This window comes from Enterobacter sp. N18-03635 (assembly GCF_004006055.1).
GTDB classification, from domain to species: Bacteria; Pseudomonadota; Gammaproteobacteria; order Enterobacterales; family Enterobacteriaceae; genus Enterobacter; species Enterobacter vonholyi.
On record NZ_CP034769.1, the window covers coordinates 1,664,707 to 1,777,745 of the forward strand.

The 113,039-nt window shown below is 54.7% G+C and carries 116 protein-coding genes, 2 tRNA genes and 1 other RNA gene (2 of these 119 only partly in view); 71 read left to right on the forward strand and 48 right to left on the reverse strand.

Features of this window, described 5'->3' with window-relative positions:
* Positions 1-829 carry the 5' portion of a nucleoside transporter C-terminal domain-containing protein gene (locus tag ELK40_RS08585; protein WP_127730349.1) on the reverse strand. It extends 356 nt beyond the left edge of the window, so only the first 829 of its 1,185 coding nucleotides appear in the window; it begins with the start codon at positions 827-829; its stop codon lies beyond the left edge, outside the window.
* Positions 830-1,080: 251 nt separating this feature from the next.
* On the opposite strand from ELK40_RS08585, the gene efeU reads away from it, so the two are divergent.
* The 4 genes from efeU to phoH all read left to right on the forward strand — a co-directional run bounded on the left by efeU (position 1,081) and on the right by phoH (position 5,661).
* Positions 1,081-1,914, forward strand: coding sequence for an iron uptake transporter permease EfeU (gene efeU / locus ELK40_RS08595; protein ID WP_127730351.1), 834 nt, complete (start codon positions 1,081-1,083; stop codon positions 1,912-1,914).
* Positions 1,915-1,955: 41 nt separating this feature from the next.
* Entirely contained in the window at positions 1,956-3,083 is a 1,128-nt protein-coding gene (gene efeO / locus ELK40_RS08600) for an iron uptake system protein EfeO (RefSeq protein ID WP_127730353.1), read from the forward strand.
* Positions 3,084-3,088: 5 nt separating this feature from the next.
* Entirely contained in the window at positions 3,089-4,372 is a 1,284-nt protein-coding gene (gene efeB / locus ELK40_RS08605; RefSeq protein ID WP_127730355.1) for an iron uptake transporter deferrochelatase/peroxidase subunit, read from the forward strand.
* Between the two features lie 500 nt (positions 4,373-4,872).
* Positions 4,873-5,661 carry a phosphate starvation-inducible protein PhoH gene (gene phoH, locus ELK40_RS08610; protein ID WP_024908976.1) on the forward strand — a complete coding sequence of 263 codons (789 nt, stop codon included), beginning with the start codon at positions 4,873-4,875 and terminating at the stop codon, positions 5,659-5,661.
* 190 nt (positions 5,662-5,851) lie between these two features.
* Here phoH and ELK40_RS08615 read toward each other — a convergent pair.
* From ELK40_RS08615 to ELK40_RS08625, 3 genes are all read right to left on the reverse strand, one after another.
* A non-coding RNA gene (locus ELK40_RS08615) (RtT sRNA) lies at positions 5,852-5,988 on the reverse strand.
* Between the two features lie 44 nt (positions 5,989-6,032).
* Positions 6,033-6,120, reverse strand: a tRNA-Ser gene (locus ELK40_RS08620).
* A gap of 228 nt (positions 6,121-6,348) precedes the next feature.
* The gene (locus ELK40_RS08625; RefSeq protein WP_115874707.1) at positions 6,349-7,209 is read right to left on the reverse strand and encodes a pirin family protein; all 861 of its coding nucleotides are present in this window, start codon (positions 7,207-7,209) and stop codon (positions 6,349-6,351) included.
* Positions 7,210-7,318: 109 nt separating this feature from the next.
* Between ELK40_RS08625 and ELK40_RS08630 the strand changes: the two genes are divergently transcribed.
* Positions 7,319-8,224: a LysR family transcriptional regulator gene (locus tag ELK40_RS08630; protein WP_127730357.1), complete on the forward strand. Its 906-nt coding sequence runs from the start codon at positions 7,319-7,321 to the stop codon at positions 8,222-8,224.
* 133 nt (positions 8,225-8,357) lie between these two features.
* On the opposite strand, the gene ELK40_RS08635 is transcribed toward ELK40_RS08630, so the two are convergent.
* Positions 8,358-8,445, reverse strand: a tRNA-Ser gene (locus ELK40_RS08635).
* A gap of 232 nt (positions 8,446-8,677) precedes the next feature.
* On the opposite strand from ELK40_RS08635, the gene ghrA reads away from it, so the two are divergent.
* From ghrA to ELK40_RS08655, 4 genes are all read left to right on the forward strand, one after another.
* Positions 8,678-9,616 carry a glyoxylate/hydroxypyruvate reductase GhrA gene (ghrA, locus tag ELK40_RS08640; protein ID WP_115874709.1) on the forward strand — a complete coding sequence of 313 codons (939 nt, stop codon included), beginning with the start codon at positions 8,678-8,680 and terminating at the stop codon, positions 9,614-9,616.
* An 84-nt stretch (positions 9,617-9,700) separates the two neighbouring features.
* On the forward strand, positions 9,701-10,438 hold the full coding sequence (locus ELK40_RS08645; RefSeq protein ID WP_008500850.1) for a phosphatase: 738 nt from the start codon (positions 9,701-9,703) through the stop codon (positions 10,436-10,438).
* Between the two features lie 22 nt (positions 10,439-10,460).
* Positions 10,461-11,015, forward strand: coding sequence for a molecular chaperone (locus ELK40_RS08650; protein WP_127730359.1), 555 nt, complete (start codon positions 10,461-10,463; stop codon positions 11,013-11,015).
* Positions 11,016-11,111: 96 nt separating this feature from the next.
* Complete coding sequence (locus ELK40_RS08655; protein WP_127730361.1) at positions 11,112-11,594, forward strand: DUF1097 domain-containing protein; 483 nt, start codon at positions 11,112-11,114, stop codon at positions 11,592-11,594.
* 43 nt (positions 11,595-11,637) lie between these two features.
* Here ELK40_RS08655 and csgG read toward each other — a convergent pair whose 3' ends face one another.
* Genes csgG through csgD form a run of 4 tightly spaced genes read right to left on the reverse strand, consistent with a single transcriptional unit; the run spans position 11,638 to position 13,979 of the window.
* Entirely contained in the window at positions 11,638-12,471 is an 834-nt protein-coding gene (csgG, locus tag ELK40_RS08660; RefSeq protein WP_021240792.1) for a curli production assembly/transport protein CsgG, read from the reverse strand.
* Between the two features lie 26 nt (positions 12,472-12,497).
* On the reverse strand, positions 12,498-12,911 hold the full coding sequence (csgF, locus tag ELK40_RS08665) for a curli production assembly/transport protein CsgF (protein WP_023311106.1): 414 nt from the start codon (positions 12,909-12,911) through the stop codon (positions 12,498-12,500).
* Between the two features lie 23 nt (positions 12,912-12,934).
* A complete protein-coding gene (csgE, locus tag ELK40_RS08670) occupies positions 12,935-13,324 on the reverse strand; it encodes a curli production assembly/transport protein CsgE (protein ID WP_008500845.1) in 390 nt (129 codons plus the stop codon).
* 4 nt (positions 13,325-13,328) lie between these two features.
* On the reverse strand, positions 13,329-13,979 hold the full coding sequence (csgD, locus tag ELK40_RS08675) for a biofilm master transcriptional regulator CsgD (protein ID WP_127730363.1): 651 nt from the start codon (positions 13,977-13,979) through the stop codon (positions 13,329-13,331).
* 764 nt (positions 13,980-14,743) lie between these two features.
* Here csgD and csgB point away from each other — a divergent pair.
* The 5 genes from csgB to ymdB all read left to right on the forward strand — a co-directional run bounded on the left by csgB (position 14,744) and on the right by ymdB (position 17,222).
* On the forward strand, positions 14,744-15,199 hold the full coding sequence (gene csgB, locus ELK40_RS08680; RefSeq protein ID WP_111966173.1) for a curli minor subunit CsgB: 456 nt from the start codon (positions 14,744-14,746) through the stop codon (positions 15,197-15,199).
* Positions 15,200-15,240: 41 nt separating this feature from the next.
* Positions 15,241-15,693, forward strand: a complete 453-nt coding sequence (gene csgA, locus ELK40_RS08685; RefSeq protein ID WP_008500842.1) for a curli major subunit CsgA — start codon at positions 15,241-15,243, stop codon at positions 15,691-15,693.
* A 61-nt stretch (positions 15,694-15,754) separates the two neighbouring features.
* Complete coding sequence (gene csgC / locus ELK40_RS08690; protein ID WP_127730365.1) at positions 15,755-16,087, forward strand: curli assembly chaperone CsgC; 333 nt, start codon at positions 15,755-15,757, stop codon at positions 16,085-16,087.
* 164 nt (positions 16,088-16,251) lie between these two features.
* Entirely contained in the window at positions 16,252-16,572 is a 321-nt protein-coding gene (locus tag ELK40_RS08695) for a type 1 fimbrial protein (protein ID WP_127730367.1), read from the forward strand.
* 107 nt (positions 16,573-16,679) lie between these two features.
* Positions 16,680-17,222, forward strand: coding sequence for an O-acetyl-ADP-ribose deacetylase (gene ymdB / locus ELK40_RS08700; protein WP_111966170.1), 543 nt, complete (start codon positions 16,680-16,682; stop codon positions 17,220-17,222).
* A gap of 33 nt (positions 17,223-17,255) precedes the next feature.
* On the opposite strand, the gene mdoC is transcribed toward ymdB, so the two are convergent.
* Positions 17,256-18,395: a glucans biosynthesis protein MdoC gene (mdoC, locus tag ELK40_RS08705; protein ID WP_115874712.1), complete on the reverse strand. Its 1,140-nt coding sequence runs from the start codon at positions 18,393-18,395 to the stop codon at positions 17,256-17,258.
* 254 nt (positions 18,396-18,649) lie between these two features.
* Here mdoC and mdoG point away from each other — a divergent pair, with 254 nt between their 5' ends.
* The 3 genes from mdoG (at position 18,650) to ELK40_RS08725 (ending at position 23,036) form a co-directional block, all read left to right on the forward strand.
* Positions 18,650-20,203, forward strand: a complete 1,554-nt coding sequence (gene mdoG, locus ELK40_RS08715) for a glucans biosynthesis protein MdoG (protein WP_111966168.1) — start codon at positions 18,650-18,652, stop codon at positions 20,201-20,203.
* Positions 20,196-22,724 carry a glucans biosynthesis glucosyltransferase MdoH gene (mdoH, locus tag ELK40_RS08720; RefSeq protein WP_115874713.1) on the forward strand — a complete coding sequence of 843 codons (2,529 nt, stop codon included), beginning with the start codon at positions 20,196-20,198 and terminating at the stop codon, positions 22,722-22,724. Before mdoG ends, mdoH begins: the two co-directional genes overlap by 8 nt.
* A gap of 84 nt (positions 22,725-22,808) precedes the next feature.
* Positions 22,809-23,036 (forward strand): YceK/YidQ family lipoprotein, encoded by a 228-nt coding sequence (locus ELK40_RS08725; protein ID WP_032650824.1) that lies wholly within the window; start codon positions 22,809-22,811, stop codon positions 23,034-23,036.
* Positions 23,037-23,042: 6 nt separating this feature from the next.
* Here ELK40_RS08725 and ELK40_RS08730 read toward each other — a convergent pair whose 3' ends face one another.
* The 3 genes from ELK40_RS08730 to ELK40_RS08740 form a co-directional block, all read right to left on the reverse strand.
* The gene (locus ELK40_RS08730; protein WP_023311118.1) at positions 23,043-23,417 is read right to left on the reverse strand and encodes a MysB family protein; all 375 of its coding nucleotides are present in this window, start codon (positions 23,415-23,417) and stop codon (positions 23,043-23,045) included.
* Between the two features lie 97 nt (positions 23,418-23,514).
* Positions 23,515-24,732 carry a multidrug efflux MFS transporter MdtG gene (mdtG, locus tag ELK40_RS08735; RefSeq protein WP_115874715.1) on the reverse strand — a complete coding sequence of 406 codons (1,218 nt, stop codon included), beginning with the start codon at positions 24,730-24,732 and terminating at the stop codon, positions 23,515-23,517.
* Positions 24,733-24,872: 140 nt separating this feature from the next.
* On the reverse strand, positions 24,873-25,799 hold the full coding sequence (locus tag ELK40_RS08740) for a Kdo(2)-lipid IV(A) acyltransferase (RefSeq protein ID WP_115874716.1): 927 nt from the start codon (positions 25,797-25,799) through the stop codon (positions 24,873-24,875).
* Positions 25,800-26,020: 221 nt separating this feature from the next.
* Between ELK40_RS08740 and ELK40_RS08745 the strand changes: the two genes are divergently transcribed.
* Positions 26,021-27,070: a rhodanese-related sulfurtransferase gene (locus ELK40_RS08745; RefSeq protein WP_115874717.1), complete on the forward strand. Its 1,050-nt coding sequence runs from the start codon at positions 26,021-26,023 to the stop codon at positions 27,068-27,070.
* A 41-nt stretch (positions 27,071-27,111) separates the two neighbouring features.
* Here the strand turns inward: ELK40_RS08745 and ELK40_RS08750 are convergent, their stop codons facing one another.
* From ELK40_RS08750 to mdtH, 9 genes are all read right to left on the reverse strand, one after another.
* On the reverse strand, positions 27,112-27,690 hold the full coding sequence (locus ELK40_RS08750) for a YceI family protein (protein WP_045401851.1): 579 nt from the start codon (positions 27,688-27,690) through the stop codon (positions 27,112-27,114).
* A 1-nt stretch (position 27,691) separates the two neighbouring features.
* Positions 27,692-28,258, reverse strand: a complete 567-nt coding sequence (locus ELK40_RS08755) for a cytochrome b (RefSeq protein WP_111965848.1) — start codon at positions 28,256-28,258, stop codon at positions 27,692-27,694.
* A gap of 208 nt (positions 28,259-28,466) precedes the next feature.
* A complete protein-coding gene (locus ELK40_RS08760) occupies positions 28,467-28,580 on the reverse strand; it encodes a YceO family protein (protein WP_032639612.1) in 114 nt (37 codons plus the stop codon).
* Between the two features lie 60 nt (positions 28,581-28,640).
* Positions 28,641-29,759: an N-methyl-L-tryptophan oxidase gene (gene solA, locus ELK40_RS08765; RefSeq protein ID WP_127730369.1), complete on the reverse strand. Its 1,119-nt coding sequence runs from the start codon at positions 29,757-29,759 to the stop codon at positions 28,641-28,643.
* A gap of 116 nt (positions 29,760-29,875) precedes the next feature.
* Positions 29,876-30,130 (reverse strand): biofilm formation regulator BssS, encoded by a 255-nt coding sequence (gene bssS / locus ELK40_RS08770; protein WP_008500827.1) that lies wholly within the window; start codon positions 30,128-30,130, stop codon positions 29,876-29,878.
* Between the two features lie 273 nt (positions 30,131-30,403).
* A complete protein-coding gene (dinI, locus tag ELK40_RS08775) occupies positions 30,404-30,649 on the reverse strand; it encodes a DNA damage-inducible protein I (RefSeq protein ID WP_008500826.1) in 246 nt (81 codons plus the stop codon).
* A gap of 74 nt (positions 30,650-30,723) precedes the next feature.
* Positions 30,724-31,770 carry a dihydroorotase gene (pyrC, locus tag ELK40_RS08780; RefSeq protein ID WP_127730374.1) on the reverse strand — a complete coding sequence of 349 codons (1,047 nt, stop codon included), beginning with the start codon at positions 31,768-31,770 and terminating at the stop codon, positions 30,724-30,726.
* Positions 31,771-31,897: 127 nt separating this feature from the next.
* Positions 31,898-32,458 carry a lipoprotein gene (locus ELK40_RS08785; RefSeq protein ID WP_127730376.1) on the reverse strand — a complete coding sequence of 187 codons (561 nt, stop codon included), beginning with the start codon at positions 32,456-32,458 and terminating at the stop codon, positions 31,898-31,900.
* Positions 32,459-32,581: 123 nt separating this feature from the next.
* On the reverse strand, positions 32,582-33,790 hold the full coding sequence (gene mdtH, locus ELK40_RS08790) for a multidrug efflux MFS transporter MdtH (RefSeq protein ID WP_127730378.1): 1,209 nt from the start codon (positions 33,788-33,790) through the stop codon (positions 32,582-32,584).
* Positions 33,791-34,026: 236 nt separating this feature from the next.
* Here mdtH and rimJ point away from each other — a divergent pair, with 236 nt between their 5' ends.
* From rimJ to murJ, 4 genes are all read left to right on the forward strand, one after another.
* Positions 34,027-34,611, forward strand: coding sequence for a ribosomal protein S5-alanine N-acetyltransferase (gene rimJ / locus ELK40_RS08795; protein ID WP_008500822.1), 585 nt, complete (start codon positions 34,027-34,029; stop codon positions 34,609-34,611).
* A gap of 9 nt (positions 34,612-34,620) precedes the next feature.
* The gene (locus tag ELK40_RS08800; protein WP_115874722.1) at positions 34,621-35,271 is read left to right on the forward strand and encodes a YceH family protein; all 651 of its coding nucleotides are present in this window, start codon (positions 34,621-34,623) and stop codon (positions 35,269-35,271) included.
* Positions 35,272-35,273: 2 nt separating this feature from the next.
* Entirely contained in the window at positions 35,274-36,197 is a 924-nt protein-coding gene (locus ELK40_RS08805; protein WP_127730380.1) for a Gfo/Idh/MocA family oxidoreductase, read from the forward strand.
* 129 nt (positions 36,198-36,326) lie between these two features.
* The gene (murJ, locus tag ELK40_RS08810; protein WP_127730382.1) at positions 36,327-37,862 is read left to right on the forward strand and encodes a murein biosynthesis integral membrane protein MurJ; all 1,536 of its coding nucleotides are present in this window, start codon (positions 36,327-36,329) and stop codon (positions 37,860-37,862) included.
* Positions 37,863-37,921: 59 nt separating this feature from the next.
* On the opposite strand, the gene flgN is transcribed toward murJ, so the two are convergent.
* The 3 genes from flgN to flgA all read right to left on the reverse strand — a co-directional run bounded on the left by flgN (position 37,922) and on the right by flgA (position 39,398).
* A complete protein-coding gene (flgN, locus tag ELK40_RS08815) occupies positions 37,922-38,347 on the reverse strand; it encodes a flagella biosynthesis chaperone FlgN (RefSeq protein ID WP_008500818.1) in 426 nt (141 codons plus the stop codon).
* A 4-nt stretch (positions 38,348-38,351) separates the two neighbouring features.
* Positions 38,352-38,645 (reverse strand): flagellar biosynthesis anti-sigma factor FlgM, encoded by a 294-nt coding sequence (gene flgM / locus ELK40_RS08820; RefSeq protein WP_023311133.1) that lies wholly within the window; start codon positions 38,643-38,645, stop codon positions 38,352-38,354.
* A gap of 93 nt (positions 38,646-38,738) precedes the next feature.
* The gene (flgA, locus tag ELK40_RS08825; RefSeq protein ID WP_115874724.1) at positions 38,739-39,398 is read right to left on the reverse strand and encodes a flagellar basal body P-ring formation chaperone FlgA; all 660 of its coding nucleotides are present in this window, start codon (positions 39,396-39,398) and stop codon (positions 38,739-38,741) included.
* Positions 39,399-39,555: 157 nt separating this feature from the next.
* Between flgA and flgB the strand changes: the two genes are divergently transcribed.
* From flgB to flgL, 11 genes are all read left to right on the forward strand, one after another.
* Positions 39,556-39,972, forward strand: a complete 417-nt coding sequence (gene flgB, locus ELK40_RS08835) for a flagellar basal body rod protein FlgB (RefSeq protein WP_023311135.1) — start codon at positions 39,556-39,558, stop codon at positions 39,970-39,972.
* A 3-nt stretch (positions 39,973-39,975) separates the two neighbouring features.
* Positions 39,976-40,380 carry a flagellar basal body rod protein FlgC gene (gene flgC / locus ELK40_RS08840; RefSeq protein ID WP_008500814.1) on the forward strand — a complete coding sequence of 135 codons (405 nt, stop codon included), beginning with the start codon at positions 39,976-39,978 and terminating at the stop codon, positions 40,378-40,380.
* 11 nt (positions 40,381-40,391) lie between these two features.
* Entirely contained in the window at positions 40,392-41,102 is a 711-nt protein-coding gene (flgD, locus tag ELK40_RS08845) for a flagellar hook assembly protein FlgD (RefSeq protein WP_111965533.1), read from the forward strand.
* Positions 41,103-41,128: 26 nt separating this feature from the next.
* On the forward strand, positions 41,129-42,379 hold the full coding sequence (gene flgE, locus ELK40_RS08850; RefSeq protein WP_111965534.1) for a flagellar hook protein FlgE: 1,251 nt from the start codon (positions 41,129-41,131) through the stop codon (positions 42,377-42,379).
* Positions 42,380-42,399: 20 nt separating this feature from the next.
* The gene (locus ELK40_RS08855; RefSeq protein ID WP_033145205.1) at positions 42,400-43,155 is read left to right on the forward strand and encodes a flagellar basal body rod protein FlgF; all 756 of its coding nucleotides are present in this window, start codon (positions 42,400-42,402) and stop codon (positions 43,153-43,155) included.
* Positions 43,156-43,166: 11 nt separating this feature from the next.
* Positions 43,167-43,949 carry a flagellar basal-body rod protein FlgG gene (gene flgG / locus ELK40_RS08860; RefSeq protein ID WP_008500810.1) on the forward strand — a complete coding sequence of 261 codons (783 nt, stop codon included), beginning with the start codon at positions 43,167-43,169 and terminating at the stop codon, positions 43,947-43,949.
* Between the two features lie 57 nt (positions 43,950-44,006).
* Positions 44,007-44,705, forward strand: a complete 699-nt coding sequence (flgH, locus tag ELK40_RS08865; RefSeq protein ID WP_023311139.1) for a flagellar basal body L-ring protein FlgH — start codon at positions 44,007-44,009, stop codon at positions 44,703-44,705.
* A 12-nt stretch (positions 44,706-44,717) separates the two neighbouring features.
* Entirely contained in the window at positions 44,718-45,815 is a 1,098-nt protein-coding gene (locus ELK40_RS08870) for a flagellar basal body P-ring protein FlgI (RefSeq protein WP_029740346.1), read from the forward strand.
* Complete coding sequence (gene flgJ, locus ELK40_RS08875) at positions 45,815-46,768, forward strand: flagellar assembly peptidoglycan hydrolase FlgJ (protein ID WP_047061570.1); 954 nt, start codon at positions 45,815-45,817, stop codon at positions 46,766-46,768. Before ELK40_RS08870 ends, flgJ begins: the two co-directional genes overlap by 1 nt.
* 75 nt (positions 46,769-46,843) lie before the next feature.
* Positions 46,844-48,484 (forward strand): flagellar hook-associated protein FlgK, encoded by a 1,641-nt coding sequence (flgK, locus tag ELK40_RS08880; RefSeq protein WP_111965536.1) that lies wholly within the window; start codon positions 46,844-46,846, stop codon positions 48,482-48,484.
* 14 nt (positions 48,485-48,498) lie between these two features.
* Positions 48,499-49,452, forward strand: a complete 954-nt coding sequence (gene flgL, locus ELK40_RS08885) for a flagellar hook-associated protein FlgL (RefSeq protein WP_033145208.1) — start codon at positions 48,499-48,501, stop codon at positions 49,450-49,452.
* A 75-nt stretch (positions 49,453-49,527) separates the two neighbouring features.
* Here the strand turns inward: flgL and ELK40_RS08890 are convergent, their stop codons facing one another.
* On the reverse strand, positions 49,528-50,742 hold the full coding sequence (locus ELK40_RS08890) for an MFS transporter (RefSeq protein ID WP_127730384.1): 1,215 nt from the start codon (positions 50,740-50,742) through the stop codon (positions 49,528-49,530).
* A 109-nt stretch (positions 50,743-50,851) separates the two neighbouring features.
* Here ELK40_RS08890 and ELK40_RS08895 point away from each other — a divergent pair, with 109 nt between their 5' ends.
* Positions 50,852-51,790 carry a LysR family transcriptional regulator gene (locus ELK40_RS08895; protein ID WP_127730386.1) on the forward strand — a complete coding sequence of 313 codons (939 nt, stop codon included), beginning with the start codon at positions 50,852-50,854 and terminating at the stop codon, positions 51,788-51,790.
* Between the two features lie 48 nt (positions 51,791-51,838).
* Here the strand turns inward: ELK40_RS08895 and rne are convergent, their stop codons facing one another.
* Positions 51,839-54,958 carry a ribonuclease E gene (gene rne / locus ELK40_RS08900; protein WP_127730388.1) on the reverse strand — a complete coding sequence of 1,040 codons (3,120 nt, stop codon included), beginning with the start codon at positions 54,956-54,958 and terminating at the stop codon, positions 51,839-51,841.
* A 572-nt stretch (positions 54,959-55,530) separates the two neighbouring features.
* On the opposite strand from rne, the gene rluC reads away from it, so the two are divergent.
* Positions 55,531-56,478, forward strand: coding sequence for a 23S rRNA pseudouridine(955/2504/2580) synthase RluC (rluC, locus tag ELK40_RS08910; RefSeq protein ID WP_021240761.1), 948 nt, complete (start codon positions 55,531-55,533; stop codon positions 56,476-56,478).
* A gap of 65 nt (positions 56,479-56,543) precedes the next feature.
* On the opposite strand, the gene ELK40_RS08915 is transcribed toward rluC, so the two are convergent.
* Complete coding sequence (locus ELK40_RS08915; RefSeq protein WP_115874728.1) at positions 56,544-57,128, reverse strand: nucleoside triphosphate pyrophosphatase; 585 nt, start codon at positions 57,126-57,128, stop codon at positions 56,544-56,546.
* A 140-nt stretch (positions 57,129-57,268) separates the two neighbouring features.
* Between ELK40_RS08915 and yceD the strand changes: the two genes are divergently transcribed.
* From yceD to ELK40_RS09025, 22 genes are all read left to right on the forward strand, one after another.
* On the forward strand, positions 57,269-57,790 hold the full coding sequence (yceD, locus tag ELK40_RS08920) for a 23S rRNA accumulation protein YceD (protein WP_014883375.1): 522 nt from the start codon (positions 57,269-57,271) through the stop codon (positions 57,788-57,790).
* Positions 57,791-57,806: 16 nt separating this feature from the next.
* Positions 57,807-57,980 carry a 50S ribosomal protein L32 gene (gene rpmF, locus ELK40_RS08925; protein ID WP_003857964.1) on the forward strand — a complete coding sequence of 58 codons (174 nt, stop codon included), beginning with the start codon at positions 57,807-57,809 and terminating at the stop codon, positions 57,978-57,980.
* Positions 57,981-58,060: 80 nt separating this feature from the next.
* Complete coding sequence (gene plsX / locus ELK40_RS08930; protein WP_060568787.1) at positions 58,061-59,095, forward strand: phosphate acyltransferase PlsX; 1,035 nt, start codon at positions 58,061-58,063, stop codon at positions 59,093-59,095.
* A gap of 6 nt (positions 59,096-59,101) precedes the next feature.
* Positions 59,102-60,055: a beta-ketoacyl-ACP synthase III gene (locus ELK40_RS08935; protein ID WP_115874729.1), complete on the forward strand. Its 954-nt coding sequence runs from the start codon at positions 59,102-59,104 to the stop codon at positions 60,053-60,055.
* A 15-nt stretch (positions 60,056-60,070) separates the two neighbouring features.
* On the forward strand, positions 60,071-61,000 hold the full coding sequence (gene fabD, locus ELK40_RS08940; protein ID WP_111965541.1) for an ACP S-malonyltransferase: 930 nt from the start codon (positions 60,071-60,073) through the stop codon (positions 60,998-61,000).
* A 12-nt stretch (positions 61,001-61,012) separates the two neighbouring features.
* A complete protein-coding gene (gene fabG, locus ELK40_RS08945; protein ID WP_008500795.1) occupies positions 61,013-61,747 on the forward strand; it encodes a 3-oxoacyl-ACP reductase FabG in 735 nt (244 codons plus the stop codon).
* A 153-nt stretch (positions 61,748-61,900) separates the two neighbouring features.
* Positions 61,901-62,137, forward strand: a complete 237-nt coding sequence (gene acpP / locus ELK40_RS08950) for an acyl carrier protein (RefSeq protein ID WP_003857954.1) — start codon at positions 61,901-61,903, stop codon at positions 62,135-62,137.
* Between the two features lie 91 nt (positions 62,138-62,228).
* Entirely contained in the window at positions 62,229-63,470 is a 1,242-nt protein-coding gene (gene fabF / locus ELK40_RS08955; RefSeq protein ID WP_032639670.1) for a beta-ketoacyl-ACP synthase II, read from the forward strand.
* Positions 63,471-63,590: 120 nt separating this feature from the next.
* Positions 63,591-64,400 carry an aminodeoxychorismate lyase gene (gene pabC, locus ELK40_RS08960; RefSeq protein WP_127730390.1) on the forward strand — a complete coding sequence of 270 codons (810 nt, stop codon included), beginning with the start codon at positions 63,591-63,593 and terminating at the stop codon, positions 64,398-64,400.
* A 2-nt stretch (positions 64,401-64,402) separates the two neighbouring features.
* Entirely contained in the window at positions 64,403-65,425 is a 1,023-nt protein-coding gene (yceG, locus tag ELK40_RS08965; protein WP_127730392.1) for a cell division protein YceG, read from the forward strand.
* Positions 65,415-66,056: a dTMP kinase gene (gene tmk / locus ELK40_RS08970; RefSeq protein WP_127730394.1), complete on the forward strand. Its 642-nt coding sequence runs from the start codon at positions 65,415-65,417 to the stop codon at positions 66,054-66,056. The genes yceG and tmk overlap by 11 nt, the downstream gene beginning before the upstream one ends.
* Positions 66,053-67,057: a DNA polymerase III subunit delta' gene (gene holB, locus ELK40_RS08975; protein ID WP_127730396.1), complete on the forward strand. Its 1,005-nt coding sequence runs from the start codon at positions 66,053-66,055 to the stop codon at positions 67,055-67,057. Before tmk ends, holB begins: the two co-directional genes overlap by 4 nt.
* 10 nt (positions 67,058-67,067) lie before the next feature.
* Entirely contained in the window at positions 67,068-67,862 is a 795-nt protein-coding gene (locus ELK40_RS08980) for a metal-dependent hydrolase (RefSeq protein ID WP_127730398.1), read from the forward strand.
* Between the two features lie 297 nt (positions 67,863-68,159).
* Positions 68,160-69,593 (forward strand): PTS glucose transporter subunit IIBC, encoded by a 1,434-nt coding sequence (gene ptsG, locus ELK40_RS08985; protein ID WP_023311158.1) that lies wholly within the window; start codon positions 68,160-68,162, stop codon positions 69,591-69,593.
* Between the two features lie 247 nt (positions 69,594-69,840).
* Positions 69,841-70,200: a purine nucleoside phosphoramidase gene (gene hinT, locus ELK40_RS08990; RefSeq protein ID WP_014069796.1), complete on the forward strand. Its 360-nt coding sequence runs from the start codon at positions 69,841-69,843 to the stop codon at positions 70,198-70,200.
* Position 70,201: 1 nt separating this feature from the next.
* The gene (locus ELK40_RS08995; protein WP_111965547.1) at positions 70,202-70,576 is read left to right on the forward strand and encodes a YcfL family protein; all 375 of its coding nucleotides are present in this window, start codon (positions 70,202-70,204) and stop codon (positions 70,574-70,576) included.
* A 10-nt stretch (positions 70,577-70,586) separates the two neighbouring features.
* Positions 70,587-71,234: a penicillin-binding protein activator LpoB gene (gene lpoB, locus ELK40_RS09000; protein ID WP_047650878.1), complete on the forward strand. Its 648-nt coding sequence runs from the start codon at positions 70,587-70,589 to the stop codon at positions 71,232-71,234.
* Positions 71,215-72,039, forward strand: a complete 825-nt coding sequence (gene thiK, locus ELK40_RS09005; RefSeq protein WP_127730400.1) for a thiamine kinase — start codon at positions 71,215-71,217, stop codon at positions 72,037-72,039. Before lpoB ends, thiK begins: the two co-directional genes overlap by 20 nt.
* 11 nt (positions 72,040-72,050) lie before the next feature.
* On the forward strand, positions 72,051-73,076 hold the full coding sequence (gene nagZ / locus ELK40_RS09010; protein WP_127732759.1) for a beta-N-acetylhexosaminidase: 1,026 nt from the start codon (positions 72,051-72,053) through the stop codon (positions 73,074-73,076).
* Between the two features lie 34 nt (positions 73,077-73,110).
* Positions 73,111-73,653: an alpha/beta hydrolase YcfP gene (gene ycfP / locus ELK40_RS09015; RefSeq protein ID WP_008500781.1), complete on the forward strand. Its 543-nt coding sequence runs from the start codon at positions 73,111-73,113 to the stop codon at positions 73,651-73,653.
* Positions 73,654-73,891: 238 nt separating this feature from the next.
* On the forward strand, positions 73,892-75,196 hold the full coding sequence (locus ELK40_RS09020) for an NAD(P)/FAD-dependent oxidoreductase (protein ID WP_127730402.1): 1,305 nt from the start codon (positions 73,892-73,894) through the stop codon (positions 75,194-75,196).
* Positions 75,197-75,389: 193 nt separating this feature from the next.
* Positions 75,390-75,929 carry a glycine zipper 2TM domain-containing protein gene (locus ELK40_RS09025; RefSeq protein ID WP_008500779.1) on the forward strand — a complete coding sequence of 180 codons (540 nt, stop codon included), beginning with the start codon at positions 75,390-75,392 and terminating at the stop codon, positions 75,927-75,929.
* Between the two features lie 59 nt (positions 75,930-75,988).
* On the opposite strand, the gene ELK40_RS09030 is transcribed toward ELK40_RS09025, so the two are convergent.
* Complete coding sequence (locus ELK40_RS09030) at positions 75,989-76,624, reverse strand: TetR/AcrR family transcriptional regulator (protein WP_024909039.1); 636 nt, start codon at positions 76,622-76,624, stop codon at positions 75,989-75,991.
* A 244-nt stretch (positions 76,625-76,868) separates the two neighbouring features.
* Between ELK40_RS09030 and bhsA the strand changes: the two genes are divergently transcribed.
* Positions 76,869-77,126: a multiple stress resistance protein BhsA gene (bhsA, locus tag ELK40_RS09035; RefSeq protein WP_023616599.1), complete on the forward strand. Its 258-nt coding sequence runs from the start codon at positions 76,869-76,871 to the stop codon at positions 77,124-77,126.
* A gap of 74 nt (positions 77,127-77,200) precedes the next feature.
* Here the strand turns inward: bhsA and ELK40_RS09040 are convergent, their stop codons facing one another.
* From ELK40_RS09040 to ELK40_RS09050, 3 genes are all read right to left on the reverse strand, one after another.
* Positions 77,201-78,166 (reverse strand): L,D-transpeptidase family protein, encoded by a 966-nt coding sequence (locus tag ELK40_RS09040; RefSeq protein WP_127730404.1) that lies wholly within the window; start codon positions 78,164-78,166, stop codon positions 77,201-77,203.
* 147 nt (positions 78,167-78,313) lie between these two features.
* Positions 78,314-81,760: a transcription-repair coupling factor gene (gene mfd / locus ELK40_RS09045; protein ID WP_127730406.1), complete on the reverse strand. Its 3,447-nt coding sequence runs from the start codon at positions 81,758-81,760 to the stop codon at positions 78,314-78,316.
* Between the two features lie 149 nt (positions 81,761-81,909).
* Positions 81,910-82,983: an acyltransferase family protein gene (locus tag ELK40_RS09050; RefSeq protein WP_127730408.1), complete on the reverse strand. Its 1,074-nt coding sequence runs from the start codon at positions 82,981-82,983 to the stop codon at positions 81,910-81,912.
* Positions 82,984-83,239: 256 nt separating this feature from the next.
* On the opposite strand from ELK40_RS09050, the gene lolC reads away from it, so the two are divergent.
* Genes lolC through cobB form a run of 5 tightly spaced genes read left to right on the forward strand, consistent with a single transcriptional unit; the run spans position 83,240 to position 88,178 of the window.
* Positions 83,240-84,439: a lipoprotein-releasing ABC transporter permease subunit LolC gene (gene lolC, locus ELK40_RS09055; RefSeq protein ID WP_127730410.1), complete on the forward strand. Its 1,200-nt coding sequence runs from the start codon at positions 83,240-83,242 to the stop codon at positions 84,437-84,439.
* Positions 84,432-85,133: a lipoprotein-releasing ABC transporter ATP-binding protein LolD gene (lolD, locus tag ELK40_RS09060; protein ID WP_008500772.1), complete on the forward strand. Its 702-nt coding sequence runs from the start codon at positions 84,432-84,434 to the stop codon at positions 85,131-85,133. The genes lolC and lolD overlap by 8 nt, the downstream gene beginning before the upstream one ends.
* Positions 85,133-86,377, forward strand: coding sequence for a lipoprotein-releasing ABC transporter permease subunit LolE (lolE, locus tag ELK40_RS09065; protein WP_127730412.1), 1,245 nt, complete (start codon positions 85,133-85,135; stop codon positions 86,375-86,377). The genes lolD and lolE overlap by 1 nt, the downstream gene beginning before the upstream one ends.
* 53 nt (positions 86,378-86,430) lie before the next feature.
* The gene (nagK, locus tag ELK40_RS09070; protein ID WP_111965555.1) at positions 86,431-87,342 is read left to right on the forward strand and encodes an N-acetylglucosamine kinase; all 912 of its coding nucleotides are present in this window, start codon (positions 86,431-86,433) and stop codon (positions 87,340-87,342) included.
* A 14-nt stretch (positions 87,343-87,356) separates the two neighbouring features.
* Complete coding sequence (cobB, locus tag ELK40_RS09075) at positions 87,357-88,178, forward strand: Sir2 family NAD+-dependent deacetylase (protein ID WP_127730414.1); 822 nt, start codon at positions 87,357-87,359, stop codon at positions 88,176-88,178.
* Between the two features lie 45 nt (positions 88,179-88,223).
* Here cobB and ELK40_RS09080 read toward each other — a convergent pair whose 3' ends face one another.
* Complete coding sequence (locus ELK40_RS09080) at positions 88,224-90,155, reverse strand: methyl-accepting chemotaxis protein (protein WP_127730416.1); 1,932 nt, start codon at positions 90,153-90,155, stop codon at positions 88,224-88,226.
* Between the two features lie 237 nt (positions 90,156-90,392).
* Between ELK40_RS09080 and ELK40_RS09085 the strand changes: the two genes are divergently transcribed.
* The gene (locus tag ELK40_RS09085; protein ID WP_127730418.1) at positions 90,393-91,622 is read left to right on the forward strand and encodes an HDOD domain-containing protein; all 1,230 of its coding nucleotides are present in this window, start codon (positions 90,393-90,395) and stop codon (positions 91,620-91,622) included.
* Between the two features lie 46 nt (positions 91,623-91,668).
* On the opposite strand, the gene potD is transcribed toward ELK40_RS09085, so the two are convergent.
* From potD to potA, 4 genes are read right to left on the reverse strand one after another with little or no spacing between them, the layout of a single operon-like run.
* Positions 91,669-92,703 carry a spermidine/putrescine ABC transporter substrate-binding protein PotD gene (potD, locus tag ELK40_RS09090; RefSeq protein WP_127730420.1) on the reverse strand — a complete coding sequence of 345 codons (1,035 nt, stop codon included), beginning with the start codon at positions 92,701-92,703 and terminating at the stop codon, positions 91,669-91,671.
* Positions 92,700-93,491 carry a spermidine/putrescine ABC transporter permease PotC gene (potC, locus tag ELK40_RS09095; RefSeq protein ID WP_033145228.1) on the reverse strand — a complete coding sequence of 264 codons (792 nt, stop codon included), beginning with the start codon at positions 93,489-93,491 and terminating at the stop codon, positions 92,700-92,702. Before potC ends, potD begins: the two co-directional genes overlap by 4 nt.
* Positions 93,488-94,345: a spermidine/putrescine ABC transporter permease PotB gene (potB, locus tag ELK40_RS09100; protein ID WP_127730422.1), complete on the reverse strand. Its 858-nt coding sequence runs from the start codon at positions 94,343-94,345 to the stop codon at positions 93,488-93,490. The genes potC and potB overlap by 4 nt, the downstream gene beginning before the upstream one ends.
* Positions 94,329-95,471, reverse strand: coding sequence for a spermidine/putrescine ABC transporter ATP-binding protein PotA (gene potA, locus ELK40_RS09105; RefSeq protein ID WP_181574049.1), 1,143 nt, complete (start codon positions 95,469-95,471; stop codon positions 94,329-94,331). Before potA ends, potB begins: the two co-directional genes overlap by 17 nt.
* Positions 95,472-95,708: 237 nt before the next feature.
* On the opposite strand from potA, the gene pepT reads away from it, so the two are divergent.
* Positions 95,709-96,932, forward strand: coding sequence for a peptidase T (gene pepT, locus ELK40_RS09110; RefSeq protein WP_127730424.1), 1,224 nt, complete (start codon positions 95,709-95,711; stop codon positions 96,930-96,932).
* Between the two features lie 41 nt (positions 96,933-96,973).
* On the opposite strand, the gene ELK40_RS09115 is transcribed toward pepT, so the two are convergent.
* The 8 genes from ELK40_RS09115 to rluE form a co-directional block, all read right to left on the reverse strand.
* Positions 96,974-98,095: a cupin domain-containing protein gene (locus ELK40_RS09115; protein ID WP_127730426.1), complete on the reverse strand. Its 1,122-nt coding sequence runs from the start codon at positions 98,093-98,095 to the stop codon at positions 96,974-96,976.
* Positions 98,096-98,187: 92 nt separating this feature from the next.
* A complete protein-coding gene (phoQ, locus tag ELK40_RS09120) occupies positions 98,188-99,651 on the reverse strand; it encodes a two-component system sensor histidine kinase PhoQ (protein WP_111965562.1) in 1,464 nt (487 codons plus the stop codon).
* The gene (gene phoP / locus ELK40_RS09125; protein ID WP_127732761.1) at positions 99,652-100,323 is read right to left on the reverse strand and encodes a two-component system response regulator PhoP; all 672 of its coding nucleotides are present in this window, start codon (positions 100,321-100,323) and stop codon (positions 99,652-99,654) included.
* A 123-nt stretch (positions 100,324-100,446) separates the two neighbouring features.
* On the reverse strand, positions 100,447-101,817 hold the full coding sequence (purB, locus tag ELK40_RS09130; RefSeq protein WP_008500757.1) for an adenylosuccinate lyase: 1,371 nt from the start codon (positions 101,815-101,817) through the stop codon (positions 100,447-100,449).
* Positions 101,818-101,836: 19 nt separating this feature from the next.
* Positions 101,837-102,466, reverse strand: a complete 630-nt coding sequence (gene hflD, locus ELK40_RS09135) for a high frequency lysogenization protein HflD (RefSeq protein WP_013097081.1) — start codon at positions 102,464-102,466, stop codon at positions 101,837-101,839.
* Between the two features lie 27 nt (positions 102,467-102,493).
* Positions 102,494-103,606, reverse strand: a complete 1,113-nt coding sequence (gene mnmA, locus ELK40_RS09140; protein WP_021241033.1) for a tRNA 2-thiouridine(34) synthase MnmA — start codon at positions 103,604-103,606, stop codon at positions 102,494-102,496.
* A 40-nt stretch (positions 103,607-103,646) separates the two neighbouring features.
* Positions 103,647-104,120 (reverse strand): NUDIX hydrolase, encoded by a 474-nt coding sequence (locus tag ELK40_RS09145; protein ID WP_008500754.1) that lies wholly within the window; start codon positions 104,118-104,120, stop codon positions 103,647-103,649.
* A 9-nt stretch (positions 104,121-104,129) separates the two neighbouring features.
* Positions 104,130-104,783 carry a 23S rRNA pseudouridine(2457) synthase RluE gene (gene rluE, locus ELK40_RS09150; RefSeq protein WP_127730428.1) on the reverse strand — a complete coding sequence of 218 codons (654 nt, stop codon included), beginning with the start codon at positions 104,781-104,783 and terminating at the stop codon, positions 104,130-104,132.
* Between the two features lie 117 nt (positions 104,784-104,900).
* Between rluE and icd the strand changes: the two genes are divergently transcribed.
* The 3 genes from icd to ELK40_RS09165 all read left to right on the forward strand — a co-directional run bounded on the left by icd (position 104,901) and on the right by ELK40_RS09165 (position 106,896).
* Entirely contained in the window at positions 104,901-106,151 is a 1,251-nt protein-coding gene (gene icd / locus ELK40_RS09155; RefSeq protein ID WP_023292761.1) for an NADP-dependent isocitrate dehydrogenase, read from the forward strand.
* Positions 106,152-106,228: 77 nt separating this feature from the next.
* On the forward strand, positions 106,229-106,576 hold the full coding sequence (locus ELK40_RS09160; protein ID WP_115874783.1) for a DUF1304 domain-containing protein: 348 nt from the start codon (positions 106,229-106,231) through the stop codon (positions 106,574-106,576).
* Between the two features lie 74 nt (positions 106,577-106,650).
* Complete coding sequence (locus tag ELK40_RS09165) at positions 106,651-106,896, forward strand: DUF2543 family protein (RefSeq protein WP_111965567.1); 246 nt, start codon at positions 106,651-106,653, stop codon at positions 106,894-106,896.
* A 288-nt stretch (positions 106,897-107,184) separates the two neighbouring features.
* Here ELK40_RS09165 and ELK40_RS09170 read toward each other — a convergent pair whose 3' ends face one another.
* Positions 107,185-108,684: a cyclic diguanylate phosphodiesterase gene (locus tag ELK40_RS09170; RefSeq protein WP_115874784.1), complete on the reverse strand. Its 1,500-nt coding sequence runs from the start codon at positions 108,682-108,684 to the stop codon at positions 107,185-107,187.
* 235 nt (positions 108,685-108,919) lie between these two features.
* Between ELK40_RS09170 and ELK40_RS09175 the strand changes: the two genes are divergently transcribed.
* The 3 genes from ELK40_RS09175 to ELK40_RS09185 all read left to right on the forward strand — a co-directional run bounded on the left by ELK40_RS09175 (position 108,920) and on the right by ELK40_RS09185 (position 112,572).
* A complete protein-coding gene (locus ELK40_RS09175) occupies positions 108,920-110,440 on the forward strand; it encodes a cyclic diguanylate phosphodiesterase (protein WP_127730430.1) in 1,521 nt (506 codons plus the stop codon).
* A gap of 125 nt (positions 110,441-110,565) precedes the next feature.
* A complete protein-coding gene (locus ELK40_RS09180) occupies positions 110,566-112,038 on the forward strand; it encodes a sensor domain-containing diguanylate cyclase (protein WP_127732763.1) in 1,473 nt (490 codons plus the stop codon).
* 285 nt (positions 112,039-112,323) lie between these two features.
* Positions 112,324-112,572 (forward strand): GlsB/YeaQ/YmgE family stress response membrane protein, encoded by a 249-nt coding sequence (locus ELK40_RS09185; RefSeq protein WP_008500746.1) that lies wholly within the window; start codon positions 112,324-112,326, stop codon positions 112,570-112,572.
* Positions 112,573-112,703: 131 nt separating this feature from the next.
* Here ELK40_RS09185 and ELK40_RS09190 read toward each other — a convergent pair whose 3' ends face one another.
* Together ELK40_RS09190 and ELK40_RS09195 are read right to left on the reverse strand one after the other, a co-directional pair.
* Positions 112,704-112,802 (reverse strand): YoaK family small membrane protein, encoded by a 99-nt coding sequence (locus ELK40_RS09190; protein WP_029739841.1) that lies wholly within the window; start codon positions 112,800-112,802, stop codon positions 112,704-112,706.
* A 45-nt stretch (positions 112,803-112,847) separates the two neighbouring features.
* Positions 112,848-113,039: the 3' portion of a sensor domain-containing diguanylate cyclase gene (locus tag ELK40_RS09195; protein ID WP_127732765.1), read on the reverse strand. Its footprint extends 837 nt past the window's final position; the window shows 192 of its 1,029 coding nt (coding positions 838-1,029); its start codon lies beyond the right edge, outside the window — the gene reads right to left on this strand; its stop codon occupies positions 112,848-112,850.

Sequence of the window (113,039 nt, forward strand, 5' to 3'; positions counted from 1 at the left end):
TCATGCCAAATACGCTGGAGAAGAGGGCATTAACGGCGCTAATAAGCGCGATAAAGCCAATCAGCATGGCCAGAATAATCATCGCCACTTTAAAACCGGCCAGAATATACTCGCCGAGCATTTCGAAGAAGCTCTGCGATTCATGCAGTTTTTCCAGCTTGATATCCGGCTCCGCTTCCGGGCGTGCCGGGTTGATGACCGAAAGAATAATAAAGGTGCTAAACATGTTCAGAATCAGCGCGGCGACGACAAATTTGGCGTCGAGCATGGTCATATACGCGCCGACAATCGACAGGGAGACCGTCGACATCGCCGTGGCTGCCATGGTGAAGAGACGACGGGAAGAGAGATCCCCCAGCACGCCTTTGTAGGCAATGAAGTTTTCCGACTGGCCGAGAATCAGCGAGCTAACCGCGTTAAAGGATTCCAGCTTACCCATGCCGTTCAGTTTCGACAGCAGCGTACCGATCACCCGAATAAAAATCGGCAGGATCCGCCAGTGCTGAAGAATACCAATCAGCGCGGAAATAAAAATAATTGGGCAAAGCACGCCGAGGAAAATGAACGCCAGCCCTTTTTCACCCATACCGCCAAAGACGAAATTGGTGCCTTCGCCGGCAAATTTGAGCAGTGACTCAAAAAATCCCGAGACGTATTTAATCAGGAATAACCCGCTTTCGGCGTGCAGGAAAAAGAACGCCAGGGCAATTTCAATGACAATCAGCTGTAAAACAAAACGAATGCGAATTTTTCGGCGGTCGAAACTTACCAGCCAGGCAAGCGCGAGAATAATAACCAGCGCCAGCAGGAAATGGACAATTTTAAACATAATTTATTTTCACCAGGTGTTTGAGGCGGATATTTAGCCACAGCCCTGAATCAGCGTAAATGGGCATTTTCGTTATAACTTATAAACTTGACCGTTACGTATGTAACTATTATCAGGCTCTGCGTTTACAACTCGTCATCAAAACACCACATATTTCGCTTGTGTTTCTTTCTGCCGTAATGATAATCACTATCACAAGAATTTACCTTTCTTTGCATCAGTTGACCGCGATAAACATTTAAGGTGTCGGCATGTTTGTTCCATTTCTCATTATGTTACGTGAAGGGCTCGAAGCCGCCCTTATCGTGAGCCTCATCGCCAGTTATCTGAAGCGAACCCAGCGCGGACGCTGGATTGGCGTCATGTGGGTCGGGGTATTCCTTGCCGCGGCGCTCTGCCTGGGCTTAGGTGTCCTCATCAACGAAACCACCGGCGAGTTCCCGCAGAAAGAGCAGGAGCTGTTCGAAGGGATCGTCGCCGTGATTGCGGTGGTGATTCTCACCTGGATGGTGTTCTGGATGCGTAAAGTCTCACGTAACGTGAAGGTGCAGCTGGAGCAGGCGGTGGACAATGCCCTGCAGAAGGGGAACAACCACGGCTGGGCGCTCATTATGATGGTCTTTTTCGCCGTCGCGCGTGAAGGCCTGGAGTCTGTTTTCTTCCTGCTGGCGGCGTTTCAGCAGGATGTGGGGATCTGGCCGCCGCTTGGGGCCATGCTGGGTCTCGCCACGGCCGTGGTGCTTGGTTTCCTGCTGTACTGGGGCGGTATCCGCCTGAACCTGGGCGCTTTCTTCAAGTGGACCAGCCTGTTTATTCTGCTGGTGGCGGCAGGGCTGGCGGCAGGGGCGATTCGCGCCTTCCATGAAGCGGGCCTGTGGAACCACTTCCAGGACGTCGCGTTCGACCTTAGCAACATGCTCTCCACGCACTCTCTGACCGGCACTCTGCTCGAAGGTATCTTCGGCTATCAGGAAACGCCGAGCGTCAGCGAAGTGGCGATTTACTTTATCTATCTGGTTCCGGCGCTGGTGCTGTTCGCAATGCCGCCGCGTACCGGCACGCAGGCGTCTCGCGTTACGCCATAATAGTTGATTTAGTTACAACATACTTTTTAAAGGGAAGAGTCATGGCAATTCAGTTCCGTCGTAGTGCGTTATGCGCAGGCATTGCCGCGCTGTTCGCTTCTGCATTCTCCGCCTGGGGCGCGGATGTTCCTCAGGTTAAAGTCACCGTTAATGATAAGCAGTGTGAGCCGATGACCCTCACGGTGAACAGCGGCAAAACCCAGTTTATTATTCAGAACCACAGCCAGAAGGCGCTGGAATGGGAGATCCTTAAAGGGGTTCTGGTGGTGGAGGAGCGCGAAAACATCGCCCCTGGCTTCAGCCAGAAGATGACCGCCAACCTGCAGCCGGGCGAGTATGAGATGACCTGCGGCCTGCTGACCAACCCGAAAGGCAAGCTCATCGTCAAAGGTGAAGCAACGGCCGATGCGGCAAAAGGCGCTGCGGTGCTGAGCCTGGGCGACGCGATTACCGCGTATAAAGCCTATGTCACGAAAGAGACGGCGGACCTGGCGGCGGCAACCAAAGCCTTTACCGATGCGGTGAAGGCCGGTGACATCGAAAAAGCGAAATCCTTCTATGCGCCAACCCGTCAGCACTACGAGCGTATCGAGCCGATCGCCGAGCTGTTCTCTGACCTTGATGGCAGCATCGACGCCCGCGAAGATGATTTCGAGCAAAAGGCCGCCGATCCGAAATTCACCGGTTTCCACCGTCTGGAGAAAGCCCTGTTTGGCGACAATTCCACCAAAGGGATGGAGAAATACGCTGAGCAGCTGAACGGCGACGTGCTGGAGCTGCAAAAGCGCATCAGCGAGCTGGCCTTCCCGCCGTCAAAAGTGGTGGGCGGCGCGGCTGGCCTGATTGAAGAAGTAGCCGCGAGCAAAATCAGCGGCGAAGAAGATCGCTACAGCCATACCGACCTGTGGGACTTCCAGGCCAACGTCGACGGCGCGCAGAAAATCGTTAACCTGCTGCGTCCTCAGCTGCAGAAAGAGAACGGCGAGCTGCTGGGCAAGGTGGATGCCAACTTCAAAAAAGTCGACACTATTCTGGCGAAGTACCGCACCAAAGACGGGTTTGAGACCTACGACAAGCTGACCGACGCCGACCGTAACGCGCTGAAAGGCCCGATTACCGCCCTGGCGGAAGATCTCTCCCTGCTGCGTGGCGTACTGGGTCTGGACTAAGCACGATGAATAAGCATAGCGAGAACGACGTGGTTGAGCCTTCACGTCGTCGGTTGTTAAAAGGGGTAGGGGCGCTGGGGGGCGCGCTTGCTCTGGCTGGCGGGTGTCCGGTAGCGCATGCGGCAAAACCGCAAAGCGCGCCCGGCACGCTGTCACCCAATGCCCGCATGGAGACGCAGCCGTTTTATGGCGAGCATCAGGCGGGCATCCTGACGCCGCAGCAGGCGTCGATGATGCTGGTGGCCTTTGATTCGCTGGCCAGCGATAAAGCCGATCTGGAACGTCTGTTCCGCCTGCTGACGAAGCGCATTGCGTTTCTCACCGCCGGTGGACCGGCGCCCGATACGCCGAACCCGCGTCTGCCGCCAATGGACTCCGGCATTCTGGGGCCGTTTATCGCCCCTGACAACCTGACCATTACCGTTTCGCTGGGGGAATCGCTGTTTGATACACGCTATGGGCTGGCAAAACAGAAGCCGAAAGCGCTGCAGAAAATGACGCGTTTCCCGAATGACTCGTTGGACGCTGCGCTGTGTCATGGCGACCTGCTTCTGCAAATTTGTGCCAACACCCAGGATACGGTGATCCACGCCCTGCGCGACATCATCAAGCACACGCCGGATCTGCTGAGCGTGCGCTGGAAGCGGGAAGGGTTTATCTCGGACCACGCCGCCCGCAGCAAGGGGAAAGAGACCCCGGTGAACCTGCTGGGCTTCAAGGACGGCACGGCCAACCCGGACAGCCACGATGGTGCGCTCATGAAGGAGGTGGTGTGGGTCACTGCCGATCAGGGCGAACCGGCATGGGCGGTGGGCGGCAGCTACCAGGCGGTGAGGATTATCCAGTTCCACGTGGAGTTCTGGGACCGCACGCCGCTCAAAGAGCAGCAGACGATCTTCGGCCGCGATAAGCAAAGCGGCGCGCCGCTCGGCATGAAGAACGAGCATGACGTGCCCGACTACGCCAGCGATCCGAATGGCGATGTGATTGCGCTGGACAGCCACATTCGTCTGGCCAATCCGCGCACCAAAGAGACGCAGTCCAGCCTGATGATGCGTCGGGGATACAGCTACTCGCTCGGCGTGACTAACTCCGGTCAGCTCGATATGGGGCTGCTGTTCGTCTGCTACCAGCACGATCTGGAAAAAGGCTTCCTCACCGTGCAGAAGCGCTTAAACGGAGAGGCGCTGGAAGAGTACATTAAACCTATCGGCGGAGGCTATTTCTTTGCCCTGCCGGGCGTGCGCGACAGCAGCGCGTATCTCGCTCAGAGTCTTATTGAAGCCTGATAATTGTCCCTGCGACGATTCGCAGGGACATTATTTTTTCATATGACTATCCTCCTGTTATATTTCTGTAATATTTCTATATGAGACTGATTTCAACTGTAGGGACAGTCCTAAAAGTTGCATTCAGGTAAAATAAATGTTGCATTTATGATAACTCCTGATGTACTTAAGATAAGACAGCGGTAGTTCCCGGCAGTGATGCTGAATCACTATGGAGATCGCGAATGGTTGCGTCCTGTACTGGACAAGGTAAACATAACAACCGCAGCACCCGGCGCGGAGGCTCAGACTCCGGCAGCGATTTCCTCACCACTAAATTTTCCCCCCTCCCTCAAGAATCTGATTCGACCGACGTGCAGAACGGTGCGCGTAGCTGTTCCGTATCGTCATCCGATAGTGCAAGCAATGGCTTACAAGGAAGCCAACCCTCTGATGTTCGTGCGCATAATCGTGCCGACGCTGGCGCGTGTGATGAATACCAACAACTCAAGGTGCTATCCATGGGAAGACAAAAAGCAGTGATCAAAGCTCGTCGCGAAGCAAAACGTGTGCTGAGACGGGATTCACGTAGCCATAAACAGCGTGAAGAAGAATCGGTCACCTCGCTTGTGCAGATGAGTGGCGTAGAAGCAATTGGCATGGCCCGAGACAGCCGTGATAATTCTCCAATTGTGGCGCGAAATGAGGCTCAGGCGCACTACCTGAATGCTATCGAGAGTAAACAGCTCATCTTTGCAACCGGTGAAGCCGGATGCGGGAAAACCTGGATCAGTGCAGCCAAAGCGGCGGAAGCGCTGATCCATAAGGACGTGGAAAGAATCATTGTTACCCGTCCGGTACTGCAGGCTGATGAAGATCTCGGCTTCTTGCCCGGTGATATTTCGGAGAAGTTTGCCCCGTACTTCAGGCCCGTCTATGACGTGCTGGTGAAGCGGCTGGGTGCATCCTTCATGCAGTACTGCCTGCGGCCAGAGATTGGCAAGGTGGAAATCGCGCCGTTCGCCTATATGCGCGGACGTACATTTGAAAATGCGGTCGTCATTCTTGACGAGGCTCAGAACGTGACCGCTGCGCAAATGAAGATGTTTTTAACGCGCCTCGGGGAGAACGTGACGGTTATCGTTAACGGCGATATTACCCAGTGTGACCTGCCGTCCGGCGTAAAGTCCGGGCTGAGCGACGCCATGTCACGTTTTGAGGAAGATGAGATGATTGGGGTGGTACGTTTCACCAAAGAGGACTGCGTGCGATCGGCGCTCTGCCAGCGCACGCTGCAAGCGTATTACTGAGTTTGCTGTTGCGTTCAAGGCCCGGGAAACCGGGCTTTGTTTTTTGTGCGGGCAGCCTGTTCGCTGCGCTCACGGTCTGTCCAACTGGCTGCGCCAGTTGTCGAACCCCGGTCGGGGATTCTCATCCCCCCTTTTCGGAGAATATAAAAGAAAAAAGCCCGTACTTTCGTACGAGCTCTCATCTTAAATATGGCGGTGAGGGGGGGATTGACTCGCTTTGCTCGCCCTGCGGGCAGCCTGTTCGCTGCGCTCACGGTCTGTCCAACTGGCTGCGCCAGTTGTCGAACCCCGGTCGGGGATTCTCATCCCCCCTTTTCGGAGAATATAAAAGAAAAAAGCCCGTACTTTCGTACGAGCTCTCATCTCAAATATGGCGGTGAGGGGGGGATTCGAACCCCCGATACGTTGCCGTATACACACTTTCCAGGCGTGCTCCTTCAGCCACTCGGACACCTCACCATATTGTTTTGCTGCCTGACCGCTTGGGGGGCAACGGGGCGCTACTATAGGGAGTTGCGCTGACACGGTCAAGCAGATTTTCAGCTTTAGTACCTGTTCGGTTAAGCAATAATCAGCTCCACGGTTTTTACGCCGTGGAGCAGGGGATAACGCTGTGAATCGAGAACTTGACGGTTCAAGGGGGCGCTGGATCTTGGAGATCACAGAGGCGGTCCTCCTTTATTACGTTCAGATCTGGCCGAAGCGGCCGGAATTGAAATCACGAATGGCTTCGTTGATTTCACTCTTAGTGTTCATCACAAACGGGCCATAGCCCACGATCGGTTCATTCAGCGGCTCGCCGGCCATCAGCAGCACTTTTGCATCGCTGTTCGCCTCCAGGTGCAGTTTGTCACCTTCCTGACTCAATACGACCAGCTGGGCTTCACCCGCCTGAGTTGCACCGTTCACCGTGATGCTGCCTTCAAGCACGACCAGCGCCGTGCTCCAGCCTTCAGGCTGATTGAGCGTCAGATGGCTTCCCTGGTTCAGAGCGATGTCCCAGACGTTAAGCGGCGAGAAGGTGTGCGCCGGGCCGGTCACCGTGTCGTAGCGACCGGCAATAACTCGCAGCGAACCGCTGTTATCCGGCAGCGTCACCACCGGGATGTCGGCTTTCGTGATGCTCTGGTAGCCCGGTGCCGCCATCTTGTCTTTCGCCGGCAGATTGACCCAAAGCTGCATCATTTTCAGTTCCCCGCCTTTCTGCGAGAACGCGCTGGAGTGGAACTCCTCGTGCAAAATGCCTGCCCCTGCGGTCATCCACTGCACGTCGCCAGGGCCAATGACGCCGCCTTTACCCGTGGAGTCGCGATGCTCCACTTCACCGGCATAGACGATAGTGACCGTTTCAAAACCCCGGTGAGGGTGTTGGCCTACGCCGCGTTTCGCACCATCAGCAGGAAAGGTATACGGGCCCGCGTAGTCCAGCAGCAGGAACGGGCTGAGCGGCTCGCCGTGCGTCTGATAAGAAAACATTGAACGGACCGGGAAACCATCTCCAACCCAGTGCTGGCGGGGAGCGGTATAAACGCCTGTTACGTTTTTCATGATTAACTCCTGATGTTCTGTTGATGTAATTAGCTTATATTCAGGGTCAATATCCCGGTAGATAGTGAAAATGGCATTCACTGTTCTGAAAATAGAACGATGAGGTTTTATGCAGGATCTCAATGACTTTGTCTGGTTTGTGAAGGTGGTGGACTACGGTGGCTTTGCTGCGGCGGGAAGGGCGCTTGACCTGCCAAAGTCCAGGCTAAGCCGCCGGATTGCGCAGCTGGAAGAGCGGCTTGGCGTACGGCTCATCCATAGAACAACCCGGCATTTTACGGTGACCGAGGTCGGCCAGACGTTCTATCAGCACTGCAAAGCGATGATGGTGGAGGCCGAGGCTGCCGAGGAAGCCGTGGCGGCACTGCAGGCCGAACCGCGCGGTATCGTCAGGATCACGTGCCCGATAACCTTACTGCATGTCCACGTTGGTCCGATGCTGGCAAGATTTATGGCGCGCTACCCCGGGATCAATCTTCAGCTTGAGGCGACTAACCGGCGGGTAGATCTGGTGGGAGAGGGCGTGGATATCGCGATCCGCGTACGCCCGCGTCCGTTTGATGACAGTGACCTGGTGCTAAGGGTGCTGGCTGACAGGGGGCATTGCCTGGTGGCAAGCCCGGCGTTGATTGCCCGTCTGGGGGAACCGTCAATGCCGTCTGAACTCAGCGCCTGGCCTGGATTAAGTATGGGAGAGGGAAAGCACAACCATAAGTGGGCACTTTCCGGACCCGACGGGGCGAAAGCGGAGATCCATTACCATCCCCGTTTGATCAGTACGGATATGCTCGCGCTGCGTGAAGCCGCCATGGCAGGCATTGGCGTGGTGCAGTTGCCGATTTTGATGGTGAAGGAGCAGCTTGCGTCCGGTGAGCTGGTCCGGGTGCTTGAGGCATGGGAACCCAGACGGGAAGTGATTCACGCCGTTTATCCTTCAAGACGCGGTTTGCTGCCCTCCGTTAGGGCGCTGGTGGATTTTCTGACCGAAGAGTATGCGAAGATGGTGGAAGACTAGTTTTCTGTAGGTCGGGTAAGCGCAGCGCTACCCGACATGAGTTTCGCACAGAGCCACAAGGTTCGAATCCCCCCTGCATGCGTACAATATGCGAAAAAAAGCCCGCATTTTCATGCGAGCTCTTCTTTAAATATGGCGGTGAGGGGGGGATTCGAACCCCCGATACGTTGCCGTATACACACTTTCCAGGCGTGCTCCTTCAGCCACTCGGACACCTCACCATATTGTCATCCCGTTGTTGACGGGACGGGCGCTAATGTAAGGAAAAGCCGAACTGCCGTCAACTCACTTTTTCAGTAATTTAGCGCGTTTAGACAAACTTCAGGCAACATGATTCTTAAATGTGCATAAAATGCCTCTTTTATCAGCAACGCGGTTTCCTGATAAATTTGTTATGCTGACAATCCACTTGAAAATGAAAGCAAAACAGCGCAATAAAAGGCAGGAATGACCATGGATATTCTCTTCTATCACCCTACATTTGATAACGCTTACTGGATTGACGCACTTTCGGCGGCGCTGCCCGGCGCACGCGTACGCGAGTGGAAGCGCGGCGATAATGAACATGCTGACTATGCGCTGGTCTGGCATCCTCCGGTAGAAATGCTCCAGGGCCGCAAGCTGAAGGCCGTTTTTGCCCTGGGAGCCGGCGTGGATTCCATTCTGAGCAAACTTAAGGCACACCCTGAAATGCTGCCGGAAGACGTTCCACTGTTCCGCCTGGAAGATACCGGAATGGGCCAGCAGATGCAGGAATATGCCGTGAGCCAGGTTCTGCACTGGTTCCGCCGCTTTGATGACTATCAGGCATTTAAACAGCAGGCCCGCTGGGAGCCGCTGCCGGATTATCGTCGTGAAGACTTTACCATCGGCATCCTCGGCGCGGGCGTGCTTGGCTCAAAAGTGGCTGAAGCCCTTGCTCCGTGGGGCTTTCCGCTGCGCTGCTGGAGTCGCAGCCGCAAAGATTATCCGGGCGTAGAGAGCTTTGCCGGGACGGATGAACTCCCGGCCTTTCTGAACGGGACGCGCGTGCTCATCAACCTGCTGCCCAATACGGCGGAAACGGTCGGTATCATTAATGAAGCGTTGCTCAATCAGCTCGTCGATCGGAGCTACCTGATGAACCTGGCGCGCGGGGTGCATCTGGTCGAGCCCGATCTGCTGAAGGCGCTGGACAGCGGAAAGCTAAAAGGCGCCATGCTGGATGTCTATAGCCGTGAGCCGCTACCCGCGGAAAGCCCGCTTTGGGCGCACCCGCGAGTCGCGATGACCCCTCACGTGGCCGCCGTGACGCGTCCGGCAGAAGCGGTGGCGTATATATCACATACCATCAGCGAAATGGAAAAGGGTAACCCGGTCACCGGCCAGGTCGACAGACAGCGCGGCTACTGAGATAAACCCGGCGTTCGCCGGGTTTTTGCTAATATTCGCCGCTGATAACTGCTATCCTTTGGAAAAACCGCAGAGGAGAGAGAGATGTATCCCGTTGACCTGCATATGCACACCGTCGCCAGTACCCACGCTTATAGCAACCTCCATGATTATATCGCCCAGGCGAAGCTTAAAGGCATCAAGCTGTTCGCGATCACCGATCATGGCCCGGATATGGCGGATGCGCCGCACTACTGGCATTTTGTGAATATGCGGATCTGGCCACGTCTGGTGGACGGCATTGGGATACTGCGCGGCATTGAGGCAAACATCAAAAATACCGACGGTGAGATCGACTGCACCGGACCGATGCTGACGTCTCTTGACCTTATCCTCGCCGGCTTCCATGAGCCGGTTTTTGCTCCTCAGGATAAAGAGACCAATACCGCGGCGATGATTGCCACCATTGCCAGCGGCAATGTGCACATTATCAGTCATCCCGGTAACCCAAAATATCCGATTGATATTCAGGCTGTCGCGCAGGCGGCAGCGAAGCACCGCGTGGCGCTGGAGATTAATAACTCCTCTTTTGTTCACTCGCGTAAGGGCAGTGAAGCCAACTGTCGCGAAGTGGCGGCCGCCGTCCGCGATGCGGGCGGCATGGTGGCGTTGGGCTCAGATTCTCATACCGCGTTTACGCTGGGTGATTTCAGCGAGTGCCTGAAAGTGCTGAATGATGTTAACTTCCCGGAAGCGCAAATCCTGAACGTGACCCCACGCCGCATGCTCGATTTCCTTGAGTCCCGCGGAATGGAGCCGATTGCCGAATTTGCCGATCTTTAATTGTGTTATGGAATCATAAAAAATGAACGAGTTTTCCATCCTCTGCCGCGTGCTGGGTACGCTCTATTATCGCCAGCCGCAAGACCCGCTGTTGGTTCCGCTTTTTACGTTGATTCGTGAAGGTAAACTGGCGCAGAACTGGCCGCTGGAACAGGATGATTTACTGGAACGTCTGCAAAAAAGCTGCGATATGCAGCAGATTGCGACGGACTACAATGCGCTGTTCGTCGGCGATGAGTGCCGCGTTTCGCCATACCGTTCTGCCTGGCAGGACGGGGCGACGGAAGCGGAAGTCCGCGCTTTCCTCTCCACCCGCGGTATGCCGCTGAGCGATACGCCGGCGGATCATATCGGTACGCTGCTGCTTGCTGCCTCCTGGATCGAAGACAACGCCGGGAATGATGAGAACGAAGCTATCGAAACCCTGTTCGAAACGTACCTGCTGCCGTGGGTCGGAACATTCCTTGGTAAAGTTGAAGCGCATGCCACCTCGCCATTCTGGAGAACGCTGGCACCGCTCACGCGCGACGCGATCGCGGCGATGTGGGATGAGCTCGAAGAAGAGAATGAAGGGTGACCTAGGTCACATAAACTCTGCAACTCTTCATTTCAAATTGCACATAATGTGCTTCTGATCGCATTTCTATGGTGCGCTTCTGCTAAGATGCGCGCCATGAACATATTACTTTGTATCGCAATAACGACGGGCATTCTCTCCGGACTTTGGGGATGGGTGGCCGTGTCTCTCGGATTACTCAGCTGGGCCGGATTCCTTGGCTGTACGGCCTATTTCGCCTGCCCGCAGGGGGGCGTCAAAGGGCTCTTTATCTCTGGCTGCACCCTGATGAGCGGTGTTATCTGGGCGCTGGTGATCATGAAAGGCAGCGCGCTGGCGCCGCATCTGGAGATGCTGGGATACGTGATGACGGGCGTTGTTGCCTTTTTAATGTGCATCCAGGCTAAGCATCTGCTGCTTTCATTTGTTCCTGGAACCTTTATGGGGGCGTGTGCGACCTTTGCAGGGCAGGGTGACTGGAAGCTGGTGGTCCCCTCCCTGGCGCTGGGGTTGCTGTTTGGCTATGCCATGAAAAACAGCGGTCTTTGGCTGGCGTCGCGGCGGGAAAAAGCGCAAAACGTCACGGCAGTGAGCGAATAAAAAAAGGCGAGATAATCATCTCGCCTTTTTTGTGCGCTTCCTGTCAGGATTCCGGAGGGACTGACATATCGCGGTATTTCACCAGTATGGGGTTCTGCACGTCTGCTTTGTTTTGCAGATCCCACAGCCCGCGGTCAATACCGTCGTTGATTAAGAAGATCACGCCGGTTTCAATGGCTGACATCAGACACATCATGACCGGCTCGTTGGAGGTGTAGCCAATTTCACCCTCCAGCAAACGCTGGTAATCGATGAAGCGGAATACCCCTGCCTGAACTTCATAGGACAGTATGGTTTTGCTGGTGTTCACCGAAGAGAGCACTTCGCCTGTACTGACGTTGACCACACGCAGGTTAACGGCAATTTGGTCGAGCTGGTATTGGGTATCCGCGCCGATACCGAAATACCGCGCGCCCGCTCCACCCGATTTAACGTTACTTTCGTAGCCAATAATCGATCCTTCAATCATCACGTTCGCTGCCGCCAGAGATTCCAGAGGCGTACGGTTATTGGCCGCGACGGTACCATTTTCCTGTGCTGCACGAATGATTTTACGTTCATTCAACAGGTTCTGGAGACCCTGACGTTCCAGGGGAATAAACCAGTGCGAATCCTTGAGCGCGGTAACCAGCATCGCGGTTGCGCTTTGCGGCACGGCCGTGGAGAAGTTACTTGCCGGGTAAGGTTTGAATTGCCCGGTTTCATCCTGAATGTTGTATACGGAGACAAATATTTTCCCCGTTGGAGCAGGTAAATGCGTTAAATCACGATAACTCTGGGCCCGAGGCATTAATGTAGGTTTTGCAGCTTCTTTAGGTGGAGCAGTTAAACAACCGCTCAATAAGCACACTGCAACAAAAATCAGGAAGCGCTGCATGATCGTTGTCCTTATTTAGCTATTGTTTAAAAGTCAGTTGAATTACTTTGTAGACCGGAAACCTGAATGGTGGAGATTCTTCCGGTTTTACGATCGGTCACGTTCAACTGAAGCTGTCCGTCAGTGTTGGCGATATCAACGATAAAGTCGTTGGTCACCATCCGGCCGGGTTTACCGGTATTAATGTTGGTCAGTAACCCACCTAAAATCTGCGACTGAATAGCTTGAGTGAAGTTGTCCAGTGCGGACGGGGTATCAATGCTAAAATCCTTTAAGCTGGGATCCTTATAGGAGTTTTGCGCCTGAGCTTCATTCAGCAGGAACGCGCCGTTGTTAGGGTTACCGCCAAAGTTAGGGTTACGGAACTGAAACGTCATGTTTCCGGCCCAGCTTATGGGTGTTATCAGCATTATCGAAACAACTGCATATGCAATACGCATGACAGCCTCCGCATATCGGTTCGCTAGAACTCGTCTTTTGCTAAATCGCTGGTGCTTAATAGGGCTTTATCTATTTGCAGGCGATTAATAGCGTCTTCTGATTGTGCCAGTGCCAGGGCTACGTTTTTATCGAAGTCCATTTTTGTGGGGAATAAAAACGTTTGATAAATAACGTACTGATTAGCCGTTATTGTTATCCAACTTCCCCATCGTGCACTGGGCCGCTCGTTGATCGTTATATTTCCGGTATAGGTACTGTCCCATTTATCACTAAAAGCACGGTAAAAACTGTGCCCGACCGATGAAACAGTGTGGTCTGTTAACAATCCGGGAACTTCGACCTCGACGGCCTTCAGATTCCCGGCAGCGAGCAGGAAACTCGCTGCGGCGATCCAACTCAACGTGCGCTTCATGTGATTAACGCCTGAGGTTATCGTTTGCCCACGAAACAGCCTGAGTTCTGTTTTTCACAGCTATCTTCTTGAAAAGATTATAAAGGTGCGTCTTTACCGTATTTTCGCTGATAAATAACGAACGGGCGATTTCAATATTTGAAGCACCAATGCGTAACTTATTCAGGATCTCTTTCTCACGGTGCGTGAGCAGTGCTGACTCTGAGCTGTTATAACGATAATTTCCCGAGTGCGTGATGAGATAACTGGCAAGCTTTTGCGAAAAATAACACTCTCCGCGCAATATACCTTGCAGACCCTCAACTACCCGGTCTTCTTCTTCTGTGACGTAGAACACGCCATTGATATGCGGCCAGCTTTCAATATCTCTGAAAGGATATTCATCAGGCGTATTCAACAATAGCACGCGGATATTGTTGTTTTTCCTGCTTAAAATATCTTGCCAGTAATGGATAAGTTTTTTATCCGCTTCCATCATATCGAAAAGAATGATGCTGCCAGGTGCAATATCATCAGAAGAACGTTGAATATTATGCAATTTCCCGTTCAGTGATAAAGATTGCTTTAAATGTTGTAATAATGCTGTCGCTTGCAGAGAAGGTTTTGTGATCAACATTAATGTATGACCATGTAAACTATGGACTTCATTATACATGATGAAACCCCACTTTATTTGGCACCTGGCAGCTGTCCTCCTGTTTAAAAGAGGACACCAGAAGTACTGACAGATGTTGCACTGCTGTGTGTAGAATCAGACCATAACCTCCACAGGGAGGTAAATATAAAACCAATTTCGTACATCTAATTTCAATCTAGCTTTTACGAAGTTTAAAGCAAGTGTTAAACATGTAACATAATGTAAAAATCAATATTAATTTGTGAAATTGAGTTGTTTTGAATGGCGAGAATTGATGAGAAAGTTGTACACATAAATAGAGCTGCACAGATTTTAAAAATCATACAAATATTTTTAATCTCATGATTTAAATGAATATTTATTATTTTTATAAAGCAATAATTTAGTATGAGTTACAGGTTTTTACTAAGCCCTCGAATGAGCAGCAGTCTGGCTTAAGAAAAGAGGCCTCGTGTCACATGCTGAGAAAAAATGTTCTCATGCCGTTACGTTTAAACACCCCGGGAGGAGGCGTGGACAGCTTTTGTCTTGCTGTACAACCCTTTCGAAAAATGTATTTAATAAAAAATATAAGCTGGCCTGAATAAAGTGGTTTTTGATGTAAATTACGACTTTGTGGTGATCTGAAAAATAAAAATAAGCCGCGCGGGTGAGATATTTAAAATGTTTCAGCGGACATACTCTTCACCGTAACGACGCGTTAACACAATACGAATCGTTTTTACATGTGACACTGTTATAGGGTTATGGAGTTATTCAATAACCAGGTCCAGGGTGACAACATGAAATACACATCGTTATTTATGATGTTTACATTACTGGGTGCGCCTGGATTTGTAACCGCAGCGAATTCAGATTTAGCAAATGCTGAATATAACTTTGCGGTTAACGAATTAAGTCTTTCATCACTCAATCAGGCAGCCATTATTGGTCAACAGGGTGTTTTCAATGACGCTCAGGTTCGCCAGGAAGGTTCGAAACTATTGTCCATTGTTTCCCAGGATGGGGCAGGCAACAGAGCGAGAGTTGATCAATCAGGGAGTTACAATATAGCCTGGATCGATCAGAGCGGAAACGCGAATGATGCAGGTATTACGCAAGATGGATACGGTAATAGCGCGAAAATTATCCAGAAAGGGTCGGGTAATAGAGCAAATATTACGCAGTACGGTACGCAGAAAACCGCAGTTGTAGTGCAGAAACAGTCGCAAATGGCGATTAACGTTATTCAACATTAGCGCTTTCGCGACGACTTTAATCAATCCGATGGGGGTTTACCATGAAATTTCTCAAAGTGGCAGCGCTTGCAGCAATCGTAGTTTCTGGTAGTGCTATGGCGGGTTCTATTAATCAGGGCGGCTGGGGTCATGGGCATGGTCATGGCGGATACAGTGGTCCAAATTCAACCCTGAATATTTATCAGGACGGTGGCGGTAACTCCGCGGTTGCTCTTCAGACAGACGCCAGAAATTCCGTGCTGAATATTACCCAGAAAGGTGGCGGTAACGGCGCTGACGTTGGTCAGGGTTCTGATGACAGTAAAATCAACCTGACCCAGAAAGGATTCGGCAACAGTGCAACACTTGATCAGTGGAACAGTAAAAAATCTGTTATGAACGTCAGCCAGTCCGGCGGCTTTAACGGCGCACTCGTTGACCAGACTGCCTCTAACTCTACTGTCAACGTTACCCAGATCGGTTTTGGTAACCACGCGACAGCTCATCAGTACTGATACTGAAATCTGTGCTACAAAAAAACAGGGCATCAGCCCTGTTTTTTTTCGGGAGTTCATCATGAATACCTTAATTCTCCTGGCCGCGCTTTCCAGTCAGATCACCTTCAAAACGTCGCAGCAGGAAAATATGACCACTATTATTCCTCAGGTCACTCTTACGCAGTCGTGTGATTGTCAGGTTCAGATTGTTTCTTTACGAGAAGGGCAGGGGGGGCAAAGTTCTTCCCGGCAGCAAAACACACTTTTTATACCCGCTAATCAGACGATTGATTTAATGCGCCTGAGTTTAAATATTAATGCAGGAGACACGGTAAAAATCGTTGTCACCGTTACAGATGGAAAATCGCTTCATTTATCACAACAGTGGTCGCCAGCGGAACGTTCGTTATAAAAATGTATTAAATCAATGCGTTGTGAATGTGGCGGGTCTGTGCCGTTGAGCTATGCTGATATCAGGGACCAGGTCGTTATGTTCCGTAACGTGAAACTTCGTTTGCCGTAATAAATGAAGCGCGTTTACCCCTCATGGACGATTTTCATTGAGGAGTACCTATAATGAACAACTATTTTGCTCGACTCGTAGCAGGTCTGGGTCTGGTCGTTTCTGCTTTGAGTATCCCGGCTTATTCGGCCACAGTTGTTGACGGCGGTGTCATACATTTTCGCGGTGCTATCGTCGCCGACCCTTGTGAAGTCACTCCGCAGAAGCAACAATTTGCAATGTCATGTCCAAATAATAACCGTATGCAAACGCGTATGGTCAGCTATGAAGAGGCGCTTAACGGGAAAGTGAGCGACTCAAACCTGGCAACGGTCAATATGAAATACCTTAATCCTGAAAAAACGCTTGCAGTTATTGAAATCCAGTATCGCTAATGCGCGTTCTCCCCGCCCTGCGGTGGAAGAGGATTTTTTCTGATAGTTTTTTCTCCCGGTCACCTCTGCGATACACTTAAGAAAAAGGCGGATTGCAGAGGGGCTTTATGAAACCGCAAATTGAAATTATTCAAGGCGATATTACGACAATGCACGTCGACGTCATCGTCAATGCGGCCAATCCTTCCCTGATGGGGGGAGGCGGTGTGGACGGGGCTATTCACCGTGCTGCCGGACCGCAGCTGCTCGAAGCCTGTAAAACCGTGCGGCAACAGCAGGGCGAATGTCCTCCCGGTCATGCGGTAATTACGCTGGCGGGCAATCTGCCCGCCAGAGCGGTTATTCATGCCGTAGGGCCCGTCTGGCACGGTGGCGATCGGCACGAGGCGAGTATTCTGGAAGAGGCTTACCGGAACTGTCTGCGACTGGCCGCCGACAACGGTTATAAAACGATGGCGTTCCCGGCTATCAGCACCGGCGTGTATGGTTATCCTAAGGCAGCAGCCGCAACGATCGCTGTAGAAACCGTTTACCGCTATCTGTCGTTAAAACCGTTGCCAGAGAAGGTGATTTTTGTCTGTTTTGACGACGACACCACGCATCTTTATCAGCGGCTTCTGACTCAGCGCAGACAAGAGCTGGAAAGCTGAAGCAAACGCGGCGCATCTGGTGCGCCGCGTGGTTTATGAGGCTTTTGCCTGCGGTTTTCCTGAAAAGAGGAAACGCAGGAGCGGGATCCGCAGATGGATTTCGTAAAGTACGATCGCCACCCCTACCACAAAAACCAGCCCGGTAAAGAAGCCCAGCGTGTTGGAGGCGATGTGCGGTGTGATGTAAGCCCCGAAGAAAAGCGTCAACGGATGATGCACCAGATAGATAAACAGTGATGCATTAACGAAGTAAGTCACGCGGCTGGACTTAAAGTTCAGCAAGCGATGGCCCAGCGCGAATACCACGTTCACCATCCACAGGCCCAGCAGCATCGTGATCACGCTTTCCGTTTCATACATCCAGGCGTCGCCGCTGCCGTAGCGCTGATTCAGCAGATATGCAGCGAACGCGAAGGTTGCCCCCAGCGCGCACCACGGTGACGGGGTGACAAACAGCGATTTAAGCTTTGGATGAATAAAAGCCAGCGCGCCGATTAAAAAGAACGGAATGTAGAACAGTGACTGCATCACCACGAAATTGAATAACCCGTCGCTCAAAATAGGCGGGTAAACGATAAGCAGCGTCCGTCGCACGGCGGCATAAGCGATCCCCAACAGCAAGAAGAGCACTGACAGTTTGCCCATCGTAACGTTGGCGAAGAAGGTGTCGGCTTTTGTACTCAGATGGTGGCGCAGGCGGCTAAAAATCAACAAACTTACCGTTGTCAGCACTACAAGGACCAGCAGGAACCACAGGTGAGACACCAGCTCCCAGACCAGCGTATTGTACTTTTCATAGAGCGTCAGATTCGGCCAGTTCTCCGCTTTGCCTTTGACGTATTGCAGCATAATGAACTGAGGCAGCGTCAGCAGCGGAATTGCGGTCAGCATCGGGATGCCCACGCGCTCCACGCGTACTTTCCACCATCGCTTAAGCGGGTATCGCAGAAACAGCATGTAAGAAAAATAGCCGGATATGACGAAGAAAACCTGCATTCGAAAGGCGTGAATAAAGTCGTTAAACAGCGTCAGCCACCAGGAGGGCATCTGGCTATTCACGTGCCAGGTGTGGCTGGAGTAAATCAGTGAAATGTGAAAGGGGATCCCCAATAGCATCAGCCAGGCCCTGATCGAGTCGAGGAAATATTCACGTTCTGTTGGTGTTGTGCTCATATAACGTTGTGCATTCTCAGACTTTTCGTCTTATCCCTAAGACTCATAATGGTTACATTCGAAGCCAACCCTACACCAAGACCGACACCCTGTCTCCAGGATAAGCACGCAAAGTGAATAGCGGGTTCTTTCATTTGCTTAATCCATGAGCCAGCAGCTGAACAAAGCAGTGATAATGTTGTCGGATTGCCTGAGTTTCCATTAAAATGGATCGGATCGATATAAGCACACAAAGGGGGAAGTGCTTACTTATTATGAAACATAAACCACAGATGATGAAAATGCGTTGGTTGGGTGCTGCAGTGGTGTTATCACTGTATACCTCATCGGCACTGGCCTTTAACATCGACGATGTCGCAAAACAGGCAAAATCGATGGCAGGCAAGAGCTACGAAGCGCCGAAAAGTAACTTGCCCTCCGTTTTCCGCGACATGAAGTATGCGGACTATCAGCAGATCCAGTTCAATCACGACAAAGCGTACTGGAGCAATATTAAAACCCCGTTCAAGCTTGAGTTTTATCATCAGGGTATGTACTTCGACACGCCTGTTGCCATCAATGAAGTGACGGCAACAGCGGTACGTAAGATCAAATACAGCCCGGATTACTTCAATTTTGGCAATGTGCAACACGACAAAGATACGGTGAAAGACCTGGGCTTCGCAGGCTTTAAGGTGCTTTACCCGATCAACAGCAAAGATAAAAACGACGAAATCGTCAGCATGCTTGGTGCCAGCTACTTCCGCGTGATTGGCGCGGGGCAGGTATACGGGCTTTCTGCGCGCGGACTGGCTATTGATACCGCGCTGCCATCAGGTGAAGAGTTCCCACGTTTCCGTGAGTTCTGGATTGAACGTCCAAAACCAACGGATAAACGTCTGACTATCTACGCGCTGCTGGATTCGCCGCGTGCGACCGGGGCCTATCGCTTTGTGATTATGCCGGGCCGCGACACGGTGGTTGACGTACAGTCTAAGGTTTACCTGCGTGATAAAGTGGGCAAACTGGGCGTTGCGCCGCTGACCAGCATGTTCCTGTTTGGGCCGAACCAGCCGTCACCGGCAACCAACTTCCGCCCGGAACTGCACGACTCCAACGGTCTGTCGATTCATGCCGGTAACGGTGAGTGGATCTGGCGTCCGCTGAATAACCCGAAACATCTGGCGGTGAGCAGCTTCGCGATGGAAAACCCACAAGGTTTTGGCCTGCTGCAGCGTGGTCGTCAGTTCTCCCGTTTTGAAGATTTGGACGATCGCTATGACCAGCGTCCAAGCGCCTGGGTCACGCCAAACGGTGACTGGGGTAAAGGTAAGGTCGAGCTGGTAGAAATTCCAACCAACGACGAAACCAACGATAACATCGTTGCTTACTGGACGCCGGATCAGCTGCCGGAAGCCGGTAAAGAGATGAACTTCAAGTACACCATTACCTTCAGCCGCGACGAAGATAAGCTGCATGCGCCGGATAACGCGTATGTGATGCAGACTCGCCGCTCAACGGGTGATGTGAAGCAGTCTAATCTGATTCGTCAGCCTGACGGTACCGTGGCGTTTGTCGTGGACTTCACAGGCCAGGATATGAAGAAACTGGCACCGGACACCGCCGTTGCCGCTCAGGCCAGCATCGGTGATAACGGTGAAATCGTTGAGAATACCGTGCGTTACAACCCGGTAACCAAAGGCTGGCGTCTGACCCTGCGCGTGAAAGTGAAAGATCCGAAACAGACCACTGAAATGCGTGCTGCGCTGGTCAGTAACGATCAGCCGCTGAGTGAAACCTGGAGCTATCAGCTACCTGCCAATGAATAATACATCTGAATATATTGATGCCATGCCGCTGACGGATATCGAAAAAGCGGCACTGCCTAAGAGCGACATCCGCGCGGTTCACACCGCGCTGGATGGTGAACATCGTCAGTTTTCCCGTGATGATGATACGCCGCTTGGGTCAGTCAAGGCGCGTCTGGAGCAGGCCTGGCCGGACTCGCTGGCGGAAGGGCAGTTGATTAAAGACGATGAAGGACGCGATCAGCTTCAGGCGATGCCGAAGGCCACGCGTTCCTCTATGTTCCCCGATCCGTGGCGCACCAACCCGGTGGGTCGCTTCTGGGATCGCCTGCGTGGACGTGATGTGACGCCGCGCTATCTGTCACGCCTGACGAAAGAAGAGCAGGCGTCTGAACAGAAATGGCGTACCGTGGGGACAATCCGTCGCTATATCCTGCTGCTTCTGACGCTTGCGCAGACGGTCGTCGCGACCTGGTATATGAAAACCATCCTGCCGTATCAGGGCTGGGCATTCATAAACCCTACGGACATGATGGGCCAGGATCTCTGGGTCTCCTTCATGCAGCTGCTGCCGTACATCCTGCAGAGCGGCATCCTTCTGCTGTTCGCGGTTCTCTTCTGCTGGGTCTCAGCCGGCTTCTGGACCGCGCTGATGGGCTTCCTGCAGCTGCTGATGGGGCGTGACAAATACAGCATTTCAGCATCAACGGTCGGGAATGAACCCCTCAATCCTGAGCACCGTACCGCGCTGATTATGCCTATCTGTAACGAAGACGTTGACCGCGTATTCGCGGGGCTGCGTGCAACCTGGGAGTCCGTAAAGGCCACCGGCAACGCGGAGCATTTCGACGTTTACATCCTGAGCGACAGCTACAACCCGGATATCTGCGTTGCAGAGCAAAAAGCCTGGATGGAGCTGATTGCGGAAGTGCAGGGCGAAGGCCAGATCTTCTACCGCCGCCGTCGTCGTCGTGTGAAGCGTAAAAGCGGTAACATTGATGACTTCTGCCGTCGCTGGGGTAACCAGTACAGCTACATGGTGGTGCTGGATGCTGACTCCGTCATGAGCGGAGATTGCCTGAGCGGTCTGGTGCGTCTGATGGAAGCCAACCCGAACGCGGGTATTATCCAGTCCTCACCAAAAGCGTCCGGAATGGACACCCTTTATGCACGCTGCCAGCAGTTCGCCACCCGTGTTTACGGGCCGCTGTTTACGGCAGGTCTGCACTTCTGGCAACTGGGTGAATCGCACTACTGGGGTCACAACGCCATTATCCGCGTGAAGCCTTTCATTGAGCACTGTGCGCTGGCGCCGCTGCCGGGCGAGGGTTCGTTTGCCGGCTCTATTCTGTCGCACGACTTCGTAGAAGCGGCGCTGATGCGCCGTGCTGGCTGGGGCGTCTGGATTGCCTACGACCTGCCGGGATCGTACGAAGAGCTGCCGCCGAACCTGCTGGACGAGCTCAAGCGTGACCGCCGCTGGTGTCATGGTAACCTGATGAACTTCCGCCTGTTCCTTGTTAAAGGAATGCACCCGGTTCACCGTGCGGTGTTCCTGACTGGCGTGATGTCTTATCTCTCCGCACCGCTGTGGTTTATGTTCCTTGCGCTCTCCACTGCGCTGCAGGTCGTCCATGCCCTGACGGAGCCGCAATACTTCCTCCAACCGCGGCAGCTGTTCCCGGTTTGGCCGCAGTGGCGTCCGGAGCTGGCAATCGCGCTGTTTGCCTCGACCATGGTGCTGCTGTTCTTGCCTAAGCTGCTCAGCATCATCCTGATCTGGTGCAAAGGCTCGAAAGAGTACGGCGGTTTCTTCCGCGTGACCCTTTCACTGCTGCTGGAAGTCCTGTTCTCCGTGCTGCTGGCGCCGGTGCGTATGCTGTTCCACACCGTGTTTGTGGTCAGTGCGTTCCTGGGCTGGGAGGTGGTCTGGAACTCACCGCAGCGTGATGACGACTCCACGCCGTGGAGCGAAGCCTTTATGCGCCATGGTTCTCAGCTGCTGCTGGGTCTGGTGTGGGCGGCCGGGATGGCGTGGCTGGATCTGCGTTTCCTGTTCTGGCTGGCGCCGATTGTCTTCTCGCTGATCCTGTCGCCGTTTGTCTCCGTGATCTCCAGCCGTTCGACGGTGGGGCTGCGGACCAAACGCTGGAAGCTGTTCCTGATCCCGGAAGAGTATTCCCCGCCGCAGGTGCTGGTGGATACCGATCGTTACCTGGAGCAGAACCGCAATCGCACGCTGGATGACGGCTTCATGCACGCCGTGTTTAACCCGTCATTCAACGCCCTGGCAACGGCTATGGCGACGGCGCGTCACCGCGCAAGCCAGGTGCTGGAGATTGCCCGCGATCGTCACGTTGAGCAGGCGCTTAACGAGACTCCGGAAAAACTCAACCGCGACCGTCGTCTGGTCCTGCTGAGCGACCCGGTCACGATGGCGCGTCTTCACTACCGCGTGTGGTCCGCTCCGGAGAGATACTCTTCGTGGGTAAACTACTATAAGGAACTGAAACTTAACCCGCTGGCGTTGAAGGCGAAGTAAGTTGTTAAGTAGGGCGGGTAAGCGAAGCGCCTCCCGCCAAATAAAATACCGGCTTAATCGCCGGTATTTTTTTAGAGGTTACTCATGAAAATAATCATCGTCGTACTGATGGCATGCCTGCTCAGCGGCTGCGGCAGTATCATCAGTCGCACCATTCCAGGGCAAGGCCACGGGAATCAGTATTACCCTGGCGTGAAATGGGATCTCCGTGATTCCGCATGGCGCTACCTGACCGTGCTCGATCTGCCGTTCTCGCTGATTTTCGACACGCTGCTGCTGCCGATTGATGCCAGCCACGGCCCTTACGAATAACCTACATTAACGTTCGTCCCACTCATCGGCTGCGGTTTGACCTTCTTCCGTATCAAGCGGCGGCTCGAGCTGAAACTCACCCTCATCCCACTCGTGGAGGGTGTTCTCTTCCAGCCATTCCTGCCGAAGTTCGATTTCGTCATAGTCGCCGTCAAAGACGGCCTGCGCACCTTCACCACTTAATATCGGCAAACATTCCCCTTCTTCACCTTCATCGGCAAAGAATTCGGCCTGCCACATAATATCCCCATCCTGCAGAACGTATTTCTGGATATTAAGCTGTTGCACGTCAGCATCTTCTTCTTCAACGCCGGGGTTGTCGGCGAGGAACTCTTCACGAGCGGCATCAATAGCTTCTTCCAGCGTGGCGTACATGGTCATTGGTGTCTCCCTGTTTTCCAGAAGGTTTCAGGGAAAGAATAGCTGAATATCTGATTCTGCAAGTATGAATACGAAAATAAGCTGTCAGGCGTTCGTCTTATTCCGTCACCGGCCGTAACGCGCGGGATAAACTAAACCATGAATAAATGGCATTGAACAACACGACGCCCGCCGTCACGATAAAGACGGCGCGAAAACCGAAGCTGGCGGAGACCCCAGCCCCGAGCAGCGGTCCGGTGACGTTACCGATGTCTCGGAACGACTGGTTATAGCTGAAAATACGCCCGGCAATCTGGTTTGTAGAGTTGTAGACCAGCAGGGTCTGAACGGCGGGCAGCAGCGCGCCGTCGGCTGCACCCAGTAAAAAGCGCAGAACGCCCAGCTGCCATGGCGTTTGCACCATCGACATCGGGATAAGCAGCAGGACGGAAATCACCAGCGCGCAGATCAGTATTTTTTCCGGACCCACCCGGTCCCCCAGTTTTCCGAGCCTCGGGGCGCTCAGCAGCGCCGCTACGCCGGGCACGGATGCAATGAGTCCGCTGATGAATGCAATGTTGCTGACGTTACCCGCCAGATCGCGAACGTAAAGCGTCAGAATAGGGGCAATCGACCCGGTAGCCACCTGGATAATCATTGTCGTCACGAACAGGCTCAGCACCAGTCTGGGATTTTTGAGCGAGGTCAGCACTTCCCTGGCGTGGAGCATCTCTTTTTTGGCGACAGGCGTGAAGTTTTCACGAATACAGAGCAGGGTGACGATGAAGCACAGGAACAACACGCTGGCGGTGATAAAGAAAACCGGCCGCAGTCCATAGCTATCGGCCAGGAGTCCGCCGGCCAGTGGCCCCAGCAGGGCACCGCTCACGCCGCCGGTTGAGAGCGTGCCCAGCGCCCAGCCGCTTTTATGGCGGGGAATTTGTGTGGCAATCAGGGCGTTCGCGTTGGGAATAAATCCTCCCAGCAGGCCCAGCAGCGCGCGCAAAATCAGGAACTGCCAGACGTTTTGCGCCACGCCCATCAGCGCCATGATGATGGCCATCCCCAGCGCCGAACGCAGCAGCATGATTTTTCGCCCCTTGCGGTCGGCAAGGCCGCCCCAGAAGGGTGAGGCTATCGCGGAAAACAGGAACGTGATGCTGAATACCAGGCCGGACCACATATTGAGCGCACTGTGGCCCGTCACGCCCAGCTGTTCGACGTAGAGCGGCAGGAAAGGCATAACCAGGCTAAACGCCGCGCCGGTGAGGAAACAACCAAGCCACGCAACCGTGAGGTTACGCTTCCAGTTTATGGGGGCATCTGAGGGTGACATAACAATCCGCATAATGAGGTGCTGAGCACCTGAAGCATGAAGTAATAAGCCTGCTAATTATGCGCCTGGGTTATGAATGCCGCAATGAGGGGGAGCTTTTAAAGCTAAAACAGCATGCGGCCCTGAGGGCCGCATGAGAATTAATAGCGAGACGGCGTGCCTTGTGGCCGCGTTTTAAAGCGGCGGTGCAACCACATGTACTGCTCGGGCGCCAGCATAATGCACTTCTCCACAACGCTGTTCATCCAGCGCGCGGTAGTTTCCGCATCGTCGAGCGGCGGCGCGAGTTCCGGCTCCAGCATCATCAGCTCGTAGCCTGAACCATCCGGCTTACGGCGGGGAACAAAAGGCACGATGGCGGCTTTGGACATCCGCGCCAGCATCCAGGTTCCGGTCGTTGTGGCGGCCTCTTCAACGGCGAAGAAGGGGACAAATACGCTGGCCTGCGGGCCATAGTCGTGGTCGGGGGCGTACCAGACCACTTCACCGGATTTCAGCGCGCGGATCATTCCCTTCAGATCTTTACGGTCGATCATGCTTTTGTTGGAGCGCATGCGGCCGTTGGTCTGGATTAAATCGATGACCGGGTTATCGTTAGGGCGATAAACGCCAATGCCCGGCGCCTGCATGCCGAACATGCGCGCCCCGATTTCAAGCGTCAGGAAATGGACGCCAATCAGCAGAACGCCCGTCTGGTTGGCCTGAAGCGTATGCACCGGATCCATGCCGGTGCCCGTCACCTCGCTCCAGCGAGCCATGCGTTTGTCCGGCCAGAACCACGCCATGCCGGTTTCCATAAGGCCCATCCCGACGGATTCGAAATTCTTCGCAACCATATCGTGACGCTCTGACTCGCTCATCTGCGGAAAACACAGCTCAAGATTGCGGTACGCGATTCTGGCTCGACGTTTCATAAACAGTTGCGCGAAGCGGCCCAGAAATTTACCCAACCGAAAAATAACAGGGTAGGGAAGCTGTACCAGAAGCCATAAAAAGCCGATGCCAAGCCAGGTCAACCAATAGCGGGGATGCAAAAGGGCGGCAGTAAATTTTGGTAACTGGGTCATGTCTTTCCTGTGTTCAAACGTCCTGTTTTGCTAGTGTCTCATTTTTTGAGACGTAGCCAAAATATCTGCTTTCGAAGCGTGCACGATTACAGCAATTGTTAAGCCTGATTAATCAGGGTGTGTGAAATGTAGCGTAAATTGTGTGGATGTAAATTGGTTTTGTTTGCTATATGATGCCGACCGATTTTTCATTCTCTCTAACGAATCCAGGACTGTACACCATGCCAGTGTTACATAACCGCGTTTCGAATGAGATGTTAAAAGCGCGTATGTTGGCTGAAACCGAACCGCGCACAACCATCTCATTCTATAAATACTTCACGATCGACGATCCGCAGGCGACCCGCGATGCGCTTTATCAGGCGTTCACGGCGCTTAACGTCTTCGGCCGCGTCTACCTTGCCCGTGAAGGCATCAACGCGCAGATTAGCGTACCGGAAAGCAAAGTCAGCGCCTTCCGTGACGTACTTTATCAGTTTGACCCTGCACTCGACGGCTTACGCCTGAACATTGCCCTGGATGATGACGGGAAATCCTTCTGGGTGCTGCGCATGAAGGTGCGTGAACGCATCGTGGCGGACGGTATCGACGATCCTGAGTTTAACCCGTCGGACGTCGGTGAATACCTGAAGGCGGCGGAAGTGAATGCGATGCTGGACGATCCGGATGCCGTATTCATTGATATGCGTAACCACTATGAGTACGAAGTGGGGCATTTCGAGAACGCGATGGAAATCCCGGCTGATACCTTCCGCGAGCAATTGCCCAAAGCGGTTGAGATGATGCAGGTGCATAAAGATAAAAAGATCGTTATGTACTGCACCGGCGGTATCCGCTGTGAGAAAGCCAGCGCGTGGATGAAGCACAACGGCTTCAATAAGGTCTGGCACATTGAAGGCGGCATTATTGAGTACGCTCGTCGCGCCCGTGAGCAGGGGTTGCCGGTACGCTTTATCGGGAAAAACTTTGTCTTTGACGAGCGGATGGGTGAGCGTATCTCTGAAGACGTTATTGCCCAGTGCCACCAGTGCGGCGCGCCGTGCGATACCCACACCAACTGCAAAAACGACGGCTGCCATCTGCTGTTCATTCAGTGCCCGGCCTGTGCCGAGAAGTTTAACGGCTGCTGTAGCGAGCTGTGCAGTGAAGAGAGCATCCTGCCGGAAGAAGAGCAGCGTCGCCGTCGCGCAGGACGTGAAAACGGCAACAAGATTTTTAATAAATCACGCGGTCGTCTGAATACCAAACTGGGTATCCCTGACCCGGAATGATAAAAAAGCCCGGCACGGTGAAAGCCAGCCGGGCGAAGTTATTATGATTTCTGCTGTACCCCTTCAACGGAAATAATCAGCTCCACGTCCTGAGACGCCGGGCCTAAATCCGTTGTGATATTAAAATCTTTCAGGTGAATTTTCCCTGCCGCTTCAAAACCTGCGCGTTTACCGCCCCACGGATCGTCACCCTGACCCAGTAATTTAGCATCAAGCGTGACCGGTTTTGTTACGCCGTTAAGCGTCAGGTTGCCGGTAATATTCAGCTTATCACCGTCTTTCTTCACCTCAGTAGAAGTGAAGGTCGCCTGCGGGAATTTCGCGACGTTGAGGAACTCCCCACTGCGCAGGTGTTTATCGCGCTCTGCGTGGTTCGTGTCGACGCTGTTCGTATTAATCGTCACATTGACTTTATCGGCCGCGGGATTTTTCTCGTCAAAGGTGAACGTGCCGTCAAAATCCTTAAAGGTGCCGTACAGCCAGCTGTAGCCCAGGTGCTGAATACGGAAATTGACGAAAGCGTGCTGGCCCTCTTTATCAATTTTATAATCCGCCGCCACGGCGGAACCGGCGGTGAATAACAGAGATCCCAGGGCGATACCCAGCAGGTGTTTTTTCATTTTATGCTCCAGAGTCAACTGACGAGCGGCCAAGCATGCGCTTTAGCGTATCGTCTTTATCAATAAAATGGTGCTTGAGGGCGGCAAGCCCGTGAAGTACGGACAGGATCACCACGCTCCAGGCAAGCCAGAGGTGAACTACCCCCGCCGTATCGGCCTGCGCCCCGGCATCGCTAAGCGTTGCCGGAACCTCGAACAGGCCAAAAACGTTAATCGGCTTACCGTCAGCCGTCGAAATGAGATAGCCGCTAATCAGGATGGCAAACAGCAGCGCATAGAGGGCAATATGCGCGGCGACTGCACTAACGCGGGTAAATTTGCTGTGAGACGTTGGCGCGGCGGGCGGCGGGGAGATATGTCGCCAGATCACGCGGAAGACCAGCCCCAGCATCAGCAGGACACCAATACTTTTATGCAACTCTGGCGCCTGGTGATACCAGCCATCGTAATAGCTGAGCGTGACCATCCAGAGCCCAAGTCCAAACATACCGTAGACGGCTAGAGCAAATATCCAGTGCAAACTTATGGATATTATTCCGTAGCGCCGGGAGGAGTTACGCAATTGCATCAGAATGTCCATTTTCATATTAACCGAAAGGTAAAAATGGACGGGAAGAGGTGATATTGCAACTGAAATAATTGTCTATTGATTTTTATTTTATTTATTTCAGCGTTTTTGAACAGGATCAATAAATGTAATTCAATGTCTTCGTGCAAGATGAAATTGAGAGTTTCAGCAAACCTAAATAAACGTCAATTATTGTCAATCATGGTTTTCAATAAAATACGATGTAAACAAAATCAATAATGGCCAGCAGCGCCCACAGTAAGATATAGAGCATAAAATGCTCGCGAATATTATTCATAAGAAAGTTAACTATCCTGCGCATAACGCCCCAACATGCAGTGTAAATGAAACGGGCTCCGGGACGTCCGGAGCCCGTAGCGGATTATCCCTTAAAACGCGAGAGGGAGAAGGGCGTCAGATCAAACTGCGGCGTGATGCCCTGGGCAAACTGCGCGGCGATTTCACCCAGCACGGAAGCAAACTTAAAGCCGTGGCCGCTCAGCCCGGTGATAAGCAGGACGTTGTCATGCCCTGGCAGGGTATCAATTATAAAGTCTTCATCCGGCGTGTTGTCGTAGGTACAGGCCGCGCCATACAGCAAGCCGCCAACGCCTGGAAGAATATTGCGCAGGAACGAGAAGGCCTCTGAACCATCCTGTGGCCAGGCGCCGAAGGGTTTACGCTCTTCAGGGGAGGAGATAACCTGGCCCCCGTTGTGTTTACCGATTTTCAGCGCGTCTTTCTCGGAAGGGAAACCGTAGAACTGATCGCCATTCGGCAATTCGCCGGTAAAGGCCGGGAATTTATTCTGCGCGCTGTAGCGCCCATCCGACTGGAACCAGGAGAAGACCTTACGCACCGGCTGGACAGGCAGTTCCGGCAGCAGGCGCGTGACCCAGGTTCCTGCGCTGACGAGCAGGCGGGACGCTGAATAGTCGCCGTCAATAGTCGTTACCGTGACGCCATTATCGTCATGGGTTATGGCCTCTACCGGACAGTTAAACAGCTGCGCGCAGCCGGCTTTCGCGGCAAGATCGATCCAGGTTTTGATCGCCGTTTCACAGTGCAGCACGCCGGAGTGGGCTTCAAAGAGGCCAATGTAATCGTCGGGGACGGTAATTTCAGGCCAGCGCGCGGTAATGCCCGTCGCGTCCAGCTTCTCGACATCAAGATTAAAGGCTTTTGCGCTGCGCTCGACGCTGGCGAGAAAATCAGAATGGGAAGGGCCAAGGTTGATAACGCCGGTACGCTCGAAAATACGCTCTTCGGTCTGCTTCGCCAGCTCGTCCCACAGCGTCTGGGCGCGAAGCACCAGCGGTACATAGCGCTCGCCTTCTCCATACGCGTGGCGCATGAGGCGGGTATCGCCATGATGGCTGCCCTCTGAATGAGGAGGAAGGTGGGCATCGATCATCAGGACCTTCAGGCCTGCCTGTGTTGCGTAATAACCGGCGGCGGAACCCACGGAGCCGCTACCAATAATGATTAAGTCGTATTTCATATGCATCTCATAAACTGACGTTTTGTTAGCAGAGTAATTAACAACGCGGGGTTAGACAAGGGAGAAATAAATAAGGCACCGCGAGGGTGCCTGTAGAGAGAAAAGTGGGCATAAGCTTAGTGCCGTTTATACTCATTTTCCTGATAGTCGCCAGATTCTATTTTTGCAATACCTGCTTCTAAAATAGAAATAAACTGACGGGCGACGTCTGTTGTTAGCCACAGCGTCTGTCCAACTTCCGCTTCTTCACGGTTGAGTTGATTCGGGGTCTGGTAGTGCAAACGCAGCATCAGCGCATCGTAGCTATCTACGGTACTGATATCCCAGCCAACCAGTGGATGGGTCTGGATCACTTCACTATTCTTTTCCATTATAACCCCCTTAATGCGTGTTAGAAGACAACGGCTCTGAGGTTCAATGCATGTTTTTCTGAAAGCATCTTCAGTATACCAAGTAATAAGGGTTCCGACGGGAAAAATAAACAGCTGGCAACACATTTTTCTGCTTTTTAGGATTGTTCGAACAATAAAACACCATCTTGTTCACGATTCTTAAAGAAGATGCCGAATTAATTTGAACTTGCAGGATTTACAGACAAAAAAAAGCCGGGGCGACCCGGCAAAAAACACAATGAGGGAGCAGTGTTAATCTGTGATAAACCAGTCGTCAGCGCTTTCCCACGTTTCCTGCAGGATTTCGCTGATGCGATCTTTATCTTCTTTCGCAGCACCAATGACGGAGAGGTTGTTCGCCGCGGCGTAACGCACCGTTACGGCGCCCGCGTTATCGGGAAAGGTGTTGTTAATACGGCGGGATAATTCGCCTGCCAGTGCATCAAGCGCGCCGGCAGGCAGAACGGTAGTTTTGGCTATGGTGACTTCAATACGCATAAATGCCCCCTGTGCAATATACTGTTTATTTATACAGGTATATTATCTGTTTGACAACAAGGGGGATTGATTTTTTAACGTTTTACCGTCCAGCTTACGGTTTCGCCCGCCAGGAATGGGATCAGCGTGTCATCCGTCAGGGCAATGGACTCCTCAACGTGGCTCGCTTTCCGCTCCAGCTCGATGAAGGTGTCGTTGACCGGCAGGCCGTAGAAGCGCGGGCCGTTAAGGGAGCAGAATGCTTCGAAATGTTCCAGCGCGTTCATCTCTTCAAATACGGTTGCGTAGCTGGCAAGCGCCGTTGGGGCGTTGAAGCAGCCTGCACAGCCGCAGCTCGCCTCTTTACGATGGCGGGCGTGAGGCGCGGAGTCGGTACCGAGGAACGCGCGGGAGAACCCGCTGGCGACCAGCGCGCGCAGCGCCTGCTGGTGGATGTTGCGTTTGAGGATAGGCAGACAGTAGAGGTGAGGGCGCACCCCGCCCACCAGCATGTGGTTACGGTTAAACATCAGGTGCTGTGGCGTAATGGTGGCAGCGATAAGATCGTTGCCGTCACGCACGTACTCTGCCGCGTCTTTGGTGGTGATATGCTCAAATACCACCTTTAGCGCGGGCAGGCGCTGGCGCAAAGGCTCCATCACGGTCTCGATAAAACGGGCTTCACGGTCGAAGATATCAATCTCCGCGTGCGTGACTTCACCATGGACCAGCAGCGGCATACCCAGTTTCTGCATGCGTTCCAGAACCGGCATGATGGCATCAATGCTGGTGACGCCGTGGCTGGAGTTGGTGGTGGCATTCGCCGGGTAGAGTTTCGCTGCCGTAAAGACGCCTTCGTTAAACCCACGCTCCACTTCGTTCGGGTCCAGCGAGTCGGTCAGATAGCAGGTCATCAGCGGGGTAAAATCGTGTCCCGCAGGCACGGCATCCAGGATGCGCTGGCGATAGGCTATCGCGGCATCGACGGTGGTGACTGGTGGAACCAGGTTAGGCATGACAATCGCGCGGCCATAAATTTCGCTGGTATAAGGCACGACGGTTTTCAGCATATCGCCATCGCGCAGATGGATATGCCAGTCGTCAGGGCGGCGGATTTTAAGAACCTGGGGTTGTGCAGTCATGGAAGCTCCGGCTTGTCAGGAATCAGTCATAAGGATGGCTGTTTTTGCCGGACACAAATCATAAGCGGAAACGTTTTCGTTTGCACACTTTTCCGTGAAAAAAAAGGGCGCCGCAGCGCCCTTCAGGTTAATCGGTGAAAGGAATGATAATTTCGCCCGGTTTCACCTCTATGCCCTTTGCGTATTTTTTCGCCAGGGCTTCACCCTTGCTTTTGTCTTCACTTAAGACGTACGCGGGCTGCTGGTTAAAATAATTACGCAGCGACTGGTTCAGATAGGGCATCAGGGTTTGCAGAACCGGTGCCATCTTATCCGGAGACACCTGCGCATCGACCACTTCCATCTCCTGCAGGAAAATCGCCCCTTTCTCTTTGTTGAAAACAGGGAGAGCCTTCAGCTTGAGCTTAATGTTGGCTTTCTGATTGCCAAACAGGGAGGACATATCGAGGTCCGCATCACCGGCCAGTGTGACTTTGTTTGGCTCTTCACGTCCGATCTGGCTACTCAGGTTTGTGAGCACGATATGCGCGTCCGCCAGTCCCGGCACGCCAATGTCTTTCGAGAAATTGTTATGTTTTTCCAGCGCCTGATTAATTTCCTGTTCACTGACGGTATATTGCGTGAGCTGGTTACAGCCAACCAGCAGGCCGCTGACAACTAATGCAGCGGCAAAGACAATTTTCTTCATAGTGTTCCTCAACGAAAAATCGGCGCTTCTGTCCTGTTACGCCAGTATGTCAGCGTGAATTGGCAGAAACCAGCAGAAAAAACTGAGAAGTGGGGCGGGAGAGGCTCCCGCCCGAGGGAAAGGCTACGCGCCAGGCTCGAGCATGCCGCTCGCACTGCGTTTCTGGCTGAACTGCCACCACAGGGCGAGTAGCGTCATAAAGCCCACCGCGCCCAGCATCATCCACGGGAGTTCAGGTTGATTTAACGCTTTGCCGGCATCAAACAACCAGCCGCCCCCGGCGTAACCTAATGCACCGCCGAGCGCCAGCCCCAGGCGGCTGAACCCCATATAGCTGCCGCGCGCACGCGCATCCGCAAGCGAGGCGCTCAGCGTTTCGCGGGCAGGCTCGGCGATGATTGAGCCAATATAGAACGTGCAAATCAGCGTAAACAGCTGCTGGAGCGTGTTCACCAGGCCGATCGGCATCATGCTCAGCGTCATCAGAAACAGCCCGGCCATCAGGCGATGTTCCAGACGAAAACGTCGCTCGCTCCAGCGGGCAACTGGATAAAGCAGCGTTAACGACAGGCAGGCTTCAATGGCGTACATCCATTTTACGGCTGCAGGCGTGCCCGCAATATCGTTAACCATGATCGGCAGCATCAGCATGACCTGTACGGCCAGCATGTAGTATCCCGTCAGGGTCAACACATAGGTGACAAAACGCCTGTCGCGCAGGACCCGGCCAAGCCCTTCCCGGACCGGCGCTTTGACCGTCGACAGCTTCCAGGCGGGCAGGAACAGGCCATTAAACAGCGCGCACAGAATAAAGAGCACCGCCCCAGCCGCACAGACCAGACGGAAGTCATACTGCAGCAGCCAGCTTCCCAGCAGGGCGCCGATAACCGCCCCGGCACTGTCCTGCATCATCAGAATCGAGAAGAAACGGCCGCGGTGCTGAGGGCGAATCAGCTTCACCACCAGCGCGGTACGTGGCGGATCGAACAGCGTGCCCCCGATGCCGGAGAGGAAACAGGAGAACCAGAGCAGCCAGGGCTCCTGGGCGACCGCCATCGTGGCAAACCCTGCCGCGCGTAGCAGCATACCGGTAACGATCATCGGTTTAGCGCCAAAGCGGTCGGCGATAGCCCCGCCAAAGACGCCCAGACCCTGCTGGACAAACTGGCGTAGCCCCAGGGCAATGCCGACCATTAATGCCGCCCAGCCCATTTGATCGACAAAGCGGATCGATATAAGGGGAAAAACGACAAAAAAGCCGAGCACGACCAGCATGTTATCGACGAGCAGGAAATATTTACCCAGGCTCCTGGCCTGTGATACGCGGGACATTTTCCCTCCAGGGAAAATAAGATGGTGAGCACGCTAACATTCTGCGGTGTCGCCGCGTTTTTTCCCACCCCCGGGCGTGACAATATTTTTTTATCAAAAGGCTGCTTTGATAGAGAGTTCTCATCGAAAATAGTGAAAAGCGAGCAAAATGGTATGTCACTGTTTTCACAGACGGCGCAGGCGCAGGTATAGTAAAGCTAATGGGTAAGCAGAAGTGACGGGAAGGAGTGGGATCGATGTTTGGCTATCGCAGTAATGTGCCAAAAGTGCGTCTGACAACGGACAGGCTGGTCGTTCGTCTGGTGCATGAGCGTGATGCCTGGCGTCTGGCGGATTATTACGCCGAGAATCGCCAGTTTTTAAAACCCTGGGAACCCGTTCGGGATGAGAGCCATTGTTACCCTTCCGGCTGGCAGGCGCGTCTCAGCATGATTACGGAATTTCACAAGCAGGGCAGCGCGTTTTATTTCGCGCTGCTGGATCCCGAAGAGAAAGAGATTATCGGGATCGCCAATTTTTCAAACGTGGTGCGCGGGTCGTTTCACGCCTGCTACCTTGGGTATTCCATCGGCCAGAAATGGCAGGGGCAGGGGCTGATGTACGAGGCGTTAACGGTGGCGATCCGCTATATGCAACGCACGCAGCATATCCATCGCATCATGGCGAACTATATGCCGCATAATCAGCGCAGCGGCAATTTGCTGGCGCGTTTAGGGTTCGAGAAAGAGGGCTACGCCAAAGACTATCTGCTGATTGACGGAGAGTGGCGCGACCACGTTCTGACGGCGTTAACCACCCGGGACTGGACCGCAGGTCGTTAAGGAGAAAAGATGAAGTATCAGCTAAACGGTACAGAAGCGCGCGTGATTGGGTGCTTACTCGAAAAACAGGTCACCACGCCGGAGCAGTATCCGCTCTCCGTCAACGCCGTGACCATGGCCTGCAACCAGAAAACCAACCGCGAGCCGGTGATGAACCTCAGCGAGCATGACGTTCAGGACGTGCTGGATGCGCTGGTAAAACGCCACTATTTGCGCACCGTCAGCGGCTTCGGCAACCGCGTGACCAAGTACGAACAGCGCTTTTGTAACTCCGAATTCGGTGACCTGAAGTTGAGCAGCGCGGAAGTGGCGGTCATCACCACGCTGCTGCTGCGCGGGGCGCAGACGCCGGGAGAACTGCGCACGCGCGCTTCCCGTATGCATGAGTTCAGCGATATGCAGGAGGTCGAGCAGACCCTGGAAGGGCTGGCTTCTCGCGAAGACGGCCCGTACGTGGTGCGTCTGGCGCGCGAGCCGGGCAAACGTGAAAGCCGCTATATGCATCTGTTCAGCGGCGACGTCGATGTCGCTACCGTGGAGAGCGACGCGGTATCCTCAGCAGGCACAGACACTCTTGCCGCGCGCGTAGAAGCGCTGGAAGAAGAGGTCGCCGGGCTGAAACAGCGTCTGGATGCCTTGCTGGCACATCTGGGAGACTGACGGTGAAAAAATTACGCGTAGGCGTGGTGGGGCTGGGCGGCATCGCGCAAAAAGCCTGGCTGCCTGTTTTAGGTGCGGCGACGGACTGGACCCTGCAAGGGGCATGGTCACCCACGCGAGAAAAGGCAGAACGTATCTGCGAAACCTGGCGCATTCCGTACGCTGCCTCCCTGCAGGTTCTGGCCCGCGAGTGTGATGCGGTTTTTGTGCATACCTCAACGGCAACTCACTATCAGGTGGTGAGCGAGCTGCTCAATGCGGGGGTTCACGTCTGCGTGGATAAACCGCTGGCGGAAAATGTTCCGGACGCGGAACGTCTGATCGAACTGGCGGCGCGCAAAAAACTGACGCTGATGGTGGGCTTCAACCGCCGCTTCGCGCCGCTTTACCAGCAGCTTAAGGCGCAGTCGGGCACGCTTGCCTCGCTGCGAATGGATAAACACCGTACCGACAGCATTGGGCCAAACGATCTGCGGTTTACCCTTCTGGATGATTACCTGCATGTGGTGGATACGGCGCTGTGGCTGACCAACGGTAATGCGCAGCTGAAAAGCGGCACCATCGTGACAAACGATCAGGGGCAAATGGTCTACGCTGAACACCACTTTTCCGTTGAGCATCTTCAGATTACCACCAGCATGCACCGCCGGGCGGGTAGCCAGCGTGAATCCGTGCAGGCGGTGACCGACGGCGCGCTGTACGACATTACGGACATGCGCGAGTGGCGGGAAGAGAAGGGCAGCGGCGTGGTGACGCTCCCGGCGCCAGGCTGGCAGAGCACCCTCGAGCAGCGCGGTTTCGCAGGATGCGCCCGCCACTTTATCACCTGCGTGCATAATCAGACGGTTCCTGAAACGTCCGGCGAGCAGGCCATTATGGCGCAGCGCATTGTAGAAAGGCTCTGGCGCGATGCCATGAGTGAATAACTCGCTGTAACATCTGCGGATAGTAATTCGTTGAAATCCGGGTAGACTAAGCGCCGCTTGTAGGCTTTGCCGGGTGGCGCTTACGCTTGCCCGTCCTGGAAATCCGTATGGTTCTGGAAATTCACGTTAATGAACTTATTAAAATCGCTGGCGGCCGTCAGCTCGATGACCATGTTTTCCCGCGTGCTGGGTTTTGCACGCGACGCCATTGTGGCAAGGGTATTTGGTGCAGGGATGGCCACGGACGCCTTTTTCGTCGCCTTCAAATTGCCGAACCTGCTGCGTCGTATTTTTGCTGAAGGGGCGTTTTCCCAGGCATTCGTGCCCATTCTGGCGGAATATAAAAGCAAGCAGGGTGAAGACGCGACGCGCGTCTTTGTTTCTTATGTCTCCGGATTGCTGACGCTGGCTTTAGCTGTGGTGACCGTACTCGGGATGCTGGCCGCGCCCTGGGTGATTATGGTGACCGCGCCCGGGTTTGCCGATACGGCTGACAAATTTGCCCTGACCTCGCAGCTTTTGCGCATTACCTTCCCCTATATTCTGCTCATCTCGCTGGCTTCGCTGGTGGGGGCTGTCCTGAATACCTGGAACCGCTTCTCTGTACCGGCGTTTGCGCCAACGTTTCTCAACGTCAGCATGATCGGTTTTGCCCTGTTCGCCGCGCCGCACTTCAACCCTCCGGTGCTGGCGCTGGCCTGGGCGGTCACCGTCGGCGGCGTGCTGCAGCTGGCGTATCAGCTGCCGCATCTGAAAAAAATCGGCATGCTGGTGCTGCCGCGCATCAATTTCAAAGATGCCGGGGCGATGCGCGTGATCAAGCAGATGGGGCCCGCCATTCTCGGCGTCTCAGTCAGCCAGATCTCGCTTATCATCAACACCATCTTTGCCTCTTTCCTCGTGTCCGGCTCGGTTTCCTGGATGTACTACGCCGACCGCCTCATGGAATTTCCGTCCGGGGTGCTGGGCGTGGCGCTGGGGACCATTCTGCTGCCGTCGCTGTCGAAAAGTTTTGCCAGCGGCAATCACGATGAATATTGCCGCCTGATGGACTGGGGATTACGTCTCTGCTTCCTGCTGGCCCTGCCAAGCGCGGTGGCGCTGGGTATTCTGGCTAAACCGTTAACGGTGTCGCTCTTCCAGTACGGCAAATTCACCGCTTTTGATGCTGCCATGACCCAGCGCGCGCTGATTGCCTACTCGGTCGGATTGATGGGGCTGATCGTCGTCAAGGTGCTGGCGCCAGGGTTCTACTCGCGTCAGGACATCAAAACGCCGGTGAAAATTGCCATCGTGACGCTGATTATGACGCAGCTGATGAACCTGGCGTTTATTGGTCCGCTGAAGCATGCAGGCCTGTCATTATCGATTGGTCTGGCGGCCTGTCTGAATGCCGGGCTGTTATACTGGCAGCTGCGCAAGCAGGATATTTTCACGCCGCAGCCGGGCTGGGGGAGTTTCCTGGCGCGTCTGATCGTTGCGGTACTGGTAATGTCTGCCGCGCTGCTTGGCATGATGTACGTGATGCCGGAATGGTCCCTGGGCACCATGCCTTACCGTCTGATGCGGCTGATGGCCGTGGTAGGCGTCGGGGTGGTGGCTTATTTTGCCACGCTCGCGGTGCTGGGGTTCAAAGTGAAAGAGTTTGCCCGCCGTACGGCATAAACACCAAAAGGGGAGTTCACCTTATGGTGCTCCCCGCTGCATGATTTGTCGCTCAGGCGTCAAATCGAAATCTTTTTAACTCCCGCAATACGCGCAGTCGCTGTCTGACCATCCGCACCGTACAGTCCGGTTTCTTTATGCGGTTTCAATACCTCAAGCGCCTGCTGGTTACGCTCAATCTGACCTTCCAGTAGCCAGCCGTTGTGCTGATTAAGATCGCGCAGATGCTGGGTTTTTTCGGTAATGGTTTGCCAGCGCTCAATAATATCGTCATTGGCGCTACGCTTAGGATCCTGCTCAGCGCGGCGCTGCTGCTCCAGATAATCCAGCGTCGCCAGGAGTGAACTCTTATCTTCAGTAATACGCTGCAGCGCACTGCCGTTGATGTGACCGGAAGAGAGATGCTGTTGTTCAGCGTCCATTACCGTTTTCAGGTCGTTAAGAACAACCGTCATTTGATCCAGTATTTCTGACAGTCGACTCATACGGTTAGTTACTCTGTAAGAAACTCTGTGCTTCCTGAATCAGGGCGTCAGCGATTTTGCTGGTGTCCATTTTCAGCTCACCGTTACGAATAGCCGTTTTCAGCGCTTCAACACGTTCCATATTGATATCGTTGCTGCCTGGCTGCATCAGTTTTGCCTGCGCGTCGCTCAGGGTAACGCTGGTGCTGTTGGACGTTGACGGTTTTTCCAGACGCGTTTTCTGCGCAGGAGCGTCATTCGTTTCGCGAGGTTGTACAGCGCTTACCGGCTTCAGGGCTGATGTACGATCAATGCTCATAGTGTTGTCCTCATCGAGGGTTCGCGGCGTTTGCGCCTGATATCATCATTAGTGGAATATTTATCGGCACGCGCAGCGAAATCTTTAAAAAGATTATAGGTTAATCAGAATATTCCCATCAGCATCGACGGTTCCGCTCACCACCTGGCCTGAGGACATTCTGACGCGGGCGTTTTGCGCCACCGCGGCATTGTTTAACGCTTTCCCTTCACTGTTGATGCTAAAGCCATCTCCGTTGGCCACCACCATCACCTGTTGACCCGCTTTTACCCGCCATGCCTGACGCAGCATTGAGAGCTGTATCGGCTGGCCGGGGGCGACATCACGCAGGCTGACGGCGTCCTGTGCCTGGTTCATATCGAGCATGGTGCGTGGCGGCAGCTGATCCAGACGCCCGCGTTTTAACGTCACGCTGTTCGTCTGCAGCACGCTGCCGCGCGCAATGGGCACGGCGGCGACAACATAATTGCCCGTCGCCTGAACTGCAACCTGTAAATAGCGTTTTTCGTTGGCGCAGCGTGCCAGCACGTTCACATTCCCCCAGAGCTTTGTGAACCCTACCACGCTGAAGGACGGCTGGTCACACGTCGGGTACAGATTCGGTGGCGTGCGCACGGTAACGGTAACGTCATCGCTAAAGCCTGCCAGTTTTTCAGCAAAAAAAGCCGTCAGCCGATCCTGTAAGCCATCAGCCTGCACCAGAGGACTAAACAGCAAGAAAGCTGCCACCAGGCCACGTTTTAACGTTTGCATCGCAAGTTCCACCGTTTCCAGAGTTGAATGAATTTTACCTGCAGTGGTTTTGCATCAACGCAATAAATAGCGACGCATTTTGCGCTTATTCCGTCGATAGGGGAGACCGGGTGAGATTTAAGCTGTGAACTGAAATTTTGCCATCAGCGGAGGAGACATGCTCGATAAACTCGACGCCGCGTTACGTTTTCAGCAGGAAGCGCTCAACTTACGCGCCCAGCGGCAGGAGATTTTAGCCGCCAACATCGCTAACGCCGATACCCCAGGGTTTCAGGCGCGCGATATTGATTTTTCCAGTGAACTCAAAAAGGTGATGGAGCGTGGACGTGCCGAAGGAACGGGTGTTGCACTCGCCATGACATCCTCTCGCCATATTCCTGCTCAGGCGATGACCGCGCCAGCGACCGATTTACTTTACCGCATTCCCGATCAGCCCTCACTCGACGGTAACACCGTGGATATGGACCGGGAGCGTACGCAGTTTGCCGATAACAGCCTGAAATACCAGACGGGCCTGACCGTACTCGGCGGACAAATCAAAGGCATGATGAACGTCCTGCAGGGGGGGAACTGATAGATGGCCTTGTTGAATATTTTTGATATTGCCGGTTCGGCGTTAACCGCGCAGTCCAAACGCCTGAACGTGGCCGCCAGTAACCTGGCGAACGCCGACAGCGTAACCGGACCTGACGGCCAGCCTTATCGTGCCAAACAGGTTGTCTTTCAGGTCGATGCGGCGCCAGGCGCGGCGACGGGCGGTGTGAAGGTGTCTGATGTGGTAGAGAGCCAGGCGCCGGACAGGCTGGTGTATGAGCCGGGTAACCCGCTCGCGGATGCCAGCGGATACGTGAAAATGCCAAACGTGGATGTGGTGGGTGAGATGGTGAACTCCATGTCGGCTTCCCGTAGCTACCAGGCCAACGTCGAAGTGCTTAATACCGTGAAGAGCATGATGCTCAAAACACTCACTCTCGGCCAGTAAAGGAGACATGCATGTCCATCGCCGTAAATGTGAATGATCCTACGAACTCGGGTGTTAATAACACGAAGAGTACGACGGGTTCTAACTCCCTGACCGGAAGCAATGCCTCCGATCTTCAGGGCAGCTTTCTGACGCTGCTGGTGGCGCAGCTTAAGAACCAGGATCCCACCAACCCAATGCAGAATAACGAACTGACCACGCAGCTTGCGCAGATCAGCACCGTGAGCGGCATTGAGAAGCTCAACACTACCCTCGGTGCCGTTTCCGGCCAGATTGGCAGCAGCCAGTCTCTGCAGGCAGCGAGCCTGATTGGTCACGGGGTGATGATCCCGGGAACCACGATTCTGGCAGGCACCAGCACCACTGAAGGGAACACCACAACAACCACCACGCCGTTTGGCGTTGAGCTGCAGCAGGCGGCGGAGAAAGTTACCGCAACCATTACCGACAGCAACGGCACGGTCGTGCGCACCATTGATATCGGTGAGCTGAAGGCGGGCGTTCACACCTTTACGTGGGATGGCAGCCTGACCGACGGCACTAAAGCACCAAACGGTTCTTACAAAGTAGCGATCAGCGCCAGCAACGGGACGACCCAGCTGGTGGCGCAGCCGCTGCAGTTCGCGCTGGTCCAGGGCGTGATTAAAGGAAGCGACGGCAACAAACTGGATTTGGGAACCTCTGGTTCCACCACACTCGACGAAGTTCGGCAGATTATCTAAGCCTTAACACTTATCAGGAGTAAGTCATGGCCTTTTCTCAAGCGGTCAGCGGCCTGAATGCTGCGGCCACCAACCTGGACGTCATTGGCAACAACATCGCCAACTCCGCGACCTATGGTTTTAAATCCGGTTCTGCTTCTTTTGCAGACATGTTTGCCGGTTCCAAAGTGGGTCTGGGCGTTAAAGTTGCAGGCATCACTCAGGACTTTAGCGACGGCACCACCACCAACACCGGCCGTGGCCTGGACGTTGCCATCAGCCAGAACGGGTTCTTCCGTATGGTCGATTCTAACGGTTCTGTGTTCTACAGCCGTAACGGCCAGTTCAAATTGGATGAAAACCGTACGCTGGTTAACATGCAGGGCATGCAGCTGACGGGCTACCCGGCAGCAGGAACGCCTCCAACTGTTCAGACCGGTGCGAATCCTCAGGCGATTACTATCCCGAATACCCTGATGGCGGCGAAATCAACCACCACCGCCACGCAGCAGATCAACCTGAACTCAACCGATCCTGTTCAAACCGCCCCCTTCGATGCGACCAACCCGGATACCTATAACAAAAAAGGTACCGTGACCGTATTCGACAGCCAGGGTAACGCCCATAACATGTACGTCTACTACGTTAAGACGGCCAACAATAAATGGGATCTTTACACTCAGGACGGCAGCGTTGCGGGTTCTGCTGCGACGAAAGCGGCGCAGATGAACTTTGATGCGAACGGTAACCTGGCGGGTGTCTATAACTACGATGCGGCGGGCGTGCTGAGCGCAGCGCCAAACGCCACGCCGGCCATTAACATCACCACGGGTTCTGTCAGCGGTGCGACGGCGGCGACCTTCTCCCTGAGTTTCCAGAACTCCATGCAGCAGAACACCGGTGCAAACAGCGTGGTGGCAACCAATCAGAACGGCTATAAGCCGGGCGATCTGGTGAGCTACCAGATCAACGACGATGGCACCGTGGTGGGAAGCTACTCTAACGAACAGTCTCAGGTTCTGGGTCAGATCGTGCTGGCAAACTTCGCCAACAACGAAGGCCTGAAGTCTGAAGGCGACAACGTCTGGTCTGCCACACAGTCTTCCGGCGTGGCGCTGCTGGGCACCGCAGGCACCGGTAACTTCGGCAAGCTGACCAACGGCGCGCTGGAAGCCTCCAACGTGGATATGAGTAAAGAACTGGTGAACATGATCGTCGCGCAGCGTAACTATCAGTCGAACGCGCAGACCATCAAAACCCAGGACCAGATCCTCAACACGCTGGTTAACCTGCGTTAAGCGGCTAACAGGAAAGCGCAATGGATCACGCAATATATACCGCGATGGGCGCGGCAAGTCAGACGCTCAATCAGCAGGCCGTTACCGCCAGCAACCTGGCAAACGCCTCAACGCCGGGCTTTCGCGCCCAGCTTAATGCGCTTCGCGCGGTGCCGGTAGAAGGGCTTTCCCTGCCGACCCGTACGCTGGTGACAGCATCAACCCCTGGCGCCGATATGACGCCAGGGCAGATGGATTACACCTCACGCCCGCTGGACGTTGCCTTGCAGCAGGACGGCTGGCTGGCGGTGCAAACGGCGGACGGCAGCGAAGGCTATACCCGTAACGGCAACATTCAGGTGAGCGCGACGGGCCAGCTGACGATTCAGGGGCATCCGGTGATGGGGGAAGCGGGTCCGCTGACCGTGCCGGAAGGCTCTGAGCTCACTATCGCTGCGGACGGCACCATTTCGGCGCTGAACCCGGGCGACCCGGCCAACACCGTTGCGCCCGTCGGACGTCTGAAGCTGGTGAAGGCGGAAGCCAAAGACGTGCAGCGTGGCGACGATGGCATGTTCCGTCTGACCCAGGCGGCTCAGGCGACGCGTGGCGCCACGTTACAGGCCGATCCGAGCATCCGCGTGATGTCCGGCGTTCTGGAAGGCAGTAACGTCAAGCCGGTCGAAGCCATGACCGACATGATCGCCAGCGCCCGTCGTTTTGAAATGCAGATGAAGATCATCAGCAGCGTGGATGAAAACGCGGGCAAGGCTAACCAACTTCTGGCTATGAGTTAACAGGACTCCTTATGATCAGTTCTTTATGGATCGCGAAAACTGGCCTGGACGCCCAGCAAACCAATATGGACGTGATTGCCAACAACCTGGCAAACGTGAGCACCAATGGTTTCAAGCGTCAGCGTGCCGTTTTCGAAGATTTGCTTTATCAAACCATCCGCCAGCCGGGCGCGCAGTCTTCTGAACAGACGACGCTGCCATCGGGTCTGCAGATCGGTACCGGTGTTCGTCCGGTGGCCACCGAACGTCTGCACAGCCAGGGCAACCTGTCTCAGACCAACAACAGCAAGGACGTGGCAATCAAAGGCCAGGGCTTCTTCCAGGTGCAGCTGCCTGACGGGACCTCTGCCTATACCCGCGACGGTTCGTTCCAGGTCGATCAGAACGGCCAGCTGGTGACGGCGGGCGGTTTCCAGGTTCAGCCTGCGATTACCATCCCGGCGAACGCCCTGAGCATCACCATCGGTCGTGACGGTGTGGTCAGCGTGACCCAGCAGGGACAGGCCGCGCCGGTTCAGGTCGGGCAGCTCAATCTGACCACTTTCATGAACGATACCGGTCTGGAAAGCATTGGTGAGAACCTCTACACCGAAACGCAATCCTCCGGTACGCCGAATGAGAGCACCCCGGGCCTGAACGGCGCGGGTCTGCTGTACCAGGGTTATGTTGAAACGTCTAACGTGAACGTGGCAGAAGAGCTGGTGAATATGATCCAGGTCCAGCGCGCGTATGAAATTAACAGTAAAGCAGTGTCGACGACCGACCAGATGCTGCAGAAACTGACGCAACTCTAAGGTGTAGCCCGGTGCGGTAAACGCCGCGCCGGCTCCCTGTTTTCGAAGATGAAGGCAATGCAAAAAAACGCGGCGTTTCGTTATCCGATACTGACTGTTCTGGCTGTCACCCTCAGCGGGTGTGCTTTGATCCCGTCTAAACCATTGGTCCAGGGTGCGACGACTGCCCAACCCGTTCCTGGCCCCGCGCCAGTGGTAAACGGCTCCATTTTCCAGACCGCGCAGCCGATTAATTACGGCTATCAGCCGCTGTTTGAAGATCGCCGCCCGCGTAACGTCGGCGATACATTGACCATTGTGCTGCAGGAAAACGTCAGCGCGAGCAAGAGCTCGTCGGCGAACGCCAGCCGCGATGGCAAAACCAATTTTGGCTTCGATACCGTGCCACGCTATCTGCAGGGCCTGTTCGGCAATGCCCGTGCGGATGTTGAGGCCTCCGGCGGCAACACCTTTAACGGTAAAGGCGGTGCCAACGCCAGCAACACCTTCAGCGGCACGCTGACGGTCACGGTTGACCAGGTACTGGTTAACGGCAACCTGCACGTTGTGGGTGAAAAACAGATCGCCATCAACCAGGGCACTGAATTCATTCGCTTCTCGGGCGTGGTTAACCCTCGCACCATCAGCGGCACCAACACCGTTCCATCTACCCAGGTGGCGGATGCGCGCATTGAGTACGTCGGGAACGGCTATATCAATGAAGCGCAAAATATGGGTTGGCTGCAGCGCTTCTTCCTTAATTTATCGCCAATGTAAGCGAGGTGACCCATGTTTAAATCGATCTTCGCCGTGGCGCTCGCGCTGGTGGCAACATTTGCCCAGGCTGACCGTATTCGCGACCTCACCAGCGTTCAGGGCGTCCGTGAAAACTCCCTGATTGGCTATGGCCTGGTGGTTGGTCTGGATGGTACCGGTGACCAGACCACCCAGACGCCGTTCACTACCCAAAGTCTGAACAACATGCTTTCCCAGCTAGGCATTACCGTGCCGGCGGGAACTAACATGCAGCTGAAAAACGTGGCGGCAGTAATGGTCACCGCGTCCTACCCGGCGTTTGCTCGTCAGGGGCAGACCATTGACGTGGTGGTCTCCTCAATGGGTAACGCCAAAAGCCTGCGCGGCGGTACGCTGCTGATGACCCCGTTGAAAGGCGTCGACAGCCAGGTTTATGCGCTGGCTCAGGGGAATATTCTGGTTGGCGGTGCGGGCGCATCCGCAGGCGGAAGCAGCGTGCAGGTGAACCAGCTTAACGGTGGACGTATCACCAACGGGGCGATCATTGAGCGTGAACTGCCGACCCAGTTTGGCGCGGGCAACACCATCAACCTGCAGCTCAATAATGAAGACTTCACCATGGCGCAGCAAATTGCCGATACCATCAACCGCAGCCGCGGCTACGGTAATGCAACGGCACTCGATGCGCGCACCGTGCAGATCCGTACCTCTACCGGCAGCAGCAACCAGGTGCGCATGCTGGCAGATATCCAGAATATGGAAGTGAACGTTCCGGTTCAGGATGCCAAGGTGATCATCAACTCCCGTACCGGCTCGGTGGTCATGAACCGGGAAGTGTCGCTGGACAGCTGTGCCGTAGCGCAGGGCAACCTCTCCGTAACGGTAAACCGCTCCGCGAACGTGAGCCAGCCGAATACGCCATTTGGTGGCGGTCAGACGGTAGTGACGCCGCAAACGCAGATTGATATGCGTCAGAGCGGCGGGTCGCTGCAGAGCGTTCGCTCCAGCGCCAACCTGAACAGCGTGGTGCGTGCCCTGAACGCCCTGGGTGCAACGCCGATGGACCTGATGTCCATTCTGCAATCCATGCAAAGCGCGGGCTGCCTGCGCGCCAAACTGGAAATCATCTAATGCTGACCGATAGCAAACTGTTGACCAGTGCAGCCTGGGATGCCCAGTCGCTCAACGAACTGAAAACCAAAGCAGGAAAAGACCCAGCGGCGAACATCCGCCCGGTCGCCCGCCAGGTGGAAGGGATGTTTGTACAGATGATGCTGAAAAGCATGCGTGAAACCCTGCCGAAAGACGGGATGTTCAGCAGTGATTCAACGCGTCTCTACACCAGCATGTATGACCAGCAGATTGCGCAGCAGATGACCGCCGGTAAAGGCCTCGGTCTGGCTGACATGATTGTCAAACAGACCGAAGCCGCGCAGGGCATTCAGCCTCAGGATCAGACGCAGCAGGTGCCGATGAAGTTCGACCTGGAAACGGTGACCAGTTATCAGAACCAGGCCCTGACGCAAATGGTGCGTAAAGCGATGCCAAAAGCCACGGGCAGCGGCGATGAGCCGCTCTCCGGTGACAGCAAAGACTTCCTGGCGCAGCTTTCTCTGCCTGCGCGTCTTGCCAGCGAACAGAGCGGCGTGCCGCATCATCTGATTCTTGCGCAGGCCGCGCTGGAGTCGGGCTGGGGCCAGCGCCAGATCCGCAAGGAAAACGGCGAGCCGAGCTTTAACATCTTCGGCGTAAAGGCCACCTCCAGCTGGAAGGGGCCAACAACGGAGATCACGACCACCGAATACGAGAACGGTGCGGCGGTGAAGGTCAAAGCAAAATTCCGCGTCTACAGCTCTTATCTGGAAGCATTGTCCGACTACGTTGGCCTGCTGAGCCGAAATCCGCGTTATACCGCCGTTACGCAGGCGGCGACGGCGGAGCAGGGCGCTCAGGCCTTACAAAACGCGGGCTACGCGACTGACCCGAACTATGCACGCAAGCTCACCAGCATGATCCAGCAGCTGAAATCCATGGGCGAGAAGGTCAGCAAAGCCTATAGCACAGATATTGAAAATCTGTTCTGAAAGTTCTCAAGTCCCGGTGGAGGTTGCCGATAACCTTCATCAGGACTCGTGTCTGAACGTATAAAAGGAACCCCCATGTCCAGTTTGATTAACAGCGCCATGAGTGGCCTCAGTGCTGCGCAGTCGGCACTCAATACCGTCAGTAATAATATTTCAAGCTATAACGTGGCAGGTTACACCCGCCAGACCACGGTGCTGGGCGCATCTAACAGCACGCTGACCGGCGGTGGCTGGGTGGGTAACGGGGTGTATGTCTCCGGTGTCCAGCGTGAGTATGACGCCTTCATCACCAACCAGCTGCGCGCCGCGCAGACGCAGAGCAGCGGTCTGACGACGCGCTATCAGCAGATGTCAAAAATCGACGATGTGCTCTCTGATACCACCAACTCGCTCTCCACCACCCTGCAGGATTTCTTCAAAAGCCTGCAAACGCTGGTGAGCAACGCGGAAGACCCGGCTGCACGTCAGACGGTGCTGGGTAAAGCGGGTGGTCTGGTCAATCAGTTCAAAACCAACGATCAGTATCTGCGCGATCAGGATACGCAGGTCAATACCGCCATTGGGACCAGCGTGTCTCAGATCAACAACTATGCCAAACAGATTGCGAACCTGAACGATCAGATCTCTCGTCTGACCGGCGTCGGCGCGGGCGCATCGCCTAACGATCTGCTCGACCAGCGCGATCAGCTCGTCAATGAGCTGAACAAAATCGTCGGCGTGGAAGTGTCTGTTCAGGATAGCGGTACGTTTAACATCTCTTTCGGCAATGGTTACAGCCTGGTTCAGGGCAGCAAAGCCAACCAGCTGGCTGCCGTGAAGTCGAGTGCAGATCCGGCTCGTACCACCGTGGCCTATGTCGACGACGTAGCGGGTAATGTCGAGATCCCGGAGAAGATGATTACCACCGGTTCTTTGGGCGGTTTACTGACCTTCCGCACGGAAGATCTTGATAAAGCTCGTAACACCCTGAACCAGATGGCGCTGGCCTTTGCAGATTCAATGAACACGCAGCATGAAGCCGGCTTTGATGCGAACGGTGATGCGGGCGGTAAGCTGTTCAACTTCGGTTCTCCGGCGGTCCTGTCCAGCAGCAAGAACGGCGGTTCGGCGGTTGTTACGGCTTCTGTAGCGGACAGCAAGCAGGTCCAGGCGACAGACTATAAGCTGCAGTTTAACGGCACTGACTGGACGGTTACCCGTACTTCAGACAAAACCAGCTTTACGATGAGCCCGGATGCCAGCGGCAATCTTTCGTTTGATGGCCTTAACGTCAACGTGAGCGGTACGGCAAACACCAAAGACAGCTTTACCGTGAAGCCTGTTTCCAACGTCATCATGAACATGGAACTCGCGATCAGCGACGAGTCCAAGCTGGCGATGGCATCGGTGCAGAACGGCGGCGAGAGTGATAACCGTAACGGCCAAAAACTGCTCGATCTGCAAAACGGCAAAGTGGTGGGGGGAAACAAAACCTTCAACGATGCGTATGCCTCTCTCGTCAGTACCGTCGGTAGCTCAACGGCGTCACTGAAGGTGAGCAGCCAGACGAAAGCCAACGTGGAGACGCAGTTAATCAAGCAGCAGCAGACCATCTCTGGGGTAAACCTCGACGAAGAGTATGGCAATTTGCAGCGTTATCAGCAGTATTACCTGGCTAACGCCCAGGTTCTCCAGACTGCCAGTACGCTCTTCGATGCAATTATCAACATTCGTTAAGGTTGAGGTGAACAATGCGTATTAGCACCCAGATGATGTACGAGCAGAACATGCGTGGGATCACCGATTCCCAGAGCAGATGGCTGAGCTACGGTGAGCAGATGTCCACCGGCAAGCGCGTCAATCGTCCTTCGGACGATCCTATCGCCGCGTCGCAGGCCATCGTTCTGTCACAGTCTCAGTCGCAAAACAGCCAGTTTGCGCTCGCGCGTACCTTTGCAACGCAGAAGGTCTCGCTGGAAGATAACGTGTTAACCCAGGTCAACACCGCGATCTCGAGCGTGCGCGAGAAGCTCGTTTATGCGTCGAACGGCACGTTAAGCGATGACGACCGTCTTTCTCTGGCGACCGATATTCAGGGGATCCGCGATCAGCTTATGAACCTGGCCAACACGACGGATGGTAATGGTCGCTTTATCTTTGCGGGATACAAAACCGAGAGCGCACCGTTTGATGCCGCGACCGGGGATTACAACGGCGGCGCAGAGGCCATCACGCAGCAGGTTGATACGGCGCGAAATATGACCATTAGTCATACCGGCCAGCAAATTTTCGAAAGCATTACCAGTAATGCAGAACAGCTGCCGGGCGGTGGATATGGCCAGACGAACATGTTCAAAATCCTGGATTCTGCCATTGCCTCGCTGAAGACGCCGATTGAAAACGATCCGGCTGCTGCAACTGCGCAAAGCCAGGTGATTGCCAATGCGCAAATCGGAATCAAAAACTCCCAGAACAATGTCCTGACGGTCGTTGCGGATGTGGGAACCAAGATGAACGAGCTGGAAAAACTCGATACGCTGGGTGATGACCGCGCGCTGGGTCAGACCAAGCAGATGAGCGACCTGGTGGATGTTGACTGGAACGAAGCGATTTCCTCTTACACCATGCAGCAGGCGGCCTTGCAGGCGTCTTATAAAGCGTTTAGCGATATGCAGGGCATGTCTCTGTTCCAGCTGAACAAATAACATCTTGACCTCTTGGAACATGTCTTGAAACTGGGCATGTTTTACTGCCCAATCCGCCTGGATTGGGCATTTTTTTTATGCAACTTCTGCTGATGCGGAGGCGACACGCGCGCTTTCAATCAGACGAATTGCCAGTGCAATGACGCCACAGACTGTCGCCAGCGCGACCACACCCGTCCAGCCAGCCAGCGAGTAGATATTGCTGCCTAACGCGGAACCCAGCGCCATCCCGATAAAGACCACCGTAAAGAGCAGGGCGTTGAGACGACCCCGAGCCTGTGGTTCAAGGCTGTATACCAGATTCTGGTGAGCGACCAGGCTTGACTGCAGACCCAGGTCGAACCCGACGGCAGAGATGGCGATCAGAATCAGCTGTCCATGAACGCCCAGCGCGGGCATCAGGAACATCAGGGCAAATGAGACGGTCACCAGAACGGCACCAAGCTGCGTGACTTTTCCTGCGCCCAGTTTGTCCGCCAGACCCCCTGCCAGCGGGGCAGCTAACGCACCGGCGGCACCTGCAATACCAAAACCACCCGCTACGGCACTGCCCAGGTTATAGTGCTCAAGCAGCATGACCGCAAGCGTAGACCAGAAGGCGCTAAAGGCAATCGACAGAAAGCCCTGAGCCAGCGCCGCACGGCGCAGCGCCGGATAGCGACGCCACAGGTGTTCCATTGAGCGCATCAGCGCGGGGTAGCTCAGCGTGGAGTGAATGGCAAAACGGGGAAGTACAAACCACATCATCACGCCGATGAACGCAATGCTCGCCGCCGCCAGCTGGTACATGACGCGCCAGCCAAACGCTTCACCCACCACGCCGCTCACGGTTCTTGATAATAAGATACCCATCAGCAGCCCGGTCATTACCGTGCCCACGGTTTTCCCCTGTTTACCTTCCGGCGCAAGGATGGCCGCGGCAGGGACGATATCCTGTGCCATGGTGGCGGCCATGCCGATGAGCAGGCTTGCCAGCAGCAGAGAGTGGATCTGCCCGGTCAGGCTACAGCCGAGAAGAAACAGCGCCAGCGCCGCACTCTTTATCAGGATTAACGTCCTGCGGTCGTGGCGATCGCCGAGCGGAAGCAGGAACAGGATCCCCAGGGCATATCCCGCCTGGGTGAGCGTCGGGACCATGCCCATTCCTTCGATACTCAGATGAAGGTCTGCGCCCATCAGCGGCAGCAGAGGCTGAGCATAATAGATTGATGCCACGCTGAAACCTGCACCGATCGCCAGCATTAAAATCACCCAGCGGCTCACGGCATGGGCGGCGGTTGTTGTGTTCATAAGAAGTTCCTCATTCGTCGTGTGAGGCTATTTTTTATCAGTACGCCTTGCGACGGTAGCGGGCACGGTGGTAAAACGCTTATACGTTGAACGTATAAATGAAAAAGCAATGAAAAGAGCTGAGCGTATAGACAGGGTGGAGCTAATGCGGACGTTTGTTCGCATCGTGGAGGCGGGTTCCCTCTCTGCGGCTGCACGGCAGCTGGCCACCACCCAGGCCACTGTGAGCAGACGGTTACAGTCGCTTGAGACCATGCTGGGCGTACGCCTGATATTGCGCACCACCCACACGACGCGGCTGACGGATGACGGCGAGCGCTGCTATCAGCACGCCCGTCGGGTGATTGACAGCTGGCTGGCGCTGGAAGATGAGGTGGGGCAGACGGAAGATGAGCCGGTAGGCGTGCTGCGGGTGCGCGCTCCCCACGCGTTTGGTCAGGATCAGCTTCTTAAACCCGTAACCGAATTTTTGCAACGCTATCCGCAGCTTTCGATTGAGTGGATGCTCAACGACAGGTCGGCGGATTTCCTCGGCGACAACCTGGACTGTGCTATTCGGGTAGGCGTGGAGGTCGATCCGGCGACCGTGTCCGTGCTGCTGGCGGAGGTGCCGCGCTCGGTGGTGGCTTCACCGGCACTGCTGGCCCGTTTTCCAGCGGTTACCACGCCGGAGGATTTGCAGCAGTTTCCCTGGATAGCCATCAGCTCTTTCTACCAGCGCCACGTGGAGCTTTTTCACGATACTTCGCCCGCCACCGCGCGGATTGCTATTACGCCACGGCTAAGTACCGACAGCCTGTATGTCGCACGTAACACTGCACTCACCGGGCTTGGCGTGGCGGTGGTCTCCAGCTGGACGGTACAGAACGATATTCAGGAAGGGCGGCTGGTGCACTTGCTGCCGGAGTGGCAGCCAGCGGCGCTACCGGTGCATCTGGTTTATCCCTGGTCCCGTTATTATCCGGCACGCTTGCGGCGTTTTCTGGAGTTGATGCGGCAGGTCATGCCGGAGGTGACCGGGATGAGGAAGCCCGTGCAGCAGCCATAAAAAAAGCCGACCTTAAGGTCGGCTTTTTACTTTCAGCGTCGTTTGTCGTTATTCGACAGACTGCGGACGCGTTGCAGGTGCAGTCGCCTGATGCGTTGCACTGTGGCCACCGGCTGCGCCTTTACCTTCGAAGCTGAATGCCGGGCGAACCCAGTCGCTGTGACGCGGTGCTTCAGGCACGTAATCCGGCGCCGGAGCGCGCGTCATTGGTGCTGTCGCCACGTGGGCAGCGGCTGGCGCAGAAACAACCGGCTCTGGTTTCACTTCAGGCGCTTTCGGTTCTTCAACAACCGGTTCAACCTCAATCTCAACGTCCTGAACGATTTCTTCAGCGGTCGTTTCGACGATGGCTTCAGCGGTGTCTTCCACTGCGGCTACAGGTTCAGCTTCTTCAGCGATTTCCTCAGCCACCACGACATCTTCTTCAGCAATAAGCTGCGGTGCGGCATCAACCGGCGCGGCAATCACTTCCGGATGCGTGGTTTCGACTTCAGCTACCTGAGGGGCTGCAGTTTCAACAACCTGAGGTTCCACCACGGTTGCCGCTTCAGTCACGACCTCTTCTACCGCTGCCGCAGGTGCAATAACCTCTTCGGTTACTGGCTGTTCTTCAACAACCTGCTCCGGACGCGCTACCGGGTAGCGGATCCAGACTTTGCCGGAGGCCATTTCTGGTGAAGCACAGGCAATGGTCAGCGGCATTGGCGACTGAGTTGGGTAACGCTCGTCACGATAGCGACGACGGCGCTGGCCGCTAACGCGCAGATGACGTGGGGAACGACGTGAACGGCGCGGCATGCCGGCGTTATCACGGTTTTCACCGTTATCATCCTGCTCAACGTTGTTATCAACGACCGCTGGCAGGTCAACTTTTGCAAGCTGAGTACCGGCTGCGCTCTCGCGGGTTTCAACCGGGACAATTGCTGACTCTTCGGTTGCTTCGGAGGCGAAACGAACTTTCTGAGCAAGCTGGCGCTGCTTACGACGTGGCATTACCTGAGTACGTTCTTCCTGCTCGCCGTCCTGCTGTTCAACAGGCTCTTCGCGGTTCAGGTTTTTGACTTCCTGCTGTGCCTGACGCTTCTCGTCGTTACGGCGACGGTTGCGTTCACGGCGCGGCTGCTGGTCGTCACGCTGTTTGCTCTTCTCAGACTCATCGCCCGCCTGCTGGCGAATTTCACGATCTTCAACATTCTGCTGCTGTTTCTCGCGACGGTTGCGACGGTTGTCTTCGCGTTGCTCACGGCCTTCGTTATTCTCAGAGCGGTTGTCACGGTTGTCACGACGCTCGTTGCGGTCATTGCGATCGCTGCGGTCGTTACGATCGCGGCGGTTGTTCTGACGCTTACGGCGGTCCTGCTGACGCTCAGGCTTGGCCGCTTTTGGCTCTTCTTTCGGCTGCTCAGGCTGAACTTCCTCACCGGCAAACATCTTCTTCAGCGCGCCGAAGAAGCGGCTCAGCAGACCAGGCTGCGCCGGCTGGGCTTTCGCTGCCGTTGCTTCAGGTTTCTGCGCCGCAGGTTTGGCCGCCGGTTTTTCCAGGGCTGCTTCAGGCGGTGCTTCAGGCATAATGAAGGTCGCTAACGCAGGCTGCTCAGGCAGCTTGCGCTCGGCTGGCTCTTCATCGGACGGCAGGGCCATCTCTTCTTCATGCAGCTTCGGCAGCAGGTAGCTGAGCGTTGACGTCTCTTCGCCTTTACGGACACGCAGCACGTGATAGTGCGGGGTTTCCATCTGATCGTTTGGCACGATGATGCAGCGAACGCCACCCTGACGCGCTTCAATCGCACTGACCGCTGCACGTTTTTCGTTCAGCAGGTAAGAGGCAATTGGCACAGGGACAATCGCGTGAACCTCTTTGGTATTCTCTTTCAGCGCTTCTTCTTCAATCAGACGCAGAATCGAGAGGGACAGCGATTCGTTATCACGCACGGTACCGGTGCCGGAGCAGCGCGGACAAACGTGATGGCTGGACTCACCCAGCGACGGGCTCAGACGCTGGCGGGACATCTCCAGCAGGCCAAAGCGTGAGATATGGCTAATCTGGATACGCGCACGATCCTGACGCACCGCTTCGCGCAGACGGTTTTCTACTGCACGCTGGTGGCGAACAGGGGTCATGTCGATGAAGTCGATAACAATCAGACCACCCAGGTCGCGCAGGCGGAGCTGGCGGGCGATTTCATCAGCGGCTTCAAGGTTGGTGTTGAAGGCGGTCTCTTCGATATCGCCACCGCGCGTTGCGCGAGCGGAGTTGATGTCGATAGCGGTCAGCGCTTCAGTGGTATCGATAACGATAGAACCGCCGGATGGCAGGCGCACTTCACGCTGGAAGGCGGATTCAATCTGGGATTCGATCTGATAGTGGCTGAACAGCGGTATTTCACCGGTGTACAGTTTAATTTTGCTGGTGAAATCCGGACGACCCAGCGCGGCAATGTGCTGGCGCGCCAGCTCAAGTACTTTCGGGTTATCGATCAGAATTTCACCGATGTCCTGACGCAGGTAGTCACGGAAGGCACGCACGATAACGTTGCTTTCCTGGTGGATCAGGAACGGAGCAGGGCGGCTTTCCGCTGCTTTCTGGATGGCTTCCCAGTGCTTCAGACGGAAGCTCAGGTCCCACTGCAGCGCTTCGGCGGATTTGCCAACGCCTGCGGTACGCACGATAAGCCCCATGCCATCAGGCAGCTCGAGGCTTGCCAGCGCTTCTTTCAGCTCGGTACGGTCATCACCTTCGATACGGCGAGAGATGCCACCCGCACGCGGGTTGTTTGGCATCAGAACCAGATAGCTCCCTGCCAGGCTGATAAAGGTTGTTAGTGCGGCACCTTTGTTGCCACGCTCTTCTTTATCAATCTGAACGATAACTTCCTGACCTTCACGCAGCACATCTTTGATGTTTGGGCGGCCATGGGCGTTGTAGTTTGCAGGGAAATATTCGCGGGCAATTTCTTTCAGAGGGAGGAAACCATGACGCTCAGCACCGTAATCGACAAATGCAGCTTCAAGGCTTGGTTCAATGCGGGTGATTTTACCTTTGTAAATGTTCGCTTTTTTCTGTTCGTGTCCAGGACTTTCGATATCCAGATCGTACAGGCGCTGCCCATCCACAAGGGCGACACGCAACTCTTCTTGCTGAGTTGCGTTGATTAACATTCTTTTCATCGTAACTTACTCGTTATTCTTACATTGACGACAAAGCTGCGGGCAAGGTGACGCTTTCCGGGGTATGAACCGATGGCCTCGTGTCTGTTCACGTCGCCAACCTCACGGTTGTCGCTCGCTTAAGAGGCGCAGAGTGTCGGTTGCCTGTATTTCATACGGAAACACAGCGCAATTATCAGGGGAATTGCCTGGGTAGAACTCTCCAGAGAACAATCCTTATACCGGGAAGTACTGCAACCCGCAGCCCGCTAACTGCCTGAAAGATCAATACGTCTTACGCCATTGCTGCGTGGATGATCGGTCAGACAAAATTGGTCATTCCGTCAACATCCTTACTTAACCAGGATTTAACACGGAAAACAGCCTCATTATTCCACTGCTCGCCGGGTTATAGCAAGATGACTTTTACCAATTATCACCCGGTTACTCACAGTTTCTTCACTTCAGAATGGCGATTGGTTTAATAACCACCAAAACGGTTGCGCGAAACGGGTAGCAGGCCGGATAAAAGTAAATATAAGCATAGAAAAATGAGTGGCGCTAATGGCTGACGATATTTAGAATCGCCAACCATGAAAACAGAGACTCCAGCCGTAAAAATGGTTGCCATCGCCGAAGATGAAGCGGGGCAGCGTATCGATAACTTTTTGCGCACCCAGCTAAAAGGGGTGCCAAAGAGCATGATTTACCGCATTCTGCGTAAGGGCGAGGTGCGGGTTAACAAAAAACGCGTGAAGCCCGAGTACAAACTCGAAGCCGGTGACGAAGTGCGTATTCCACCGGTGCGCGTGGCAGAGCGTGAAGAAGAGACCGTATCACCGAAGCTACAGAAAGTGGCGGCCCTGAGTGATGTGATCCTTTATGAAGACGACCACATTCTGGTGCTGAATAAACCGTCAGGGACGGCTGTTCATGGCGGTAGCGGTCTGAGCTTCGGGGTGATTGAAGGGCTGCGTGCCCTGCGCCCGGAAGCGCGCTTCCTTGAGCTGGTGCATCGTCTTGACCGCGACACCTCTGGCGTTCTGCTGGTGGCGAAAAAGCGTTCCGCGCTGCGTTCTCTGCATGAACAGCTGCGTGAAAAAGGGATGCAGAAAGACTATCTGGCGCTGGTGCGCGGCCAGTGGCAGTCCCATGTTAAAGTGGTGCAGGCGCCGCTGCTGAAAAATATTCTGCAAAGCGGTGAGCGTATTGTCCGCGTGAGCCAGGAAGGGAAACCGTCTGAGACGCGCTTTAAGGTTGAAGAGCGCTATGAGTTTGCCACGCTGGTGCGCTGCAGTCCGGTCACCGGTCGCACCCACCAGATCCGCGTGCATACGCAGTTTGCAGGGCATCCCATCGCGTTTGATGACCGCTATGGCGACCGCGAGTTTGATAAGCAGCTGGCGGGAACGGGGCTGTCGCGTCTGTTCCTGCATGCGGCAGCGCTGAAGTTTACCCATCCGAATACCGGTGAAGTGATCCGTATTGAAGCGCCGCTGGATGAGCAGCTGAAACGCTGTCTTAAGGTTTTGCGCGGCTGATTTTGCCTTCCTCCCTCTCCCTGTGGGAGAGGGGCGGGTGAGGGCATCAGGCCGCAACGTCCCAGTCACATCGTCAGCGGATTACACTCTTCTCGTCTTAACATCTGACACAGGGCAATTAGCGGTAACCCCACCAGGGTGTTGGGATCCCGACCGTCCAGCTTGTCGAAAAGTGCAATCCCCAATCCTTCACTTTTAAAGCTCCCCGCGCAGTTCAGCGGTCGCTCACGGCGCACGTAATCCATAATCTCCTGCTCGCTGAGATGGCGGAAGTGCACGTCGAACGGTTCGCATTCAGTTTGCAGATGACCGGAAGCGGAGTTATAGAGCGCCAGGCCGGTATAAAAGGTCACGATACTGCCTCGTGCACGCAGAAGCTGCTGGCAGGCGTTCTCCTCCGTATGGGGCTTGCCGGTGATTTCGCCGTCCAGTACGCAAACCTGATCGGAGCCTATAATCAAATGTGCGGGATAACGTGCTGCCAGCGACTGCGCTTTCTCTTTAGCGAGACGCGTCACCAGATGACGCGGTGATTCACCCGGCTGTGGCGTCTCATCAACCTCTGGCGCGGCGCATTCAAACGGGATCCCGAGCTTTTCCAGCAGCATTCGGCGATAGGGAGACGTGGAAGCAAGGACGAGATTTGGCATATTTTTATCACCAGATATAGCGTATCGATGCCAGCCATTTTAAACTACAGGCCGCAATGTGTGCGAATAATTGGAAAAAGGCAGCTCTGGTTGCCTTTTTCTTTGACTCTATGACGTTACAAAGTTAATATGCGCGCCCTATGCAAAAGGTAAAATTACCCCTGACTCTTGATCCGGTTCGTACGGCTCAAAAACGCCTCGATTATGAAGGTATCTATACTTCCGATCAGGCTGAGCGTATTGCCGAATCCGTAGTCAGTGTGGACAGTGATGTAGAATGCTCCATGTCGTTCGCTATCGACAACCAGCGTCTCGCCGTTTTAACCGGTGATGCGAAGGTAACGGTAACGCTCGAGTGTCAGCGTTGCGGGAAACCGTTTGTACAGCATGTTCACACAACGTATTGTTTCAGTCCGGTCCGTTCTGACGAACAGGCTGAAGCACTCCCGGAAGCGTATGAGCCGATTGAGGTTAACGAATTCGGTGAAATCGATCTTCTGGCTCTGGTTGAAGATGAAATCATCCTCACCTTGCCAGTAGTTCCGGTGCATGATTCTGAACACTGTGAAGTGTCCGAGGCGGACATGGTCTTTGGGGAACTGCCTGATGAAGCGCAAAAACCAAACCCATTTGCCGTATTAGCCAGCTTAAAGCGTAAGTAATTGAGGAGTAAGGTCCATGGCCGTACAACAGAATAAACCAACCCGTTCCAAACGTGGCATGCGTCGTTCCCATGACGCGCTGACCGCAGTTACCAGCCTGTCTGTAGACAAGACTTCTGGTGAGAAACACCTGCGTCACCACATCACCGCTGACGGTTTCTACCGCGGCCGCAAGGTTATCACTAAGTAATCACGCGCAAGCGTGATTGGGCTTAGTGAGGATTTCCCCGTGTAAACGGGGAATTTACCGAACCAGGCTGCGACGATACCTTGACACGTCTAACCCTGGCGTTAGATGTCATGGGGGGAGATTTTGGCCCTTCCGTGACAGTGCCTGCAGCATTGCAGGCACTGAATTCTAATTCGCAACTCACACTTCTTTTAGTCGGCAATCCCGACGCAATCACGCCATTACTCGCAAAAGCTGACTTTGAACAACGTTCGCGTCTGCAGATTATTCCTGCGCAGTCAGTTATTGCCAGTGATGCCCGACCCTCGCAGGCTATTCGCAATAGTCGTGGCAGCTCTATGCGGATAGCGCTGGAGTTGGTGAAAGAAGGGCGAGCCCAGGCTTGCGTTAGCGCGGGGAATACCGGCGCGCTGATGGGGCTGTCGAAATTACTGCTCAAACCTATTGAAGGTATTGAGCGCCCGGCGCTGGTGACGGTATTACCGCATCAGCAGAAGGGCAAGACGGTGGTGCTCGATTTAGGCGCTAACGTCGACTGTGATAGTACTATGCTGGCACAGTTTGCCGTGATGGGATCGGTGCTGGCAGAAGAAGTTGTCGGGATCAACACTCCCCGTGTTGCGTTACTGAACATTGGTGAAGAAGAGACCAAAGGCCTGGACAGCATTCGCGAAGCGGCTGAATTGCTCAAACAGGTTCCCTCCATCAACTATATTGGTTATCTCGAAGCCAATGAGTTGTTGACGGGTAAAACGGATGTTCTGGTGTGCGATGGCTTCACCGGAAACGTCACGTTGAAGACCATGGAAGGGGTCGTGCGCATGTTTCTTTCTCTGCTGAAATCTCAGGGAGAAGGCAAAAAAAGCGCCTGGTGGCTCATTTTATTGAAGCGTTGGCTACAAAAGAGCCTGACGCGGCGATTCAGTCACCTCAACCCCGACCAGTATAATGGCGCCTGTCTGTTAGGATTGCGCGGCATCGTGATTAAGAGTCATGGCGCCGCCAATCAGCGAGCATTTGCTGTCGCGATTGAACAGGCAGTGCAGGCGGTGCAGCGACAAGTCCCTCAGCGGATTGCCGCTCGCCTGGAATCTGTATTAGCTAAAAGTGACTGAGCGTACATGTATACGAAGATTTTAGGTACCGGCAGTTACCTGCCAAAACAAGTGCGTACCAACGCCGATCTGGAAAAAATGGTAGATACGTCTGACGAGTGGATTGTCACGCGCACAGGTATCCGTGAACGTCGTATTGCCGCGCCAGACGAAACCGTGTCGACCATGGGTTACGAAGCCGCACAGCGTGCTATCGAAATGGCGGGCATTGATAAAGAACAGATTGGTTTGATCGTGGTCGCCACGACGTCTGCCACGCATGCATTCCCAAGTGCAGCGTGCCAGGTGCAAAACATGCTCGGCATTAAAGGCTGTCCGGCGTTTGACGTCGCTGCAGCGTGCGCAGGCTTCACCTATGCGCTGAGCGTTGCCGATCAGTACGTGAAATCCGGTGCCGTTAAATATGCGCTGGTGATCGGTGCTGACGTGCTGGCGCGCACCTGCGATCCAACCGATCGCGGAACGATCATTATTTTTGGTGATGGCGCAGGCGCGGTGCTGCTGGGGCAGTCCGAAGAGCCGGGTATCATCTCTACGCATCTGCATGCTGATGGCAGCTACGGCGAGCTGCTGACTTTGCCTAACGCCGATCGCGTTAATCCGGACAACTCGATTTACCTGACCATGGCAGGGAACGAGGTGTTCAAGGTCGCGGTGACTGAGCTGGCACACATCGTTGATGAAACGCTGGAAGCGAATAACCTTGAGCGCTCCTCGCTCGACTGGCTGGTGCCGCATCAGGCGAACCTGCGCATCATCAGCGCGACCGCGAAAAAGCTGGGCATGTCGATGGATAACGTTGTTGTGACCCTGGATCGTCACGGCAACACTTCTGCGGCGTCGGTACCGTGCGCATTTGATGAAGCGGTACGCGATGGACGAATCAAACGGGGCCAGCTGGTCTTGCTTGAAGCCTTCGGTGGCGGGTTCACCTGGGGTTCCGCGCTGGTTCGTTTCTAGGATAAGGAATAAAAAATGACGCAATTTGCTTTTGTGTTCCCGGGCCAGGGCTCTCAAACCGTTGGGATGTTGTCTGAAATGGCAGCAAACTATCCGGTCATTGAGGAGACTTTCCGTGAAGCTTCTGATGCACTGGGTTATGATTTATGGGCGCTGACCCAGCAGGGGCCGGCCGAAGAGCTGAACAAAACCTGGCAGACCCAGCCAGCGCTGCTGACCGCATCTGTTGCGCTGTGGCGCGTCTGGCAGCAGCAGGGCGGTAAAGCGCCAGCGCTGCTCGCAGGCCATAGCCTGGGTGAATACTCTGCGCTGGTGTGCGCCGGCGTGATCGCGTTTGCTGACGCGGTACGTCTGGTGGAACTGCGTGGTAAATTCATGCAGGAAGCGGTGCCGGAAGGCACGGGCGGCATGTCTGCCATTATCGGTCTGGATGATGCTGCAATTGCAAAAGCGTGTGAAGAATCTGCTGAAGGCCAGGTTGTCTCGCCGGTGAACTTCAACTCGCCGGGTCAGGTGGTTATCGCAGGCCATAAAGAAGCGGTTGAGCGTGCCGGTGCGGCCTGTAAAGCAGCGGGCGCTAAGCGTGCGCTGCCGCTGCCTGTCAGCGTGCCGTCTCACTGCGCGCTGATGAAGCCTGCTGCCGAGAAGCTGGCGGTTGAGCTGGAAAAAATTACCTTTAACGCACCGACGATTTCCGTTGTGAACAACGTCGATGTGAAATGCGAAACCGCGCCGGAAGCTATCCGTGACGCGCTGGTTCGCCAGCTCTATAGCCCGGTACAGTGGACCAAAACCGTTGAGTTTATGGCCGCACAGGGCGTTGAGCATCTGTATGAAGTCGGCCCAGGTAAAGTCCTCACCGGTCTGACAAAACGTATTGTTGACACCCTGACAGCCTCGGCGATTAACGAGCCGGAAGCGATGTCAGCGGCACTCTCGCAATAAAAGAGGAATACCATGAGTTTTGAAGGAAAAATCGCCCTGGTCACTGGCGCAAGCCGCGGTATCGGGCGTGCAATTGCTGAAACACTGGTTGCGCGCGGCGCGAAGGTGATTGGTACAGCAACCAGCGAGAATGGCGCTCAGGCCATCAGCGAGTATCTGGGTGCAAACGGTAAAGGTCTGGTACTGAATGTGACTGAACCTGCATCTATCGAATCTGTTCTGGAAAATATTCGCGCAGAGTTTGGTGAAGTGGATATTCTGGTAAACAATGCCGGGATCACTCGCGATAACCTGTTAATGCGAATGAAAGACGACGAGTGGAACGATATCATCGAAACCAACCTGTCATCTGTATTCCGTCTGTCAAAAGCGGTAATGCGCGCTATGATGAAAAAGCGTCATGGTCGTATTATCACTGTCGGTTCTGTGGTAGGTACCATGGGAAATGCTGGTCAGGCTAACTACGCTGCGGCGAAAGCAGGTCTGATTGGTTTCAGTAAGTCGCTGGCGCGTGAAGTTGCGTCCCGCGGTATTACGGTAAACGTTGTTGCTCCGGGCTTTATTGAAACTGACATGACGCGTGCGCTGACTGATGAGCAGCGTGCGGGTACGCTGGCGGCAGTTCCGGCGGGTCGTCTTGGCGACCCTAAAGAAATCGCCAGTGCGGTTGCATTTTTAGCCTCTGACGAAGCGGGTTACATCACTGGTGAGACCCTCCACGTCAACGGCGGGATGTATATGGTTTAACCACGATAAAAAAATTTGCGTTATTTGGGTAAAAGGCCTCAAAATAACGTAAAATCGTGGTAAGAACTGCCGGGATTTAGTTGCAAATTTTTCAACATTTTATACACTACGAAAACCATCGCGAAAGCGAGTTTTGATAGGAAATTTAAGAGTATGAGCACTATCGAAGAACGCGTTAAGAAAATTATCGGCGAACAGCTGGGCGTTAAGCAGGAAGAAGTTGTGAACTCCGCTTCCTTCGTTGAAGACCTGGGCGCAGATTCTCTTGACACCGTTGAGCTGGTAATGGCTCTGGAAGAAGAGTTTGATACTGAGATTCCGGACGAAGAAGCTGAGAAGATCACCACCGTTCAGGCTGCCATTGATTACATCAACGGTCACCAGGCGTAAGTGAACATCTCCAGGCGGTCATTCGACCGCCTGAGTTTTATCTTTTTTAGTCCCACGAATCTCTTTTTTTATCCCTCCCTGGAGGACAAACGTGTCTAAGCGTCGTGTAGTTGTGACCGGACTTGGCATGTTGTCTCCTGTCGGCAATACCGTAGAGTCCACCTGGAAAGCTCTCCTTGCCGGTCAGAGCGGCATCAGCCTAATCGACCATTTCGATACTAGCGCCTATGCAACGAAATTTGCTGGCTTAGTAAAGGATTTTAACTGTGAAGAGATCATCTCGCGTAAAGAACAGCGCAAGATGGATGCCTTCATTCAATATGGAATTGTCGCTGGCGTTCAGGCCATGCAGGATTCTGGCCTTGAGATTACGGAAGAGAACGCAACCCGTATCGGCGCCGCTATCGGCTCCGGCATTGGCGGTCTTGGCCTGATCGAGGAAAACCATACATCTCTGATGAATGGCGGCCCGCGTAAGATCAGCCCGTTCTTCGTTCCGTCCACGATTGTTAATATGGTGGCAGGTCACCTGACCATCATGTTCGGCCTGCGTGGGCCAAGCATTTCTATCGCGACCGCCTGTACGTCTGGCGTACATAACATCGGCCAGGCCGCGCGCATTATTGCGTACGGCGATGCAGATGCTATGGTTGCCGGCGGTGCTGAAAAAGCCAGTACCCCGCTGGGTGTTGGCGGTTTCGGCGCAGCCCGTGCGCTGTCTACCCGTAATGATAACCCGCAGGCGGCAAGCCGTCCGTGGGATAAAGACCGTGACGGCTTCGTGCTGGGCGACGGGGCGGGCATGATCGTACTGGAAGAGTACGAACACGCGAAAAAACGCGGTGCGAAAATTTATGCTGAAGTCGTTGGCTTTGGTATGAGCAGCGATGCGTACCACATGACGTCTCCTCCGGAGAACGGTGCAGGTGCTGCGCTGGCGATGGAAAACGCAATCCGTGATGCGGGTATTACCCCGGCTCAGATTGGCTATGTTAACGCGCACGGCACGTCTACTCCTGCAGGCGATAAAGCTGAAGCTCAGGCGGTTAAATCTATCTTCGGCGAGTCTGCCAGCCGCGTACTGGTGAGCTCCACGAAGTCCATGACCGGTCACCTGCTGGGCGCGGCGGGTGCAGTAGAGTCAATCTACTCCATCCTTGCGCTGCGCGATCAGGCTGTTCCGCCAACCATCAACCTGGATAACCCGGATGAAGGTTGCGATCTGGACTTCGTTCCTCACGAAGCGCGTCAGGTTAGCGGTATGGAGTACACCCTGTGTAACTCCTTCGGCTTTGGCGGCACCAACGGTTCTCTGATCTTCAAAAAGATCTGATCCTGACGTCCCGATAGCTTTTAAAAAGGTCCGCTTGCCGGGCCTTTTTTATTAAGGCTAATCTTCTTGTCGGCTGCATGACATCCTGCCAGACTAAACGCCCACGCATAAGGAGCCACCATGTTTTTAATCAATGGCCTTGAGCAGGACACGCTGCCTGCCAGCGACAGGGCGATACAGTTCGGTGATGGTTGCTTTACGACGGCGCGCATTCTGGATGGCGATGTCTGCCTGCTGGAGGCGCATATTCGACGACTGCAGCATGGCTGTGAAAAGCTAATGATCCCTTTTACGCACTGGGACATGCTGCGTCAGGAAATGTGCCAGCTGGCAACCGGGAAGGACAGCGGCGTACTCAAAGTCATCATTAGCCGCGGCAGTGGTGGCCGGGGTTACTGCGCTGCATCGTGTCTCAACCCAACGCGAATCCTCTCCGTATCAGCTTATCCCGCGCATTACTTTCGCTGGCGAGAAGACGGCGTCACGCTGACGCTGAGCCCGGTGCGACTGGGACGAAACCCGATGCTGGCCGGGCTTAAGCATCTCAATCGCCTGGAGCAGGTGCTCATTCGTACTCATCTTGAACAGACGGACGCCGATGAGGCGCTGGTTCTTGACAGCGAAGGGTTCATTACGGAATGCTGTGCGGCTAATTTACTCTGGCGGCAGGGAGGAGAGGTGTTCACTCCGTCGCTGGGACACGCTGGCGTAAATGGGTTAATGCGTCAGTTTTGTCTGGAACAGCTGGCACGCTCTGACTTTCGCGTTGTCGAAGTTAGTGCAGGAGAAACCGCGCTAAAGGCCGCAGATGAAGTCATCATCTGCAACGCGCTGATGCCTGTTGTACCCGTCCGTGCGTATGGTCAACAACGCTGGTCCTCGCGCGAGCTGTTTCAGTTTTTAGCCCCGATATGTGAGCAAATCAGATAGTCATGAAAAAAATGTTGCGCTTTGTCCTTATCCTCATCGTCGCGCTGGGCATCGCTGGCGGAGCAGGCGTATGGAAAGTTCGCCAGCTGGCGGAAAGCAAGATCCTGGTTAAAGACGAAACGATCTTTACCCTGAAAGCGGGAACCGGCCGCCAGGCGCTTGGGGAACAGCTCTACGGTGATAAAATTATCAATCGTCCACGGGTATTCCAGTGGTTATTGCGCGTGGAACCTGAGCTGTCACATTTCAAAGCCGGGACCTATCGCTTTACGCCTGGAATGACCGTCAGAGAGATGCTGCAGCTGCTCGAAAGCGGCAAAGAAGCCCAGTTCCCTCTGCGGTTTGTGGAAGGTATGCGCCTGAGCGATTACCTTAAACAGCTGCGCGATGCGCCGTATATCAAACATACGTTAAAAGACGATAGCTATCAGACGGTAGCAGAAGCGCTGAAGCTTGAGCATCCGGAATGGGTGGAAGGCTGGTTCTGGCCAGACACCTGGATGTACACGGCAGGCACGACCGATGTGGCCATCCTTAAGCGGGCGCACAAAAAAATGGTCGCCGCAGTGGATACCGCCTGGCAGGGCCGAATGGAAGGATTGCCTTACAGCGATCAGAACCAGTTCGTAACCATGGCCTCGATCATTGAGAAAGAGACCGCCGTTGCCGCCGAGCGCGATCGGGTGGCGTCGGTGTTTATCAACCGCCTGCGTATCGGCATGCGTCTGCAAACCGATCCTACCGTTATCTACGGCATGGGCGAGAGCTACGCCGGCAAGATCTCACGAAAAGATCTGGAGACGCCAACGGCGTATAATACCTACGTGATTAGCGGTTTACCGCCAGGCCCGATTGCCACGCCGAGCGAGGCGTCGCTAAAAGCAGCCGCGAATCCGGCTAAAACACCGTATCTCTATTTTGTGGCTGATGGAAAAGGGGGGCACACCTTTAATACCAACCTTGCCAGCCACAATCGCTCTGTTCAGGACTATCTGAAGGCACTTAAGGAAAAAAATGCTCAGTAAATACATTGTCATTGAGGGACTCGAAGGGGCGGGTAAAACCACTGCCCGCAACGTGGTAGTGGATACGCTCAAATCACTTGGCGTGGTAGACATGGTATTTACCCGCGAGCCGGGCGGCACGCAGCTGGCTGAAAAGCTGCGCAGCCTGGTGCTGGATATTAAATCCGTCGGCGACGAAGTTATCACTGACAAAGCCGAAGTGCTGATGTTCTACGCGGCGCGCGTGCAGCTGGTTGAGACGGTGATCAAACCCGCCCTGGTCGAGGGTAAGTGGGTGATCGGTGACCGTCACGATCTGTCGACTCAGGCGTATCAGGGCGGCGGACGCGGCATCGACCAGACCATGCTGGCAACGCTGCGTAATGCCGTACTGGGAGATTTTCGCCCCGACCTGACGCTCTATCTGGATGTAACGCCCGAAGTGGGTCTCAAGCGTGCCCGTGCGCGCGGCGAGCTGGACCGCATAGAACAAGAGTCGTTTGATTTCTTTAACCGCACCCGTGCGCGCTATCTTGAACTGGCCGCGCAGGACAGCTCAATTTGTACTATCGATGCGACGCAGTCCCTGGACGACGTCACGCGTGACATTCAGCAAACCGTGACGCAGTGGGTGCAGGAGCAGAAGGCATGAAATGGTATCCATGGTTGCGCCCGCACTTTGAACAGCTGATCGGCAGCTATCTGGCTGGGCGGGGGCATCATGCGTTACTGATTCAGGCATTGGCGGGAATGGGCGATGACGCGTTGATTTATGCCATCACCCGTTTTCTGATGTGCCAGCAGCCGGAAGGGCATAAGAGCTGCGGCAAATGCCGCGGCTGCCAGCTGATGCAGGCGGGTACACATCCTGACTACTACACCCTTGAGCCTGAGAAGGGTAAAAGCGCGCTGGGTATCGATGCCGTGCGGGAAGTCAGTGAAAAATTGTATGAACACGCGCGGCTGGGCGGCGCTAAAGTGGTCTGGCTTAAAGACGCCACGCAGCTGACCGAGGCGGCCGCTAATGCCCTGCTGAAAACCCTGGAAGAGCCACCGGTGAAAACGTGGTTTTTCCTCTCGTGCCGCGATCCGGGACGATTACTGGCGACGCTGCGTAGCCGCTGTCGTCTTCATCACCTTGCGGTTCCTCATGAATCGTGGGCGCTGAGCTGGCTGGAACGAGAGGTGACAACGTCACCTGAGAGCGCGCTGTCCGCCTTGCGCCTGAGCAGCGGCGCGCCTGCGGCGGCGCTGGCATTACTGCAGCCTGACGTCTGGTCAGAGCGAGAAACGCTCTGCCGTGCCATCGAAACGGCACTGAATAACCACGACTGGCTAAGTTTACTGCCTGCGCTTAACAGCGAGCGGGCCGTTGATCGGCTGCACTGGCTGGCCTCCTTGCTGCTGGATGCGCTCAAAATCCAGCGAGGGGCAACGCTTTTGACCAACCCGGACGCGTGGCCGCTGGTGAATACGCTGGCGAACCGCCTCTCAGGGACGGTTCTTCACGCTATGCTTCATGAAATTTGCCAAAGCCGTGAACAGCTTTTAACCGTGACGGGGCTTAATCGCGAGCTTTTACTGACCGACCAGTTACTGCGTATCGAACATTACCTGCAACCCGGCGTCACACCGCCTGTTTCCCATCTCTGAGAGAGACATTATGTTTTTAGTCGACTCACACTGCCATCTTGATGGCCTGGATTATCAATCCCTGCATGAAAACGTGGATGACGTGCTGGCAAAAGCCGCTGCCCGCGATGTGAAATTTTGCCTTGCGGTGGCGACGACGCTGCCGGGCTATCGCTCCATGCGTGAGCTGGTGGGCGTTCGCGATAACGTGGTGTTCTCCTGCGGCGTGCACCCGCTGAATCAGGACGAGGCCTACGACGTTGAGGATCTTCGCCGCCTGGCAGCAGAAGAGGGCGTGGTGGCGATGGGCGAAACCGGTCTGGACTATTTTTACACGCCGGAAACCAAATCTCGCCAGCAGGAGTCCTTCCGCAACCATATTCGCATTGGCCGTGAACTGAATAAGCCGGTTATCGTCCATACCCGCGATGCACGTGCGGATACGCTGGCGATCCTCCGGGAAGAAAACGTGACGGATTGCGGTGGCGTACTACACTGTTTCACAGAAGACAGAGAAACGGCGGGTAAGCTGCTTGATTTAGGCTTTTATATCTCGTTTTCGGGGATCGTGACGTTCCGTAACGCTGAGCAGCTGCGTGATGCCGCGCGTTATGTTCCGCTCGATCGCATTCTGGTGGAGACAGATTCTCCGTACCTGGCACCGGTACCGCATCGCGGTAAAGAGAACCAGCCCGCAATGACCAGAGATGTGGCTGAGTACATGGCCGTTCTGAAGGGCGTCACTATCGATGAGCTGGCCCGCGTGACGACGGAAAACTTCTCCGCGCTGTTCCATATTGACCCCGCCCGCCTGCAATCTGTCTGATACACCTGTTTTTTTTAGGCTCGTAATTAATAAGTAAAGCGAGTAAAGTTCACCGCCTCATTTGGGGCGGTGAGGGTGTTTTTAGACACATCCGGACATGCTTTTTGTAAATAACTGAAAGTTTTTCGACCGCCTTAAGCTGAAACGTGATAGCCGTCAAACAAACTCAGAGGGAATTATTTTACTCTGTGTAATAAATAAAGGGCGCTTAGATGTCCTGTCCACGGCACGGTACTCCCCCCGGGCCAATGCGTGAAAGCGTAAAAAAAGCACAAATACTCAGGAGCACTCTCAATTATGTTTAAGAATGCATTTGCTAACCTGCAAAAGGTCGGTAAATCGCTGATGCTGCCAGTATCCGTACTGCCTATCGCAGGTATCCTGCTGGGTGTCGGTTCTGCTAACTTCAGCTGGCTGCCAGCCGTAGTGTCCCACGTGATGGCCGAAGCAGGCGGTTCTGTCTTTGCTAACATGCCACTGATCTTCGCGATCGGTGTAGCTCTGGGCTTCACCAATAACGACGGCGTTTCTGCGCTGGCTGCAGTGGTTGCTTACGGCATCATGGTGAAAACCATGGCTGTGGTTGCGCCGCTGGTTCTGCATTTACCGGCAGAAGAGATCGCTGCGAAACACCTGGCAGACACCGGTGTTCTGGGCGGTATCATCTCCGGTGCGATTGCAGCGTATATGTTTAACCGCTTCTATCGCATCAAGCTGCCTGAGTATCTGGGCTTCTTTGCGGGCAAGCGTTTCGTTCCGATCATTTCTGGTCTGGCAGCGATTTTCACTGGCGTGATCCTGTCCTTCATCTGGCCACCAATTGGCTCTGCTATCCAGACCTTCTCTCAGTGGGCTGCTTACCAGAACCCGGTCGTGGCGTTTGGTATCTACGGCTTCATCGAGCGTTGCCTGGTGCCATTCGGTCTGCACCACATCTGGAACGTTCCTTTCCAAATGCAGATTGGTGAATTCACCAACGCAGCAGGCCAGGTATTCCACGGCGATATCCCACGTTACATGGCGGGCGACCCAACTGCAGGTAAACTGTCTGGTGGCTTCCTGTTCAAAATGTACGGTCTGCCAGCAGCGGCGATTGCTATCTGGCACTCTGCTAAGCCAGAGAACCGTGCAAAAGTGGGCGGTATCATGATCTCCGCAGCGCTGACCTCGTTCCTGACCGGTATCACCGAGCCGATCGAGTTCTCCTTCATGTTCGTTGCGCCGATCCTGTACGTTATCCACGCGATTCTGGCGGGCCTGGCGTTCCCAATCTGTATCCTGCTGGGTATGCGTGACGGTACGTCCTTCTCTCACGGCCTGATCGACTTCATCGTTCTGTCCGGTAACAGCAGCAAACTGTGGCTGTTCCCTATCGTGGGTGCGTGCTATGCCGTTGTTTACTACACCATCTTCCGCGTGCTGATTAAAGCACTGGACCTGAAAACTCCGGGTCGTGAAGATGCGACAGAAGACAGCAAAGCTGGCGCGACCAGCGAAATGGCTCCGGCACTGGTCGCAGCGTTCGGCGGTAAAGAGAACATCACTAACCTGGACGCGTGCATCACTCGTCTGCGTGTGAGCGTTGCCGACGTAGCGAAAGTAGACCAGCCGGGTCTGAAAAAACTGGGCGCAGCGGGCGTAGTTGTTGCAGGTTCTGGTGTACAGGCAATCTTCGGTACCAAATCCGATAACCTGAAAACCGAAATGGATGAGTACATCCGCAGCAACTAAGTTGTGACCTGGGGAGACTAAGGCAGCCGAATGGCTGCCTTTTTTATTTGTGTCTTAAAAAACGCCACTGAGGCACAAGAGCGGTCACTCTTCAGTCAGCTGATGAACATTCAGGAAAGAAATCGAGGGAGGAGGTTGAAAGGACAGGAGAAACTCGCTCATACTCTTGCATTGTGTCACACACCGATCCCGGGAGTGTGTTTACAGCGGACGCATTGCGCCAGATTAAACAAAAAAGGAAAAGGTCATGGCTGAAGAAACGATTTTCAGTAAAATTATCCGCCGCGAAATTCCGTCGGATATCGTCTATCAGGATGAACTGGTGACGGCTTTCCGGGACATTTCCCCTCAGGCCCCGACGCACATCCTTATTATTCCCAATATTCTGATTCCGACTGTAAACGACGTAAAAACCGAGCATGAAGTGGCGTTAGGTCGTATGCTGACGGTGGCCGCGAAAATCGCTGAACAGGAAGGCATTGCACAAGACGGTTATCGTCTGATCATGAACTGCAACCGTCACGGTGGCCAGGAAGTTTATCATATTCACATGCATCTGCTGGGTGGTCGTCCTCTGGGACCGATGCTGGCACATAAAGGTCTTTGACATGCTTAAAGGGCGTATTGCAGCGCTGATAATGACGATGATGATTGTGGGGTGCAGCTCGCGCCCGGCGATCCCCGTGAATGATGAACAGACGCTGGTCATGGAATCCTCCGTGCTTGCCGCGGGCATCACGGCGCAACAGCCCGCGTTGACTATCAGTGAAATCAACTCATCTGCCTCCTCTACGCTCTTTAATGAAAGACATGAGCCCGTGACGGTCCACTACCGTTTTTTCTGGTATGACGTAAGAGGTCTTGAAATGCATCCGCTGGAGGCGCCTCGCAGCGTCACCATTCCGGCCAGGTCGTCGGTAACGCTCTATGGCAGCGCCAACTATCTGGGTGCACATAAGGTGAGACTTTATCTTTATCTCTGAGGGGTGAACCTTGATTAAAAATTTGAGCCGCTATGCGCTCGTGACAGCTTTCGCTCTGTTCCTGGCAGGGTGTGTGACCCGAACTGAACAGCCAGCGCCTGTGGAAGAGGCGAAACCGGGCACTGAACAGCCGACGCCGCCAACGCAGCAGCAGCCAACCGTGCCGTCTGTGCCGTCTATTCCGTCACAGCCAGGCCCGATTGAACATCCGGACCAGACGTCGCAACCCACGCCGCGCGTGCGTCATTACGACTGGAACGGCGCAATGCAGCCCATGGTCGGCAAAATGCTGCAGGCACAGGGCGTGACGGCAGGTAGCGTGTTGCTGGTCGATAGCGTGAACAACCGTACCAACGGTTCGCTGAATGCGGGTGAAGCGACGGAAACTCTGCGCAATGCCCTGGCAAACAACGGTAAGTTTACGCTGGTCTCAGCTCAACAGCTCGCGGTAGCCAAACAGCAGCTGGGCCTTTCGCCGCAGGATAGCCTCGGTACCCGCAGCAAGGCGATCGGTATTGCCCGTAACGTTGGCGCACAGTATGTGCTTTACTCTAACGCCACCGGTAACGTGAATACTCCAGCCCTGCAGATGCAGCTGATGCTGGTTCAGACAGGCGAAATTATCTGGTCAGGTAAAGGTGCGGTTACGCAACAATGACAGCACGCGTGAAGAGATTCTGACGCGCTATTTTCCTCAGTACCGCCTTATCGCGCCGCAGGCCCATTCCGGGCTTGGCGGCGCGAGTTGCATTATAGCGCAGGGCGAACAACGTCTGGTCTTGCGGCAAAACCATGACCCCGATGCGCCTGCCTCCCATTTCCGTCGTCAGTTTCGCGCCCTGAGGCGTCTACCGTCAGATCTCGTGCCTGCCCCTCGTTTTTTCAGACAGGGCTGGATGGCCGTCGACTATCTGGAAGGTGATGTTAAAAGCGCGCTGCCGGACACGCCTGTGCTCGCGGCGATGCTGTATCATCTGCACCGGCAGCCACCTCTGGGATGGCGAATCACGTTATACCCGCTGCTGGAACGCTACTGGCTGCAGGCCGCGCCTGACAGACGCACCCCAATGTGGCTGGCGCATCTCAAGCGGCTGCATAAAACGGGCGAGCCGCAGCCGATTCGGCTCTCGCCGCTGCACATGGATGTTCATGCCGGAAATATTGTGCATACGTCAGCGGGCATCAGGCTCATCGACTGGGAATATGCCGGAGATGGCGATGTCGCGCTGGAGCTGGCGGCCGTCTGGACGGAGAGTGAAGCCGCGCGGCAGATGCTCATCATGGATTACGCCCAGGTGGCACACATTAACGCCGACGCGCTGAAGCGTCAGGTTAAACGCTGGCGGCCCTGGGTCGTCATGTTAATGGCTGGCTGGTTTGAAATGCGCTATCGGCAGTCCAGAGACAAACAATTTATTGCGCTGGCAGACGATGCCTGGCGTCAGTTACAAACTAAAGGATAAGAGAGGTGGATGTGGGTCCAGTCATGTTGGATGTAGAAGGGTTTGAGCTGGATGCGGAGGAGCGTGAAATTCTGGCGCATCCGCTGGTGGGGGGGCTTATCCTGTTTACCCGCAACTATCACGATCCGGCGCAGTTGCGTGAGCTGGTGCGTCAGATCCGCGCCGCGTCGCGCAACCATCTGGTGGTCGCCGTCGATCAGGAAGGCGGACGCGTGCAGCGTTTTCGCGAAGGGTTTACCCGCCTGCCGGCAGCCCAGTCTTTTGCCGCGCTGCTCGGCACGGAAGAGGGCGGGAAACTGGCGCAGGAGGCTGGCTGGCTGATGGCCAGTGAAATGATTGCCATGGATATCGACATCAGTTTTGCCCCGGTTCTGGACGTGGGGCATATCAGCGCCGCCATTGGCGAGCGCTCGTACCATGAAGATCCGCGCATTGCGCTGGCCATGGCGACCCGGTTCATCGACGGCATGCACGATGCCGGGATGAAAACCACCGGTAAACACTTCCCGGGCCACGGGGCGGTCACGGCGGACTCGCATAAAGAGACCCCTCGCGATCCGCGCCCGGAAGCGGAAATTCGCGCCAAAGATATGTCGGTGTTCAGGTCGCTTATCACCGACAACAAGCTTGATGCCATCATGCCTGCGCACGTGATTTATAGCGACGTTGACCCGCGCCCTGCCAGCGGCTCTCCGCACTGGCTGAAAACCGTTTTGCGTCAGGAGCTGGGCTTCAATGGCGTGATCTTCTCTGACGATTTATCGATGGAAGGGGCGGCGATTATGGGCAGCTACGCTGAGCGCGGCCAGGCGTCGCTGGATGCAGGTTGCGATATGATCCTGGTCTGCAATAATCGTAAAGGTGCCGTTAGCGTGCTGGATAACCTGTCGCCGATCAAAGCTGAGCGTGTTACACAATTGTATCATAAAGGTTCATTTAGCCGTCAGGAGCTGATGGATTCGGCGCGCTGGAAGACGGTCAACGCCCGGCTTGAAGACCTGAATGAGCGCTGGCAGGCACATAAAGCCAGCCTGTAAACCCTCCCGGAAGGCGTAGCGTGGTGAGAAGACGATGATCATCTATTTACACGGTTTTGACTCAAACAGCCCTGGTAATCATGAGAAGGTGCTGCAGCTGCAGTTTATCGATCCGGATGTACGGTTGATCAGCTACAGCACGCGCCATCCGAAGCACGATATGCAGCATCTGCTCAAAGAGGTAGACAAGATGTTGCAGCTCAACGTCGACGATCGCCCGTTGATCTGCGGCGTGGGGCTGGGCGGCTACTGGGCGGAGCGCATTGGCTTCCTGTGCGACATCCGTCAGGTAGTATTCAATCCTAACCTGTTCCCGAACGAGAACATGGAAGGCAAAATTGACCGCCCGGAAGAGTATGTCGATATTGCAACCAAGTGCGTGAGTAATTTTCGTGAGAAAAACCGTGACCGCTGTCTGGTGATCCTGTCGCGTAACGATGAGGCGCTCAACAGCCACCGGGCGGCAGAGCTGCTGCATCATTATTACGAAATTGTCTGGGACGAAGAACAGACCCACAAGTTCAAAAACATCTCCCCGCACCTGCAGCGTATCAAGGCATTTAAAACGCTGGGTTAATTTCTTACCTGCAGGCGTCGAAGCCCGGCCGTGAAAGCGTGCCGGGCTTTCTTTTTGACCAGAATTGTCTACTTTTAAGCCATCAAAACTTGATGCATATCAATTTTGGTATGACCAATGCGCCTGACGTGGTATTCTCAATGCACCTGAATGGTTTCAGTGCTGTAACCTGTTGTTAATTAAGGGTTATTTTTATAACTTTTAATTAACAATTGGTTAATAATTTGAGGGGGTCACGTTGACTACGCCATTGAAAAAGATAGTGATTGTAGGCGGTGGTGCTGGCGGGCTGGAGCTGGCGACACAGTTGGGCAAGAAGCTGGGTCGCGGTAAAAAAGCCAAAATCACGCTCGTGGATCGTAACCACAGCCACCTGTGGAAACCGCTGCTGCACGAAGTGGCGACCGGCTCTCTGGACGAGGGCGTGGACGCGCTCAGCTATCTGGCGCACGCGCGCAACCACCATTTCCAGTTCCAGCTGGGCTCGGTGGTGGACATCAACCGTGAAAGCAAAACCATCACCCTGGCAGAGCTGCGCGATGAAAAAGGGGAGCTGCTGGTTCCCGAGCGTAAACTGGCGTATGACACGCTGGTCATGGCGCTGGGCAGTACCTCCAACGACTTCAACACGCCGGGCGTGAAAGAGCACTGTATCTTCCTCGATAACCCGCACCAGGCGCGTCGTTTCCATCAGGAAATGCTGAACCTGTTCCTGAAGTACACCAGCAATATGGGTGCGAACGGTAAGGTAAATATCGCCATTGTCGGCGGCGGTGCGACGGGCGTTGAGCTGTCTGCGGAGCTGCACAATGCGGTGAAGCAGCTGCACAGCTACGGTTACAAAGGATTAACGAATGAAGCGCTGAACGTCACGCTGGTCGAAGCCGGTGAACGCATTCTGCCTGCGCTGCCTCCGCGTATTTCCGGTGCGGCGCACAATGAACTCACCAAGCTGGGCGTGCGGGTGCTGACGCAGACCATGGTGACCAGCGCCGACGAAGGCGGTCTGCACACCAAAGACGGCGAGTATATCAAAGCGGATCTGATGGTCTGGGCGGCCGGCATCAAAGCGCCTGACTTTATGAAAGATATCGGCGGCCTGGAAACCAACCGCATTAACCAGCTGGTAACCGAGCCGACGCTGCAAACCACGCGTGACCCTGAAATCTTTGCTATCGGTGACTGTGCCTCCTGCGCGCGTCCTGAAGGTGGATTTGTGCCGCCGCGCGCGCAGGCCGCTCACCAGATGGCAAGCCTGGTCCTGCACAACATTCTGGCGCAGTACAAAGGCAAGCCAATGAAGGCCTATGTCTACAAAGACCATGGTTCTCTGGTATCTCTGTCAAACTTCTCTACCGTCGGCAGCCTGATGGGTAACCTGATGCGCGGCTCGATGATGGTAGAAGGGCGCATTGCCCGCTTCGTGTATATCTCCCTGTATCGTATGCACCAGATTGCGCTGCACGGCTATTTCAAAACCGGGCTGATGATGCTGGTCGGCAGAATCAACCGCGTGATCCGTCCGCGTCTGAAGCTGCACTAATCTTTCACTCCCTCCGGGCTCTCCGGAGGGAGTTTTTAGCATTTCATGCTGTAGATCACAGATTGAGTGCTTAAGAGTTCTCCTAAATACAATATATCTCCTCTGAACGCCCCTTTTTTGATCCTTTATCTGATTGGCGAAGCCGTGCCTCCATTGCAAAATTGTTACCAATAGCAACAAAGGAGGAAGTCCCGTGAATAAATCAATGTTGGCGGGTATAGGGATTGGCGTCGCGGCTGCGTTAGGTGTGGCTGCCGTTGCCAGTCTCAACGTATTAGATCGCGGCCCGCAGTATGCGCAGGTGGTTTCTGCTACACCGATTAAAGAAACGGTAAAAACGCCTCGTCAGGAGTGCCGTAACGTCTCCGTGACGCATCGTCGTCCGGTGCAGGACGAAAACCGTATCGCCGGTTCTGTTCTGGGCGCGGTAGCGGGTGGCGTGATTGGTCACCAGTTCGGCGGCGGCCGGGGTAAAGATGTGGCGACCGTGGTCGGCGCGCTGGGTGGCGGCTATGCCGGTAACCAGGTGCAGGGCGCGATGCAGGATAACGATACCTACACCACGACTCAGCAGCGCTGCAAAACCGTCTATGACAAGTCGGAAAAAATGCTGGGCTATGACGTGACGTACAAAATTGGCGATCAGCAGGGCAAAATCCGCATGGATAAAGACCCGGGCACGCAAATTCCACTGGATGGAAATGGCCAGCTGGTTCTGAATAACAAAGTGTAAAAAAGATGTTCTCTGAATTTAGCTCCTCATGCGCTCAGGCTGAGGAGCTTTTTTTTGCTTCAGATTTTCAGTAGCTCAGGCCACAGCCGCAGCGTGGTTTCGCTTATATTCTGCAGTTTTTCCAGCGTAGCCCCTTCACGGGCGCTGATCGACATCCCCTGCAAAATACAGCTCAGGTATTGCGCCAGCAGCTGTGGGTTGCACTGGGCAGGGATTTCACCGCGCTGCTGGCGCTGAGCCAGAAATGCGCTAAGCGTCTCCTCCTGCATGGCATGCCGCGATTTCACCGTATTGGCAATCTCTTTAGAGGACGCCGCCAGGGTGGCAGAGGTATTAATCATAAAGCAGCCCGCAGGCGTCTCTTTACTGGTGAAGCAGGTCGCGACGGCGGTGAAATAATCCCGAAGCGCCTGTTCGACGCTTTTCTCTTCACAAAACAGCTGGGCTTCGTGTTTCGCCGCAAAGCGCGAAATGTATCTGTCCAGCACCGCCCTGAACAGCCCCTCTTTATTGGTAAATTCGGCATACAGCGTCGGCGCTTTTGCTCCGGTAGCTTCTACCAGATCGGAAAGCGAGGTTGCTTCATACCCATGTTGCCAGAAGAGAGTCATGGCCTTATCAAGCGCTGCATCCCTGTCAAACACTTTTGGTCGGCCACGGCTTTTCTTCGCACAACTCGTGACGTCGGTTGTCATTTGCCGTTGGTCCTCTGTTGGTTTGTTGAATGACCATTATAAAAATAAACGCAAGTCACCACCAGCGCTGAATGCTTAAAAATAAATTAATCATATGAGTATGAAAAATAACGACTTTAAAATTAAGTTAACGACCATTATAAAATTGTGTTGACGCGTGATGTGGATCACATTTATGATTTACCTATCGATCGTTAACTAAATGATTAACGACCTCCAAATTCATCTGCTAAAGGTAAACATCATGAAAAACGTAAAAACCCTCATCGCTGCCGCTGTTCTGAGTTCACTCTCTTTCGCAAGCTTTGCTGCTGTACAGGTGCAATCCACCCCTGCTGACCAGCATAAAGTCGGGACGATCTCTGCCTCTGCCGGGACTAACCTGGGTTCCCTGGAAGATCAGCTGGCGCAAAAAGCGCAAGAGATGGGCGCAAAATCTTACCGCATCACCTCTGTGACCGGTCCTAACACCCTGCACGGCACCGCCGTCATCTACAAATAAGCCGGGCATAAACCCTCATTTATGCCACTGCTAAAAAAACGCCCTGCTCAGCAGGGCGTTTTTTTATTTCTGATTTACATCGACTGCTGGGCAACATCGTGATGCCGGGTGACATCGGTCGGCATGCCTGAGCGGGCCTCCATTGCGCGCTCCATCACCTCGCTGTTGGTATTCGCATTCGTTTTGAAGCTTACCATCGCGGCATTCAGGTTAATGGGCAGCGTCTGCGGATCGTCGCCAATGTTTTTCGATAGCGGCTGGTGAATTTCGACCAGCCTCAACCCGCCCGGCTCCTCAGAAACCTTAATCGGCGTATTGATAATATTCACTTTGGTACCCGGCGTAACGACGTTAAACAGCGTTTTGATATCGTCATCGCGCAGACGAATGCAGCCGGAGCTGACGCGCATGCCGATGCCAAAGTCCGCGTTCGTTCCGTGCAGCAGGTAAACGCCACCGTAGGCCGCCAGGCGGATCGCGTGGTGACCCATCGGGTTATCCGGGCCTGCCGGCACCACGGCTGGAAGATCGATGCCCTGAGCTTTATAACGGGCACGAATATTGGCCGTCGGGGTCCAGGTTGGATTCGCGCGTTTATCCGAGACGGTTGTGACCATCGTCGGCGTCAGGGTGTCGCCGCCCAGCTGACCAATACCAATCGGGTAGACGGTCACCTCATTTTTACCCGGCGGATAATAGTACAGGCGTAGCTCCGCCAGGTTTATCACGATCCCCTCGCGCGGGGCGTCCGGAAGGATAGTCTGTAACGGGATTGTCAATACGCTGCCCGCGCGTGGGACGTACGGGTCGACGCCGGGGTTCGCCTGCAGCAGAGCCAGAAAACCGACATTATATTTTTTGGCAATGGCTTCCAGCGAACCGCCATTATTTTCAACCACATGAAAGCGGTTTTCCCCCACCACCTTGCTGCCGGGCGGAGGGAGGGGCCAGGTATTTGCGCGAGCGGGAAGCGCCACCGCGACGGTGGCTGCCAGCGCAATCAGGGTTAACCAGCGAGTAAAACGCGAAGAGGTCATCATCACCATAATCCATGTAAATGATAAGGTTATTGTTTTATAAGGCGTTAACGATAATTATGGCGAATGGGTGTGTCGGGAAGATCGGGTGAAGTGCAAAGAGTTTGTAAATTGTCCCCCGTTAGCGCTGGGCTAACGGGGGAAGGGAGGTCAGGCGATCGCGTTCTCTTCCAGCTGGCGCATAAAGTTACGCACCCAGTCCATGCGGGTTTTGCGCTCCGTCAGCTCCTGGGTAAATTTCAGACGCGTTGGGCCATCCAGACGGAAATGCTGCGGCTGTTTTTGCAGCAGGCCGATCAGCCACATCGGGTTGACGTGGTTCTTCTCCGCGAACTCAATCACGCCTCCTTTTTCGTTGCCTTCAAGCTTGCGAATGCCCAGCTTCTGCGCCTGCTGGCGCAGGCGAGCGATATCCAGCAGATTTCGCGCCGCATCCGGCAGTAGGCCAAAGCGGTCGATCAGCTCAACCTTAATCTCTTCCAGCTCGGTTTCCGTCTTCGCACTGGCGATGCGCTTGTAGAACGACAGTCGGGTATTCACGTCCGGAATGAAATCGTCCGGCAGCAGGGAAGGCATACGCAACTCGACCTCGGTCTGCTGGCTGGTGAGATCTTCCAACGACGGCTCGCGACCGGCCTTCAGGGCATCAACCGCGTTCTCAAGCAGCTCCATATAGAGCGAGAAGCCGATGGTCTCCATGGAGCCGCTCTGGTCCTCACCCAGCAGCTCGCCGGCGCCGCGGATCTCGAGATCGTGCGTGGCCAGCGCGAAGCCTGCGCCGAGGTCTTCCAGCGAGGCGATGGCTTCCAGACGCTTCTGCGCGTCGGTGGTCATCGCTTTTGGGTGCGGCGTCAGCAGCCAGGCGTAGGCCTGATGGTGCGAACGCCCGACGCGGCCGCGCAGCTGGTGAAGCTGCGCCAGGCCAAAGTGATCCGCACGTTCAATGATGATTGTGTTCGCCGTCGGAATGTCGATCCCCGTTTCGATGATGGTGGTGCACACGAGCACGTTAAAGCGCTGGTGGTGGAAGTCGTTCATCACCCGTTCCAGCTCGCGCTCGCGCATCTGCCCGTGACCGATAGCAATGCGCGCTTCCGGCACCAGCTCCGCCAGCCTGTCGGCCGCTTTCTGGATGTTTTCCACGTCGTTGTACAGGTAATAGACCTGACCCCCGCGCAGGACTTCACGCAGTATTGCCTCACGCACCACCAGATTATCGTACTCGCGGACGAAGGTTTTTACCGCCAGACGGCGCGCCGGCGGCGTGGCAATAATCGACAGATCGCGCATGCCGCTCATCGCCATGTTCAGGGTTCTCGGGATCGGCGTCGCGGTCAGGGTCAGGATATCGACGTCGGCGCGCATCGCTTTGATGCGTTCCTTATGGCGCACCCCGAAGCGATGCTCTTCGTCGACGATCAGCAGCCCCAGATCTTTCCACTTCACGTCGCTTTGCAGCAGCTTATGGGTGCCGATCAGAATATCGATTTTGCCTTCGCTGGCCTGCTCCAGGATCTGCGTCTGCTCTTTGGTGCTGCGAAAACGTGACAGCATCTCGATGCGTACCGGCCAGTTGGCAAAGCGGTCGCGGAAGTTGTCGAAGTGCTGCTGAGCGAGCAGGGTGGTCGGCACCAGCACTGCCACCTGCTTGTTGTTTTCCACCGCAAGGAAGGCGGCGCGCATCGCCACTTCGGTTTTACCGAAGCCGACGTCGCCGCACACTAAACGGTCCATTGCCAGCGGCTGGCACATGTCGCTCAGCACGGCATTGATCGCCTGGGCCTGATCCGGCGTGGTTTCAAACGGGAAGCTGTCGCAGAACAGCTGATACTGTTCCTTATCATGCTTAAAGGCGAATCCCTCTTTGGCCGCACGCTGGGCGTAGATATCCAGCAGCTCGGCGGCCACGTCGCGCACTTTTTCCGCGGCCTTCTGGCGCGCGCGCGCCCAGGCGTCGCCGCCCAGTTTGTGCAGCGGCGCATTCTCTTCGGCACCGCCCGCGTAGCGGCTGATCAGATGCAGGGACGACACCGGGACATACAGTTTTGCGTCGTTGGCGTAGGTCAGCATCAGGTATTCACCTTTAATGCCGCCCGCTTCCAGCGTGGTCATCCCCTGATAGCGCCCAACACCATGCTCCAGGTGCACAATCGGCTGGCCCGGATGCAGCTCGGCCAGGTTGCGGATCAGCGTGTCCGGGTTGATGGTGCGGCGGCTGTCCTGACGACGGCGCGCGACGCGCTCGCCCAGCAGGTCGCTTTCGCAAATCAGCGCCAGGTTGTTGAGCGTGTCGATAAAACCGTGCTCGGCGGCGCCAATCATCAGGTAACGGCCGTTTCCGGTCGCTTCGCTCAGGCGCAGGATGCGCTTCGGCGCCACCTTAATGCGTCCCAGCAGCTCACCTAACGCTTCGCGGCGGCCTTCACTCTCAACGGAGAACACCACCGGGCCGGTAAAGGACTCCAGGAACTTGCGCAGATTATCCAGCGGGGATTTCTGCTGCGCCTGGACGGCCAGGTCCGGCAGCGTCCGGAAGGCGAGGTTGGTGTTGGCGGCCTTGTCGGCAAGCGAATCGGTTTTCAGCTGCATGCGCGGCCAGCGCTTCAGCTCGGCGTTGAGCTCGTCGGTGCGCAGCCACAGCGCTTCCGGCGGCAGCAGCGGACGCATAGGGTCAACGCCCCGGTTTTCAAAGCGGGCGCGGGTTTCGCTTTCAAAGCGGCTGGCGCTGGCGTCAATATCACCGGTGTTAACAATCAGCGTATTTGCCGGGAAGTAGCTGAACAGGGCAGGCAGCGGCTCGTTAAAGAATAGCGGCTGCCAGTATTCGATCCCGGCAGGCAGCGTGCCTTTGCTGACCTGCTGATAAATATGTTCCGCGTCGCGCTTCACCTCGAACCTATCGCGCCACTGGCTGCGGAACAGTTCGATAGCGGTTTTGTCCGTGGGGAACTCATGCGCGGGCAGTAAATTGATGGACTCCACTTCCTCCAGCGTGCGCTGCGTATCGGCGTCGAAGACGCGCAGGCTGTCGATTTCATCATCAAAAAAGTCCAGACGATACGGCTGGTCGCTGCCCATCGGGTAAAGGTCGAGCAGCGCGCCGCGGGTCGCGTATTCCCCGTGCTCCATCACCTGATCGACGTGGCGATAGCCGGCCCCGTCAAGCTGCGCCCGCAGGGCATCACGGGACAGGCGCTGGCCCTTTTTCATCACCAGCGCGTGGCCGTGCAGGTAGCTGTGCGGACAGACGCGCTGCATCAGGGTGTTCACCGGTACAATCAGCACGCCGCGCTGCATGGTCGGAAGCTGGTAGAGCGTCGACAGGCGCGAGGAGATGATCTCCTGGTGCGGAGAGAAGCTGTCGTACGGCAGCGTTTCCCAGTCGGCCAGGCTGAACACCAGGTTTTCGGTGAACTGGCGAATTTCGTCGTGCAGGCGCAGGGCGTTTTGCATATCCGGGGCAACCAGGATCACCGGCCCTTGATGACGCTCGGCGATTTCCGCCACCAGCGTGGCGCACGCCGCGCCCGTGAGTTCACCCAGCTGGCGCTGGTCGCCCGCTTTGACAGGCAAGGAATAACGATAGTGTTCAGGCATGGCTATGTCAGAGTCTCTTATGGATATACCAACAGTATTGGGGCATATCACTGATACGCAATGTCTTTATTATCCTCGATCGTTTTGCATAAGCAAATCGCAACCGCACGGCAGGGCTAAACGCCCCCGAAACGGGGGCGGAGAGGGCATTAACGCGTTGAGGGGGACAGGGTCAGCGTAGACGGAGGAGAGAAGAAAACGTCGCCAAACAGCGCGGTGGAAATTTTACGCACCCCGAGCCCGGCCAGGGTACAGATCAGCAGGCTGGCAAACGGGTAGACCAGAATTAAGGTGAGTTCAGCCCAGACCGGCCAGTAAGCGGCATTCATCTCGCCAATCAGGAACAGGCTGAAGGCCTCAATTAAGATGCGGTGGGTGGTATAAATCGCAATGGTATTGGAGCCAATCACGTTCAACAGGTTGTCAGGGTGAACGGCATAGCGCTGCTCAAAGCTGTAGAATAGCTTCATGATCAGCACAATCGACAGCAATGAGAGCAGCAGCGGAACGTTAGCAAACCACAGCACCACGGAGACGGCGGCGAAAGCGCCGGTTGCCAGCCAGCTGCGGCGCAGGCTGAGGTTTTTCATCCACGCCATCAGCGCTGCGCCATACCACGCCCCGAGGCTGTAGTAGATCATGTTGCGTACCACGCTGTTCATTCCCCACCACGGCAGCGGCAGGAAGTTGATCGCGATGCTTGCCAGCGCCAGCAGTCCCAGCATCGGCAGCTTCCAGCGGCTCAGCAGTTTACACAGCGTGAAGTACACGACCAGGGCATACAGATACCACAGGCTGGTGCTGGCAGTGAGCATGCCTTGCACAAATCCCGAGAGCGAGTCGGCGTAGGCCGCGTTCGACGAGGTGGCAAGCTCGCGATCGGGCGCCAGCCAGGCATTCAGGTGGGTCAGCGCCTGCCATTGCAAAATCCCCCACAGCGCCAGCACCCAGACAATGCTCCAGATTCGCTTGTCGAGACTGGTTCGCCAGTCCACCTCGTCAATATAACGACGGATCAGATAGCCGGAGATAAAGAAAAAGACCGGCATACGGAAGGGGGCAAGATAGAGATTAAAATAGACCCAGCATTTGGCGAGAAGGCCGGAGAGCGGGTGTTGCAGCCCGATCAGATGCGGATAAAACGTGATAACCGAATGATAGATAACCACCAGGCAGATACACAGCCCTTTTATCTGGTTAATCCATAATGCTTTTTGCTTCATTGTTCGCAACTACCTTATTGCCATAGACGAACGAGCAATTGTTGTTAAACGAAACCGTGCTGTAATGGGTAACAGTCTGTATCAGGAGGTTTTTCGGAAAAGGTGGAGGTTGCGAGGAGCGGTTTCAGATATTAGTATCCTGATTTATCTGAGTTTTTTGGAAAAATGATTACCAAAGCTTACGGTTTCAGTCATTTACGCTTAACGGATTCGCTTATATACTCGTGGGTCTGCTATCAGCAAACAGACGGACTTCATGTATCAACCTGTCGCACTCTTCATAGGCTTACGCTACATGCGTGGGCGCGCCGCGGACCGCTTCGGTCGCTTTGTCTCCTGGCTATCGACTATTGGCATTACGCTTGGCGTGATGGCTCTGGTGACGGTGCTTTCCGTCATGAATGGCTTTGAGCGCGAGCTGCAAAACAACATCCTGGGGCTGATGCCGCAGGCCGTACTCTCATCCACTAACGGCTCGGTTAACCCGCAACAGCTGCCAGAAAGCGCGGCGAAGTTACAGGGCGTCACGCGCGTAGCGCCGTTGACCACCGGCGACGTGGTGCTGCAAAGCGCCCGCAGCGTGGCGGTCGGCGTGATGCTGGGTATCGACCCGACGCAAAACGATCCGCTGACGCCGTATCTCGTTAACGTGAAGCAGACCGACCTGGAAGCCGGGAAATATAACGTGATTCTGGGCGAGCAGCTTGCCGGACAGCTTGGCGTTAACCGTGGCGATCAGCTGCGCGTAATGGTCCCTTCTGCCAGCCAGTTTACGCCGATGGGGCGCCTGCCAAGCCAGCGCCTGTTCAACGTGATTGGTACCTTTGCCGCCAACAGCGAAGTCGATGGCTACCAGATGCTGGTTAACATTCAGGACGCGTCACGCCTGATGCGCTACCCGGCAGGAAATATCACCGGCTGGCGCCTGTGGCTCGACGCGCCGCTGAAGGTCGATACTCTCAGCCAGCAAAAACTGCCGGACGGCACCAAATGGCAGGACTGGCGCGAGCGTAAAGGCGAGCTGTTCCAGGCCGTGCGGATGGAGAAAAACATGATGGGGCTGCTGCTGAGCCTGATCGTCGCCGTGGCGGCATTTAACATCATCACCTCGCTGGGTCTGATGGTGATGGAGAAGCAGGGCGAAGTCGCCATTCTGCAAACCCAGGGGCTCACGCCGCGCCAGATCATGGCGGTGTTTATGGTGCAGGGCGCCAGCGCCGGTATCATCGGCGCGCTGCTCGGCGCCGTGCTGGGTGCGCTGCTTGCCAGTCAGCTTAATAACTTAATGCCGATCATCGGCGCCCTGCTCGACGGCGCGGCGCTGCCGGTGGCTATCGAGCCGCTGCAGGTGGTCGGTATTGCGCTGGCCGCGATGGCCATTGCGCTGCTTTCTACGCTTTATCCTTCCTGGCGCGCCGCCGCCACTCAACCCGCTGAGGCTTTACGTTATGAATAAGATCCTGTTGCAATGCGACAACCTGTCCAAACGCTATCAGGAAGGCACTGTGCAAACCGACGTGCTGCACAATGTGAGCTTCAGCGTGGGCGAAGGCGAGATGATGGCGATTGTCGGCAGCTCCGGCTCGGGCAAAAGTACGCTGCTGCATCTGCTGGGCGGGCTGGATACGCCAACCAACGGCGACGTGATTTTCTCCGGCCAGCCGATGAGCAAAATGTCCTCGGCGGCGAAGGCCGAGCTGCGCAACCGCGAGCTGGGCTTTATCTACCAGTTTCACCATCTGCTGCCGGACTTCACGGCGCTGGAAAACGTGGCGATGCCGCTGCTGATTGGCAAAAAGAAACCCGCAGAGATTAACGCTCGCGCCAGCGACATGCTGAAGGCGGTAGGGCTGGGTCATCGCGGTAACCACCGTCCGTCGGAGCTCTCCGGCGGCGAGCGCCAGCGCGTGGCGATTGCCCGTGCGCTGGTCAACAACCCGCGTCTGGTGCTGGCGGATGAGCCCACCGGGAACCTGGACGCGCGCAATGCGGACAGTATTTTCCAGCTTCTGGGCGAGCTGAACGCCTCGCAGGGCACCGCGTTTCTGGTCGTAACCCACGATCTGCAGCTGGCAAAACGCATGGGGCGTCAGCTTGAAATGCGCGACGGCCATCTGAACGCGGAACTGACCCTGATGGGAGCTGAGTAATGGCGTCACCGTTATCGTTACTCATCGGTTTACGTTTTAGCCGCGGCCGCCGTCGCGGCGGCATGGTGTCGCTGATCTCCGTTATCTCGACCATCGGTATTGCGCTGGGTGTGGCGGTGCTGATTGTGGGCTTAAGCGCCATGAACGGCTTCGAGCGTGAGCTGAATAACCGCATTCTGGCGGTGGTGCCGCACGGGGAGATCGAGCCGGTTAACCAGCCGTGGACGAACTGGAGCGATGCGCTCGCCAAAGTTGAAAAAGTGCCGGGCATCGCCGCGGCCGCGCCCTACATTAACTTTACCGGGCTGGTGGAAAGCGGGGTAAACCTGCGCGCCATTCAGGTGAAAGGGGTCAACCCGGCACAGGAAGCGCGTCTCAGCGCGCTGCCGAACTATGTGCAGAACGGCGCTTGGGCCAACTTTAAGGCTGGCGAGCAGCAGATCATCATGGGTAAAGGCGTTGCTGATGCTCTGAAGGTGAAGCAGGGCGACTGGGTGTCAATCATGATCCCGAACGCCAGCACCGACCACAAACTGCAGCAGCCAAAACGCGTGCGCCTGCACGTTACCGGTATTCTTCAGCTGAGCGGTCAGCTTGACCACAGCTTTGCGATGGTGCCGATGGAGGATGCGCGGCAGTATCTCGACATGGGCAACAGCGTGACGGGCATTGCCATTAAGGTGAACGACGTCTTTAACGCCAACAAACTAGTACGCGACGCGGGCAGCGTGACCAATAACTATGTCTACATCAAAAGCTGGATCGGTACTTACGGGTATATGTACCGTGATATCCAGATGATCCGCGCCATCATGTATCTGGCGATGGTGCTGGTGATTGGCGTGGCGTGCTTTAATATCGTTTCGACGCTGGTGATGGCGGTCAAGGACAAGAGCGGCGACATCGCCGTGCTGCGTACGCTGGGGGCGAAAGACGGTCTTATTCGCGCCATTTTCGTCTGGTACGGTTTGCTGGCAGGGCTGTTTGGCAGCCTGTGCGGCGTAGTGATTGGCGTGGTGGTTTCCCTGCAGCTGACGCCGATTATCAACGGGATTGAAAAGCTTATTGGCCACCAGTTCCTGTCGGGTGACATCTATTTTATTGACTTCCTGCCGTCTGAACTGCACTGGCTGGATGTTTTTTATGTGCTGCTTACAGCACTTTTACTGAGTCTGCTGGCAAGCTGGTATCCGGCGCGTCGCGCAAGCCGAATTGATCCGGCGAGGGTATTAAGTGGCCAGTAATTACGTCATGATCTAGCGGCTTTCGGGCCGCCAGGTTAAAAGAGGAATGCGTTATGTATTACGGATTTGATATTGGCGGCACCAAGATTGCGCTCGGCGTGTTTGATAAAAACCTCAAACTGCAGTGGGAAACCCGCGTTCCCACGCCGCGCGAAAGTTATGACGAATTTTTAACCGCCATTGCCGCGCTGGTGGCTCAGGCGGATGAACGCTTTGGGGTCAAAGGCAGCGTCGGCATTGGTATTCCGGGCATGCCCGAAACCGACGACGGCACGCTGTATGCGGCCAACGTGCCTGCCGCCAGCGGTAAACCGCTGCGTGCCGATCTCTCTGCTCTCCTTGAACGCGACGTGCGTTTAGACAACGATGCCAACTGCTTCGCGCTCTCTGAAGCCTGGGATGATGAGTTTCGTCGCTACCCGCTGGTGATGGGGCTGATCCTCGGTACCGGCGTCGGCGGAGGAATCATCATCAACGGTAAGCCCATCACCGGCCGCAGCTACATCACCGGCGAGTTTGGTCATATTCGCCTGCCGGTGGATGCCCTCGAGGTGGTGGGACGTGATTTTCCGCTAACCCGCTGCGGCTGTGGCCAGCACGGCTGTATTGAGAACTACCTTTCCGGCCGCGGGTTTGCATGGCTTTACGAACACTTCTATCATCAGAAACTTGAGGCCCCTCAAATCATTACCCTCTGGGAGCAAGGGGATGCGCAGGCGCGTGAGCACGTCGAGCGCTACCTGGATCTGCTGGCGGTGTGTCTGGGCAATATTCTCACCATCGTCGACCCGGATCTGCTGGTGATCGGGGGAGGGCTTTCAAACTTTACCGCGATTACGGAACGGTTGTCCGGGCGTTTGCCCCGACATTTATTGCCGGTTGCCCGCGTGCCGCGTATTGAACGCGCGCGACACGGGGACGCAGGAGGCATGCGCGGAGCCGCATTCCTTCATCTCACCGATTAGTTTACGAGGTTTCTATGCTGTCGCGTCGCCAGGGTCGACTCAGCCGTTTTCGCAAAAACAAACGCCGCTTGCGTGAGCGCTTGCGCCAGCGGATCTTTTTCAGAGACAGAATGATGCCAGAAGCGATGGATAAACCCAGAGTGGTGGTGCTGACCGGAGCGGGGATCTCGGCCGAGTCAGGAATTCGAACCTTCCGCGCGGCGGACGGACTGTGGGAAGAGCACCGCGTGGAGGATGTCGCCACGCCGGAAGGCTTTGCCCGCGACCCGGATCTCGTGCAGGCGTTTTACAACGCACGCCGTCGTCAGCTTCAGCAGCCTGACGTCGCGCCGAATGCGGCGCATCTGGCGCTGGCGAAGCTGGAAGAGACGCTGGGCGATCGTTTTCTGCTGGTGACGCAGAATATCGACAATCTCCACGAACGGGCCGGTAACAAGAACATCATCCACATGCACGGCGAGCTGCTCAAGGTTCGCTGCGCCTGGAGCGGTCAGGTGCTGGACTGGAAAGAGGACGTGCTGCCAGAGGATAAGTGCCACTGCTGCCAGTTCCCGTCGCGCCTGCGTCCTCACGTGGTCTGGTTTGGCGAAATGCCGCTGGGAATGGATGAGATCTACAGCGCGCTGGCGATGGCCGACGTGTTTATCGCCATCGGAACATCCGGCCACGTTTACCCTGCGGCAGGGTTTGTCCACGAAGCGCGACTGCACGGTGCGCATACGGTAGAGCTCAACCTTGAGCCAAGCCAGGTGGGCAGCGAGTTTGAAGAGAAACACTATGGCCTGGCAAGCACGGTCGTCCCGGAGTTTGTCGACAAGCTGCTGAAAGGGCTGTAACGGCAATCGCCTGAAAAGGCACCCGCCCAGCGGGTGCCTTTTTATTTAAGAATGAAAGAACGCCAGCGTCTTCTCCAGCGATTTAGCCTGCTCGTCCAGCGAGAGCGCCGCAGCGGAGATCTGCTGAACCAGAGAGGCGTTCTGCTGGGTGGTGCTGTCCATCTGGTTAACGGCGGTACTGACCTGGCTTATCCCGCGGTTCTGCTCGTCCAGCGCCTGGACAATGTCGTTGATGACCAGATGCACGTGCGACACCGCCTCAATCACCTGTTTCATCATTACGCCGGTTTCATTGACCAGCTCAACGCCTTTGCTGACGCGGCCTGAGGACTCGGCAATCAGCTGGGAAATTTCTTTAGCCGCGTTAGCGCTTCGCTGGGCAAGGTTGCGCACTTCCCCTGCGACCACTGCGAAACCGCGCCCCTGTTCGCCCGCGCGCGCCGCTTCAACGGCAGCATTCAGCGCCAGGATATTGGTCTGGAAGGCGATGCCGTCGACGATGCTGTTAATCTCACCGATCTTACGCGCGCTCTCGTCAATCTCTCCGATCACCATCACCACGTCGTTTACCAGCGTTTCGCCATGCCCGGCGAGGCTCGCGGCGCGATCGGTCAGCGTGGTCGCCTTGTGGGCGTTGTCGGCATTATTTTTAACCGTGACCGAAATCTCTTCCATGCTGGCTGCTGTTTCAACAATCGCCGCCGCCTGTTCTTCGGTACGTGAGGCGAGGTCAAGGTTGCCCGCCGAAATTTCGCTGGTGCCGCCGTGCACGGAGTGGCTGGCTTCGCTGATGTTGTCGACGATGCGCTTGAGCTGCGTCTGCATGGTGTGCAGGGCATAAAAAATGCTGTGGGTATCCCCGGAACGAACCGGGATGGTGTTGTTCAGCTCTCCCCGGGCAACGGCCAGGGCGATCCCGGCGGCCTCCGAAGGTTCCCCTCCAACCGGACGGTCAACCTTGCGGGTAAAGATCTGGGCCATCACCAGGCTGACCGCAACGATGCTTAACATCATCATGATGATGGCTTTCAGTAAAAATGCCCGCGCTTCGGCCATCACTTCGCTAACCGGAGTGATAATGGCCAGCTTCCACGGCGTCTGGCTGTTACCGACGGCGATGTCCTGCCAGGTGATGAACACCTCTTCCATCAGCAGCGGATCGTTTACCCGGGTGACGTCATGACCGGCAATCGGACCGGTGTAAGGCTTGCCTGCCGCGCGTTTGTCCGGGCTGGACACCACGTTATTACCCGCTGAGAGGAGCAGGGCGTAGCCTGTGCCGTTCCACGGTTTAATCGCACCGATCGTCGATTGCAGCGTGGCGAGGGAGAAGTCAGAGGTGACCGAGCCCAGAAACTGGCCGTCACGCATGATGGGTGCGGCAATCGAGGTGAGCATCACGTCCACGCCGTTGTAGGGGTAAATATAGGGCTCGATGATCACATCTTTATGCCGCTGTTTCGGCAGCAAATAATAATCACCGCTGCCGGGTGTTTCGATGTCAGTCAGCAGGTGTAATGCCGGTTTGCCGGTGGCATCGCGGTCGACGTAGCGGGCGTAGCGTCCGGCAGGATCTTCACCGCTCTGACCGGCAAAGGCGGCATCTTTATCGTCGAACGCGTTGGGCTCAAAGGCCATCGACATGGAGAGAAACTGTGGGTGAGCCGAGAGGTAGTGGATAAGCAGCTGGTTCAGGCTCTGGCGGTCGGATACGCCCGCCTCGCGCAGCGCCAGGGCGCTGTTGCCCATATCCCGGGCGGCAGTCAGGGCGGAATCCAGCTGTTTGCTGACCTGTAAAGCCTGTACCTCGGCTATCTGGCGGATATGTTTTTTGGCCAGCACCTCTTGCTGCGCCATCCACTGCCACATCATAAACCCGATCGTTGCCGTAAAGCCCACCGTCACAGTGAGGAAAATGGACAATAGCATCAACGTCTTGACTCTTATTTTTTTTCTTCGGACCATGGCGTCTTTCATTCTCATCTCCCGTAATGTTGTGCATGTCGGGCAGGCACACAGTACTTATCGGATATTTCATCCTCTTTCTGTAGAGCGCCGGATATATTTAATTTAAATTCCAGAATATTTAATCCCGTTAATTAGTGTGGATGCTTTTATTTTGTGCATTCAATCAAAATAGCGCTCGATAATGCTCGTTATCATCGTGTAGAAAGAGGATGCTAATAAATATTAAGTGGTAAAGGAGGATGGGATATGTACGGATTTATTGCGCGACAACCCATTTTTAACCCTGAGATGAAGACGGTGGCCTATGAGCTGCTCTTCAGAGACGGGATGACAAACCGTTTTCCGGATGTGTCGGCGGAATATGCCACCTCCAGAATGATATCCGATCAGTTTTTATGCGTGCCCTCCCAGCGCATCGCCGGGGCACATACGTCGTTTATTAATTTCCCTTCGCGAATGGTCATAGACCACAGTGGAGAAGCGCTGGATAAAGAGAGCGTGGTCATTGAGATCCTTGAAGATGCTGTGCCGGGGGCCGAACTGCTGCAGGCCGTCAGGGAGATGAATGCGTATGGTTATCAGTTTGCGCTTGATGATTTCACCCTTGCACCAGAATGGGATGCTTTTTTACCCTATATTTCGATCCTGAAATTCGACGTCAGAAATTATACTTTAGCGCAAATTAAAGCGTATCTGAAAGCACGCAAACATCTGACCGGTCATATTAAATATCTCGCTGAAAAAGTTGAGACTAAAGAGGAATTCAACCAATACAGGGACGAGGGGTTCTCTCTGTTTCAGGGCTATTTTTTCTGCCGTCCGGAGGTCATTAAATATAAACGGCTGTCGCAAAATCAGCTGGCGATTTTTCGACTGCAAATGGAGGTCGGACGCAATAAGCCTGATTTTCGAATTATCGAGTCGTTGATAAAAACCGATCTCACGCTCTCTTATAAAATCATGCGCTATATGAAGCATACGGCGTTTAAGCATGTCGGCGCCTGTAATTTCAGCAAGTTAACCCTGAGCGAAGTGCTCAGGTATCTTGGCGAAAATCAGCTCCGACGGTTTGTTGCCGTCGTGGTCCTCGCCAGTGCGGGCAATGATACCGTCAGCGAGCTTTATCCGCTGAGCATGATGCGCGGCAAGTTCTGCGAGCTGATCGCAGAGACGATGAACGAACCGATTCTGGCTGAAAATGCGTTCATGTGCGGCCTGTTTTCTCTTCTGGATACCCTCCTTGAGCTGCCGATGGCAGAGTTGATGAAGCAAATTGCGGTCCCGCAGAGCGTGAGCAACGCGCTTTGTCATCAGGAAGGACGGTTAGCCGATATGATTAACCTTTGCCGTTACTATGAACAGCAGCAGTGGGACGAAGCGACCAGAGTACGTCAGAGGCTGGGGCTGTCGGATGAAGAAGTGGTTGAGGCGATGCGAAAGGCGACGATCTGGGCAGGAGAGAATGCGGTCAGTTAATCCTTCCTCACGCCGTACAGGCGGCGTGAGGAAGAACGCGATACCGTTACCGGCCCGCTTTTAACTTCTGGTAATACTCTTCGTAGAGGCGGCTGGCGTCGCCGACATCGTTCTGCCATTCGCCTTTGCTGATGGTTTCGGCATCCGGATAGAGCGATTTATCGTTAGCCACTTCAGGCTTCAGCAGCTTGCGTGCGGCGAGGTTTGGCGTCGGGTAGCCAATCGTCTCAGCAACCTGTTTCGCCACGTCCGGGCGCAGCAGGAAGTTAATCAGCTTATGCGCCCCTTCAACGTTTTTCGCATTGGCCGGAATAGACAGGCTGTCCATCCAGAAAATCCCACCTTCTTTCGGCCAGACCACCTCAAGCGGCGTACCGGCCTGACGGGCAACATACGCGGAGCCGTTCCAGACCATCCCCAGATTCACTTCGCCTTCCATATACGGGTTTGCCGGGTTATCAGAGTTGAATGCCGCCACGTTAGGCATCAGCTTTTTCAGCTCGGCATACGCCGCTTCAATCTCTTTAGGATCCGTCGTATTGCCCGAGTAGCCCAGCTTGCGCAGTGCCACCTGGAACACTTCGCGTGCGTCGTCGGTCAACAGCAGGCTGCCCTTGTATTCCGGTTTCCACAGATCGGCCCAGCTTGTCACCGATTTCGGTTCGACGGCCTCGCTGTTAACGCCAATCGCGGTTGCCCCCCAGATATACGGAATGGAGTAGTCGTTATTCGGGTCGAACGGCTTGTTGAGCATCTCAGGATCGAGGTTTGAAAAATGGGTAAGCTTCGTTTTGTCGATCTTCTGGATCATGCCCTCTTTGCGCATTTTGTCGACAAAGTAGGTGGAGGGAACCACCAGATCGTACGCGCCATCTTTGTAAGTTTTCAGCTTGGCGTACATGGTTTCATTCGACTCGTAGGTCGAGTAGATCACCTTGATGCCCGTCTCCCTGGTGAACTGTTCCAGCAGGCCCGGCGGCACGTACTCGGTCCAGTTGTAGAAGTAGAGCGTTTTGCTGTCATCAGCGTGCGCGGCACCCATGCCGAGCACCAGCGCCGCAGCGGCGAGCATTTTTTTCATTTCATTGTCCCCTGAGATTTTGTTTTATCACGAGCAATAACCTGGCTGGCGATCACCAGAACCAGCGAAAATACCAGCAGAATGGTCGCCAGCGCGTTCACCTCGGGTGAAACGCCGACTTTCACCATCGAATAGATTTTCAACGGCAGAATTTCATAGCTCGGCCCGGTCACGAAGGAGGAGACCACCACGTCATCCATCGACAGGGTAAAGCTCAGCAGCCATCCGGCCGCCACGGCGGGCATCGCCAGCGGCAGGATGATTTTGCGCAGGATGGTCATCTCGCTGGCGCCCAGATCTTTCGCCGCCTCCAGCATGCGCACGTCGAACCCTTTCAGGCGCGCAAAGACGGTCACCACCACAAACGGCAGGCAGAAGGTGATATGGGAAAACAGCAGCGACCAGAAGCCAAGCTGTACGCCCAGCAGCATAAACAGCACCAGCAGCGAAATCGCCATCACGATATCCGGCGACATCATCACCACAAACAGCATGCCGCTGACGAACGGTTTACCGCGAAAGCGGTAGCGGTAGAGCGCCACGGCGGTCAGAGAACCAATTAGCGTGGCAAAGGTGGCGGAGAAGATCGCCATCGTCAGCGAGTGCTGAGCGGCCTGCAGCAGGCTGTCGTTGTTCATCAGCAGGCTGTACCAGCTGGTGGTAAAGCCCTGCCAGTTAATCCCGAAGCGTGAGCTGTTAAACGAGTTCACGATCAAAATAACGATCGGGATATACAGGTAAGCGTAAATGGCGGTCATAAAACCGCCGCGAAGCAGTCGACCGATCATTCGAGTTCCACCTTCTTGTTCAGCAGCCGTGAAGCGCGCCAGTAGACCAGCAGCATCAGACCCATCACCACCGTTAGCGTGATGCTGGTGGCGGACCCGAACGGCCAGTCGCGAATGTTCAGGAACTGACTCTTGATCACATTCCCAATCAGCAGGTTTTTCGCGCCACCCATCAGGTCAGAAACGTAGAACAGACCCATGGCCGGAAGCATGACCAGCAAACAGCCCGCGATAATACCGGGCATAGTCAACGGGATGATAATGCGGATAAAGGTCTGGAACTTGCTGGCACCCAGATCTTTTGCCGCCTCCAGCAGCGGTTTATCCAGCTTCTCAATGCTGGAGTAGAGCGGCATCACCATAAACGGCAGCAGGATATAGACCAGGCCGATAATGACCGCGCTCGGGGTAAACATGATGCGGATCGGCGTATCGATCACCCCCAGCCACAGTAGAAACTCATTGAGGTAGCCTTTGGTGCTGAGGAAGATTTTCAGCCCGTAGATGCGGATTAACGAGTTGGTCCAGAATGGAACAATCAGTAAAAACAGCAGCAGGGGCCGCACCTTTTGCGGCAGGCCCGCGAGGAACCATGCGAAGGGATACCCGAGCACCAGGCAGGCAACGGTGGCAATTAGCGCCATATTGAGCGAGTGCAGCAGCACGTCAAAATAGAGCGGATCGAGCAGGCGCGCGTAGTTATCCAGCGTAAAGACCAGCGAAACGAAGTTAGCGTCGTCGCGGGTCAGGAAGCTGGTGGCGATGATCATCAGGTTGGGTAAAAAGACAAACAACACAAGCCAACCGACGATCGTGGCAATCACCACATTCTGGAACTTACTTGTGTTCTTCATCAGCCAGCACAACCTCCCAGCTTTCTACCCAGTTGACAACCATTTTCTGGTCGAGCGAGTGGTCGAAGTCAGGGTCGTCCTCGTTAAAGAACTCGCTGACCATCACCATTTTACCGTTCTCCAGCTCGACGACAGACTCCAGGGTCATCCCTTTGTAGTTGCGCTCGCGGATATAGCCGATTAACCCTTCGGCCTCGGTATTGCCGTGGATTTCATCGACGCGCAGATCTTCCGGGCGCAGCAGAACGTTGAGCTTTTGTCCCTTCTCGACGGGGAAATTCACCGTGATATTGCATTCGCGTCCTTCGACGCTGGCGAGCACGCGCTGGTCGTCCAGACGTTCAATCACCGTGGCGTCAAAGATATTGATCTCGCCAATGAAGCTGGCGACAAAAAGGTTCTTCGGCTCTTCGTAGATTTCACGCGGCGTGCCGTCCTGCTCGATTTTGCCGTCGCGCATCACCACGATGCGGTCTGACATGGTCAGGGCTTCTTCCTGATCGTGGGTGACGAAGACAAAGGTAATGCCGAGCTTGCGCTGCAGGGCTTTGAGCTCGTTCTGCATCTGCTTGCGCAGCTTGTAATCCAGCGCGGAGAGGGATTCATCCAGCAGGAGCAGACGCGGCTTGTTAACCACGGCGCGGGCGATGGCCACGCGCTGCTGCTGGCCGCCGGAAAGCTGATGGGGTTTACGCTGGGCAAACGTCTCAAGCTGTACCATGCGCAGGGCGTCGGTGACGCGCGGTTCGATCTCATGCGCCGGGGTTTTTTGCATCCGCAGGCCAAACGCCACGTTTTCAAAAACGGTCATGTGCGGGAACAGGGCATAGCTCTGAAAGACGGTATTAACGTGGCGATCTTCGGCAGGAACCCGGGTAATGTCCTGGTTCTCTAGATGGATATGGCCGTTATCGACGCTTTCCAGCCCGGCGATAAGGCGCAGTACGGTTGTTTTGCCGCAGCCGGAGGGGCCAAGCAGCGTCAGAAACTCACCGTCATTGATGGTGAGAGTGAGATCGGAAATAACGTCTTTGCCATCAAAACTTTTACGAATTCGTTCCAGTTTCACCAGCGGTGAACGGGTTTGTGTATTCAATTTTTGCGCTGTCCCATATAGACGCCTCAGGCAGCAGACTGAAGCGGGGTTTGTGTGTAACCACCTTGGTGACTCGTAATGAGGGCGGACATTCTACGGCAATCCCCTGCAATCGCCAATCCTTGTCACTGATTCATAAGCTACATTTACTAACGCATAACGATATAAACGGAAAATATTCTCGTTTGCGGGATAAAAGTGACCTGACGCAATATTTGCGTTTTGATGCTTATTGATAATGTTGTCACAAAAAGTGAGGGTGACTGCATGGATAAATTACTTGAGCGTTTTTTACAGTACGTTTCGCTGGATACCCAATCTAAACCGGGTGTTCGCCAGGTGCCGAGCACCGAAGGCCAGTGGAAGTTATTAAACCTGCTGAAAGAGCAGCTTGACGCCATGGGGCTGGTCAACGTCACGTTAAGCGAGAAAGGCACTGTGATGGGAACGCTGCCGGCGAATGTCCCGGGTGACATTCCGGCAATTGGCTTTATCTCCCATGTCGACACCTCTCCTGATTTTAGCGGTAAAAATGTGAACCCGCAGATTGTGGAAAATTACCGCGGCGGCGACATTGCGCTGGGCATTGGCGACGAAGTGCTCTCGCCCGTGATGTTCCCGGTGCTGCATCAGCTGCTGGGCCAGACGCTGATCACCACCGACGGGAAAACCCTTCTGGGGGCGGATGACAAAGCGGGGATCGCGGAAATCATGACGGCGCTGGCGGTGCTGAAGGGCAAAGATATTCCGCACGGCGACATCCGCGTGGCCTTTACGCCGGATGAAGAGGTCGGCAAGGGCGCGAAGCACTTCGACGTGGACGTCTTTAACGCCCAGTGGGCCTACACCGTCGACGGTGGCGGCGTCGGTGAGCTGGAATATGAAAACTTCAATGCCGCGTCCGTCACGATCAAAATTGTCGGCAACAACGTTCACCCCGGTTCGGCGAAAGGCGTCATGGTGAACGCGCTGTCGCTGGCGTCGCGAATTCATGCGGAAGTCCCGGCGGAAGAGAGCCCCGAACAGACCGAGGGGTATGAAGGTTTCTATCACCTGACCAGCATCAAAGGCACCGTGGACAGCGCGCAGATGCACTACATCATCCGCGATTTCGACCGTAAAGCCTTCGAGGCACGCAAGCGTAAGATGATGGAGATCGCCAAGAAGGTGGGTAAGGGCCTGCATCCCGACTGCTACATTGAGCTCATCATCGAAGACAGCTATTACAATATGCGCGAGAAGGTGATGGCGCATCCGCATATTCTCGATATCGCCCAGCAGGCGATGCGCGACTGCGATATTGAACCTATATTAAAACCGATTCGCGGCGGCACCGACGGTTCTCAGCTGTCATTCATGGGGCTACCGTGCCCGAACCTGTTTACCGGTGGCTACAACTACCATGGCAAGCATGAGTTTGTGACGCTCGAAGGAATGGAAAAAGCGGTGAAGGTGATAGTGCGGATAGCGGAGTTGACCGCGAAGCGGTAAGAAAAGCCCGGTGGCAAAGCGCCACCGGGCATTAAGGCGACTCAGTCCTCAAAGAACCAGTACCCGCTGTTAACCAGCGCGGCCAGCATCGCGAGGAAAGACGGGTCTTCCAGCGCATCGCCAAAGGTATCGGCAGTCAGCACCAAATGGCTGGCTATGGATTCGAGCGCTGGACGGTGCGGAGAGTCCAGCTTCTCGCCGTTGACGAATACCTCCTCGCCAATGCGCAGCACGCGCAACCCGCCCAGACGTACCAGCTTGTCGCCCTGCTGGAGCGCATCATAAATCTCGTCAGCCTGATAAGGCGGCTCCGGTGGCGCAACGTCCAGCTCATGACGAGACTGGCTGATAAACTCGCCAAACCACTGACGGAAATGTTCCGGTTCGTTGATCAGATCCAGCATCATGCCGCGCAGCTTATCCAGCTCTGCGGGCAGGATATCGGCCGGATGCTCGCGTTCAGGCACATCGGGGTCGCTGTAACGATAGCTGCCCAGCTCGCGTTGCAGAACGTAGTCGGCAAATCCGCTGATCATCTCGCGGCCGCTTGGCGCGCGGAACCCCACGGAGTAGTTGAGGGAGTTTTCCAGCGAGTAACCCTCGTGAGGGAATCCCGGCGGAATGTAGAGAATATCGCCCGGCTCCAGCTCTTCGTCGATAATCCCTTCAAACGGATCAACCTGCAGCAGGTCCGGATGCGGGCAGTGCTGCTTCATAGGTACTTTTTCGCCCACGCGCCAGCGGCGGCGGCCCGTACCCTGAATGATGAATACGTCGTACTGGTCCAGATGTGGACCCACGCCGCCGCCAGGCACGGAGAAGGAGATCATCAGATCGTCCATGCGCCAGTCGGGCAGGGCGCGGAACGGACGCATTAAGGCGGCAGTTGGCTCGTGCCAGTGGTTGACCGCCTGCACCAGCAGAGACCAGTTGTTTTCACCGAGGTGATCGTAGCTTTCGAAAGGACCGTGGCTAACCTGCCATTTCCCGTCCTGGTGGCTGACCAGACGGCTGTCGACTTCGTTTTCCATGGCCAGACCGGCCAGCTCGTCAGGCGAGATGGGGTCGACAAAATTGCTGAACCCGCGTTTCAGAACCACCGGGCGTTTTTGCCAGTAACGTTCAATAAACTCGGGCCAGTTAAGCGTTAAGTGATAATCCATAATTTTTTTATTCCGCAGGCTCTTACTGACTCGGATTATAACGGAAGCTCAGCCCCCCGGCTGCGAGATCCTCGCATTTTTCACATAACGGGTTAACTATCGTTCGATGTGGGCTGCTGGCGACCAAAAATGACCTCCATTCTGGCGCCGCCCAGCAGGCTCTCGCTGGTTTCGATTTTCCCGTCGTACTGGTCGACAATCTCGCGCGCGACGGCTAATCCTACGCCCTGTCCTGGACGTAACGTATCGGCGCGCTGCCCGCGATCGAACACCACGTCACGCTTATTGCGCGGGATCCCCGGGCCATCATCCTCAACGATAATATGCAGCTCGGTTTCCGTCTGGCGCGCAGATACTTCCACGAACTCCAGGCAGTATTTGCAGGCGTTATCCAGCAGGTTACCCATCACTTCCATGAAGTCATTTTTTTCACCCACAAAGCTTATCTCTGGCGAGATATCGAGGCTGATATTCACCCCTTTACGCTGATACACCTTGTTGAGGGCAGACGTGAGGTTATCCAGAAGCGGGGCTACCGGGTGCAGCTCGCGGCTCAGAAGCGCGCTGCCGGAACGCATGCTGGCGCGATGCAGGTAATAGCCAATTTGCTGTGAAATACGGCTGATCTGTTCCAGCATCACCGGCTCGGCATCGTCGACGCTCAGCTTCGAACTGCGCATTGAACGGAGGGTACTTTGCATGACCGCGAGCGGGGTTTTCAGGCTGTGGGTCAGGTCGGTAAGCGTCGTACGGTATTTATCATAGCGTTCGCGTTCGCTTTTCAGCAGGCGGTTGAGGTTTCGCACCAGGCTGGTGAGCTCGCGCGTGGTTTCCGGGTTCAGCTTCTCGCGATGATGTTCCTCCAGCTCGCGAACCTCTTTCGCCAGTGATTCAATGGGGCGCAAGCTCCACCATGCCGCCACCCACAGCAGCGGGATCACCAGCAGGAGATTCGCAGCCAGAACGTAGATGAACCAGCTCCAGACCATATAAGAACGCTTCAGCTCGACCGGAATGGTGTCGATCACCACAATGGTCAGCTGCGGCATGTTTAGCGTCGCCGGATAGAGGTTAATCGCGACGGAGTGCGTCATCTCCGTTTCGGCATTGTCGGCGCGGATCTCGTTCAGCTTTTGCTGCAGGGAGCGATCTTCACGGATCAGCGAGCTGGTGGTGTTGAGATCGGCTTCAATTTCATGAAACCCGTTGGTTCTGAGCCAGTCCGGACGAATGCTTTTGACCAGCCATGGGATGTCACGCTGCGCCCACAGTAGCTTGCCCTTTTCGTCATAAATCAGGGCCAGCGTTGGACTCTGCTGGTTGAGGTTTTCCGGCATTTCGACGGTGATTTGATTGTTTTCCCACTTCGCCAGGGTATAAAAAAGATTGCTTTCGCCACGCAGCAGCCGAAAGGTGGTTTTATCAAAGCTGACGCTATAGCCCACCAGGGCGACCATGCCGTAGGAGAGTGACAGCACCAGCACGACGGCGGCCGTTGCCAGTAAGAAACGAACCCTCAGGGAGAGGGGCAGAATATGGCGTAAAATCCGTCTCATTTAGCGTAATTCGAACAGGTAGCCCTGGCCACGGACGGTGGTAATGACATCCTGCGGATACTGCGTCTGAATTTTCTTGCGCAAACGCCCCATCAGCACGTCAATGGTATGGCTCTCGCGCAGTTCCGCATCAGGGTAAAGCTGGAGCATTAAGGAATCTTTGCTTACCACTTTGCCGTTGTTACGGATCAGCGTTTCCATAATGGTGTATTCGAAGGCGGTAAGCTTGATCACTTCATCATTGATCGCTAACTCCCGACGGGAAAGATCGACCTGGAAAGGCGGGATGGAAATAACCTGTGAGGCCAGCCCGCTATTGCGGCGTAACAGCGCCTGCATGCGCGCCGCCACCTCTTCAATATGAAACGGCTTGGTGACGTAATCATCCGCACCCGCGCTGAGCACTTCGACCTTATCCTGCCAGCCTTCACGGGCGGTCAGAACCAGAACCGGTAGGGAGACATCGTGGCTGCGCCAGCGGCGAATCAACGACAGACCGTCTTCGTCAGGCAGCCCTAAATCGACAATGGCGATATCCGGCAGGTGTTCATTGAGATAATAATCGGCTTCTTTTGCGTCTTCAGCATCGTCCACCTGATGTCCCATCTCCTGAAGCTGAACCTTCAGGTGATGACGTAGCAATGCGTTATCCTCAACAACCAGTACGCGCATCATCTCTTCTCCCTAAATAATTGGTATGAATAGTTTAACGCTGATTATGTTGTTTTGGGGATAAACATTGAGTAAACCGGGGAAAAGCATCCCCCTTTTCGGGCGAAAAGGGGGAGAGGGGCGTTACTTCAGCTCGTCAACCATGGTGATGGCGCGGCCAATGTAGTTCGCCGGGGTCATCGCCTTCAGGCGCGTTTTCTCTTCTTCCGGCAGCGCCAGACCGTCGATAAACTGCTTCATGCCTTCGGCGTCAACGCGTTTGCCGCGGGTCAGCTCTTTCAGCTTCTCATACGGTTTTTCGATACCGTAACGGCGCATCACGGTCTGGATTGGCTCCGCCAGAACTTCCCAGTTGTGATCCAGCTCGTCCAGCAGACGGTCACGGTTCACTTCCAGCTTGCTCACGCCTTTCAGGGTGGACTGATACGCGATCAGCGCATAGCCAATGCCCACGCCCAGGTTACGCAGTACGGTGGAGTCGGTCAGGTCGCGCTGCCAGCGGGATACCGGCAGTTTGCTCGCCATATGCTGCAGCACGGCGTTCGCCAGGCCCAGGTTGCCTTCTGAGTTTTCGAAGTCGATAGGGTTTACTTTGTGCGGCATGGTGGAAGAGCCGATTTCACCGGCGATGGTTTTCTGCTTGAAGTGGTTCAGGGCGATGTAGCCCCACACGTCACGATCGAAGTCGATCAGGATGGTGTTGAAGCGCGCGATGCAGTCAAACAGTTCGGCGATATAGTCGTGCGGCTCAATCTGGGTGGTGTACGGGTTCCACTGAATGCCCAGAGAGGTCACGAACTCTTCGCTGAACTGGTGCCAGTCCACTTCCGGATAAGCGGCGATGTGGGCGTTATAGTTACCGACCGCGCCGTTGATTTTGCCGAGGATCTCAACCTGCTCCAGCTGACGGTACTGGCGTTCCATACGATACGCTACGTTGGCCATCTCTTTACCCATCGTGGACGGGGTGGCTGGCTGGCCGTGGGTACGGGAGAGCAGCGGAATGTCGCGGTATTCCACGGACAGCGCTTTCACCGCGTCGATGATTTTACGCCAGTAAGGCAGCACCACCTCTTTGCGCGCGGTGGAGAGCATCAGCGCATGGGACAGGTTGTTGATGTCTTCAGAGGTACAGGCGAAGTGAATGAACTCAGACACGGCGTGCAGCGCAGGAACGCTTTCTACTTTCTCTTTCAGGAAGTACTCAACCGCCTTAACATCGTGGTTGGTGGTGCGTTCAATGGTTTTAATGCGCGCGGCGTCTTGTTCGCTAAACTCGGCAACGATTTTATCAAGGTAATCGTTTGCCTTTTCGTCAAAAGCAGGAACTTCCTTGATTGCTGCCTGGGCGGCCAGCTTTTGCAGCCAGCGTACTTCAACCTGAACACGGAACTTCAGCAAACCATATTCGCTGAAGATCCCGCGCAGCGCGCTGACTTTATCGCCGTAGCGTCCATCGACAGGGGATACGGCGGTCAGTGAGGATAATTCCATAATTCGCAACTCCGGGAGGTTAACAATGAGCAAGAATTTGTTTTGCCTGAGTGGTCAGGCGATTACGAGAAAACATTAACTGCAGGCGGCCACCACCGACCTGGTGCCACAGCACGGCGGCGCGGATACCTGCCAGCAGGGACGCGCGCACTTTTGCCTGTACCTGCGGGCTTTGCAGCACGGCAGGGGAGCCGGTGACCTGTATACGCGGTCCCAGCGGGCTGATGACGTCAACATAAATGCCGGCCATGGCGCTGAGCAGCGTTTCGGACTGCAGGTCAAAATGATCGAGCTGACGCTGTAGCCCGGCAATGCGATCGCCCAGGGTATTAAGCGCGCCTTTTGCTGCGCTCAGCTTACGCTCCAGCACCATCAGGCTCAACGTGTAGCGGGTCAGCTCTGCGTTTAATCCCTGACGGCTGCTGGCGTTAAGCACGCCAAGCAGGGTTTCAAGACCGAGACGAAGATTGGTTTCACTGCCGCCGAACACGCCCAGGGTCGAGCCGGGGTTAAGATCGATAACGCTGTTCAGTGAAACGTGCAGGGCATCAGCGTCGCAATGACCCTGATGCGCGAGCTGTTGCACCAGACGGGCTGACTGGCAAATTCCCGCCAGCGCCAGGGTGATGTCATAATAGTTCTTCGCCACACGGTCTCCTTTATGTGTGCAATCGTATTAAACAGCAGGCAGCGGCAGGCGCTGTTCAATGATCCCGCCGCCCAGGCAGATCTCACCGCTGTAGAAGACAGCAGACTGACCTGGGGTGACGGCGGCAACCGGCTCGTCGAAGCGCACGTCAATGCGATCGTCATCGAGCGCGGTAACGGTGCAAGGAATATCGGTCTGACGGTAGCGTGTTTTCACCGTGCAGCGCAGCGTGCCTTTCAGCGGCTCACGATCGACCCAGTGCAGCTGCTGCGCGATCAGGCCAACGGACATCAGACGCGGATGGTCGTGACCCTGAGCAACAACCAGAATATTGTTTTCGACATCTTTGTCGACGACGTACCACGGATCTTCGCTACCTTCTTTCGTCCCGCCGATACCCAGGCCTTTACGCTGGCCTAAGGTGTGGTACATCAGCCCCTGGTGCTGGCCAATCTCTTCCCCGTCGACGGTGACAATTTTACCCGGCTGTGCGGGCAGGTAGCGCCCCAGGAAATCGCGGAATTTACGCTCGCCGATGAAGCAGATGCCGGTAGAGTCTTTTTTCTTCGCGGTGATCAGGTCCAGCTCTTCGGCGATTTTACGCACCTGCGGCTTTTCCAGCTCGCCGACCGGGAACAGGCTCTGGGCGATCTGCTCGTGGCTCAGCGTATAGAGGAAATAGCTTTGATCTTTGTTGCCGTCCAGACCGCGCAGCAGCTGGCTTTTACCATTCACGTCTGCACGACGCACGTAGTGGCCGGTCGCGATGTAGTCAGCGCCCAAATCTTCCGCGGCGAATTCCAGGAAGGCCTTAAATTTGATCTCTTTGTTGCACAGAATATCCGGGTTCGGCGTGCGGCCCGCTTTGTACTCTTCGAGGAACAGTTCAAAAACGTTGTCCCAGTATTCTGCGGCAAAGTTAACGGTGTGCAGTTCAATGCCGAGCTTATCGCATACGGCCTGCGCGTCGGCAAGATCCGCTGCGGCAGTGCAGTATTCCTCGCCATCATCTTCCTCCCAGTTCTTCATGAACAGGCCCTCCACCTTATAGCCCTGTTGCTGTAACAGGTAGGCGGAAACGGAGGAATCGACACCGCCGGACATGCCGACGATCACTTTTTTCTGGCTGTTATCTGACATGGAATACTCACGACATTGAACTTCAAGGCGGCGTATTCTATCACGCCCCCCCACCATTGGCACCCTCTGTAAACGGCCAGTTAAATGCGCCGATGACATCCAGCGGCAGGCGTGCGCCTGACTGCCAGCAGCGAATGCTTTCCGCAACCAGCGGGGAGCGCAGGTTTGGCGCGTTCAGGATCTCGTCGGCGGTGACCCACAGACAGCGGTCTATATCGTCATCCTGCGGCTCAGTGGCGCACGTTTCGCTAAGCTCAACGGCGAATAAAAAGCGTAGGAACGGGGTGCTGTCGGGCGCAATCCACTGGTGCATACGGATGAAGTGCTGGGGTTCAGCGTGAATACCGGTCTCTTCCCACAGCTCGCGTTTCGCTGCCTGCAGCAGGGTCTCATTGGCTTCAAGGTGTCCGGCAGGCTGGTTCCACAGCGCTTTGCCGTTAATGCTCTCTTCGACAACCAGGAATTTACCCCGGGCGTGGACCACGCAGGCAACCGTAACATGAGGTTTAAACATAGTGACTCCTTAAGGGGTGACGTCGCGCCATTCGCCGTTTGCCAGCGTATCCAGCGTGTAGCTGCCCATGGCGTAGCGAATCAGACGCAGGGTAGGGAAGCCGACATGTGCGGTCATGCGGCGAACCTGACGGTTGCGGCCTTCATAAAGGGTGATTTTGAGCCAGCTTGTCGGGATGGATTTGCGTTCACGAATCGGCGGATTGCGAGGCCACAGCCATTCCGGTTCATTCACGCGTTCAATACCTGCGGGCAGGGTTGGGCCGTCGTTCAGCGTGACGCCTTTGCGCAATTTTTCCAGCGTTTGTTCGTCCGGCTCGCCTTCGACCTGGACGAAGTAAATTTTGCCGGTGCGTTTGCCCGGCAGCGTGAGCCTCGCCTGCAGCGCGCCGTCGTTGGTTAAGACCAGCAGGCCTTCGCTGTCGCGGTCCAGACGCCCGGCTGCGTAGACGCCCTGAACGGGAATAAAATCCTTCAGCGTGCTGCGCCCGGCTTCATCGGTAAACTGCGGCAAAACATCGTAGGGTTTATTGAACAAAATAATCCGCTTTGGCTGGGTTTCTTGCGGTCTTCTGGCGGCTTGTCGTGAGCTGAATCGCTCAACCCGGTGTTTTGTAAAAGAAGTTTTCGTCATGGTATTTTCAGGCGTTATCAATTGCCGCATTATAGCCTAATAACGAAGACCTTTCATGGCGCAGGACAATCAGGTACTATCGAAGGGCTCATTACAATTTATTAACATAAGATCAGTAACAACCAGAAGCGCTCGAAGGAGAGGTTAATGGAAAGCAAAGTAGTTGTTCCGGCGGAAGGTAAAAAGATCACCCTGCAAAACGGCAAGATTAACGTTCCTCACAATCCGATTATCCCGTTCATTGAAGGTGACGGAATCGGTGTAGACGTTACCCCGGCGATGCTGAAAGTGGTTGATGCCGCTGTTGAGAAAGCCTACAAAGGCGAGCGTAAAATTTCCTGGATGGAAATTTACACCGGTGAGAAATCTACTCAAGTTTATGGCCAGGACGTCTGGCTGCCAGCAGAAACGCTGGACCTGATCCGCGACTACCGCGTTGCTATTAAAGGCCCACTGACGACGCCAGTTGGCGGCGGTATCCGTTCCCTGAACGTGGCACTGCGTCAGGAGCTGGACCTGTACGTGTGTCTGCGTCCGGTTCGTTACTATCAGGGCACCCCAAGCCCGGTTAAGCACCCTGAACTGACCGATATGGTTATCTTCCGCGAAAACTCAGAAGACATCTACGCGGGTATCGAATGGAAAGCGGACTCTGCTGACGCAGAAAAAGTGATTAAATTCCTGCGCGAAGAGATGGGCGTGAAGAAAATTCGCTTCCCTGAGCATTGTGGTATCGGCATCAAGCCATGTTCCGAAGAAGGGACCAAGCGTCTGGTGCGTGCGGCGATTGAATACGCTATCACCAACGACCGCGACTCTGTGACCCTGGTTCACAAAGGCAACATCATGAAGTTCACCGAAGGCGCGTTCAAAGACTGGGGCTACCAGTTGGCGAAAGAAGAGTTCGGCGGTGAGCTGATCGACGGCGGCCCATGGCAGAAGATCAAGAACCCGAACACCGGCAAAGAGATCGTCATTAAAGATGTGATCGCCGATGCGTTCCTGCAGCAGATCCTGCTGCGTCCTGCAGAATACGACGTGATTGCCTGTATGAACCTGAACGGTGACTACATTTCTGACGCCCTGGCAGCGCAGGTTGGCGGTATCGGTATCGCCCCTGGCGCGAACATCGGTGATGAATGCGCCCTGTTCGAAGCGACACACGGTACTGCACCAAAATACGCGGGTCAGGACAAAGTGAACCCAGGCTCTATCATCCTGTCTGCAGAAATGATGCTGCGTCATATGGAATGGTTCGAAGCCGCAGACCTGATCGTTAAAGGTATGGAAGGCGCGATCAACGCGAAAACCGTAACTTACGATTTCGAACGTCTGATGGAAGGCGCTAAGCTGCTGAAATGCTCAGAGTTTGGCGACGCGATTATCGCGAACATGTAATCCAGATTCTGGGTTAAACAAGAGCGGGGGCCTGAGGGTTCCCGTTTTTTTTGCCTCTGCCTGCGGGAGACAACACGATGCTAGCTACTATTCTTATCGCTGTCGTTGCACTCATCCATCTCTACATTCTTGTGCTGGAAATGTTCCTGTGGAATACCAAAACAGGGCACAAGGCCTTTAATCTGCGTCCTGATTTTGCGCGCGATACCCGCGTACTGGCCGCGAATCAGGGGCTGTATAACGGTTTTCTGGCGGCAGGTCTGCTCTGGAGCCTCTGGCTCGGCGAAAAGGGTATTCAGGTGGCCATCTTCTTCCTGGCCTGCGTGCTGATCGCCGGGCTCTTTGGCGCAGCCACCGCCAGCCGGAAAATTTTGTATGTACAGGCCGTACCCGCTCTCGCGGCGCTGCTTGCGTTGCTCATCTGAAGCAATGCTTTGGTTGAGATAAGGCGTCCGATATACTGATGGCTTCACCCTTACAGGTTAGCGACGAGACAGTTATGAACAACGATATCCCACTGAAATATTATGACATTGCCGATGAGTACGCGACGGAAGCCGCAGAGTCCGTCGCTGAGTCAGAGCTTGACGCGCTGGCACATTATTTCCAGCTGCTGCTTACCCGTTTATCGAATAACGAGGAGATTAGCGAGGAAGCCCAGCAGGAGATGGCCGCTGAGGCCGGGATCCGTGCGGGGCGCATTGATGATATTGCGAACTTCCTCAATCAGTGGGGAAATGAATAGCCTGCTTCAAAAACCGTTATGCTGATGCTTTGCGATACAGCTAAGCATCACGCTATCGGACCACATGCACTTTTTCCGCAGAATATGCGAAGCGGGGGCGTCGATAAACAGCGCGAAAATAACGGTCAGGCAAAAGAGTACCACTGGGAATAGTAAGGATAATTTCACGTTTTTAACCAAAATATGAGTGTGCTTCAGGGTAATCTACCGTCTGATTGTGACGACTATATGTTTTTGCGTAAAAAATTGAAATGCCCGACTGGAAAAAACGGGCACGCCAGTTTTGGATTACGGTGTGACGCCGGTGAGTTGCTTCGCCAGTTCGCTGCGGGTGAGTGCTTTTGAAAAATACCATCCCTGGATCAGGGCATCGGGATATCTGTCCGCAATAAAGCGATATTGAATTTCATTTTCCACGCCCTCGAATACAAGCGTTTTATTCAATCTTGCAAGAGCATCGCTGAAGATAGCGAAGATGTTTTGCTTATAATGCTCGCTGATGCCGTCCACCAGCGACTTATCAATTTTGATTTCATCATATTCAAGCAGCGACAGGCGGGCGAGGTTCGAGTTTTGCACGCCAAAATCATCTATTGATATTTTAACGCCGAGCGATTTGAGCTCCCGACAGAATCCCTCGAGGATATCTGCCGTTGAAACGGCTTTCTCAGAGAGTTCGACCTTCATCAGGGAAAGGGGTAGGTGATTGGCAAAACACGCACGACGCAAAATGGTAATGAACTGTCCATCTTCAATTTCCTTCCGCCCAACGTTGATTGAGACTATCAGCTGGTGTTTTATCGCCAGTGGGGCAATTTCGGAAAGGGATTTTTCGATAATATTACTATAATATTTTTTATACAGACCAATCTTCTTAATTAATGGAATAAACAGCTCCGGAGAGACGTCCCCGTGCTTTTGATCGCGCCATCTCGACAGAACTTCGACGCCCACGATTTTTTGATCGCGAATACGGATAATGGGCTGATAGTTAACGCAGATGGTATTCGTGATGACGGCTTTGATCAGCGTGCGTTCCAGAGAAAAACGATCTTCATAGATTCGGAAGATAAACAACGTAATCGCGATCCAGATCAAACAGAGAATGACCGCAAGAAGCGCAAAGATAAACGGAGGTAACGAGGCCAGCCCAGCGTCATGATGCTTCACGATGACGCACAGGTCCCAGAAGGCGCTGCACTCCGTCAGGGTCAGGGTAAACAACGTCGAATGCAGCCAGCTCTGCTGATTTAGCTCCGGAGCGGCCGAAAAAAAGACTCTGCCGAAGTCTTTCGTGGTAGCACTTAGCGAATAACTTGCGGTAACCGGGCTGAATTTATCGTAAGCATAGCGGGAGGTGAAGATAATAATATTGTTATAAATTGCCGCGTTGCCCGTGAAAAAGTCTTTTCGCGAAAACTGGGCCAGGAGAAAGCCTCTCGGCGTTTTATGCAGTTCTGCAGGAAGTGCAACAGGCGTTGCGAGTTTCCCCCAAAAAGCAGTACAGACTATTTTACCCTTTTCGATAAAACCTATATCGCCAAAATAAAGATTATTAAGCTTGATTTTTCTGTAGCTATCAAGGCTGGCTTTATCACATCCCTGCGTCGTTATGCTTTTTAGGCCCAGCGCAACGTTTTGGGACAGGTCTTCTGAATAATGTAAAAGGGTTCGGGATATTTCGAGCTGTTTGCTCTTCTGCTGTCCTGTGATGACAGCATTGACGGCATAAAGAGACAGGAAGACCAGAAGCGTTGAAACGATAGCAACGGCAATGCGCTTTTTCATTTTCCAGATATCCAGTCCGCTCCCTGATTTCACAAAGCTTAACACAGCCTGGGCAAGGAACAAGCCTGATAGTCACGTCATGTGAGCAAATTCGGGCAGGTGAACTCATACGAAAGCATCAGTTTTTTAAGATAATTCTCAGCTAAGCTATTTTCATTGTCATAAGCAACGCCGGATTAGCACAGGCTTTTCTTCTAGTACATCCATGCTTGTTTTTTCTATTAAGGAAAACATCATGCGCAACGTGATGATCCCTATTATGAGTGCCCTGTTTCTTTTTCTGAGCGGCATTCTGATTATTAACTGGCAGCTATGGCAGATGGCGAAGCTGAGTAATAGTCATGCCGCGACGGCAAGCACCCAAAAAATAGAAAGTATTCTGGCTGAAGCAGTCAGTGCGGCCAGCACGGCGAAGCGCGTTGCGGAGCAGGGGTGTACCAGTAGCGGACAGCTGGCGCTGGGGACGGAAGCCGCGCTAAAACCGCATCTGCGCGCCATCATGATCCAGCAGCAGGGCAGAATCATCTGTACTTCCCTTCCCGGGAATGGCGTATTGATTATTCACCCTGAGACCTTACCTGCCGAAAAGTTGATGCTGCTACCCGGCAATCGGCTGGTGAACGGCATGCCGGTGCTTGTCTTTCAGATGCCCGTTGCGGGAGGGCGCGTCATGGTCAGCATCAGCGACGCGCATTTGCAGGATGCCATTACGAGCGCATCAAATAGCGTTGGCCTGGGACTGGTTGTCGGCGAAAGAATGTTTACCCGCAGCGGTGATGTGACCGGCTGGAAAGCGGCCTCGTGGGCGGGGTCACTGACGACCTCTTCGCACTTCCCCTTTAGCCTGGCCTGGCAGCCTCCTGCCTTTTTTAGCCTGACGCGGCTACTGCAGCAGGGATGGAGCCTGATACTGCTTATTCTTGCGTTATCCGTGGCGGTGGGCATTTTGATCCGTCGTTACAAGGGGAAAAGCACCTCATTCGAAGACGATTTGCGCAAAGCCATTTTGCAGGGGGAGATCGAGCCTTATTATCAGCCGATCGTGAACGGGGATACCGGCGGGTTGTACGGCGTTGAGGTCCTGGCGAGATGGAAACATCCAAAATCAGGCTTTATCCCGCCGGATGTCTTTATTCCGATTGCCGAACGTAGCGGTTTAATTATCCCGTTAACCAAAGGGTTGATGGCGAAAGTGGTCGCACAGCTTAAACCACTGTTGCCTAAGCTACCGGACGGGTTTCATATCGGGGTGAACATCAGCGCCAGACACATCAATGCACCTTCCTTTATCGGGGACTGTCGCGTCTTCGGGAAGGGGTTTCAGGGTAAAGAAGTCAAACTGGTTCTCGAGGTGACCGAGCGTGAACCGCTGATCGATAATCCTCACCTGGTGGAAAACCTCAACATGCTGCATAACGCCGGTTTTGTTATTGCCCTTGATGATTTTGGTACGGGTTATTCCGGGCTGTCATGCCTTAATGCGCTTGCCATTGATTATATTAAAATTGATAAAAGCTTTGTGAACCGGGTTTCAGAGGAAAAGGACTCAACGATCCTGCTGGACTGCGTCATTGATCTGGCGAAAAAACTCTCATTGCGCATTGTAGCTGAAGGAGTAGAAACAAAAGAGCAGCTGGAGTATCTCAACCGTAATGAGATTACCCTGTTACAGGGATATTATTTTGGTAAGCCCGTCTCCTATATCGATTTTATTAAAGTCATTTTATCTAAACCCAGGGAGATCGTAAGTTTGTAAATCAAAATAAAGGCAAGCTTCCGTTGTCTGCTTAAGTGCAATTCATTTTCCTCTTATCCCGAGCTTTGTTACAGTGACAAGAGTTGTCAGCCAGGGATGTCAGGCGTGATAAGGTGGAAAAGCTCGTGCATGTGAAAAATACTTTTTACACAACAACCATTACCGTCATCATTGTTTCATTGATCCTCTCGCTGTCGCTCGCCGTCCAAATAGCCACGTCCAGACAGCAGTCAATCCAGCAAATTAATACCAGCGTTGCTAACCTGAGCCATACCCTTGATGTCTACACCGAGGGGATCATGCGCCAGAGTGAAATGTTAATTACTACCGTTTCCGACATAATCGAAATTTATGGTATGACCCCGCAGCAGGCGATCAATATTCAGCACGTGATCAATAATCAGGATAACCTTCTTACCCAGATTAATAATGTGGTTGTTTACAACGCTCAGGGCGATATCTTCACCGCACTGCATGAAAGTTTTACCGGGTCACGCAAAGGCTCGGACAGAGAGTTTTTTATCTATCACAAAGAAAATAAAACTCAGCAGATTTTTATTGGGGAGCCGGTGGTAAGCAGAACCAATGGCAAATGGGTTATCACCATCAGTCGACGCCTTGAAACCGAGAGCGGGGCATTTAACGGAGTGGTGGTGGTGACGCTGGGTATCGAAAATTTTCTGGCACTCTACGGGCAGATTAATATCGGTCACTCGGGCGTCATCGGCTTAACGACGCAATCAGGCGTGCTGCTGGTCCGTTATCCCTTTAAAAATACTTATATCGGCACGATTGTTTCTGATTCACCGCTATTCAGGAAATATCTCAAGGTACAAAATTCGGGGATAGCCAGCTCCATCTCACGGTTTGATAAAATCGAGCGCATTTATGCCTACGAGAAAAACAGACGCTACGGACTGGTCACCACCGTGGCCGTTAGCATTAATGAAGCCCTTGCACCCTGGCGCAAACAGGCCATTCAGCTGGCGGTACTCATTTTCGTGTTCACGGCGATCCTCATTGTGGCGTCATACTTCCTGTATTCCGACCTGTCCCGAAAAACAAGGGATAACAAAGCGCTGAAGATTATTGCCTCAGAAGATGCGTTGACCGGGCTGTACAACCGCCGCTTCTTTGATGAAAAAATCCTCTCGGAAATCATTATGTGTGCTGAGCATGACGCACCGATTTCGATACTGATCGTAGACGTGGATTACTTCAAAAAATACAACGATAACTACGGTCATCCGGAAGGGGACCGGTGTCTGGCAATGCTCGGAAACAGCCTCAGGGAGAGCCTTACGCGTGATAATCAGATTGTGGCGCGATACGGCGGAGAAGAGTTTGCGCTGATATTGCCGGATACGGATATTCAGGATGCGCTCCGACTGGCCCAGACGATTATTCGCAATGTGTTTTCCCTGCAAATTGCGCATGCTTTTAGCCCCTTCGGACGGGTAACGGTCAGCGTCGGGATTTCTACCGCACGTGCCGTCGACATCGCTGGCAGCCAGCAAAATATCATTATTGCCGCTGACCAGGCGCTCTATCAGGCAAAGCGCGCAGGACGTAACCGTTACGCGTTTGTTGGGGTATGAGCAGAAAAAAAAGCCCACTCAGGAGTGGGCAAGAAATACTGGAAGCAATGTGAGCAATGTCGTACTGAATACCTGAGTATTTCGCTCAACTATTCAGTGTTGAGAAAGATAATCTTTCTCAACAAAAGATGCAACCCCACAGTTTATGTGGCACGCTCTTTTTGTTGATGAATAATCACTCACTCTCTCATTGTGACGCCTATCACAAATTTCCTTTCTGAAATCCTGTGCTATTCTTTTTTGTGTCGTTGATTTAATGACAAAAACCATACAGAGAGGAAAGTTATGGGAATTTTATCCTGGATTATCTTTGGGCTTATTGCGGGTATTCTGGCGAAGTGGATCATGCCGGGCAAAGATGGCGGTGGGTTTATCGTCACCGTAATACTGGGTATTGTCGGCGCAGTAGTCGGCGGCTGGATCAGTACGCTGTTCGGTTTTGGCAAAGTCGATGGCTTTAACTTCGGCAGTTTCGCCGTCGCGGTGATTGGTGCGCTGGTTGTTCTGTTTATCTACAGAAAAATCAAAAGCTAAGGCTTAAAAGCGTTGAAAAAAGGCTGCCAGATGGCGGCCTTTTTACGTATTGGCGTTTACCACCAGCCAAGCTGGGTGCCGGCAAACGCCGCGATGGCAACGATCAGCATAATGAGGGTCGTTTTTCTCATTTATGCCCCAGGCGCCGCGTAACCACCGACAAAAAACCACGCTAAAAAAATCACCGCCGTTATAAAAATAACGACCGGGAAGAGGATCCCTATTCTCATATCATCACCTGTTTCGGTTTTTGTAACGCCGTAGAGTGTACGGGGTTAATCCATAGTGAGAAAGCGTGTTTTGCTTTTTCCTTTCTTATCCTGATACATCGCGACATCCGCGTCGCGTAATGCGCTGTCAGGATCGGTTGCGGCAGGGTCCACTTCGATAACGCCGAGGCTGGCGCCCGGATAAATAATATGAACGCTGCCCAGCCAGTATTCGCCTGCGATACAGGCGCTGAGGCG

Coding starts and splice junctions, on each gene's coding strand:
- efeU (WP_127730351.1), top strand. CDS start 1,081: ATGTTTGTTCCATTTCTCATTATGTTACGTGAAGGGCTCGAAGCCGCC.
- efeO (WP_127730353.1), top strand. CDS start 1,956: ATGGCAATTCAGTTCCGTCGTAGTGCGTTATGCGCAGGCATTGCCGCG.
- efeB (WP_127730355.1), top strand. CDS start 3,089: ATGAATAAGCATAGCGAGAACGACGTGGTTGAGCCTTCACGTCGTCGG.
- phoH (WP_024908976.1), top strand. CDS start 4,873: ATGGGAAGACAAAAAGCAGTGATCAAAGCTCGTCGCGAAGCAAAACGT.
- ELK40_RS08625 (WP_115874707.1), bottom strand. CDS start 7,209: ATGAAAAACGTAACAGGCGTTTATACCGCTCCCCGCCAGCACTGGGTT.
- ELK40_RS08630 (WP_127730357.1), top strand. CDS start 7,319: ATGCAGGATCTCAATGACTTTGTCTGGTTTGTGAAGGTGGTGGACTAC.
- ghrA (WP_115874709.1), top strand. CDS start 8,678: ATGGATATTCTCTTCTATCACCCTACATTTGATAACGCTTACTGGATT.
- ELK40_RS08645 (WP_008500850.1), top strand. CDS start 9,701: ATGTATCCCGTTGACCTGCATATGCACACCGTCGCCAGTACCCACGCT.
- ELK40_RS08650 (WP_127730359.1), top strand. CDS start 10,461: ATGAACGAGTTTTCCATCCTCTGCCGCGTGCTGGGTACGCTCTATTAT.
- ELK40_RS08655 (WP_127730361.1), top strand. CDS start 11,112: ATGAACATATTACTTTGTATCGCAATAACGACGGGCATTCTCTCCGGA.
- csgG (WP_021240792.1), bottom strand. CDS start 12,471: ATGCAGCGCTTCCTGATTTTTGTTGCAGTGTGCTTATTGAGCGGTTGT.
- csgF (WP_023311106.1), bottom strand. CDS start 12,911: ATGCGTATTGCATATGCAGTTGTTTCGATAATGCTGATAACACCCATA.
- csgE (WP_008500845.1), bottom strand. CDS start 13,324: ATGAAGCGCACGTTGAGTTGGATCGCCGCAGCGAGTTTCCTGCTCGCT.
- csgD (WP_127730363.1), bottom strand. CDS start 13,979: ATGTATAATGAAGTCCATAGTTTACATGGTCATACATTAATGTTGATC.
- csgB (WP_111966173.1), top strand. CDS start 14,744: ATGAAATACACATCGTTATTTATGATGTTTACATTACTGGGTGCGCCT.
- csgA (WP_008500842.1), top strand. CDS start 15,241: ATGAAATTTCTCAAAGTGGCAGCGCTTGCAGCAATCGTAGTTTCTGGT.
- csgC (WP_127730365.1), top strand. CDS start 15,755: ATGAATACCTTAATTCTCCTGGCCGCGCTTTCCAGTCAGATCACCTTC.
- ELK40_RS08695 (WP_127730367.1), top strand. CDS start 16,252: ATGAACAACTATTTTGCTCGACTCGTAGCAGGTCTGGGTCTGGTCGTT.
- ymdB (WP_111966170.1), top strand. CDS start 16,680: ATGAAACCGCAAATTGAAATTATTCAAGGCGATATTACGACAATGCAC.
- mdoC (WP_115874712.1), bottom strand. CDS start 18,395: ATGAGCACAACACCAACAGAACGTGAATATTTCCTCGACTCGATCAGG.
- mdoG (WP_111966168.1), top strand. CDS start 18,650: ATGAAACATAAACCACAGATGATGAAAATGCGTTGGTTGGGTGCTGCA.
- mdoH (WP_115874713.1), top strand. CDS start 20,196: ATGAATAATACATCTGAATATATTGATGCCATGCCGCTGACGGATATC.
- ELK40_RS08725 (WP_032650824.1), top strand. CDS start 22,809: ATGAAAATAATCATCGTCGTACTGATGGCATGCCTGCTCAGCGGCTGC.
- ELK40_RS08730 (WP_023311118.1), bottom strand. CDS start 23,417: ATGACCATGTACGCCACGCTGGAAGAAGCTATTGATGCCGCTCGTGAA.
- mdtG (WP_115874715.1), bottom strand. CDS start 24,732: ATGTCACCCTCAGATGCCCCCATAAACTGGAAGCGTAACCTCACGGTT.
- ELK40_RS08740 (WP_115874716.1), bottom strand. CDS start 25,799: ATGACCCAGTTACCAAAATTTACTGCCGCCCTTTTGCATCCCCGCTAT.
- ELK40_RS08745 (WP_115874717.1), top strand. CDS start 26,021: ATGCCAGTGTTACATAACCGCGTTTCGAATGAGATGTTAAAAGCGCGT.
- ELK40_RS08750 (WP_045401851.1), bottom strand. CDS start 27,690: ATGAAAAAACACCTGCTGGGTATCGCCCTGGGATCTCTGTTATTCACC.
- ELK40_RS08755 (WP_111965848.1), bottom strand. CDS start 28,258: ATGCAATTGCGTAACTCCTCCCGGCGCTACGGAATAATATCCATAAGT.
- ELK40_RS08760 (WP_032639612.1), bottom strand. CDS start 28,580: ATGCGCAGGATAGTTAACTTTCTTATGAATAATATTCGCGAGCATTTT.
- solA (WP_127730369.1), bottom strand. CDS start 29,759: ATGAAATACGACTTAATCATTATTGGTAGCGGCTCCGTGGGTTCCGCC.
- bssS (WP_008500827.1), bottom strand. CDS start 30,130: ATGGAAAAGAATAGTGAAGTGATCCAGACCCATCCACTGGTTGGCTGG.
- dinI (WP_008500826.1), bottom strand. CDS start 30,649: ATGCGTATTGAAGTCACCATAGCCAAAACTACCGTTCTGCCTGCCGGC.
- pyrC (WP_127730374.1), bottom strand. CDS start 31,770: ATGACTGCACAACCCCAGGTTCTTAAAATCCGCCGCCCTGACGACTGG.
- ELK40_RS08785 (WP_127730376.1), bottom strand. CDS start 32,458: ATGAAGAAAATTGTCTTTGCCGCTGCATTAGTTGTCAGCGGCCTGCTG.
- mdtH (WP_127730378.1), bottom strand. CDS start 33,790: ATGTCCCGCGTATCACAGGCCAGGAGCCTGGGTAAATATTTCCTGCTC.
- rimJ (WP_008500822.1), top strand. CDS start 34,027: ATGTTTGGCTATCGCAGTAATGTGCCAAAAGTGCGTCTGACAACGGAC.
- ELK40_RS08800 (WP_115874722.1), top strand. CDS start 34,621: ATGAAGTATCAGCTAAACGGTACAGAAGCGCGCGTGATTGGGTGCTTA.
- murJ (WP_127730382.1), top strand. CDS start 36,327: ATGAACTTATTAAAATCGCTGGCGGCCGTCAGCTCGATGACCATGTTT.
- flgN (WP_008500818.1), bottom strand. CDS start 38,347: ATGAGTCGACTGTCAGAAATACTGGATCAAATGACGGTTGTTCTTAAC.
- flgM (WP_023311133.1), bottom strand. CDS start 38,645: ATGAGCATTGATCGTACATCAGCCCTGAAGCCGGTAAGCGCTGTACAA.
- flgA (WP_115874724.1), bottom strand. CDS start 39,398: ATGCAAACGTTAAAACGTGGCCTGGTGGCAGCTTTCTTGCTGTTTAGT.
- flgB (WP_023311135.1), top strand. CDS start 39,556: ATGCTCGATAAACTCGACGCCGCGTTACGTTTTCAGCAGGAAGCGCTC.
- flgC (WP_008500814.1), top strand. CDS start 39,976: ATGGCCTTGTTGAATATTTTTGATATTGCCGGTTCGGCGTTAACCGCG.
- flgD (WP_111965533.1), top strand. CDS start 40,392: ATGTCCATCGCCGTAAATGTGAATGATCCTACGAACTCGGGTGTTAAT.
- flgE (WP_111965534.1), top strand. CDS start 41,129: ATGGCCTTTTCTCAAGCGGTCAGCGGCCTGAATGCTGCGGCCACCAAC.
- ELK40_RS08855 (WP_033145205.1), top strand. CDS start 42,400: ATGGATCACGCAATATATACCGCGATGGGCGCGGCAAGTCAGACGCTC.
- flgG (WP_008500810.1), top strand. CDS start 43,167: ATGATCAGTTCTTTATGGATCGCGAAAACTGGCCTGGACGCCCAGCAA.
- flgH (WP_023311139.1), top strand. CDS start 44,007: ATGCAAAAAAACGCGGCGTTTCGTTATCCGATACTGACTGTTCTGGCT.
- ELK40_RS08870 (WP_029740346.1), top strand. CDS start 44,718: ATGTTTAAATCGATCTTCGCCGTGGCGCTCGCGCTGGTGGCAACATTT.
- flgJ (WP_047061570.1), top strand. CDS start 45,815: ATGCTGACCGATAGCAAACTGTTGACCAGTGCAGCCTGGGATGCCCAG.
- flgK (WP_111965536.1), top strand. CDS start 46,844: ATGTCCAGTTTGATTAACAGCGCCATGAGTGGCCTCAGTGCTGCGCAG.
- flgL (WP_033145208.1), top strand. CDS start 48,499: ATGCGTATTAGCACCCAGATGATGTACGAGCAGAACATGCGTGGGATC.
- ELK40_RS08890 (WP_127730384.1), bottom strand. CDS start 50,742: ATGAACACAACAACCGCCGCCCATGCCGTGAGCCGCTGGGTGATTTTA.
- ELK40_RS08895 (WP_127730386.1), top strand. CDS start 50,852: ATGAAAAGAGCTGAGCGTATAGACAGGGTGGAGCTAATGCGGACGTTT.
- rne (WP_127730388.1), bottom strand. CDS start 54,958: ATGAAAAGAATGTTAATCAACGCAACTCAGCAAGAAGAGTTGCGTGTC.
- rluC (WP_021240761.1), top strand. CDS start 55,531: ATGAAAACAGAGACTCCAGCCGTAAAAATGGTTGCCATCGCCGAAGAT.
- ELK40_RS08915 (WP_115874728.1), bottom strand. CDS start 57,128: ATGCCAAATCTCGTCCTTGCTTCCACGTCTCCCTATCGCCGAATGCTG.
- yceD (WP_014883375.1), top strand. CDS start 57,269: ATGCAAAAGGTAAAATTACCCCTGACTCTTGATCCGGTTCGTACGGCT.
- rpmF (WP_003857964.1), top strand. CDS start 57,807: ATGGCCGTACAACAGAATAAACCAACCCGTTCCAAACGTGGCATGCGT.
- ELK40_RS08935 (WP_115874729.1), top strand. CDS start 59,102: ATGTATACGAAGATTTTAGGTACCGGCAGTTACCTGCCAAAACAAGTG.
- fabD (WP_111965541.1), top strand. CDS start 60,071: ATGACGCAATTTGCTTTTGTGTTCCCGGGCCAGGGCTCTCAAACCGTT.
- fabG (WP_008500795.1), top strand. CDS start 61,013: ATGAGTTTTGAAGGAAAAATCGCCCTGGTCACTGGCGCAAGCCGCGGT.
- acpP (WP_003857954.1), top strand. CDS start 61,901: ATGAGCACTATCGAAGAACGCGTTAAGAAAATTATCGGCGAACAGCTG.
- pabC (WP_127730390.1), top strand. CDS start 63,591: ATGTTTTTAATCAATGGCCTTGAGCAGGACACGCTGCCTGCCAGCGAC.
- yceG (WP_127730392.1), top strand. CDS start 64,403: ATGAAAAAAATGTTGCGCTTTGTCCTTATCCTCATCGTCGCGCTGGGC.
- tmk (WP_127730394.1), top strand. CDS start 65,415: ATGCTCAGTAAATACATTGTCATTGAGGGACTCGAAGGGGCGGGTAAA.
- holB (WP_127730396.1), top strand. CDS start 66,053: ATGAAATGGTATCCATGGTTGCGCCCGCACTTTGAACAGCTGATCGGC.
- ELK40_RS08980 (WP_127730398.1), top strand. CDS start 67,068: ATGTTTTTAGTCGACTCACACTGCCATCTTGATGGCCTGGATTATCAA.
- ptsG (WP_023311158.1), top strand. CDS start 68,160: ATGTTTAAGAATGCATTTGCTAACCTGCAAAAGGTCGGTAAATCGCTG.
- hinT (WP_014069796.1), top strand. CDS start 69,841: ATGGCTGAAGAAACGATTTTCAGTAAAATTATCCGCCGCGAAATTCCG.
- ELK40_RS08995 (WP_111965547.1), top strand. CDS start 70,202: ATGCTTAAAGGGCGTATTGCAGCGCTGATAATGACGATGATGATTGTG.
- ycfP (WP_008500781.1), top strand. CDS start 73,111: ATGATCATCTATTTACACGGTTTTGACTCAAACAGCCCTGGTAATCAT.
- ELK40_RS09030 (WP_024909039.1), bottom strand. CDS start 76,624: ATGACAACCGACGTCACGAGTTGTGCGAAGAAAAGCCGTGGCCGACCA.
- bhsA (WP_023616599.1), top strand. CDS start 76,869: ATGAAAAACGTAAAAACCCTCATCGCTGCCGCTGTTCTGAGTTCACTC.
- ELK40_RS09040 (WP_127730404.1), bottom strand. CDS start 78,166: ATGATGACCTCTTCGCGTTTTACTCGCTGGTTAACCCTGATTGCGCTG.
- mfd (WP_127730406.1), bottom strand. CDS start 81,760: ATGCCTGAACACTATCGTTATTCCTTGCCTGTCAAAGCGGGCGACCAG.
- ELK40_RS09050 (WP_127730408.1), bottom strand. CDS start 82,983: ATGAAGCAAAAAGCATTATGGATTAACCAGATAAAAGGGCTGTGTATC.
- lolC (WP_127730410.1), top strand. CDS start 83,240: ATGTATCAACCTGTCGCACTCTTCATAGGCTTACGCTACATGCGTGGG.
- lolD (WP_008500772.1), top strand. CDS start 84,432: ATGAATAAGATCCTGTTGCAATGCGACAACCTGTCCAAACGCTATCAG.
- lolE (WP_127730412.1), top strand. CDS start 85,133: ATGGCGTCACCGTTATCGTTACTCATCGGTTTACGTTTTAGCCGCGGC.
- nagK (WP_111965555.1), top strand. CDS start 86,431: ATGTATTACGGATTTGATATTGGCGGCACCAAGATTGCGCTCGGCGTG.
- cobB (WP_127730414.1), top strand. CDS start 87,357: ATGCTGTCGCGTCGCCAGGGTCGACTCAGCCGTTTTCGCAAAAACAAA.
- ELK40_RS09080 (WP_127730416.1), bottom strand. CDS start 90,155: ATGAAAGACGCCATGGTCCGAAGAAAAAAAATAAGAGTCAAGACGTTG.
- ELK40_RS09085 (WP_127730418.1), top strand. CDS start 90,393: ATGTACGGATTTATTGCGCGACAACCCATTTTTAACCCTGAGATGAAG.
- potD (WP_127730420.1), bottom strand. CDS start 92,703: ATGAAAAAAATGCTCGCCGCTGCGGCGCTGGTGCTCGGCATGGGTGCC.
- potC (WP_033145228.1), bottom strand. CDS start 93,491: ATGATCGGTCGACTGCTTCGCGGCGGTTTTATGACCGCCATTTACGCT.
- potB (WP_127730422.1), bottom strand. CDS start 94,345: ATGAAGAACACAAGTAAGTTCCAGAATGTGGTGATTGCCACGATCGTC.
- pepT (WP_127730424.1), top strand. CDS start 95,709: ATGGATAAATTACTTGAGCGTTTTTTACAGTACGTTTCGCTGGATACC.
- ELK40_RS09115 (WP_127730426.1), bottom strand. CDS start 98,095: ATGGATTATCACTTAACGCTTAACTGGCCCGAGTTTATTGAACGTTAC.
- phoQ (WP_111965562.1), bottom strand. CDS start 99,651: ATGAGACGGATTTTACGCCATATTCTGCCCCTCTCCCTGAGGGTTCGT.
- phoP (WP_127732761.1), bottom strand. CDS start 100,323: ATGCGCGTACTGGTTGTTGAGGATAACGCATTGCTACGTCATCACCTG.
- purB (WP_008500757.1), bottom strand. CDS start 101,817: ATGGAATTATCCTCACTGACCGCCGTATCCCCTGTCGATGGACGCTAC.
- mnmA (WP_021241033.1), bottom strand. CDS start 103,606: ATGTCAGATAACAGCCAGAAAAAAGTGATCGTCGGCATGTCCGGCGGT.
- ELK40_RS09145 (WP_008500754.1), bottom strand. CDS start 104,120: ATGTTTAAACCTCATGTTACGGTTGCCTGCGTGGTCCACGCCCGGGGT.
- rluE (WP_127730428.1), bottom strand. CDS start 104,783: ATGCGGCAATTGATAACGCCTGAAAATACCATGACGAAAACTTCTTTT.
- icd (WP_023292761.1), top strand. CDS start 104,901: ATGGAAAGCAAAGTAGTTGTTCCGGCGGAAGGTAAAAAGATCACCCTG.
- ELK40_RS09160 (WP_115874783.1), top strand. CDS start 106,229: ATGCTAGCTACTATTCTTATCGCTGTCGTTGCACTCATCCATCTCTAC.
- ELK40_RS09165 (WP_111965567.1), top strand. CDS start 106,651: ATGAACAACGATATCCCACTGAAATATTATGACATTGCCGATGAGTAC.
- ELK40_RS09170 (WP_115874784.1), bottom strand. CDS start 108,684: ATGAAAAAGCGCATTGCCGTTGCTATCGTTTCAACGCTTCTGGTCTTC.
- ELK40_RS09175 (WP_127730430.1), top strand. CDS start 108,920: ATGCGCAACGTGATGATCCCTATTATGAGTGCCCTGTTTCTTTTTCTG.
- ELK40_RS09185 (WP_008500746.1), top strand. CDS start 112,324: ATGGGAATTTTATCCTGGATTATCTTTGGGCTTATTGCGGGTATTCTG.
- ELK40_RS09190 (WP_029739841.1), bottom strand. CDS start 112,802: ATGAGAATAGGGATCCTCTTCCCGGTCGTTATTTTTATAACGGCGGTG.